The organism is Geodermatophilus sp. SYSU D00705 (assembly GCF_054050135.1).
The window spans coordinates 171,079-282,026 of sequence record NZ_JBJGYT010000001.1; the positions used below are offsets into that span (position 1 = coordinate 171,079).

The window sequence follows — 110,948 nt, forward strand, 5'->3', positions numbered from 1 at the left end:
CGCGGTGCACGACGCCTTCGACCTCGGCACCGACGAGGCCGAGGCGGTCGTCTACGGAGGGACCGGACGATGAGTCTGTTCAAGAAGGACGGCCTGCGCGTCGGCGTCGTCGGCGCCACCGGCCAGGTCGGCGGCGTCATGCGCCAGATCCTCGCCGAGCGGGACTTCCCGATCAGCGAGCTGCGCTTCTTCGCCTCCGCCCGCTCCGCCGGCAGCACCCTGCCGTGGGGCGACGGCGAGATCACCGTCGAGGACGCCGCCACCGCCGACCCCACCGGGCTCGACGTCGCGCTGTTCTCCGCCGGCGCCACGACCTCCCGCGTGCAGGCGCCGCGGTTCGCCGAGGCCGGCGTCACCGTGATCGACAACAGCTCGGCGTGGCGGCGCGACCCCGACGTCCCGCTGATCGTCGCCGAGGTCAACCCGCACGCCGTCGGCGAGATGCGCAAGGGCATCATCGCCAACCCGAACTGCACCACGATGGCCGCGATGCCGGTGCTCAAGCCGCTGCACGCCGAGGCCCAGCTGGTGCGCATCGTGGCCAGCACCTACCAGGCGGTCTCCGGCAGCGGGCTGGCCGGCGTCGAGGAGCTGGACACGCAGGTCAAGGCGGTCGTCGACAAGGCCGCCGAGCTGACCCACGACGGCGCGGCGGTGACCTTCCCAGAGCCGGTCAAGTACGTGAAGCCGATCGCGTTCAACGTGCTGCCGATGGCCGGGTCCCTCGTCGACGACGGCACGTTCGAGACCGACGAGGAGCAGAAGCTCCGCAACGAGAGCCGCAAGATCCTCGAGATCCCGGACCTGCGGGTGTCGGGCACCTGCGTGCGGGTGCCGGTCTTCACCGGGCACTCGCTGTCGCTGAACGTCGAGTTCGCCCGGCCGCTGTCGGTCGAGCGGGCCACCGAGCTGCTCACCGGCGCGCCCGGGGTCGAGCTGACCGCCGTCCCGAACCCGCAGCAGGCGGCCGGGCAGGACCCGAGCTACGTCGGCCGCATCCGGCAGGACCCGGGCGTGGACGGCGGCCGCGGCCTGGCGCTGTTCGTGAGCAACGACAACCTGCGCAAGGGCGCCGCGCTCAACACCGTCCAGATCGCCGAACTCATCGCCGCCTCCCGCTGAGCGGAGGCTGGGGGCGCAGCTGACCTGCGCCCCCAGCCTCCGCCTACGGGCTCACGTTGCGCAGCGCGAAGGACAGGGCCACCTCGACCTGACGGATCGTCTCCTCGATGACCAGCGAGCCGTGGCCGGCGTCGAACCGGTACACCTCGTGCGGCTTGCCCAGCTCGTCGAGGCGCGCCAGGTAGTTGTCGATCTGCCGGATGGGGCAGCGCGGGTCGTTGGCGCCGGCCACCACGAGCACCGGCGCGCGGACGGCGTCCACGTAGGTGATCGGCGACGAGCGCACGTAGACGTCCCGCACCTCCTCCGGTGACCCGCCGAACAGCGCGCGGTCGTAGGCCCGCAGGCCCTCCATCTCGTCCTCGTAGGCGGCCAGGTAGTCCGCGACCGGCACCTCGGCGATCCCGGCGGCCCAGCGCTCCGGCTGCGTGCCCAGCCCCAGCAGGGTGAGGAAGCCACCCCACGACCCGCCGGACAGCAGCGCCCGCGACGGGTCCACGAGGCCCTCGGCGACCAGGGCGTCGTAGACCGCGGCGACGTCCTCCAGCTCGGTGAGACCGGGACGGCCGGTGAGGGCGTCCCGCCAGGCGCTGCCGTAGCCGGTGGAGCCCCGGTAGTTGACGTGCACGACCGCGTATCCGGCGTCCACGTAGGCGGCGCGGCGGGCGCGGTAGGAGTCGTCGTCGGCCGCCTCCGGGCCGCCGTGCACCAGGAACGCCGTCGCAAACGGGGCCGCTCCGGCCGGGCGGACGACGAGCGCGTGGACGTCCCCGCCCGGCCCGGGCACCCAGCGGTCCTCCACCGGGTACGCGGCGGGGGGCTCCTCGCCCGGCGCGGCCAGCACGACCGGCCCGTCGGCCCGCCGGATCACCGGCGGCAGCTCGGCGTTGGACCACGCCAGCTCCACGGTGCCGTCGGGCCGGGCCGTGGCGCCGCGTACGACGCCGCGCGGGGTGTCCAGGCGTTCCAGTGACCCGGTGGCCAGGTCGTAGCGGTACAGCTCGCTGCGCGCGGCGTGGTCGTGGCCCACCAGCAGCGCCGAGCCGTCGGGGTACCAGCCGGCCGTCACGTCGCCGGGCAGGTCGAGCACCACCTCGGTCTCGGTGTCGGTGCCGACGTCCCAGACCAGCACCTCCTCGCGGCCGCGGCGCTCGTGCCCCACCAGCAGCCGCCGGTCGCCGGGCAGCGGGGCGAACTCCAGCGCGTGCAGGCCGCGGCCCTCGCCGTCCCACTTCTCGGCCACCAGGGAGTCGTCGTCCGTGCGCAGCACCCGCAGCGCCGGGTAGCGCGGGTCGCCGTGCTCGGAGTGCGAGATGACCAGCAGGTCCTCGTCGTGGGTGAGCGCGTCGACCGAGGCGGGGTCCTCGTGCCGGTAGACCACCCGCGGCGTCCCGCCGGCGGGGGCCAGCCACAGCTCCGAGCCGTCGTCGGTGGAGCGGCCGACGGCGACCACCCGGGTGCCGATCTCCAGCCCCGCCGGGTAGGCCGGCCCGACCTCGGGGACGGCGACCCGGTCGTCGCCGCCGGCGAAGGGCTGGACCATCCAGACGCCGAACTCGTCGCCGTCGGTGTCGGCGAACCACCAGATGGTCTCGCCGTCGGGGCTGAGAGTGCCGATGAGCGTGCCGTTGGCCCGGTCGGTGACCTGCCGGTGGGCGTCGGTGGTCCGGTCCCAGGCGTACTGCTCGACCACGCCGCTCACGTCGGAGGAGTACAGGCAGCGCTGCGGCGCGTCGCGGGCCCAGTCGGGCAGGCTGACCCGCGGGGCGCGGAAGCGGGCCTGCCACCGGGCGGTGACCTCCGGCGGGAGGGCCGCCGCGTAGGGCGTCGGCGTCTCGGGGGTGATCACGCCGGACTCGGCGGCGGGCTGGGCTCTCACCGCGTCATCTTCCCCCGGCCCCGGCCCCGGCCGCCGCGCCGACACCTCCCGCGTGCTCCACCGCGGCGTCCCGGACGTCGCCGATCAGCTGCTCGAGGACGTCCTCCAGGGCCACCACGCCGACGGTGACGCCGTCCCGGACGACGGAGCCGAGGTGGGCGCCCTGGGTGCGCATCTCGGCGAGCACGTCGGGCAGCCCCGAGCGCGGGGCCAGCGGCACCAGGGGGGTGACGTGCTCGTCGTCGATCGGCCGGTCGCGCCCGTCGCCGTCCACCCCGAGCACGTCCTTCACGTGCACGAACCCCAGCAGCGCGCCGTCCTCGCCGCACACCGGGTAGCGGCTGAAGCCGTGCCGGGCCACGACGGTCTCCAGCTGCCGCGGGGTCGTCGACCGCGGCACGGTGACCACGCGGTCCATCGGCAGCAGCACCGACTCGACCTCGTGCTGCTCGAAGGTCAGCGCTCCGGTGGCGAGCTCGCCGACCTCGTCGCCCAGGCGGCCCTCCTTCCGCGACTGGGCGATCATCGACCGGATCTCGGCCTCGTCGAAGCTGGCGGTCACCTCGTCGGTCGGCCGGACGCCGAAGAGCCGGACGAACCCGTTGGCCACGGTGTTGAATAACCAGATGAACGGCGCGAGCAGCCGGACCAGGGCGGCCAGCGGCGGGCCCAGCACCAGCGCGGCGCGGTCGGGGCCGGCGATGGTGACGTTCTTGGGCACCATCTCGCCGAGCACCATGTGCAGCACGGTGACGATCGCCAGGGCGATCACCAGCGCGATCGGGTGCAGCAGCCCCTCGGGGACGCCGAGGGCCGCCATGGGCCGCTCGATGAGGTGGGCCACCGCCGGCTCGCCGACCGCGCCCAGCCCGAGCGAGCACAGCGTGATGCCGAGCTGGGCCCCGGCCATCATCCGCGAGACGTTGCGCATCGCGGCGAGGGTCTTGCGGGCCCGGGGCGAGCCGGCCTCGGCGCGCGGCTCGATCTGGTCGACGCGGGCGGAGACCAGCGCGAACTCCGCGGCCACGAAGAACGCGTTGCCCAGCAGCAGCGCGACCAGGACCAGCAGGCTGACGACGTCGCTCATGCCGCGACTCCCTCGACGGGGACCTCTACCCGCTCGGCGCGCACCCGCGCCACCCGCCGTCCGTCCAGGGTCTCCACGGTGAGCCGGGCGCCCTCCAGCTCCACGGTGTCGCCCACCTCGGGCAGCCGCTGTAGCCGCTCGGCGAGGTAGCCGGCCAGCGTCTCGTAGCGGCCCTCCGGCACCGGCACGCCGGCGCGCTCACGCACCTCGTCGGGTCGCAGCAGCCCGGACAGCAGCCACGTCTCGTCGTCGGCCCGGCGCAGGGTGCGCAGCGGCCGGTCGGTCTCGTCGGAGATCTCGCCGACCAGCTCCTCCACGATGTCCTCCAGGGTCACCACGCCGTGGGTGGCGCCCCACTCGTCGACCACCAGGGCGATCTGCAGGCCCTGCTCGCGGAGCAGGTCCAGCAGCCGCTCCAGCTGCAGCGACGAGGGGACGGCGAGCACCGGGGCGGCCAGCTCACCGGCGGTGCGGGTGGACCGCTCGGCCTCGGGCACCGCGACGGCGTTCTTGACGTGCACCACGCCGGTGACCTCGTCGAGGTCGGCGCCGTACACCGGGAAGCGGGAGTTCCCCGACTCGACGGACGCGGCGATCACGTCGGCCGCGGTGGCGCGGGTCGGCAGGCTCCACAACCGCGTGCGCGGGGTCATGACGTCGGTCGCCAGCTTCTGCCGCAGCCCCAGCGAGCGCTGCAGCAGGCGGGCGGCCACCGGGGAGAGGTCGCCCTCCTCGGCGGAGCGGCGGGCGACGGCGGCCAGCTCGTCGGCGCCGCGGGCGGACTCCAGCTCCTCGCGGGGCTCGATGCCCAACCGGCGCACGATGCCGTTGGCCAGCCCCTGCAGCGCACCGACCACCACGCCTGAAGCCCTGGTGAACGCGCGCATGCCCGGGGCGACGAAGGCGGCGACGGCGAGCGGGTTGGCGATCGCGAGGTTCTTGGGCCCGAGCTCGCCCAGCAGCATCTGCAGCACGGTCGCCAGGGCCAGGGCCACGCCGTAGGAGACGCCGGTGACCGCGCCGCCGGACAGGCCCAGGGCCTCCAGCGGGCCCCGCAGCAGATGGCCCAGCGCGGGCTCGGCCAGGTAGCCGACGACGAGCGTGGTGATCGTGATGCCCAGCTGGGCGGCCGAGAGCTGGGTGGACAGCGACCGCAGCGCCGTCACCACGCCCCGCGCGCGGGGGTCGCCGCCGGCCGCCGCCTCCTCCGCCCGGCCGCGGTCGACGGTGGTGAGCGAGAACTCGGCGGCCACGAAGAAGCCGGTCAGCGCGGTCAGCGCGACGGCGGCGAGGAGGAGCAGCCACTCGGTCATCGCTCCCCCCGGTGCCCCGCTGGTGAGCGGCCGAACCCCGGGCGCCGGTGAACCGGCCCACCGCAGCGGGGGAGCGCCCCCCGGAGACGACTCAGGGGCCGCCTCGCGGCGGCCCCTGAGCACTGGTCGGGGTGACAGGATTTGAACCTGCGACCTCGTCGTCCCGAACGACGCGCGCTACCAAGCTGCGCCACACCCCGAGGTACGCAAGGAGTCTAACCGACGCCCTCCTCAGGTCTGACGGGCGGTCAGCGTGAGGAGCGTCGCCTCCGGCGGACAGGCGAACCGGGCCGGTGCGTAGGGGCTCGTGCCCAGCCCCGCGGAGACGTGCAGCCAGGTGCCGGCGGGGCGGTCGGCCGCCGGCTCGGCCCAGCGGTGCAGCCAGCGGACCCGGTCACGGTCGATGCCGCAGTTGGTGACCAGCGCACCGTAGAACGGGATGCGCAGCTGCCCGCCGTGGGTGTGGCCGCACAGCAGCAGGTCGTAGCCGTCGGCGGCGAACCGGTCGAGCACGCGCGGCTCCGGGGAGTGGGCCAGCCCGATCCGCAGGTCGGCGTCCGCGTCGGCGGGTCCGGCGATCCGGTCGTAGCGGTCCCGCCGGATGTGCGAGTCGTCCACGCCCCCGAACACGACCCGGCGTCCGCGCACCACCAGCTCCCCGGTGGCGTTGGTGAGGTCCAGCCAGCCGCGTCCGGCGAGGCCGTCGCGGAGGTCCCGCCACGGCAGCGGGTCGCCGTGCACGCGCTTGTGGTGCCGCTTGAAGTACTTGAGCGGGTTTTTCGGCCTCGGCGCGTAGTAGTCGTTGCTGCCGAGGACGAAGGCGCCCGGCAGCTCCAGCAGCGGCTCCAGCGCCCGCAGCGTGCCGGGGACGGCGTCGTGTCCGGCCAGGTTGTCGCCGGTGTCGACCACCAGGTCCGGCTCCAGTTCGACCAGCGAGGCCACCCACGCCTGCTTCGACCGCTGGTCGGCGGTCATGTGCAGGTCGGACAGGTGCAGCACCCGCAGCGGCGCGGACCCGGGCGCGAGCACCGGGACGTCGAATCGGCGCAGCGTCCAGCGGTTGCGCTCGTAGAGGGAGGCGTAGGCGATCCCCGCGGTCGCCGACGCGAGGACGGCGGAGGGGACGAGGGTGGTCGCGCGCACGGGAGTCCAGGGTACGGGGGCGCCGGCCGGACCCGCCGTGCCAGGCTGGGCACGTGCCCGACCTCAAGGACCAGCTGCGCGCCGACCTGACCACCGCGATGAAGTCCCGCGACGAGCTGCGGACCGCGACCCTGCGCATGGTGCTGGCTGCCGTGACCGCGGAGGAGGTGGCCGGCAAGGAGGCCCGCGAGCTGACCGACGACGAGGTCCAGGCCGTGCTGCGCCGGGAGGCGAAGAAGCGCCGGGAGGCCGCGGACGCCTTCGCCGCCGCGGGCCGCACCGAGCAGGCCGAGCGCGAGCGCGCCGAGGGCGAGGTCGTCGGCGCCTACCTGCCCGCCCAGCTCGAGGACGCCGACCTGGCCGCCCTCGTCGCCGACGTGATCACCCGCACCGGGGCGGCCGGCATGAGGGACATGGGCCGGGTCATGGGCGCCGTGCAGGGCGAGGTGGCCGGGCGGGCGGAGGGCGGTCGGGTGGCCGCGGAGGTGCGCCGCCAGCTGGGCTGAGCCGGGACGGCGGCCCGGCCGGGGCCGTCCTCAGCGCGCCGTCCGTCTCGCTCGGCCCCGGACGTGCGACGTCCCCGGGACCGGGAGCGGTCGCCGGGGACGTCGCAGGTGGGTCAGTTGCCGGGCCGGCCCCCACCGCCGTCCCCGCCGGGGAACCCGCCGCCGCGCGTGAGGACCCCGCCGCCGTTCTGGTTCGGGGCCGGGCCGCCGGCCGGTGCGGGCCCCCCGTCCGTCGCGGGCGGCGCCGTGGCCCCCGCGTCCGGTGCCGGGGCGACGAAGGCCGAGCCGTTGCTGACCCGGATGGTGACCACCTGCTCCGGCGTGACCCGGCCGCCGGCACCGGGGTCGGTGCCCAGCAGCGTGCCGGGCGGCTGGTCGCTGTCCACGGCCACGGTGGTCGAGGTCAGGCCGGCAGCCTGCAGTGCGGCCCGGCACTCATCCTCCGCGGAGCAGGCGGGCACCTGACGGGTGTTGCCGTTCTGCGTGGCCGGGTCCGCCGAGGGGAAGGGCACCACCGGCCGGCCCCCGAGGATCGGCTGCATCGCGTCGTGCCAGATCGTGGCGCCCTTGCCGCCACCGAAGCCGCCGACGTTCTGGTTCTCCTTGGGGTTGAGCACCATCACGCTGGCTGCGTACTGCGGCGTGTAGCCGACGAAGGCGACGGAGAAGTTGTTCTGGCTGGTACCGGTCTTGCCGGCGATCTGGTGGCCGGCCACGTAGGCGCGCGCACCCGTCTGGCCGGGGTGGCCGGGCTCGACGTCCTTGCGCAGCATCTGGTTGAGCGTGCTGGCCACACCCGACGGGATCGCCTCGGAGGTGCAGTTGTCGTCGCGGACGACCGGCTGCCCGTCCTCACCGGTCAGCGGCTTCCCCTCGTCGTCGAGGACGGCGGTCACCGGGGTGGGGTCGCACTGGGTGCCGTTGGCCGCCAGGGTCGCGTAGGCCTCCGCGAGGTCCAGCGGGCTGGTCGGCTCGGCGCCGAAGGTGAACGACCCGCGGTTCTCCTCGATGATCTGGTCGGCCGGGGTCGAGCGGAAGTCCATGCCCATGGCCTCGGCCATGCGCACCGGCTTCTCGACGCTGCCCAGGGCGTCCTCGAGCGCGAGGAAGTAGGTGTTGGAGGACATGTAGAGGGCCCGCTCCATGTCCAGGGTCGCCGGGTAGTTGCCGGCGTTCTCCACGTCGTAGCGCGCGCGGCCGTCCCGGTAGACCCGGGAGACGTAGGGGTCCCCGGTGGTGAGCGTGTAGTACTGCGAGTACCCCTCGGCCAGCGCGGCGGCGGCGACGAAGGTCTTGTAGGTCGACCCCGCGCCCTGGCTGTGGGCGGTGTTGAGGACGACGGACTCGCACTCGGGTCCGTCGCAGCCGAAGCGGCGGTTGACGCTCATCGCCAGCACGTGCCCGGTGCCCGGCTCGACGGCGGTGTACATGCCGGCCAGCCGGTCGCCCATCGGCAGGGTGTTGAGCACGGCCTGGTCACCGGCGGCCTGCATGTCCGGCCGCAGCGTGGTCTGGATGGTCAGGCCGCCGTTCTGCAGCGTCTCGTCGGAGATGTCGAGCGTCTGCACGAGGTACTGGTGCAGGTAGGCGCAGAAGAAGCCGCCGATCGAGGCGTCGATGCAGCCGTTGGCCGGCTGCGCGCCCGGCGCGACCTCCACCGGGGAGGCGGAGATCTCGGTCAGCTCCTGCTGGCTGATGTGCCCGAGGTCGAACATCCGCAGCAGCACCTGGTTGCGCCGGACCTGCGCGTTCTCCGGGTTGGCGATCGGGTCGTCGTTGGCCGGGCTCTGCACCAGCCCGGCCAACATCGCCGCCTGCGGCAGCGTGAGGTCGGCGGCGTCCACGCTGAAGTACTTCTGTGCCGCGGCCTGGATGCCGTAGGCGCCCTGCCCGAAGTAGGCGATGTTCAGGTACCGGGTGAGGATCTCGTCCTTGGAGTACTCCTCCTCCAGGGCGAGGGCCAGCCGGGCCTCCTTGAGCTTGCGCCCCAGGCTCTCCTCGGTGGCCGCCTGCCGCTCCTCCGGTGTGTCGGCCGTCTCGGCGAGGGTCTGCTTGACCAGCTGCTGGGTCAGCGTCGAGCCGCCCTCACGCACCGACCCGGCCGCCACGTTCGTCACGAGCGCCCGCAGCGTGCCCTGCACGTCCAGGCCGTTGTGCTGCTGGAAGCGCGAGTCCTCGATGTCGACCAGCGCCTGCTTCATGACGTCGGCGATCTGGTCGGGCTCCACCGGCGTCCGGTTGTTCCGGAAGAAGTGCGTGATCAGCGACCCGTCTGCGGCGAGCACCCGGGTGTTGCCGGCCGGGGCGGCGTCGGTGAGCTCGACCGGGAGGGCGTCGAGCAGTGACGCGGAGTTCCGCGCCACCACGCCGCCACCCCCGACGAAGGGCAGCAGCATGCCGGCGAGCAGTGCTCCGGCGAGGACGATCGTCGCGGCGAGCTTCGCGAGGACCCGGGCGCGGGCGGGGGCGGCGGGAGACATCGCGAGCAAATGTACGTGCCGGCGTGCTCCTGACGTCGCCGTCAGCGACGGCGCGCGGGGAGCACTCTGGTGCGTGGGACTCCTGTCGGCGTGTCGTCATCCGGACCGGTCAGCGCGTCGGCCATCACCCGAAGCCCGTCGAGGTCGTGCACGTCGCCGGCGGCCGCCGGCACGGTGCGGACGGCGACCTGGGGGTGGGCGCTGGTGAACCGGTCGGCGAGCCGCTGCTCGCGGGCGGCGGCGCCCATGCGGTCGGCGTGCACGCGCAGCGCCCCGGCGGCGAGCCCGGCGCCCTCCCCGCCGGCCTCGAGCACCTCCTCGGCGGCCGCGTCGGCGCGGGTGGCGGTCAGTCCGGTGGTGGCCGGCGGGTGGGTGCGGTTGAGCACCAGCCCGGCCAGCGGCATCTGCTCGCTGGAGAGCCGGTCGACGAAGTAGGAGGCCTCACGCAGGGCGTCGGGCTCCGGCGTCGCGACGACGACGAACCAGGTGCCCGGCCGGCGCAGCAGCTCGTAGGTGGCGGTGGCACGTTCCCGGAACCCGCCGAACATCGTGTCCAGCGCGGAGACGAACGCGGAGATGTCCCGCAGCAGCTGGCCGCCGAGGATCTTGCTGATGATCCGGCTGAACACCAGGAAGCCGGCGCCCACCAGTCGCATGCCGGCGCGGCCGCCGGCGCGGGCGGGGGCGGTCAGCAGCCGGATCATCGTGCCGTCGAGGAACCGGCTCATCCGGTTGGGGGCGTCGAGGAAGTCCAGGGCCGACCGCGACGGCGGGGTGTCGACGACGATGAGGTCCCAGTGCTCGCTGGCCCGCAGCTGGCCCAGCTTCTCCATCGCCATGTACTCCTGCGTACCGGCGAAGGAGGACGACAGCGCCTGGTAGAAGGGGTTGGCCAGGATCTGCTCGGCCCGCTCCGGCGTGGCGTGCGCACACACGACGTCGTCGAACGTGCGCTTCATGTCCAGCATCATCGCGTGCAGCTCGCCCTTGGCCCCCGGGACGTCGACCCGCCGCGGCTCGTTGTCCAGCTCTCCCAGTCCCAGGGACTGCGCCAGGCGGCGGGCCGGGTCGATGGTGAGGACGACGACGCTGCGACCGCACTCCGCGGCGGCGAGGGCCAGGGCGGCCGAGGTCGTCGTCTTGCCCACGCCGCCGGCGCCGCAGCAGACCATGATCCGGGTGTCCGGGTCCGCGATCAGCTCGGCCAGGTCGAGGGGGAGGGCCTCGGGTGGAGGGGGTGCGGCGGGGCGCGGGTGCCGGTGGTGCCGCTCGGCCGGGGCCGGCCCGGCGGCCTCGCTCACGCCGCCACCTCGGCCCGGAGGTGGTCCTCCAGCCGGCCGGCCAGCTCGAACAGCGCCCCGACGTCGATGGGGCCGGGCAGCAGCGGCAGCTCGACGGTGGGCCGGCCGAGGGCCTCCACCTCGTCGCGCAGCTCGTCCTGGGCTGCCCAGCGCCGGGCGTGCTCGACCGCCTCGGCGGCCAGCGCTTCGGCCAGCGCGCTGCCGTCGTGCACGTGCGCGGCGGTGAGGGCGGGAGCGAGGTCGGCGCCGGTCAGCCCGGTCGTGGCGGCGCGGTCGAGCTCGTCCTCCGGCAGCAGCGGCTCTGCGGCCATGTTCACGACCACCGAGCCGACGGGGAGACCGGCCTCCGTCAACTCCGCGATGGCGTCGGCGGTCTCCTGGACCGGCATGTCCTCGAGCAGGGTCACCAGGTGCACCGCCGTCTGCGGCGACTTGAGCACCGCCATCACGCCGTCGCTCTGCGTCTTGATCGGCCCCGAGCGGGCCAGCCCGGCCATCTCGCCGGTGACGCCGAGGAAGCGGGTGATCCGGCCGGTCGGCGGGGCGTCGACCACCACGGCGTCGTAGACCCGGCGGCCGTCGCGGCGGCGGGTGACCGCCTCCTTGATCTTGCCGGTGAGCAGCACGTCCCGCAGGCCGGGCGCGATCGTGGTGGCGAAGTCGATGGCGCCCATCTTGCGCAGCGCCCGGCCGGCCCGCTTGAGGTTGTAGAACATCTCGAGGTACTCGAGGAGCGCCTCCTCGACGTCGATGGCCAGCGCCTTCACCTCGCCGCCACCCCGGGTCACCGCCACCCGCCGCTCCTCGTAGGGCAGGGGCGGGGTGTCGAACAGCTGCGCGATGCCCTGCCGGCCCTCCGTCTCGACCAGCAGCACGTGCCGGCCGTCGGTGGCCAGGGCGAGGGCGAGAGCGGCGGCCACCGTCGTCTTCCCGGTCCCGCCCTTGCCGGTCACGACGTGACAGCGCACGGGGAAGGGTTCGGAGGCCACGGCGCCAGCCTAGAAGGACCCCGTCCTCCCCACCCCTCGCGAGCTCGGGGCGGGCCCCGGGACGGGGCCGAGGGGCCGAGGCGGGACCCCGTCCTCCCCACCCCTCGCGAGCTCGGGGCGGGCCCGGGGACGGAGCCTTCGGCCGGGACCGGGACGGAGCCGGGGGGCTGCGCTAGCGTCGCGGCCATGAGCGAACCGGCCCGTGTCCGGTGGGAGTACGCCACCATCCCGCTGTTGATCCACAACACCAAGGCGATCCTCGACTCCTGGGGCGTCGACGGCTGGGAGCTGGTGACCGTGCTCCCGGGCCCGGCCGGCGCCGAGCAGCCGGTCGCGTACCTCAAGCGCCCGCTGGGCTGACCGCCGTGACGACGCCGCAGACCCAGAGCTGGCACGCCCGGCTGGCCGAGCTCGGCATCCGGTTGCCCCCGGTGGCCGCACCGGTGGCCGCCTACGTCCCGGCGGTGCGCAGCGGTCAGCTCGTCTACACCTCCGGGCAGCTGCCGTTCGTGGACGGCGGGCTGCGCCGCACCGGCAAGGTCGGCGGCTCGGTCGACCCGGAGGACGCCGCGCACGACGCCAAGCTGTGCGCCCTCAACGCCCTGGCCGCCGTCGACGACCTGGTCGGGCTGGACTCGGTGGCCCGGATCGTCCGCGTGGTCGGCTACGTGGCCAGCGCCGAGGGCTTCACCGGTCAGCCACGGGTGGTCAACGGGGCCAGCGAGCTGCTCGGGCGCATCTTCGGCGACGCCGGCCGGCACGCCCGCAGCGCCGTCGGCGTGGCGGAGCTCCCGCTGGGCGCCCCCGTCGAGGTCGAGCTCACCGTCGAACTGCGATGACGGCGGGCGAGCCGTGGGCGTGGAGGTGACCGAGCCGCGCCAGGCGGCCACCGTCCTGCTGCTGCGGGACGGCACCCCGGGCCTCGAGGTCTACGTGCTGCGGCGCACCCGGGGCATGCCCTTCGCCGGCGGGATGACCGCCTATCCCGGCGGCGGCGTCGACCCGCGGGACACCGACGTCCACACCGCCTGGACCGGCCCGTCCCCGGCGCAGTGGGCGGAGGCGTTCGGCTGCGACGAGCCGACCGCCCGCGAGCTCGTGTGCGCCGCCGTCCGGGAGACGTTCGAGGAGGCCGGCGTCCTGCTCGCCGGGCCGGCCGACGGCTCGGCCGTCGTGCCGGACGTGAGCGGCGACGACTGGGAGGAGCAGCGGCAGGCCCTGCTGACCCGGGAGCTGTCCCTGGCCGAGCTGCTCACCGACCGCGGCCTGGCACTGCGCTCGGACCTGCTGCGCCCGTTCGCGCACTGGATCACCCCGCCGGACGAGCCGCGGCGCTACGACACCAAGTTCTTCGCCGCCGCGCTGCCGGTCGGGCAGGAGGCGCGGCACGTCACGGGGGAGGCGGACGAGGCGAGCTGGCTGACGCCGGCCGCCGCCCTGGCGGAGATGCGCGGTGGCACGCGGCCGATGCTGCCGCCGACCATCCACACCCTCGGCCAGCTCGAGCCCTTCGCCGACGTGGCCGCCGTGCTGGCCGGCTCGCCGCCGGAGCCGCTGCAGCCGATCAGTCCCACCTTCGTGGAGGAGCCCGACGGCCGCTGGGCCGTGCTGCCCGACGGCACGCGGATCCGGATCGTCGTGCCGCTCCCGGCCTGAGCCTGTGCCCTGCGGGTCCTCCTCGCGCTCTGCGGGCACTGCAGCGCCCGCAGACCCCGGAGAACGCCCGCAGAGCGGCCGCTGGGCGCTGCCACGACGCGACGAGGCCCCGCTCCGGTCCCGGAGCGGGGCCTCGTCGCGTCGAGTGCGTCAGCGGGCGCGGCGGCGCAGACGCTCCTCGTCGAGGACGACGACCGACTTGCCCTGCAGCTGGATCCAGCCGCGGTGCACGAAGTCAGCCAGCGCCTTGTTCACCGTCTCGCGCGAGGCGCCGACCAGCTGGGCCAGCTCCTCCTGGGTGAGGTCGTGCTTGACCCGCAGGCCCTCGCCCTCACGGCTGCCGAACCGGTCGGCCATCTGCAGCAGCGCCTTGGCCACCCGGCCGGGGACGTCGGTGAAGATCAGGTCGGCCACGGAGTCGTTGGTCCGTCGCAGCCGGCGGGCCAGCACCCGCAGCAGCTGCTCGCCGATCTCCGGGTGCGCCTCGATCCAGGGGCGGATGACCGACTGCGGCATCCGGGCCAGCTTGACGTCGGTGACCGCGGTCGCCGTCGCGGTGCGCGGGCCCGGGTCGAAGACCGACAGCTCACCGAACTGGTCCGACGGACCCATGACGGCGAGCACGTTCTCGCGGCCGTCGGGGGAGCGGCGGGACAGCTTGATCTTGCCGGACATGACGATGTAGAGGCTGTCGCCCGGCTCGCCCTCGTTGAACACGACTCGGCCTCGCGGCAGCGTGATCGTCTCGAGGCGGCTGATGACCGTTTCCACCGCCTCTTCCGACTGTCCCTGGAAGAGCCCGGACTGGGCCAGCACCTCGTCCACTACGCGTCCTCTCGCACGACCAGTGGGAACGCCGACAACCGGCGCCTCCCGGAGAGCGCGCGCCTGTGGCGCGGCGCTGTCCGCAGTGAGTCTAGGGGGCTGTGCGCGTGGTCACCCGATCGGTGGGAGACCGGGCCACCCCGACGAGGGAGGGGATGGCGGACGACACCGCGGGGCCGACCCGCGTTCTTGCTCGTCCGGGGTCCGCCCTGAGCTCGCGAAGGGTGGGGAGGACGGGTCCTTCCTCAGACGACGGGCGGCTCGGCCTCCTGGATGACGCGCGACGAGCGCCGCCGCCGCCAGCGGGCCATGGCCCGGCGGATGCCGGAGGAGGCGAGGGTGTCGACCTCGCCGGGGCTCGCCGTGGAGAGGAACTCGGCGACCTCACGGGGACCGGTGGGCCGGCGCAGCGGCTCCTCGACCCGCTCCATCACCAGCAGGAACGCGATGAGCAGCGGTGGGAACAGGATGACGATGAGGGCGACCACCGGGTACCTCCTCCGTCCTCGTCGGGGGCGGCGCCGGTCGGCCGGCGCCCGCGCGCACTCCTGTGTACCCCGTCCCGCGGGGCGGAATCCGCGCCCACGGCGGCTGCGATGATGGCACGCCCCCGGGATCGTCAGCTCATCCGCCTACCCTCGACCGCGTGTCCTCGCCCGCCTACGCACGCCCGGTCCCCCCGCACGCGAGGCGCGCCGCCGCCCGCGGCGGAGCGCCGTACGACCCGGAGGAGACGCCGCTGGCGCGCACCCGCCGGGCCCGCCGGATGGCCCGCGAATTGGCGCTGATCCACCCCGACGCGCACTGCGAGCTGGACTTCACCAACCCCTTCGAGCTGCTGGTCGCCACCGTGCTGTCGGCGCAGACCACCGACAAGATGGTCAACCGGGTCACCCCCACCCTGTTCGCCAAGTACCCCGACGCCGTGGCCCTGGCCGGCGCCGACCGCGGCGAGCTGGAGGAGATCCTCAAGCCCACCGGTTTCTTCCGGGCCAAGGCCAACTCGGCCCTCGGCCTGGCGCAGGCGCTGGTCGAGCGGTTCGACGGCGAGGTGCCCGGCCGGATGGGCGACCTCGTCACCCTCCCCGGCGTGGGGCGCAAGACGGCCAACGTCGTCCTCGGCAACGCCTTCGGCGTCCCCGGCCTCACCGTCGACACCCACTTCGGCCGGCTGGTGCGCCGTTTCGGCTGGACGGCGGAGGAGGACCCCGTCAAGGTCGAGACCGAGGTCGCCGAGCTGGTGCCGAAGAAGGAGTGGACCGACTTCAGCCACCGGGTGATCTTCCACGGCCGGCGGGTCTGCCACGCCAAGAAGGCGGCCTGCGGGGCGTGCGGTCTGGCCCGCTGGTGCCCGTCCTACGGCATCGGCCCCACCGATCCGGAGGTCGCGCTGAAGCTGGTCAAGACGCCGGCCGCCTCCGACACCGAATGAGCGTCCGCGGGCGGGTGGTCGCCGGTGCGCTGCTGCTGGCGCTGGCCGGCTGCGGCGCCGAGGCGACGGACGACGGTGCCGCGCCGTCCGCGGCCCCGGCCGTGACGAACACCACCGCGGCGTGCCCGGAGCAGCCCGACGAGCCGGCGTCCGGCGGGAACGTGCTCGCCGACGTGACCGTCGACTGTCTCGGGGGCGGGCAGCTCGCCTTCGGCCGGGCGCAGGGGGTGCCCACCGTGGTGAACCTGTGGGCGAGCTGGTGCGGACCGTGCCGGGAGGAGCTGCCTGTGGTGCAGCAGCTGGCCGACGCGGCCGGCGACCGGCTGCGCGTCGTCGGGCTGGTCAGCCAGGACACGAGCGACAACGGGCGGGCCTTCGCCGCCGACGCGGGGGTCACCATGCCCACCGGCGTCGACGCCGACGGCGACCTCGCCATCGAGCAGGGGCTGCGCGGGCTGCCCTACACCTACTTCCTGCGCGCCGACGGCTCCGTCGCCCACCTGCAGCTGCGCCCGGTGACCTCGCTGGAGGAGCTGGAGGGCCTGGTGGCCGAGCACCTGGGGGTGCAGCTGTGAGCGCGGCGGCCGGCGAGGAGCAGCGCCCCGACGGCCTCCCGGCGTACCTGCACCGGCTGCTGGACACCGGCGCCGACCTGCCGCTGCGCCACCGCATGCCCCGCCCGACCGCGACGGCCCGCCGCTCGGCGGTGCTCATCCTCTTCGGCGAGGGCCCGCGCGGCGCCGACGTCCTGCTCATCGAGAAGTCCGCGCACCTGCGCACGCACGCAGGTCAGCCGGCCTTCCCGGGCGGGGGCGCCGACCCCGGCGACGAGTACCCGGTGGGCACGGCGCTGCGGGAGGCCGAGGAGGAGGCCGGCATCGACCCCGACGGGGTGCGGGTGCTGGCCACCCTGCCCGAGCTGTTCCTCGGCCCGTCGGACAACCTCGTCGTGCCGGTGGTCGGCTGGTGGGAGGACCCGCGCGACGTCAGCGTCGGCGACCCCCGGGAGGTGGCCCGCGTGGCGCGGGTGCCGCTGGCGGAGCTGACCGACCCCGCCAACCGGTTCCGGGCCCGCCACCCCTCCGGCTACGTCGGGCCGGCGTTCGGCGTGGCCGGCATGGTCGTGTGGGGGTTCACGGCGGGGCTGCTCGACGCGATCCTCGAGGCCGCCGGCCTGGCCCGGCCGTGGGACCAGTCCGACGTCCGCGAGCTGCCCGTCCTGGGCGTGCGGCGTCCGCAGCTGCCGGGCACGCTCGACGCCGTCGAGGAGGAGGACGCCGCCGCGCCGACGGTCGCCGACCCCGCGCCCGACGGGCCTCCGACGCGTACGGTTCCCCCGCGATGAACGGGAGAAGGACCTTCTCGGCCCCCACCGGTCGCACGCCCGCGGCGGGCTCCTGCAGGAAGGCCGTCGTGGTCGCCGCCGCAGTGGTCCTGCTGGCCGGGTGTGGCGGCGGCGGATCCGGGAGCCCGGCGGCGACGACGTCGGCCGGGCCCGACCTCGGCACCGTGAGCACCGCCCCGGACGGGGTCCAGGAGGTCACCCTGCAGACGCAGGACGACTACGTGTTCACCCCGGCCACCTTCACCGTCGCGCCCGGGCCGGTCCGGCTGACCGTGGTCAACGTCGCCGAGCAGCTGACGCACAACTTCCGGTTCACCCCGGACGCCGGGGCGGAGCCGATCACACCGGAGATCCCGCTGCTGGCCCCGGGGGAGAGCCGCACCATCGAGTTCACCGTGTCCGTCCCCGGTGAGCACCCCTTCGAGTGCAGCTTCCACACCCAGCTCGGGCAGCTCGGCACGATGACGGTGCAGGGCTGACCCGGGTGTCGATCGTCGACGTCGTCCTCATCGTGCTGGCCCTGTCCTTCGGCTTCTCCGGCTTCCGGCAGGGCGTGATCGTCTCCGCGGCGTCCTTCTTCGGCTTCTTCGGCGGCGCGGTGCTCGGCGCCCAGCTGTCCGGACCGGTGACCGAACGGGTCGACGGCTCACCGGTGACCCGCGTGTTCGCCGCGCTGGTCGTCGTGCTGGCCGGTGCGCTGCTCGGGCAGGTGCTGGCCGGTGCGGTCGGCCGGGCGGTACGCCGGCGGGTCACCTGGGAACCGGCCAAGATGGTCGACTCCGTGGCGGGTGCGGTGCTGTCGGCCGCCGCGGTGCTGCTGGTGGCCTGGATGGTGGCCACCCCGCTGGCCACCGCCCCCTTCCCGGAGGTGGCCGGGCAGGTGCGGCAGTCGGCGCTGGTGCAGGCGGTCGACCGCAGCGTGCCCGACAGCGTCCGGGCGGTGTACGACTCGCTGCGGGAGGCGATCGACCGGCGCGGGCTGCCCGACGTCCTCGACCCGCTCACCCCCACCGACGTCCCCGACGTCCCGGCGCCGGACGAGGCGCTGCGCGGCAGCCCGGTGGTGGCCTCCGTGCAGGGGTCGGTCGTGCAGATCAGCGGTGTCGCGCCGTCCTGCGCGCGGCAGATCGACGGCTCCGGGTTCGTCTTCGCCGACGAGCGGGTGATGACCAACGCCCACGTGCTCGCCGGGGTCACCGACCCGGTGGTCGCCGCCGAGGGCGAGGAGTACGACGCGACGCCGGTGTACATCGACGAGGAGACCGACATCGCCGTCCTCGCCGTCCCGGACCTGCCGCAGGTGCCGCTGACCTTCGCCCCGGCCCCGGTCGAGTCCGGCGCGGACGCGATCATCATGGGCTACCCCGGCGGCGGCGGCCTGTTCGTCGGGCCGGCCCGGGTGCGCGACCGCGGCGAGATCAGCGGCCCGGACTTCCGCAACTCCCAGACGGTCGTCCGCGACGTCTACGCCCTCCGCGGCGAGGTGCGCGCGGGCAACTCCGGCGGCCCGCTGTTCGACTCGCAGGGGCACGTGCTCGGCGTCGTGTTCGCCTCGGCCATCGACGACCCGCTCACCGGCTACGCCCTCACCAACGCGCAGGTCGACGGGGCCCGGCAGGCCGGGCTGACGGCGACCGCGGAGGTGCCCACCGGCGCCTGCGAGTAGTCACCTCGCCCAGTCGACCAGCGCCTGGTTGACCGCCTCGGGCGACTCCTCCTGCGGGAAGTGCCCGACGTCGGGGAGCACCCGCCAGTCGTAGGCGCCGGCGACGTAGCGGCCGGAGCCGAGAGCCGACGACGGCAGTACGCAGGGGTCCAGGCCGCCGTGCAGTTGCAGGGTGGGCGCGGTGACCGGGGCGGCCATGCGGCGGGCGTAGCGCCACCCGTCGGGGCGGACCTGGGAGCGGCCGAACCAGCGGAAGTACTCCATCGAGCCGTAGGCGGCCTGGGGGATGCGGGCCGCCGAGCGGTAGCGCTCCACGGCCTGGGCGAAGTCGGCGGTGGAGGTCCAGTCCGGGCCGGCCCACCGGCGCATCAGCTCGGCGACCGGGTCGTCGTCGGCACGGGTGAGCCGGCGTTCGGGCAGCCGCGGCAGCTGGAATCCGAGGACGTGCCGCAGCGCCCGTCGCTGCGCGGGGTCGGTGAGCGACGCGCGCAGCCGCCGGGGGTGGGCCATCGAGAGCACCACCAGCCGGCGGACGCTGCGGGGGTGCAGGGCGGCCGCCGACCAGGCCACCAGCCCGCCCCAGTCGTGCCCGACGAGGACGGCGTCCCGTTCACCCAGCGCGCGCACGAGCGCGGCGACGTCGGAGGCGGCCGTCGGCAGGTCGTAGCCGCGCGGCGGCTTGTCGCTGCCGCCGTATCCGCGCAGGTCGGGGGCGACGGCGTGGAAGCCGGCGGCGGCCAGGGCGGACAGCTGGGCGCGCCAGGTCCACCAGAACTGCGGGAAGCCGTGCAGGAGCAGCACCAGCGGGCCCTCGCCGGCCTCGGCCACGTGCAGCCGGACGCCGTTGGCGGAGACGTCGCGGTGGGTCCAGGGGCCGGGCAGCAGGACGCTGGTGGCGTCGGGCGGCTCCTCGTCGGCGGTGCTCACCGGGCCGGGCGCCGGGGCGCGCCGGTCAGACGGAGTACTGGTCGCTGCCGCGCAGCTGCACCCGGCCGTTGGTCACGGTCGGCACCTCCCGGCGACGCTCGCCCGGGGCCTCGCGGTGGACGACCTCCGGCAGCTCGCGGAGGGTCTCCAGCGTCCGCTCGGGCTTCTCGATCTTCTTGAGCTGCCCGCGCCCGATCACGGCGGCGATCACGGCGAGCAGCACGAAGAACGCCCAGACGATCAGGTAGGAGATCCAGCGCTGGAGGCCGAGCCAGGTGAGGAACTCAGCGATCGTGATGAAGAGGAAGACCGTGGAGACGGCCAGCAGGACACCGGCCGCGCCGAACGCGCCGGCGCCGATGCCGGCCTTCTTCGCCGACCGCCCCATCTCGGCCTTGGCGAGCTCGATCTCGCTGCGGATCAGCGTCGACATGTCCGCCATGGCGCTCTGCACGAGCACCCCGATGGAGGGGTCCTCCGCGCCGGCGGGCCGGCCCTGGGACGGGGTCGACTGTGCGCTGTGGGCCACGGGGGGCACCTCCTGGACTGGGGCGGACGTCCCCGCGTGCACGCGGGGCTGGGGGAATCGTGCCCCATGATCGCCGGGCGCGCGTCCTCGCGTCCCCCGACCGGGTCGCCGGGGAGGGGGAGCCCCTCCCCGGCGCGGCCCCCTGCAGGGTCCCGCCGCGAGCGTGCGAGCGGTGGGGGCAGGGGGCGCGCCTTGGCTTCTGGCCCCCTGCAGGGTCCCGCCGTGAGCGTGCGAGCGGTGGGGGCAGGGGGCGCGCCTTGGCTTCTGGCCCCCTGCAGGGTCCCGCCGGGAGCGTGCGAGCGGTCGGGGCAGGGGGCGCGCCTTGGCTTCTGGCCCCCTGCAGGGTCCCGCCGGGAGCATGCGAGCGGTGGGGGGCAGGGGGTCCTTTCTCAGTCCTCCGAGGGCGACGCGGGCAGCTTGTCCTTGATCAGGTTCATCACCGACGAGTCGGTGAGCGTGGTGACGTCCCCGAGCTCCCGGTTCTCGGCGACGTCGCGAAGCAGCCGGCGCATGATCTTGCCGGAGCGGGTCTTGGGCAGCTCCTGCACGACCATGATCTGGCGGGGCTTGGCGATCGGGCCGATGTCCTTGGCCACGTGGGTGCGCAGGGTCTGCACCAGGTCGTCGCCGGAGTCCTCCGCGCTGCCGCGCAGGATGACGAAGGCGACGATGCCCTGCCCCGTCGTCGGGTCGCTGGCGCCGACGACCGCCGCCTCGGCCACCGCCGGGTGCGCGACCAGCGAGGACTCGACCTCGGTGGTGGAGATGCGGTGCCCGGAGACGTTCATGACGTCGTCCACCCGGCCCAGCAGCCAGATGTCACCGTCAGCGTCCTTCTTGGCGCCGTCCCCGGCGAAGTAGACGTCCTTGCCGAAGCGCGACCAGTAGGTGTCGACGTAGCGGTCGTCGTCGCCCCAGATGGTGCGCAGCATCGCCGGCCACGGCTCGGTGAGCACCAGCAGGCCGGTGGTGTCGTCGCCGAGCTCGTTGCCCTCGTCGTCGACGACCTTCGCCGAGATGCCCGGGAACGGGGTCTGCGCCGAGCCGGGCTTGAGGTTCGTGACGCCGGGCAGCGGGGTGATCATGTGGGCCCCGGTCTCGGTCTGCCACCAGGTGTCCATGATCGGGCAGCGGCCGCCCCCGATGTGCTCGTGGTACCAGAGCCACGCCTCGGGGTTGATCGGCTCACCGACCGAGCCGAGCACGCGCAGGCTGGTGAGGTCGAAGCCGGCGGGGATGTCCTCGCCCCACTTCATGAACGTGCGGATCACCGTGGGCGCGGTGTACAGGATCGTGACGCCGTACTTCTGGATGAGCTCGAACCAGCGGCCGCGGTGCGGCGTCTCCGGCGTCCCCTCGTACATGACGCTCGTCGCCCGGTTGGCCAGCGGCCCGTAGACGATGTAGCTGTGGCCGGTGACCCAGCCGACGTCGGCGGCGGTCCAGTAGACGTCGGTGTCGGGCTTGAGGTCGAAGGTGGCCCAGTGGGTGTAGGCGACCTGGGTCAGGTAGCCGCCGCTGGTGTGCAGGATCCCCTTGGGCTTCGCCGTCGTCCCCGACGTGTACATGATGTAGAGCGGGTGCTCGGCGTCGAAGGACTCCGGGGTGTGCTCGGCCGACTGCCGCTCGACGACGTCGTGCCACCACAGGTCGCGGCCCTCGGTCCACTCGACGTCCTGCTCCGTGCGCCTGACCACCAGGACGTTGCGCACCGCGCCGCCCCGGCCGACCGCGTCGTCGACCGCGGGCTTGAGGGCGCTGGGGGCGCCGCGGCGGTAGCCGCCGTCGGCGGTGATGACGAGGACGGCGCCGGAGTCGTCGAGCCGGCTGGCCAGCGCGTCGGCGGAGAACCCGCCGAACACCACCATGTGGACGGCGCCGATGCGGGCGCAGGCCAGCATCGCGATCACCGTCTCGGGGATCATCGGCATGTAGATGGCCACCCGGTCGCCGGCCTGGACGCCGAGCTCGACGAGGGCGTTGGCCGCCTTGCAGACCTCGTCCTTCAGCTGGGCGTAGGTGATGGTGCGGGTGTCGCCGGGCTCGCCCTCCCAGTGGTAGGCGACCTGCTCACCGTGGCCGGCCTCGACGTGCCGGTCCACGCAGTTGTAGGCGACGTTGAGCTTGCCGCCGACGAACCACTTCGCGAAGGGCGGGTTGGTCCAGTCGAGGACCTCGTCCCACTTCTGCGTCCAGGTCAGGCGCTCGGCCTGCGTCGCCCAGAACGCCAGCCGGTCCCGCGACGCCTCCTCGTAGACGTCGGGACCCACGTTGGCCTGCGCGGCCAGCGCCTCCGGCGCCGGGAACCGGCGGCCCTCCACCTCGGTCGTCTCGCTCATGCGGCTCCTCCCGGTCTCGGCCGTCGTCCCGGGGACGACGGAACGTGCTCCCCGCCACACCGTATGGCGCCCGGGCGCCCCGCGTCTGCCCCGGATGGCGTGCTCGGGCGAGACTGCCCCGGTGACCGCGGACGCGCAGGTGGAGGTGGCCGCCCGGGTGCCCGGGGCGGCCGCGCTCGGCCTGCTCGTGCCGCCATCGGCCCGCCCGCTGCCCGCCGTCCGGCTGGCCGACCCGGGGTGGACGGCGTCCCGCCTGGCGGAGCTGGGCGAGCGGTACGGCAGCGCGGACCGGCGGGTGCTCGCGACGGTCTGGTGGTACTCCGCGTCGTCGGTGCTGCTGACGCCGTCGCTGGCCGGCCTGCTGACCGGGCGCCCGCTGTCGGCGCGGCTCTCCGACACGACCCTGGCCGAGCTGTCCGGCGGGGTCCTGGTGGCGGCGACCGCGGCGGCCGGGGGAGCCGACCTCGCCGGCGAGCTGCGCGGTTCGCTGGCGGAGGTGGTGGCCGCCGTGGCCGAGGCGGGCCGGATGCGGCCGCGCCCGCTGTGGGCGATCGCCGCCGACTCGCTGGCCGGCCGGCTGCTGGCGCTGGGCCGCGCGCTGGACGACGTCCCGCGGGCCACCGCGCTGGCCGGCGACCTGGCGGCCGCGGTGGGACCGCCGCTGCCGGTGCCGGGCTACGTCGACGTCGAGGGGGTCCGCTTCGTGCGGCGGGTGTCGTGCTGCCTGCTCTACCGGCTGCCCACCCAACCGCTGTGCACCTCCTGCCCGCGGCGGCCGGCGGCGCACCGGGAGGTGCTGCTGGCCGACACCGCGGCGCGGATGCGCTGACCGCTAGCCGCCCAGCCGCTCCTCCACCGCCCGCCGGAGGTCCTCGGTGCCCTCGCCGGTGAGGGCGGACACCGGGACCGCGTCCGGATGGGCCACCTGCAGCGCCGCCACCCACTCCGGCGGGGCGACGTCGACCTTGTTGAGGGCCAGCAGTTCGGGCTTGTCGCGGGCGCCGATCTCGTAGAGCACGCCACGGACCGTCGTCACCTGCGCCATGGCGTCGGGGGCGGAGGCGTCCACGACGTGCAGCACCAGGTCGGCGTCGGTCACCTCCTCCAGCGTGGAGCGGAAGGCGTCGACCAGCTGGTGCGGCAGGTGGCGGACGAAGCCGACGGTGTCGGTGAGGGTGTATTCGCGGCCGCTGGGGGTGCGGGTTCGGCGGACCGTGGGGTCCAGCGTGGCGAACAGCGCGTCCTGGACCAGGACGTCGGCTCCGGCCAGCCGGTTCATCAGCGCGGACTTCCCGGCGTTGGTGTAGCCGGTCAGCGCCACCGCGGGCACCCGGTTCCGGCGGCGCCGCAGCCGGGTGCGCTGGCGGCGCCGGGCGGTCTCCTGCACCTGCCGGCGCAGCAGTGTGATCCGGCGGCGCAGGTGGCGCCGTTGGCTCTCCAGCCGCATCTCGCCGGGTCCGCGGACGCCGGTGCCTGCGCCGCCCGCCGTGCGGCCGCCGCCGATCCGGGACAGCTCCGTGCCGTGCCCGGTGAGCCGGGGCAGCTGGTAGGCCAGCTGGGCCAGCTCGACCTGCGCCTTGCCCTCACTGCTGCGCGCGTGCTGGGCGAAGATGTCGAGGATCAGCGCCGTCCGGTCGACCACGCGCGCGTCCAGCCGTTCCTCGAGGTTGCGGACCTGGGCGGGGGACAGGTCGCCGTCGGCGATCACCAGCGCGGCCTGCTGCTCGCGCACGAGCTCGGCGAGCTCGCCCACCTTGCCGGCGCCCAGGTAGGTCGCCGGGTCGGGCCGGTCGCGGGCCTGGACCATCCGGCTGACGACGGCCACCCCGTCGGTCTCGGCCAGCCGCGCCAGCTCGTCGAGCGGGTCGCCCGAGCCGCCTGCGCCGTCACCGCCGGCCCGCAGGCCGAGGAGGACCGCACGGGGGCTGTCCGCATCACCGTCGGGGGGCGCCTGTGCGCCCAACAGCCACGTCCCTGGCACGTCCGCCTCCCGGGCCCGGGCCGCCGGCCCGGGGTCGGCGCCGGAAGAGGTGGGGCCGTCCTGGCCCGGTGCCCCGCGGGGCGCGCTCCGGCCCCTCCAGCGTCGCCGACGGAGCGCGCCCCTGCCACCCCGCGCTCAGGGCAGGAACAGCATCGTGTCGCCGTACTCGTGCCACAGGTAGCCGCCGTCGACCGCGTGGGCGTATGCGCGGTCGACGAGGTCCCGCCCGGCCACCGCCTCGAGCAGCAGCAGGTGGCTGGCGTCGGGCGCGTGCAGGCCGGTCACCAGGCCGTCGACCACACGCGCCGGGCGGTCGGGGCCCAGGACGAGGTCGGTCCAGCCGGCGGCCGGGCGGGGAACGCCGTCCTCCCCGGTCGCGGACTCCAGCGCGCGGGTGACAGTGGTGCCGACGGCGACCACCCGCTGCCCGGCCGCGCGGGTGCTCTCCACCAGTCGGGCCGTCGCCGGCGGCACCCGGAACCGCTCGGGCGCCGGCGGCTCGTGCAGCTCCGGGCTGGAGACGCCGGCGTGCAGGACCACCGGGGCGACGACGATCCCGCGCGCCACGAGCCGCACGAGCAGCCGCTCGGTGAACGGCCGGCCCGCGCTGGCGTTCTCCGCGCTGCCCGGCTCGGTGGCGTAGACGTTCTGCGTGTCGGACAGGGACGGCGCGGCGGTGAGGTAGCCGTAGCGGATCGGCTGCCCGTGGCGGCGCAGGTGGTCGGCGACCGGGACCGGCGGGTCGGGGCGGGCCCGCCACAGCCGGGAGGCCCGGGCCGGGTCGGGGAAGCCCGCGAGCAGCCGAAGGCGGACGCCGCCGGGCAGGCCCAGCACGGTGCCGGGCTCCACGCCGCGGTCGGGGCCGTCGTTGCCGGGGCGGCGCACCTCGACCACCCAGTCGCCGTCGTCCAGCGTCGTCGAGACGTGCAGCGGGGTGCTGGTGCCGTCGGCCCGCCGGGCGTCCAGGCGGGCGGGCAACGTCGCGGAGGTGTTGACCACGAGCAGGTCGCCGGGCTCCAGGTGCTCGGGCAGGTCGCGGAAGGTGGCGTCGCGCAGCCCGTCGGGGCGGACCACCATCAGCCGGACGCCGTCCCGGGCGAGCCCGCGGTGCTCGGGCGGGGCGGTCGCCTCCCGGCCCATCGCCACCGCGGTCACCGGGTCACCTCCAGCCGGACGGGGAGGTCGGCGGCGCGGTAGCGGCCGCTGGGGAGGTCGCCGTCGACCAGCGTCAGCAGCGCCGGGACGACGGACTCCGGGCCGGGCAGGCCCGTGGCGTCGGGGTCGGCCGCGTGGTGCATGTCGGTGGCCATGTCGCCGGGGTCGACGGCGTACAGGCGCAGGCCGGGGTGCTCGACGGCGAGGACGGCGGTCAGCTGGTCGAGCGCGGCCTTGCTGGCGCCGTACCCGCCCCAGCCCTCGTAGGCCTCGACGGCGGCGTCGCTGCTGATGTCGAGCACCCGCCCGCCGGCCCGCTCGAGCGCCGGCAGCACCGCCTGCAGCAGGGCCAGCGGGGCGACGGTGTTGACCGCCAGCACCCGCTCGAGGGCCGTGGCCGGCAGGTCGGCCAGACGGGGCAGCGGGGTGGGGCCGAGCTCGCTGGCGTTGTTGACCAGCAGGTCCAGGCGGCCGGGGACGGCGGCGGCGAGTGCGGCCCGGTGGCCGGGGTCGGCGACGTCGCCGGCGATCGCCGTGACGAGGTCGGGGCGGGGGAGCGCGGCGACGGTGGCGGCGAGGCGGTGGGGGTCCCGGGCATCGACGACCAGCCGCCACCCGCGCCGGTTCAGGGCCTCGGCGAGGGCAGCGCCGAGGCCGCGGGACGCTCCGGTGACGAGTGCGGTCGGTGTGCTCATGGAGCTACCGTCGGAGTTGAAGTCAACTTGAGGTCAAGGGGTTCGAGCCGGCTCGAGGAGAGGAGCCCGCCGTGGCGGACGAGCTGACCATCGGCGAGGTCGCGCAGCGGTCGGGGGTGGCCGCGTCGGCGCTGCGCTACTACGAGGCGCAGGGCCTGGTCGCGGCGTCCCGGACCGCCGGGGGTGCCCGGCGCTTCCCGCGCAGCGTGCTCCGCCGGCTGGCGTTCATCCGGGCGGCGCAGAACGTCGGGCTGACGCTGCCGGAGATCCGGGCCGCGCTGGCCACCCTGCCCGAGGGGCGGACGCCGTCGGCGCGGGACTGGGCGCGACTGTCGCAGGGTTGGCGGGACCGGCTGGACGAGCAGATCGCCGCGCTGGTCCAGCTGCGGGACGGGCTGGCGTCGTGCATCGGCTGCGGCTGTCTGTCGCTGACCCGGTGCGCGCTGTCCAACCCCGGCGACGTCGCGGGCGGGGAGGGCCCGGGGGCGCGGTGGCTGTCCCCGGCCCTGCGACGGGTGCCGCCCACCTCCAACGCCGGGTGACCACGGGGACCGACGCGGGGTGACGGCCCGCACCACCTCGCCTCCGGCGCGGGGGCGGGAGATGATCGGCGGACCGCCGTCGACGAGGGGAGCGACCCATGCCGGTCATGCCCGCCGCGTTCATCGGCCACGGCAACCCGATGAACGCCCTCGAGGAGAACCGCTACACCCAGGCGTGGCGGGCGTTCGGGCAGTCGGTGCCCCGCCCGCGGGCCATCCTGGTCGTCTCGGCCCACTGGTACGTGCACGCCACCGCCGTCACGGCGATGCCCCGGCCGCGCACGATCCACGACTTCTTCGGCTTCCCCCGCGAGCTGTTCGACGTCAGCTACGAGCCGCCGGGCCTGCCCGAACTGCACGAGGAGATCTCCGACGTCGTCCACCCGACGTGGATCGGCGCCGACCTCGACAGCTGGGGCATCGACCACGGCACCTGGTCGGTGCTGCGGCACGCCTTCCCCGACGCCGACATCCCGGTCGTGCAGCTGTCGATCAACGCGCTCAAGCCGTTCGACTACCACCTGCAGCTGGGCGCCTCCCTGGCCCCGCTGCGGGAGGACGGCGTGCTGGTGATCGGCAGCGGCAACGTCGTCCACAACCTCGGCGGGGTCAGCCGCGCGCTGCCCGACGCCGGGTTCGACTGGGCGCGCCGCTTCGACGAGCAGGCCCGCGAGCTCATGCAGCTCGAGCCCACGGAGGTGGGCAAGCTCGACGGGCACCGCGACTACGACCTCGCCGTCCCGACGCCGGACCACTTCCTGCCGCTGCTCTACGTCGCCGGCGTGGCCGGGGCGACCGGCACGACCGCCGACGTGCTGGTCGACGGCTACGCCTACGGGTCGCTGTCGATGACCGCCTACACCGTGGGCATGACCCCGCCCGTGGTCGACGGCGCCGGTTTCGCCGCGCCGCTGCCCGAGGAGCCACCCGCCGACGGCGCCAACATCTGAGTGGAGGCGACGGTGGGGCCCGACGACGCCAGCCACCACGTCCCCGTGACCTACGACCACTGCGCACACGTCACCGGCCCCTTCTTCCACGGGACGAGGTCCGCGCTCCAGGTCGGCGACGAGCTGGTGCCCGGCCGCGGCTCCAACTTCCATGCGGGGCGGGTGTCGAGCAACGTCTACTTCACCGCGCTCGTGGACACCGCCGTCTGGGGCGCGGAGCTCGCGACGGCGCTGGCCGGGAGCGGGGAGCGGGAACGCATCTACGTCGTGGAGCCACTGGGGCCCTTCGAGGACGACCCGAACGTGACGGACAAGCGGTTCCCGGGTAACCCGACGCAGTCCTACCGCACCCGCCACCCGCTGCGCGTCGTCGGCGAGGTGGAGAGGTGGCAGGGGCACGACCCCGACGTCCTGAAGGGGATGCTCGACCACCTCGCCCTGCTGCGCGAGCAGGGGCTGGACGTCATCGAGGACTGACCCCCGGCCGTCAGCGCCGCGGGCTGAGCTCCGCGGCCAGCGTCACGACCTCCCCGACCACCCAGACCGCGGGCGGGCGGATGCCCTCGTCGGCCAGCGTGCGGGCCAGCCCGGCCAGTGTGGTGCGCACCGTCCGCTGCGTGGGGGTCGACCCGTCGGCGACGACGGCCACCGGGGTGTCGGGGGCGCGGCCGTGCTCGACGAGGGCCGCGGCGATGGCCGGGGCGGTGTCGACGCCCATGAGCACGACCAGGGTGCCCTGCAGCCGGGCCAGCGCCGTCCAGTCGGTCAGCGACGACGGGTGCCCCGGGGGCACGTGCCCGGAGACGACGACGAACTCGTGGGTGAGCCCGCGGTGGGTCACCGGGATGCCGGCCAGCGCCGGGACCCCGATCGCCGAGGTCACCCCGGGCACCACCTCGACCGGCACGCCCGCGGCCGCGCACGCCGCCAGCTCCTCCATCCCGCGGCCGAAGACGAACGGGTCCCCGCCCTTGAGCCGCACCACCCGCTTCCCGGCCCGCGCGTGCTCCACCAGCAGCGCGTTGATCTGCTCCTGCGCCATGTACCGGCCGCGGGGCAGCTTGGAGGCGTCGATGACCTCGACGTCCGGCGGCAGCGAGGCCAGCAGCGACTGCGGCGCCAGGTGGTCGGCCACCACGACGTCGGCCTGCGAGACCGCCTGCTGGCCGCGGACGGTGATCAGCCCCGGGTCGCCGGGCCCGCCGCCGACGAGGACGACGGTGCCGGGGCGCCCCTGCGGGGTGGCGCGGGCGGCGCGGTCGCGGATGCTGCCGTCGGTGAGCCCGGCGACCACCGCGTCGCGGACGCCGACCGCCCGCTGCGGGTCACCACCGCCGTGGACGCCGACGACGAGGTCGCCCTGCCGGCCGACGGCGGGGGTCCAGACGCTGGACGCGGCGCGGTCGTCGGCGCGCGCGCAGAACAGCCGGGCCCGCTCGGCCTCCTCGGCGACGGCGGCGTTGACCGCGGGGTCGTCGGTGGCGGCGACCGCGTACCAGGCGCCGTCGAGGTCGCCGTGCTGGTAGCCGCGGCGCACCCAGGTCACCGCCCCGGGGCCGACCAGGGCCTCCAGGGCCGGGGTGACCTCCGGGCTGACGACGGTGACCAGCGCGCGGGCCTCCAGCAGCCCGGCCACGCGGCGGTGGGCGACCTGGCCCCCGCCGACGACGACCACCCGCCGGTCCAGCAGCCGCAGCCCGACCGGGTAGACGACCCCGCTGGCGGGGTCGACCGGTGTGGCGTTCATGCGTCCTTCCCGGTGACGCCGGCGGAGTCGAACGTGGCGACGTCGCGCAGCGCCCGGGCCGCGCTCGCGACCAGCGGCAGCGCCAGCAGCGCGCCGGTGCCCTCGCCGAGCCGCAGGTCCAGGCCCAGCAGCGGGCGCAGGCCCAGGGCGCGCAGCGCGAGGCCGTGCCCCGGCTCGGCGGAGGTGTGCCCCGCCAGCGCGTGCTCCAGGGCGGTCGGGCACAGCGCCGCGGCGACGAGCGCGGCGGACCCCGCGATGACCCCGTCGAGCAGCACGGGCACGCGGGCCGCCGCGGCGCCCAGGACGAAGCCGGCCAGCGCGGCGTGCTCCAGACCGCCCACCTCGGCCAGGGCGGCCAGCGCCGCCTCCGGCGTGGTGGGCCGCTCGGGGACGCGGGCCACCGCACGGGTGACCACCTCGACCTTGCGGGCCAGAGTGCGGTCGTCGACGCCGGTGCCGCGGCCGGTGGCCTCGGCGGGGCTCGCGCCGGTGAAGGCGCAGACCAGCGCCGCGGACGCGGTGGTGTTGGTGATCCCCATGTCGCCGGTGACGAGGCTGGCGTGGTCGGCGGCGAGCGCGGTCGCCACCTCGATGCCGGCCTCGACCGCGCGGCGCGCCTCGTCGACGGTCATCGCCGGGCCGGTGGCGAGGTCGGCGGTGCCGGGGCGCACCGTGCGCGCGAGCAGCGCGGGGCCGGGCTCGACCGCGTACGAGGTGGCCACCCCGACGTCCACCACGACGACGTCGGCGCCGAGCTGCGCGGCGAACGCGTTGACCACCGCGCCGCCGCGGGCGAGGTTGGCCACCATCTGCGCGGTGACCTCCTGCGGCCACGGCGTGACCCCCTGGGCGTGCACCCCGTGGTCCGCGGCGAACACCGCGACCGCGGCGGGCACCGGCAGCGGCGGGGGGCAGGCGCCCGCGGTGCCCGACAGCTGCGCGGCGACGTCCTCCAGGACGCCCAGCGAGCCCGGCGGCTTGGTCATCCGGTCCAGCCGGTCCCGGGCGGCGCGCTCGGCCTCGGCGTCGCGGGGGGCGACCGCGGCGATCGTGTCCCCCAGCAGGGTGCCGGCGAACGGGGTCGGGTCGGTGCTCAGCGGATCTCCTCGGGCTGGCGGGGCTGGCCCCGCGGCGTCGGTGGCGCGGGAGGGATCCCCTCCAGGATCGCAGCGAGGTCCGCGGTGAACGCACGCGAGGTCGCCGGGTCGCGGACGGCGACCCGCAGGTGGTCGGCGGACAGGCCCGGGAAGGTGTCCCCGCGGCGCACCGCCCAGCCCCGTTGCCGCAGCTCCGACCGCACCTGCTCCCCGCCGGGCACCCGCAGCAGCACGAACGACGACCGCGGCGTGCCGAGCACCTCCACCCCGGGCGGCAGGGCCTGCAGCAGCACCTCCCGGTGATCGATGAGGTGGTGCGCCGCGGCGGTCGCCTCCGCCCGGGCCGTGGGCGTGGTGCAGGCGGTGAGCGCGGCCAGCGCGGGGGAGGAGACCGGCCAGTGCGGCTGGTGCGCGGCGAGCGCGGCCACCAGGTCCGGAGACCCCAGCGCGTAGCCGACCCGCAGCCCGGCCAGCCCCCACGTCTTGGTCAGGCTGCGCACCACGAGCAGCCCCGGCAGGTCGCGGCGGCCGGCCAGCGAGGCGGGCTCCCCGGGCACGGTGTCGGCGAACGCCTCGTCGACCAGCAGCACACGCCCGGGCCGCGCCAGCGCGGCGACGTCGTCCCGCGGGTGCAGCACCGAGGTGGGGTTGGTCGGGTTGCCGAGGACGACCAGGTCGGCGTCCTCCGGCACGGCGGCCGGGTCGAGCCGGTACCGCGGAGCCGCCAGGAGCAGCCGCTGGACCGGGTGGCCGGCGGCCCGCAGCGCCGCCTCCGGCTCGGTGAACGACGGGTGGACGACGACCGCGCGCCGCGGTCGCAGGGCCCGCGCCACCAGCGTGAACACCTCGGCGGCGCCCGCGGCGAGCAGCACCTCCGCGGAGGGGCGGCCGTGCGCGGCGGCGACCGCGGCACGGGCCGGGCCGGCGTCCGGGTAGGCGGCGGCGTCCTCCAGCGCGGCCTGCAGGACGGCGCGCAGCCACGGCGGCGGGGTGCCCGCACGGACGTTGACGGCGAGGTCGGTCAGGCCGGGCGCGAGCTCGGCGTCCCCGTGGTGCTGCAGGTCGGTCATGCGGCCACCGCCACGGTCACCCTCCCGACCACCGTCCGGCCCACCAGCAGGGTGCCGCCGCCGAGCAGCGCCGCGGCCTCCGCGACCGACGCCGTCCCCACCGCGGCCGCCACCCGCGGGGACGGGGCGGGGACGGGGACGGCGGCCAGCGCGGCCGCCGGGTGCCCGGTCAGCGGCCAGCCGCGGGCGGCCGCGGCGGCCCGCATCCCCGGCTCCGCGGCGCGCGCGTCGAGCGTGGCCAGCCGGACGCCGTCGGCCCCGGCCGGCAGGACGGCGTCCACCGCGGCCAGCACCTCCGCCGCGCTCACCCCCGGCCGCGCCCCCACCCCGACGATCACGGGGCCACCCCCTCGGGGAGTGCGGCGAGCAGCTCGTCGGCGTCCCGCGGCAGGGCGCCGTCGGGCAGCAGGCCCAGCGTCCGCAGGCGGGCGCCGACGGCCAGCGCCCACGGGCGGTCCAGGCGGGCCCGGGCGAGCAGCGCGTCGTCGGCGAGCAGCTCCGTGGGCGCGCCCTGCACCACGGTGCGGTCGACGACGACGGCCACGTCGTCGGCCCAGCGCAGCGCGAGGTCCACGTCGTGGGTGCTCATGACGACGGTGGAGCCGGCGGCGCCCAGCCGCTCCAGCGCCCGCAGCGCCTCGGTGACCGCCGAGGGGTCCAGCCCCGCGGTCGGCTCGTCGAGCAGCAGCACGCAGGGCCGCATCGCCACCGCGCCGGCGATGGCCACCCGCTTGCGCTCGCCGTAGGAGAGCTGGTGGGTCGGGCGCCCGGCCAGGCCGGTCACGCCCAGCAGGTCGAGGGCCTCGGCGACACGGGCCCGGACGGCGTCCTCCGGCAGGCCCAGGTTGAGCGGGCCGAAGGAGACGTCCTGGGCGACCGAGGCGCTGAACAGCTGGTCGTCGGGGTCCTGCAGGACCAGCTGCACCTCCTGCCGGTGCGCCCGCAGCCCGCGGCGGGTGTACCGCAGCCGCTCCCCGTCGAGCGCGACCGTGCCGGCGGTGGGCTCGAGGGCGCCGGACAGGCAGCGCAGCAGCGTGGTCTTGCCGGACCCGTTGGCGCCCAGCAGCGCCAGGCGCCGTCCGGCGGGGACGGTGAGGGCGGCGCCGTCGAGCACCCGCCGGCCCCGCTCGTAGCCGGCGACCAGGCCCTCGGCGGTCAGCGTGCGGTGGCTCACGCGAGCAGCCCCACGGCCACCAGCGCCGCCAGCCCGGCGGCGGTCGTGGCGAGGAACGGCCGGGACGACGGCAGCGCCTCGGGCAGCACCTGCAGCCCGGTCTCCATCCCGCGACCGGCCAGGCCCTCCTGCAGCCGGCGGGCGCGGTCCCAGGAGCGGGTGAGGACGGCGGCCGCGAGCACCGCCGAGGAGCGGTAGGAGCGGCGCACCGACGAGTGACCCATGCGGGCGGTCTGCGCCTCGCGGACGGCGGTCAGGCTGGTCAGCAGCACGAACAGCAGCCGGTAGGTGACCGCGGCGACCTCCACGACCGCGGCCGGCACCCGCAGGCGGCGCAGCGCCGGCAGCAGGTCCGACACCGGCGTGGTGGTGGCCAGCAGGAGCACCGCGGCGCTGCCGGCCAGCGCGTGCCCGGCCAGCGCGCCGGCCCGCGCCGCGGCGTCGGGCGCCCAGCCCAGCCCAGCGTCGCCGACGGAGACCACCGAGGTCAGGGCGCCGACGGCGACGAAGCCCAGCGGCCAGCGCACCACGCGGCCGAACGTGCGGGCGGGGACCCGGGCGGGACCGAGGGCGAGGACGACGGCGGTGAGGCCGACCAGGAGGCTGCCCGGCCACGCCGGCAGGACCAGCGCGCAGACCACCAGCCCGAGCGACAGCAGCAGCTTGTCGCCGGGGGCCCGGCGGCGCCAGGCGCTGGCCCAGGCGGCGTCGTCGATCGCCAGGGAGCTCACGGGCGCGGTGCCTCCGGCGCGTCGGCCCGGGCGGCCTCGACCGCGGGGGTGCTCGTCGCCGCCCCGGCCGCGGGGCTGCTCGTCGCCGCCCCGGCCGCCGCGAGGGCCTCCCGCAGGGCCCGCCGGTTGCGCAGCCGGCCCAGCACGTAGCCGAGCACCCCGGCGCCCGCGGCGGCCTGCAGGGCGAACAGCCCGGACTCGACCTCCGCGGAGCCGGCGGAGAACACCGAGTCGAACCACGGCGTGTAGCCGGACTCCTCGATCAGCTCGGTGGCCTGCCCGTCCGTGCCGCCGAACTCGGCGCTGCCCGCGTGCAGCAGCAGCGGGACGGCGACGAGCACGACGACGCCCAGGACGAGCAGGGCGGTGACCAGGTGGCGGCGGTTCATCGCGCGCCCTCCTCGTCGACCGCGGCCGCCGGGCGGGGGAGGACCCCCAGCCGTTGCAGCTCCGGGCGGGCGTTGACCGTGAGCACCCGGAACAGCAGCACCCCGACCAGGCCCTCGGCCAGCGCCAGCGGCACCTGGGTGACGGCGAAGACGCCGAGGAACTTCGCGGCGGCGCCGGCGAAGCCGCTCTGCGCGTCGGGGAAGGCCAGCGCCAGCTGCAGCGACGTCGTCACGTAGGTGGCGAGGTCGGCCACCGCCATGCCGGCGAAGACCCCCGGCAGCAGCCCACCGCCCAGCCGGCGGGTCAGCCGGTAGGCGCCGTAACCGGCCCACGGGCCGACCACCGCCATCGAGAAGGCGTTGGCGCCCAGCGTCGTGAGCCCGCCGTGGGCCAGCAGCAGGGCCTGGAACAGCAGGACGACGGTGCCCAGCAGGGCCATCACGGGTGGTCGGAACAGGATCGCGCCCAGCCCCGTGCCGGTCGGGTGGCTCGAGCTCCCGGTGACCGACGGCAGCTTGATCGCGCTGAGCACGAAGGTGAACGCCCCCGCGGCGCCGAGCAGCAGGGTCGACTCCGGGTTCTCGCGCACCTCCTTGACCACCGCCCGCGCGCCGTGGACGACGAAGGGGGCGGCGGCCACCGTCCAGCCGATCGCGTGCGCCGGTGGCAGGAAACCCTCAGCGATGTGCACGTCGCGCCCCCTCTGAGACGGTCGCCGCGCAGGCGGCCACGAAACGCCCGGCCACGGCCGGGGACCCGGCCCAGTTCAGGTGCAGGTAGCTCGCGTGCACGCCGCCGGAGACGAAGCCCTCCGGAGCGGCGCCCGCCCACCGCCAGGCCGGCGCCGCGCCCGCGGCCGGGGTCGCGACGGTGCGGTGGAACTCGTGCCCGCGCACCCGGGTGCCCGCCGGGGCCAGCACGGAGTCGGTGAGCGCCACCGCGGCGCGGTAGCCGAGGGTCAGCCCCGGGGTCATCGCCGCGTCGGTGTCCAGGACGCCGCACATCGGCAGCCCGTCGAGGCTGCGGGCCAGGTACAGCAGCCCGGCGCACTCGGCGGCGACCGGTCCTCCGCGGGCGGCGAGCGCGGCGACGTCGTCCCGCAGCGCGGTGTTGGCCGACAGGTCCGCGGCGTGCACCTCGGGGAAGCCGCCCCCGACCACCAGCCCCGCGGTGCCCGCCGGCAGCCGCTCGTCGCGCAGGGGGTCGACGGTCACCACCTCGGCGCCGGCGGCGGCGAGGAGCTCGGCGTTCTCCGCGTACCCGAAGGTGAAGGCCGCGCCACCGGCGACGGCGATCCGCGGCCGGCCGGGCACCGGGGCGACCTCCGCGGCGGGGTCCCACGGGTCGGCGTCCAGCGGCGGGGCCGACCGCGCCAGGCGCAGCACGGCGTCCAGGTCGACGGCCGCGGCGACCGCCTCGCCCAGCGCGCCGACCGTGGCCAGGGCCTCCGCCGAGCGCTCGGCCGCCGGAACCAGGCCGAGGTGCCGGGACGGCGTGGCCAGCGCGTCCAGCCGACGGATCGCCCCGAGCACCGGTACCCCGGAGGCGCCGAGTGCGTCGCGCAGGATCTGCTCGTGCCGGTCGCTGCCGACCCGGTTGAGCACCACGCCGCCCAGGCGCACCGTCGGGTCGAACGTGGCGAACCCGTGCACCAGCGCGGCGACGGACTGCGCCTGCGCCGAGGCGTCGACGACGAGCACGACCGGTGCCCGCAGCAGCCGGGCGACGTGCGCGGTGGAGGCGAACCCCGGCTCGACCGAGGGGTGGGTGGCGCCGTCGAACAGGCCCATGACCCCCTCGACCACGGCCACGTCGGCTCCGCGCGCCCCGTACAGGAACAGCGGCACCACCCGTTCCTCGCCGACCAGCACCGGGTCGAGGTTGCGGCCGGGGCGGCCGGCGGCGAGGGCGTGGTAGCCGGGGTCGATGTAGTCGGGGCCGACCTTGTGCGGCGAGACCGACAGGCCGCGGGCGGTGAGGGCGGCGGCGAGGCCCGTGGCGACCGACGTCTTGCCGGAGTTGCTGGCCGGCGCGGCGACGACGACGCGAGCGAGGCTCACCACTCGATCCCCCGCTGGCCCTTCTGGCCGGCGTCCATCGGGTGCTTGACCTTGGTCATCTCCACGACCAGGTCGGCGGCCTCGACCAGCGCCGCCGGGGCGTTCCGCCCGGTCACCACCACGTGCTGGGTGCCGGGGCGCTCGCGCAGCGTCCGCACCACGTCGTCGACGTCCACCCAGCCCCACGCCAGCGGGTAGGTGAACTCGTCGAGCACGTAGAACCGGTGCGCCTCGGCGGCGAGGTCGCGCTTGATCTGCGCCCAGCCCTCGGCGGCGTCGGCGGCGTGGTCGACCTCGGTGCCCTGCCGGCGCGACCAGCTCCAGCCCGAGCCCATCTTGTGCCAGACCACCGGGCCGCCCTCGCCGGTCTGCTCGTGCAGCCGGCCCAGCGCGGTGAGCGCGTTCTCCTCGCCCACCTTCCACTTGGCGCTCTTGACGAACTGGTAGACCGCGATCGGCCAGCCCTGGTTCCACGCCCGCATCGCCATGCCGAACGCGGCGGTGGACTTGCCCTTCATCTCCCCGGTGTGGACGACGAGCAGCGGCCGGTTGCGCCGCTGGCGGGTGGTCAGCCCGTCGTCCGGGGTGACTGCGACCTGCCCCTGCGGCATCAGGCGGCCCTCGCCGTCCGGACCGTGGCCGCCAGCGAGTCGGCGGCCAGCTCCTCCAGCCGCAGCGTCGTCGCGCCCAGGTGGGCCCCCAGCTCCGCGGCCAGGCCCAGCCGCACCGGGCCGGACTCGCAGTCGACGACGACCGACGCCGTCCCGGTCGCCGCCAGCAGGCCGGCGGCGGCGTGCGCGTCGGCGACGTGCGCGCCGCCCCGCGCACCGGTGGCCCGGCCGTCGGTGACGACGACGAGCAGCGGCCGGCGCTGCGGATCGCGCACCCGCTCCACCCGCAGCGTCTCGGAGGCCCGCAGCAGACCCGCCGCCAGCGGGGTCCGCCCGCCGGTGGGCAGCTCCCGCAGCCGCGCGGCCGCGGCCTCCACCGACCAGGTGGGCGGCAGCGCCAGCTCGGCGCCGGAGCCGCGGAAGGTGACCAGACCGACCTTGTCCCGCCGCTGGTAGGCGTCCAACAGCAGCGACAGGACGGCGCCCTTGACCGCGGCCATCCGCGAGCGCGAGCCCATCGAGCCGCTGGCGTCGACGCAGAAGAGGACCAGGTTGCCCTCGCGGCCCTCGAGGGTGGCCTGGCGGAGATCGCCGCGCCGGACCCGCAGCCCGGGCCCGGTGCGGCCGCGGGCGGCCTGGTGCGGTGCGGCGGCGAGGACGGTGGCGGGCAGGTGCAGCCGCGTGACGGTGCCGGGCGGGCGGGTCGAGCCGACCACCCGGCCGCGCTCGGCGCGGGCCCTGGACCGCCGGCCGGCCGCGCCCGCGCCGATGCCGGGCACCTCCAGCCGGCGGGTGCGGAACGGGTCGCCCGGCGCGACGGCGGCCCGCTCGGGCGCCGGCGCGCCGTCCGTCTGCCCGCCCTCCGTCTGCCCGCCCTCCGTCTGCCCGCCCTCCGTCTGTCCGCCGTCCGTGCGCTCGCGGGCATCCGGCGCGGGCGGGGGCGCGGGGCCGTCACCGGGCGGGCCGCCGTCGTCGTCGGGGCCGTCGTCCTCGGGCTCCTCGGGGCGGGCGTCCTCGAGCGCCTGGTCCAGCGTCGACTCGTCCAGCCCCGGGGCGTCGAACGGGTTGCGCCGCCGGCGGTGGGGGAGGGCCAGCCGGGCGGCGACCCGGACGTCGTCCTCGGTGACCTCGTCGCGGCCGCACCAGGCGGCGTGGGCGATGGCGGCGCGTGCGGTGACGAGGTCCGCGCGCAGGCCGTCGACGTCGAACGCCGCGCACACGGCGGTCACCTGACGCAGCGCGTCGTCGGAGAGGACGACGTGCGGCAGGCGGGCGCGGGCGTCGGCGATGCGGGCCGCCAGCGCGGACTCCTCGGCGGCCCACTGCGCGGTGAACCCGGCGGGATCGGCGTCGAAGGCGAACCGGCGGCGCACCACCTCGGCCCGCTCGTCGGGGTCACGGGGGGCGGCGACCTCCACGGTGAGGCCGAACCGGTCGAGCAGCTGCGGGCGCAGCTCGCCCTCCTCGGGGTTCATCGTGCCGACCAGCAGGAACCGCGAGGCGTGCCGCACCGAGACGCCCTCGCGCTCGACGTAGGCGGTGCCCATCGCCGCGGCGTCCAGGAGCAGGTCGACCAGGTGGTCGTGCAGCAGGTTGACCTCGTCCACGTACAGCACGCCGCGGTGCGCCGCGGCGAGCAGCCCGGGCTCGAAGGCCTTCACGCCCTCGGTCAGCGCCCGCTCCAGGTCCAGGGAGCCGACGACGCGGTCCTCCGACGCCCCGACCGGCAGCTCGACCAGCCGGGCCGGGCGGGTCTGCGCCGGGGCGGCGGTGTCGTGCGGCCCGTCGGGGCACGCCGGGTCCGGCGCGGCGGGGTCGCAGGCGAACCGGCAGCCGGCGACGACGTCCACCGGCGGGAGGACGGCGGCCAGCGCGCGCACCGCCGTCGACTTCGCCGTGCCCTTCTCACCCCGGACCAGCACACCGCCGACGGCCGGGGAGACGGCGTTGAGCAGGAGGGCCAGCCGCATGTCGGCCATGCCGACGACAGCGCCGAAGGGATAGGTCATGCGGGTCGACCGCGCATGGCACGCGTCCTCTCCCCGGGTGTCCACGCCCGGAGGTGGCAGGGACGACGGCGGGAGTCTCCTGGCTGCCGGATCGTCGTCCGTCCCCGACCTTCCCGTCCCCGGGGGGACAGTGGCCGAGCGTGGGGACGGACTCCCCGGTCACAGTGGCGGGACCGCGCCGGAATCTCACCGGGCTTCCTCCACTGCCGTCGCGTGTGGCCGCGTCATCAGACCACGACGCCCGGGCGCGCCGACACCCCCGGGTGTCGTGACGGATCGGGAACCGACGGTCCGCGCTCTCCGGCGTGGAGGCACCGAGGTCGACGGTGGCCGCCTTCGGCGCGCACGTCGCCCCGCTGCGCCGCATCGCCGGCGTCTGGGAGGACCCCGTCCTCCCCGCCCTTCGCAGGCTCGGGGCGGGCCCCGGGACGGGGCCGCGGCGGCCAGGAGGCAGAGTGACCCACGTGGGGGGCTCGGGGCGGATCGCGTGGCTGGTGGACGCGGCCCTCGTCGTGGCCGGTGCGCTCGCGGCCACCGTCGTCCTCGACGCGCTCGACCTGCCCTCGCCGTCCCTGTTCGGCGGACTGCTCGCCGGCCTGGTCCGCGGCCTGACCGTCAGCCGGCGGCTCACCGTCCCTCGCCCGGGCGTGACCGCCGCGCAGGCGCTGATCGGCGTCTCCGTCGGCGCGCTGGTCGACCTGGACACCCTGGCCGCGATCGGGCGGGACTGGCTGCCGGTCCTGCTGGTCACCGTCGCCACGCTGGCGCTGACCGTGGTCGCCGGCCTGCTCATGCGCCTGCAGCCGGGGATCAGCCCGGTGACCGGCGCCTTCGCGATGATCGCCGGCGGTGCGTCGGGCATCACCGCGATGTCCCGGGAGCTGGGCGCCGACGACCGGATGGTCGCGGTCCTGCAGTACCTGCGGGTGCTGATCATCGTCGTCCTCATGCCGGTGGCGGCCACGGCGGTGTTCGGCGCCGAGCCCGGGTCCGGCGGGACGCTCGCCGGGGAGGGCGGCCCGGGCTGGCCCGCCGGGCTGCTGTTCTCGGTGGTCTGCGTGGCCGTGGGCCTGCCGCTGGCCCGGCTGCTGCGGATCCCGGTGCCCGCCCTGCTCGGCCCGATGCTCGTCGCGGCCGCCCTCGACCTCAGCGGCCTGGCCAGGGGCGCGCAGGTGCCCGCCGCGCTGGAGCTGGCGGCGTTCCTGGTCATCGGCCTGATGGTGGGCCTGAACTTCACCCGCGCGAGCCTGCGCACCATCGGGCGGGCGCTGCCGCTGGCGCTGGTGATCATCCTGGGCCTCATCGCCGCCTGCGCGGGCCTGGGCGCGGTGCTCACCGTCACCACGGGCGCCAGCGCGCTGGACGCCTACCTGGCCACGACCCCGGGCGGGCTCTACGCGGTGCTGGCCACCGCCCGGGACGGCGGCGCGGACGCCACCTTCGTGCTCGCCGTCCAGGTGCTGCGGCTGTTCGTGATGTTGCTGTCGGCGCCGTTGCTGGCCCGGTGGCTGCGCCGCACGGGGAATCCCGGTGACGCGAACGGTGGTTGACCGTTCAACGGACGACCGCAGGGAGTGGCAGTGGAGCTCGGGGTCTACACGTTCGGCGACGTCCTCCGGGACCCGCACACCGGGACGACGATCAGTCCCGAGCAGCGGCTGGCTGACCTGCTGGAGGAGATCGAGCTCGCCGACCAGGTGGGGCTCGACGTCTTCGGCGTCGGTGAGCACCACCGGCCCGACTACGCGGTCAGCTCCCCGGCGACGGTGCTGGCCGCGGCGGCCGTCCGGACGTCGCGCATCCGCCTGACCAGCGCGGTCACGGTGCTCTCCTCGGAGGACCCGGTCCGGGTGTTCCAGCAGTTCGCCACCGTCGACCTGCTCTCGCACGGGCGTGCGGAGGTCATGGCCGGGCGTGGGTCGTTCATCGAGTCCTTCCCGCTGTTCGGGTACGACCTCGACGACTACGACGAGCTGTTCGCCGAGAAGCTGGACCTGCTGCTCGCGCTGCGCGACGCGCCGCGGGTGACCTGGTCCGGGCGGCACCGGGCGGCGCTGGTCGACCAGCCGGTCTTCCCACGGCCGGTGCAGGACCCCCTGCCGGTGTGGGTGGCCGTGGGCGGCAACCCGCAGTCCGTCGTCCGGGCCGGGGCGCTGGGCCTGCCGCTGGCGCTGGCGATCATCGGCGGCGAGCCGGCCCGGTTCGCGCCGCTGGCCCAGCTGCACCGGCGGGCGGCCGCGCAGTACGGGCACGGGCCGCTGCCGGTCTCGATCAACTCCCACGGCTTCGTCGCTGACACCTCGCAGGCCGCGGCCGACAGCTTCTACGACACCTACGCCGAGGTCATGACCCAGCTGGGGCGCGAGCGCGGCTGGGGGCCCATGACCCGGCCGGACTTCGACGCGCTCGCCGGCCTGCACGGCGCGGTCGTCGTCGGCAGCCCGCAGCAGGTGGCGGAGAAGATCCTGTTCCAGCACGAGTTGTTCGGTCACGACCGCTTCCTCATGCAGTCCTCGCTGGGGGCCGCGCCGCACCGCGAGGTGCTGCGGTCGATCGAGCTGCTCGGCACCGAGGTGGCCCCGATCGTGCGTGCGGAGCTGGCCTCCCGCGCGAAGGCGTCGGCCTGATCACCCGTCCAGGGGCCCCCTTCCCCGCCCGGACGCGCCTACCCTCGACCGGGGCGTCAGGGAGGTGAGGGAGCTGTCCGAGGAGACGACGGGCACGGAGGACGCCGTGCTGCTGTTCGTGGGTGGCCCGCTGGACGGGCGGGTCGAGGTCCGTGAGGCGCGGCACGGTGAGCCGCTGCCGACCATCACCCACGTGCACCTCCACGGCGGCCCCAAGGTGGTGCACCGCTACGACCTGACGACGCTGCACGGCTCGGCCGGCGTCTACACCGTGCGACCCAGGCAGTCGGTCCGCGACGAGTCCGTCGCCGACTGACCTCCCATCCGTCACCTCGCGACGCTGACGGGCGGCACTGCCGCCGGCGACGCGCGGGTGCCACGGTCGCCGGGTGACGATCCCGCTGCTCGCCCTGCACGTCGCCGCCGGGACGGCGGGTCTGGTGCTGGGCCCTCTCTGGCTCGGCGCCCGGGCGCGGGGTGCGCGGGCCGCGTTCGCCGCCTGGGGCTACCAGCTGGCCGTCGCGGGCGTCGCGCTCACCGGAGCCGTCCTCGCGCTCGCGGCGCCCGGGCTCGCCTGGCTGCTTCCGGTGGCGGTGGGCACGGAGTCGCTGGCCGTGGCCGGTGCGCTGGCCCGTCGGCAGGGCTGGCGGTCGTGGCGGACGCTCCAGCCGCATCTGCTCGGTGGGTCCTACGTCGCGCTGGTGACCGGGCTGCTGATCGGGTCGACCGGCAACCCGGTGTGGTGGGTGCTGCCCGCGCTGGTCGGGCAGGTGCCCATCGCGATGGCCAAGCGTCGGCTGCACGCCGCGGGTCACGTGGTGGCCGCCTGACCCGTCACGGGCGCCGCAGCACGAAGCCGGCGTAGCCGAACTCGGTGGCGTGCCTGCGCCGCACGTCGATCTCGACCCGGGCTGCCGCCAGGACCGCGGCCGTCTGCCCGTCCGGCTGGGGCCAGGCGTCGATCGCCGCCTCGAGCGGATCGTGGTACTCCTCGGCCCAGTCGGAGTCGGGCAGCAGGTGTGTGGCGAGGACGTCGTAGCCGGCGGCCCCTGCCGCGGCGACGGTGGCCGCGACGTCCCGCATCGCCGGGTACGCGGCCCAGAACGCGGCGGCCTCCGGGGACGGGGTGTCCGTCGTCCAGACCGCGTCGGTGAGCACGAGGACACCGCCGGGGGAGAGCAGCCGCCGCCACGTGGACATCGCCGCGTCGACGCCCATGAGATAGGCCGCTCCCTCGCACCACAGCAGGTCGAAGGCGCCGTCGGGGTGGGGGAGCGCACCCATCGAGGCCCGCTCGACCGCGATCCGGTTCGTCAGGCCGGCGTCGGCGGCCGCCTGCCGGGCCCGCCTCAGGAAGGGCTCGTGCAGGTCGACGGCGGTGACCCGGACACCGGCCGCGGCCAGCACGAGCGACGCCCGCCCCGGGCCGCAGCCGATGTCGAGCGCCCTCGGCTCCGCCGGCAGGGGCCCGGCGAGGCCGAGCAGGTGCCGGGTGGTCGCGTCGGATCCCACGCCCTCGCGCGGGAGGTCGCTGTGCAGCGCCCAGAAGACCTCCACGTCGTCCATCCCGGGCAGCGTGCCGCGGCCACCGCAGTGCGGTCGAGCGGATTCCGGGCGTGTGCTCATGCGGGCGGTGAGCAGGGGTGGGCCGATGTGGATCTCGGTGCCGTCGGGTGCTTGCGGGGTGCCGCCCACTCACGACTCGCGTCCGGCGCCGGAGCGACGTCAGCTGCGGTGCAGCGTGCGGACCGCGGCGACCGTCTCGTCGAACTGACGCCGGCCGAGCGCGGCGCCGATCCGGCGCGCGGCATCCGGCGGCACGAGCAGGAGCCGGTCCAGCCGCGCCTCGCTGGGGCGGCGCTGGGGGTCCCAGGCCCCGGAGCCGACGTCGATCCACCGCCGGCCGAAACGCGCCTCGTCCGCGGCGTCGCGGTCGTGGTCCTGGCTGGAGAGCATCAGGCCGACGAGGTCCGAGCCCCGCCGGCCGATGACCAGCACGGGCCGGTCCTTGCCGCGGCCGTCGCCCTCGTCGAAGGGCACCCACGCCCACACCACCTCGCCGGGGTCGGGCAGGGCGTCGTCGTGCGGGGAGTAGCCGAGGTCGACGCCGGCGAGCGTCCCGGGGAGGTCGCGCACCCCGTCGGACACCTCGGACGCCGGGGCGGGAGCCGGCGTCCGGCGGGCACGGCGGACCCCCGGCCGGGCCGTTCGCGGAGCCGGCCGGAGCGCCGCCCGGACGGCCGGCCGCAGCGCGGCCCGGAGGCCCTCGGCGAGGCGTCGGCCGAACCCGGATCCGGTCATGAACGGCACCGTACGGAACCGCGGACGGGCGCCGGCACGCGGCCGTCAGCGCGACGTTCGTGAACCTCGTGTGTCACGTGTGACACATCGGCACCAATCGGTCACCGGAAGGATTCGACCTGCCGATGGAGGGGCACCATGGCCTCACGGGGCGGGTCAGGGGGCTCCTCCGAGGAGAGGGGGCCGCGATGACCTCGGCCGAACCGGTGCCACCTGCCGCGCCACGGGTGCGGGAGGTGAAGGCCAGCGTACTGGCCGCCTTCCAGCTCGTTGAGGACGCCCGCTACCTGGGGGGCGACCAGCGGTCGCGGCGAGGTCGCAGGCGCAGCATCGTCGAGCGCACCGTGGCCTACCGCAAGCTGGCCCGGGACCTCCGCGCCAGCTGAGCCCGACGCCGCGGGCCCGGCTCGCCACGGGCCCCGAGGGGCCAGCGGGTTCAGGCCACGCAGAACTCGTTCCCCTCCGGGTCGGTCAGCGTCGCCCACGTGAACGGGCCCTGGGACTGCCGGTGGAGCTCCGTGGCGCCCATCTCCACCAGCCGCGCCACCTCGGCGTCCCGCCGCTCGGGTCCGACGTGCAGGTCGAGGTGCACGCGGTTCTTGACCGTCTTGGCCTCGGGCACGAGCTGGAACAGCACCCGCGGCCGGCCGGGGTCCGGGGAGTTCACCGCGGCGCCGACCCGCCAGACGAGCGCTCCCCGGTGGGTCGTCGTGTCGGCCTCGTTCGCCGCGCCCGACTCGACCATGCGGCGGATGAACGCCGGGTCCTGCGCCTCCACCTGCCAGCCGAGGGCCTCGGCCCACCAGTCGGCCAACCCGTGCGGGTCGGAGCTGTCCACCACCACCTGGACGTCGGTCGCCATGCCCGCACCGTAGGGCCCGGTACCGACGGCTCAGAGCTCCTGGGCCAGCCCCTCCCGCATCACCGCGTCGTCGGGCAGCGGTGTGGTGAGCCGGCAGTGGTCGCCGAACACCTCGCGCATGGGGGCGAAGGCCGTGCGCTCCACCTGGCGCGACGGGTCCCACAGGCCCGAGCGCATGATCGACTTGGCGCACTGGAAGTAGGCGCGGGTCACCGTCACCACGAGCACCGACCGGGGCGCGCGGCCGAACTCGGTGAGGTCGACGTCCAGGTCCTCCGGCGCGGCCAGCTCGGCGGTGCCGAAGACCCGCAGGGTCTCCTCGATGCCCGGCACCAGGAACAGCAGCGCCGCTCGGGGGTTGCCCGCCACGTTGTGCAGGCTGTCCACCCGGTTGTTGCCCGGCCGGTCGGGGAGCGCGAGCCGGTGCTCGTCGAGCACCTTGACGAAGCCCGGGTCCCCGCCGCGCGGCGACACGTCGGGCCACCCGTCGGCCGAGGCGGTGGACAGCGTCGCGAACGGCGACAGCTCGACGAAGGCCCGGCAGTGGCGGTCGAGGTGGTCGATCACCTTGTCCTGCACCAACTGGGAGGGGTCGCGATAGCGGTCCAGCACGCCGTCCATGCCGAGGACCGTAACCGGACTACGGTCCGTCCCCGTGACGGCACGGTGGAGCGCCCCGGTCCGGTACGTCGAGTGCGACCAGCAGGGCGTCGTCTTCAACGCCCACTACCTGACGTGGGCCGACGAGGCCTCCAACGCCTGGTGGGCCGCGGCCGGGCTGTCGTGGGCCGAGCTCACCGAGCGCTCCATCGACCCGCTGGTCAAGGCCAGCACGCTCGAGTGGTCCTCGGCCGCGCGCTGGGGGGACACGGTCACCGTGGACGCCGAGACCGAGAAGGTGGGCCGCACGAGCGCGACCGCCCGGTTCACCGTGCGCGTCGGGGAGCGGGTCTGCTGCGTCGTCCGCACCACGTACGTCTGCGTGGCCGACGGCGCGGCCGCACCGTGGCCGGACGACGTGCGGGAGCGGCTGGCCGCGGGTTGAGGGCGGGTCAGTCCGGCCGGACCACCTGCAGGACCTCGCCCACCTCCGGCTGTCCCTCGAGCGTCATGCCGAACTCCTCGAGGATCGGGCCGAGCGTGACCATCCACTCCGAGAACGCCTCGGGGGAGTCCCAGACGTCCACGACGTGCAGCACGTCCCCGGCCATCCAGGCGGTGTGGCTCTGCCGGCCGGCCGGGTGCCGCAGCCCCCGCTCGTCGATGCGCCGCCAGGCTCCCTCGTAGGCCGCCCGCGCGTCGCTGTTCGGGGTGTTCACCACGTGCACCGCGATCGCCATGGCCGCCTCCCGCCGCTGGGGTCCGTCGGCGGATGGTCCCGCAGGGGGGCCACCGGCGACACCGCCCGCGGGCGGGGCGTCCGCGCGTCGTGTCCCACGGCACACCCCGTGCGCGCGGCGGGTGCCGGTCAGCGAGACCCGGCGCCGGGCGGCAGCAGCGGCAGGCCGGCCGGGACGCCGTCCTCGACCAGCCGCCACAGCGCGTCGGTGTCGGCGTGCGCGGCGACGAGGTCGCCCAGGGCGTCCAGGCGCCGCTCGCGGACGGCGGCGAAGTCGGTGTCCGGGGCCGGGACGAACCGGCGGCCGGCCACCCGCGCCACCTCCGTCAGGAAGGCCCGGCGGAACCCGTCGTTCTCCAGCGCCCCGTGCCAGGTCGTGCCCCACACCGAGCCGCGCCGGGCGCCGTCGAGGAAGGGCTCGGCGTCGTCGTCGACGGTGACCACGCCGTGGTGGATCTCGTAGGCGCGCACCGGCTGCCCGAACGCGGTCCCGGTGGGGCGGGCGAGGGTCTTCTCCCGCGCGAACCGGACGTCGGCCGGCAGCAGGGCCAGCCCCGGCACGGTGCCGGCCCGCGACTCGACGTCGTCGGTGATCGTGCGGGCCAGCATCTGGTGCCCGCCGCAGATGCCCAGCACGGGGCGGCCCTCCGCCGCCCGCCGCGCCACGGCGTCGGCCAGCCCCGTCTCCCGCAACCACCGCAGGTCGGCGACGGTGGACCGGGTGCCGGGCAGCACGACCAGGTCGGCGTCGGCCAGCTCGGCCGGGGTGGTGGCGTGGCGGACGAGGACGCCGGGCTCGGCGGCCAGCGCGTCGAGGTCGGTGGAGTTGGACAGCCGGGGCAGCCGGACGGCGGCGACGCGCAGCACGTCATCGCCGTGCGGCGGACCGGCGGACGGGCGCGCCGTCCCCAGGCCCAGGGAGTCCTCCACGTCGAGGTCCAGCCCCGGCAGCCACGGCAGCACGCCGAGGGTCGGCCGCCCGGTGAGCCCGGTCAGCGACTCCAGCCCCGGGCGCAGCAGCCGGACGTCGCCCCGGAACTTGTTGACCAGGAACCCGGCGACCAGCCGCTGGTCGGCCGGCGGCATGAGAGCCACCGTGCCGTAGAGGGCGGGGAAGACGCCGCCGCGGTCGATGTCGCCGACGACGACCACCGGTAGCTGCGCAGCGGTGGCCAGGCCCATGTTGGCGATGTCGTCGGCGCGCAGGTTGATCTCGGTGGGCGAGCCGGCGCCCTCGCACACGACGACGTCGAAGCGGGAGCGCAGGTCGGCCAGGCAGGCGAGCACCTGCTCCAGCAGCGCGGCCTTCATCGGCCGGTAGGACAGCGCGCTGACCTCGGCCACCGGCCGGCCGAGGACGACGACCTGGCTGGAGTCCTCCCCGCCCGGCTTGAGCAGCACCGGGTTCATCGCGGCCTCGGGGGTCACGCGGGCGGCGGCGGCCTGCACCACCTGGGCCCGGCCGATCTCGGCGCCGTCGGGCGTGACCATGGAGTTGTTGCTCATGTTCTGCGCCTTGAACGGCGCCACCGAGACCCCCTGGCGCACCAGCCAGCGGCAGATGCCGGCGGTGACGACCGACTTGCCGGCGTCCGACGTCGTCCCGGCGACGAGCAGCGCCCCTGTCACACGGTCTCGCGCGGGGCGCCCCAGCCGGCCTTCTCCTGCCCCGACAGCTCGGCGATCGCCTCCATGATCTGGTCGGTGACGGCGCGGCGGGCCCGGCCGTTGCCGGCCATCCCGCGGTACTCGGGGAAGGTGAGCGGCGCGCCGAAGGTGACCGACACCTTGTGCGGGCGGGGCCAGCGGGAGCCCACCGGCTGCACCTCGTCGGTGCCGGCCACCGCGACGGGGACGACGGGGCAGTCGGCGGTCAGCGCCAGCCAGGCCACCCCGGTCTTGCCGCGGGCCAGCCGGCCGTCCCGGGAGCGGGTGCCCTCCGGGTAGATGCCGAAGCCGCCGCCCTCGCGCAGCACCCCCAGGGCGGTGTCGAGGGCCTCCTGCGCGGCCCGGTGGGTCTGCCGCTGCACCGGCAGCGCCCCGAGCGCGGTGAACAGCGTCTTCGACAGCCAGCCGGAGACGCCGGACCCGGTGAAGTACTCCGCCTTGGCGAGGTAGCCCACGCGGCGCGGCGCCGAGAGGGGGATGACCATGCTGTCGATGAACGACAGGTGGTTGCTGGCGAGGATGAACGCGCCGGTGGCCGGGACGTTCTCCCGCCCGGTGACGTGGGTGCGCAGCGCGATCCGGAACAGCGGGCGCAGCAGGAACCGGACGACGAGGTAGAGCACGCCGCGCTTCCCCTCTCGGCTCGGGGGGACCACCGGCGGTCGCCGGTGGCAGCGGCATTCTCCCGCGCGCCCCGGAGCGGGCTCCCCCAGGGCCTGTGGCTCAGTGCATGCGCGGGCTCGGCGGGCACACGTCGCGGATGAGTCCGCGGATGTCGTCGGGCAGGGACGCGTGCCCGGCGGCCGACTCCGTGATGGCCACGGCCACGTCGCGCACCTTGCGGTGGGAGTTGCTCGAGATGTGCGCCAGCACGTCGAAGGCCACCTGGTCACCGCATCCGGTGAGCAGCATGACGATCCCCTTGGCCTGCTCGATCGCCGCCCGGCTGCCCATCGCCGTGCGCAGCTGGGCCACCTCGGTCTCCAGCGCGCGCACGCGGTCGCCGTCGGCGCCGCCGTCCACGTGCGGGGCGTGGGCGGGCTCGGCCGGCACCTCCACGAGCAGCCCGTCCAGGGCCTCCACCACCCCGTTGGGGTCGAGCACCGGCTCACCGATGAGGACGCCGGGCCGCTCGGTGCCGCCGCGGCCGCGCAGCCGCACCCGCATCGAGAACGGCAGGCCGTCGGTGCAGGCCGAGGCGATCGCCGCGAGCGCGTGCGGGCGGTCGCCGGAGTGCATCGAGCGCACCAGCAGCTCGGTGCACGGGTGGGCGCCGCCGTGGCCGCAGTCGAGCAGCGTGGTCATCTCCGGGGACCACGTCCAGGTGCCGGTGCGCCGCTCGTAGCGGAACCGGCCGGCGAGCCTGCGGGCGTTGCGGACCGGCCGGGACGCCGAGGGCCCGGGGTGCGGCCCCGCAGAGGCGGGCGGGCCGGACACGGGACGGACCGAGGACAGGATGGGTGACGGCGTCACTGTCATGTCGACTCCACGGGGGGGTCGCCGGACGGGTGTCCGGCTGTGCGCCGACGGCCGTGGCTTCGACCACCGCGGTGGGCCGGTGACGCACGGTCACCGAACTCCCGTTGGGTGACACGGTACGACTCTGTAGCGCGGCTTGCACCCCGGGCGACGGGGCCCCCACGCCGTGCAGCGCGTCGCCACGGGCTGTCGGTGCTCGACGGCCTCCCGCAGCGGTTCAGACGACGGTGAGCGGGCGGGTCGGGGCCCATCCCCGGGCGGGTGCGGCGGGCAGGCCGGCGCTCACCGAGGCGAGCAGCTCCACCGCCGTCCGCAGCCGGTCCGGGGGGAGGGTGAACGGCAGCCGGAGGTGGTCGTCGAACGCGTGCCCCGTGCCGAAGGCGCGGCCCTCCGCGAGCACCAGCCCGAGCGGGGCCGCGGCCGCGGTCAGGGCCGCGGAGCTGAGGCCGGGTGGCAGCCGGCACCACACCGACAGCCCGCCGGAGGGCCGGGGCGCCGTCCACCCGGGCAGCGTCCGGGCCAGCTCGGTCAGCAGCACCTCGCGCCGCTCGCGCAGGGCCTCCCGGCGTTGCTCGAGGACGTCGTCCAGCTGCCGCACCAGGACGGCGGCGGCGAGCTGGTCGACCACCCCGACGGAGAGCTGCCGGCGGCCCAGCGCCTCGCCGAGCTGGGCGGCGAGTGCCGGGTCGGTGCGGACCCAGCCGATCCGCAGACCACCCCAGACGGCCTTCGACAGCCCGCCGACGGTGACCGTGGCGGCGTCCGGCAGCGCGGCGGCGAACGGCGGCAGGGAGCCGTCGTCCAGGTGCAGCTCGGCGGTCACCTCGTCGACGACGCTCAGGACGCCGTGCTGCCACAGGGTCGCGGCCAGCCGGCGCCGCCCCGCGGCCGACAACCGCGCACCGGAGGGGTTGGAGAAGTCGGGCATGACGAACGCCATCCGCGGGCTGCTCTGCCGGGCGACCAGTGCCGCCGCGGCGACCAGGCCGTCGGGGTCGGCGGCGTCGACCGGGGCGGGGACGCACCGGCCGCCGGCAGCGGCCACCATCCCGAGCGCGCCGGGGTAGGTCGGGTGCTCCACGAGCACGCGGTCGCCGGGCTGGAGCAGCGTCTCGAACACGATCGCGGTGGCGTCGCCGGTGCCGGCGGTCACCACGACCTGGTCGGGCCCGGTGGGCAGGCCGCGGGCGGTGAAGCGGTCGGCGATGGCCTCCCGGAGCTCGGGCAGGCCGCTGGGCGCGTACCCGTGCCCGGCCGCGTACGCCGGGAGTGCGGCCAGCGCCTGCTGGTAGGCCGCCTGCAGCTGGGGCACCGCCTCGGGTGCCGCGTGCGCGAGGTCGAGCAGCTCCGGGTCGGTGCTCGGGGCCCGCCACACGCTGCTCGCGGCCGGCAGCTCGGCCACCGTGCCCGAGCCGTGCCGGGTGACCGCGAACCCGTCGGCGCGCAGCTGCCGGTAGGCCGAGGCGACGGTGACCCGGCTGGTGCCCAGCTCGGCGGCCAGCTCCCGCTCCGCGGGCAGCCGGCTGCCACTGGGCAGCGCCCCGGTCGTGACCAGCTCGCGGATGCGGCGGGCCAGGGCGGCGTAGCGCGGGCCGGGCACCACCTCCACCGGCCCGACCAGGGTGGCCAGCTCATGCGCCGAAGTGGACTGGGCCGAGCGAGGTGGCATGCAGGCCACCATGCCGTAGTGGACCGCATTGCACCAGCCCGATCGGTGCCACTCTCTCGGCATGACCTCAGGTGGTGTCGTCGTCCTGTTCGTCCTGCTGGGGATCACCGCGCTGTCGGTGACCACCCTCGTCGTCGCCGTCCGGGGTGGCCGCGGTCCGGCCGACCCGCCGGCCAGCCACGCCCGCGTCGACCCGGGCGGCTTCCCCGTCCTGTCCGAGCCGCGGGGCCTGCTGCCGCGGCACCCGCCTCAGCCGCGCCGGTCGCGCGGCCCGCGGCGCAGCCGGCCGCTCGCCGCGAGGGCCGCGGCGGCGATCCAGACCGCGCGGGAGAGGCGCACCGCGCGGCCGATGTCGCCCGCGGCCGGCGCCCGGCCGCTGCCGAGCACCGGCCGCTCCTCGACCCGGCTGCCGTAGACGTTCCGGCCGCCCAGCCGCAGCCCCAGCGCCCCGGCCAGTGCCGCCTCGCACCGGCCGGCGTTGGGGCTCGGGTGGGCGGCGCCGTAGCGGCGCCACGTGGTCCAGGCGCCGGGGGCCGTGCCTCCGGCCAGCGGGGCGGTCACGACGGTGAGCGCGGCGGTCACCCGGGCGGGCAGCCAGTTGGCGACGTCGTCGGCGCGGGCGGCGGCCCAGCCGAACCGCAGGTACCGCGGCGAGCGGTGGCCGACCATCGCATCGAGGGTGTTGACCGCGCGGTAGGCCAGCAGCCCCGGAAGGCCGGCGACCGCGCCCCACACCAGGGGGGCGACGGCGGCGTCGGAGGTGTTCTCCGCGACCGACTCCACCGTGGCCCGGGCCAGCTCGCCGCCGTCCAGCCCGGCCGGGTCGCGTCCGGCCAGCGTGGGCAGCAGCCGGCGGGCGGCGGGGAGGTCCCCGGCGTCCAGGGTCGTGGCCATGGCGGTCGCGGCCCGGCCGAGTGAGGTGCCGCCCAGCACGCTCCAGGTCACGACGGCGGTGACGAGCCCGCGGGCTCCGGGGCGGGTGCGGGTGACCCGGTCCAGGACGAGCCCCAGGACGGTCGCCCCGCCGGTCAGCGCGGCGGCGTACCCGGCACCGGCCGGCCGCGAGTCCCGCCACGCGCGGCTCTCCAGCGCACCGGCGATCCGGCCGAAGCCGGCGACGGGGTGCCACCGGCGCGGGTCGGCCAGCAGCAGGTCCGCCGCGGCGCCCAGCGCGAGCCCTGCGGCGGTGGGCAGGTCGCGGGGCGGCAGCACCGGCACATCGTGCCAACCGGGCGGGCCGGCGCCGTCCCTAGGATGGGCGTCCATGCGCCTGCCCGGCCGTTACGACGGCACCGCCCGGCCGATCGTCACCTACGGCACCGACCCGGTGCTGCACCGCCGGTGCGCGCCGGTGACCGAGTTCGGCAAGGGGCTGCGCCACCTGGTCCTCGACATGTTCGCCTCGATGGAGGCCGCCGACGGCGTGGGCCTGGCCGCCAACCAGATCGGCGTCGACGCGCGGGTCTTCGTCATCGACTGCCCCGACGCCGACGGGGAGGACGTCGTCGGCTACGTGGTGAACCCGGAGCTCACGGTCCTCGCGCCGCGGGAGGGCGAGCCGGCCGAGGAGGTCACCGAGGAGGGGTGCCTGTCGGTGCCCGGCCCCTACGCCGAGCTGCCGCGCGCCTTCCGCGCCCGGGTGGACGGCGTGGACGCGGCGGGCCGGCCGGTGTCGATCGAGGCCACGGGCATGGCCGCCCGCTGCCTCCAGCACGAGGTGGACCACCTGGACGGGACGGTCTACGTCGATCTGCTCCCCGAGGAGGAGCGGGAGCGGCTGCTGGCGGAGGCGGCGGGCCCCGGCGGTGAGCTGCCGGCGTGACGACGCCCGAGGGAGCATCGCAGCGAGCGCCGGCGAGCGAGGAGCGGACCGAGGTCGGAGTCGCGCCCATGGACACCGCGTGAACGAGGGGTGGCGCGTCACCGTCGTCGGCGTCGGCGCCGACGGGTGGGACGGGCTGCCGCCCCGCTCGCGGCGGGCGGTCGAGGACGCCGACGTGCTGCGGGGCAGCGCCCGGCAGTTGGCGCTGGTGCCTGACGGCGTGGCGGCCGAGCGGGTCCCGTGGCCCTCGCCGATGGCGCCGGCCCTCGCGGCGCTGCCGGAGGCCCACCCCGGACGCCGGGTGGTCGTGCTGGCCAGCGGCGATCCCATGCTCTCCGGCGTCGGCACCTCGCTGGTCCGCCTGCACGGGGCGGGCGCGGTGACGGTGCTGCCGGCCCCGTCGTCGGTGACGCTGGCCTGCGCCCGGCTGGGCTGGGCGGGAGAGGAGACGCAGGTCGTCCCGCTCGTGGGCCGCCCGGTGGACCTGCTGGTCCCGCACGTCACCCCGGGACGCCGGCTGCTGGTGCTCGGCTCCGACACCCGGACGCCGGCCGGGGTGGCCGCCCTGCTCGCGGACCTCGGCTACGGCGGCAGCCGGGTGATCGCCCTGGCGCGGCTGGGCGGGCCGGACGAGCGCCGGTTCGAGGGCCTCGCCGCGGAGTGGGCGCACCCCGAGACCGACCCCCTCGTGCTCACCGCCGTCGAGGTCGTCGCCGACCCGGGCACCGTCCCCCTGCCGACCGTGCCGGGGCTGCCCGACGACGCCTACGCGCACGACGGGCAGCTGACCAAGCGCGACGTCCGCGCGGTGACGCTGGCGCGGCTGGCGCCGCTGCCCGGTCAGCTGCTGTGGGACGTCGGTGCGGGGGCCGGGTCGATCGGCGTCGAGTGGATGCGGGTGCACCCGTCCTGCCGCGCCGTCGCGGTCGAGTCGCACGCCGGACGCGCGGAGCGGATCGCGCACAACGCCGCCCGGCTCGGCGTCCCGGGCCTGGAGGTCGTGCGGGGGCGGGCGCCCGGGGCGCTGGCCGGCCTGCCGCGGCCGGACGCCGTCTTCGTCGGCGGCGGGGCGACCGCGCCGGGCGTGCTCGACGCCTGCTGGGACGCCCTCGGCCCCGGCGGCCGCCTGGTCGTCAACGCGGTCACGGTGGAGAGCGAGGCGCTGCTGGCGCAGTGGCGGGCCCGGGTGGGCGGGTCGCTGACCCGGCTGTCGGTGGCCTCCGCCGAGCCGGTCGGGACCTTCACCGGCTGGCGGCCGGCGATGCCGGTGACGATCTGGAGCGCGACGCGGTGACGGTGTACTTCATCGGGGCGGGTCCGGGCGCGGCGGACCTGGTGACCCTGCGGGCCGCGCGGCTCATCGCCGCGGCCCCGGTCTGCCTCTACGCCGGCACCCTGGTGCCGCGCGAGCTGCTCGACACCGCCCCGCCGGGTGCGCGGCTGGTCGACACCGCCGAGCTGGACCTGGACCGGATCACCGCCGAGCTGGTCGGCGCGCACGAGGCCGGCCTCGACGTCGCCCGCCTGCACTCCGGGGACCCGTCGGTCTACAGCGCCATGGCCGAGCAGATGCGCCGGCTCGACGCCGCCGGCGTGCCGTACGAGGTGGTGCCGGGGGTGCCGGCGTTCGCGGCGGCCGCCGCGGCGCTCAAGCGGGAGCTCACCGTGCCCGGGGTCGGGCAGACCGTGGTGCTCACCCGCACCTCGGCCCGCTCGACCCCGATGCCGCCGGGGGAGGAGCTGGCCGCGTACGCGGCCACCGGCGCGACCCTGGTCCTGCACCTCGCCGTCCAGCGGATCGCCGAGCTCGCCCCGCAGCTCGCCGGGCACTACGGGGACGACGGCCCGGTCGCCGTCGTCGCCCGCGCCAGCCGGGACGACGAGCTGGTGCTGCGCGGCACGCTCGCCGACATCGCCGCCCAGGTCGAGGCGGCCGGGGTGCGGCGGACGGCGATCGTGGTCGTCGGGCCGGTGCTGAGCGCCGAGCAGTTCCCCGACAGCCACCTCTACTCGACGACCCGGCCCCGCTGATGCGGAGGCTCACGGCGCAGGTTTCCTGCACCCTCAGCCTCCGCTCAGGCGCGGCCGACGATCGTGCCGGCCCGGTCGATCACCACGACGTCCACCTCGACCGGCGCCCCGCGGAGCACGCCGAGCGCGGTCTCCCGGGCGCCGGCGGCCACCAGGTCGCCCAGGGGCAGCCCGGCGGCCTGGCACTGCTGCAGCGCGTCGAGGGCGGTGTTCGCCGTCCGCACGCCCTCGACGAGCTCCGCCGGACCGCCGGCGTCGCGCACGCGGGCGGCCAGCGCCTCGGTCGAGACCTGGGAGCGGCCCGAGTGCAGGTCGAGGTGGCCGTCGGCGAGCTTGGCCAGCTTGCCGATGCCGCCGGCGACGGTCAGCCGCGGCACCGGGTGGCGTCGCAGGTACTTGAGGACGGCACCGGCGAAGTCGCCCATGTCGAGCAGCGCGTCCTCGGGCAGGCCGTACAGCTCGGTGACCACCCGCTCGCTGGTGGAGCCGGTGCACCCGGCGACGTGGGTGTGCCCGGCCGCCCGGGCGACGTCGATGCCGCGGCGGATCGAGTCGATCCACGACGAGCACGAGTACGGGACGACGACGCCGGTGGTGCCGAGGATGGACAGCCCGCCGAGGATGCCCAGCCGCGGGTTCCACGTCCGCCGGGCCAGCTCCTCGCCGTGCTCGACGGCCACCTCCACGACGACGTCCCCGGTGCCGCCGTGCCGTGCGGCCACCGCCGCGACGTGCTCGCGCATGAACCGCCGCGGCATCGGGTTGATCGCCGGTTCCCCCACCGGCAACGGCAGCCCGGGCTTGGTCACCGTGCCGACGCCGGGGCCGGCCCGGAACACCACCCCGCTGCCCGGCTCGCCGTGCGTGACCCGCGCCGACACGAGGGCGCCGTGGGTGACGTCGGGGTCGTCGCCGGCGTCCTTGACGATGCCGACGGTCGCGGCGCCGTCCGCCAGGTGCTCGCGGGCCAGGGCGAAGGAGGGGTGCCGGTCGTTGGGCAGGTCGATCGAGACCGGGTCGGGGAACTCGCCGGTGAGCAGCGCGGTGTAGGCGGCGGTGGTCGCGGCGGTCGCACACGCTCCGGTCGTCCAGCCGAAGCGCAGGCCCGTGCCGCGCTCGCGCCCCGCCTCCGTCACCCGGTCAGCATGCACGGGGCGACGACGTGACCGGCCGGGTGCTGGTGCTCGGCGGGACCGGGGAGGCCCGCCGGCTGGCCGGGCACCTCGTCGCCGAGGGGGTCGACGTGGTCAGCTCGCTGGCCGGCCGGGTCGCCGAGCCGCGGCTGCCGCCGGGTGCGGTGCGCATCGGCGGCTTCGGCGGCGTGGACGGGCTGGTGGCGGCCCTGGACGGCGTCGCCGCACTCGTCGACGCCACGCACCCCTTCGCCGCGACGATGACGGCGCACGCCGCCGCGGCCGCCGCCGCCACGGGCACCCCGCTGCTGCGCCTGCAGCGCCCCGGCTGGACGCCGCAGCCCGGCGACGACTGGCGCTGGGTGGACTCGCTCGACCAGGCCGCGGCGGCGGTGGCCGGCTCCGCGTCGGTCTTCCTCACCACCGGCCGTCAGGGGCTGGCGGCCTTCGCGGGACTGACCGGCCGCTGCCTCGTGCGCGCGGTCGAGCGGCCGGCACCGCCCCTGCCGGAGAGGGTCACCGTGGTGCTGGCCCGCGGCCCGTTCACGGTCGAGGAGGAGCTCGCGCTCCTGCGGGAGCACGACGTCGACGTGGTGGTGACCAAGGACAGCGGCGGGGGGATGACCGCGGCCAAGCTCACCGCGGCGCGTCAGCTGGGGCTGCCCGTGGTCGTCGTCCGCCGGCCGCCGGTGCCGCGGGGAGTGCCCGTCGCGGCGACGGTCGAGGAGGCGCTCGCCTGGCTGGGGCTCCGGTGACTCAGATGTTCGCGGGCCAGAACGACCAGGACGTCACCCACACGATGCCGATGGCCACGACCAGGGCGACCGGGACGTGCAGCGCGATCTGGCCGTGGCTGCCGAGCCAGGCCTGCAGGAACGTCAGCAGGAAGGTGACCCCGGTGAGCGCCGCCGGCCACCACTGGGTGGTCCGCCGCCCGTGCAGCGCGGTGGCCACCAGCAGCAGCCCGGTGCTGACGTGCAGGGCGATCGCACCGGTCCCGTGTCCGGAGAGTGCGTCGGTGCCCGAGATCATCCGGCCGGCGGTGAAGAACTGCCAGAGCAGCACGAGCACCGAGAGGACGGCCGCGGCCTGCACGAGCCGGATGGTCGAGCTCTGGCGCGCCACGGCGTTGTCGCGGGTCCGGGTCATCGGAGGCCTCCGGGATCGGGCAGGGGCAGAGGGCGGTGGTGCTTGAAGATTGCAACACCGGGGGGCGGTGTCCACCAGAGGGGCGGACCCGATCGGCTGATCCCCGAAGCAGGGGGTCCGGAGCCGGGCCGCCTCGTCCTGTTCGGCCTCGACGGCACGCTGGTCGACTCCTCGCCGGGCATCCATGCCTCCGTGCGGGTCGCCGCCGCCGCGCTCGGCCGGCCGGAGCCGACGCCGGCCCAGCTGCGGGCGATGGTGGGCCCGCCGCTGCAGGACGGGCTTCCCGCTGGTCCTCGGCGTCCCGCCGGTCGACGTCCCGCGGGCGGTGGCGGCCGACCGGGCGCACCACGCAGCCGGAGCACTGCTCGACGTCGCCGTGCGACCGAGAGCACGACGTGCGGGGCGCCGGGGCGCACGGGCTGCCGTGCATCGGCGCCGGCTTGGGGCCCGGCCGAGGACGACGAGCCGGCGGACGCCGGCGCGGCGGTCGTGGTGGCCACCCCGGCCGAGGTGCTGGCCGCGCTGGACCGGAAAATCGGCTGACCGGGCGGCGGTCGTCCCGCAGGATGTCCGCCGGCAGTCCGACGAGGTGGGGAGCAGGAACGGTGCAGGCGCTGACCGAACGACAGGTGCGGCGCTCGTTCGCCAACTGCTCCCGCGGGGAGGCCGACGGCCTGACCCTGCCGCCGGGCTTCGCGGACCTCGACTGGGCGCAGCTGGAGGTGCTGGGCTGGCGCGACCCCAAGGCGCCGCTGCGCGGGTACCTCGTGCTGGAGGTCGACGAGCGGCCGCTGGGCATCGCCGTCCGTGCCGCCGACACCCGCATGTCCAGCCGGACGGCGGCCATGTGCCTGCTGTGCCAGACGGCGCAGCCGGGGGACGCGGTCTCGCTGTTCACCGCCAGGCGGGTGGGTGAGGCCGGGCGCAACGGCAACACCGTCGGCACCTACATCTGCGCCGACCTCGCCTGCTCGCACCGGGTCCGGACCGAGATCCCGCCGTGGCTGCAGGACCGCGACCCGGCCGACGTGGTCGCCGAGCGGGCGGCGGAGCTGCGTGAGCGGGTGGTGGGCTTCGTCGCCGCCGTCCGCCGCTGACCTGCTAGGCGGCGACCGGCTCGCACTGCTCCACGGAGGAGAGCCGGCGCTGCGCGCGGCGCCGGCGCAGCAGGCCGGCCACCGCGGTGAGGGCCAGGACGACGAGCACCGCGCCGTAGACCTCGGCGGTCGGCCGCAGCCCCACCTCGCCGGCGGCCAGCCCCGCGACGATCGCCGGCACGCTGAACGCGAGGTAGCCGACGACGTAGACGCTGGAGAGCAGCCCCGCGCGGTCGCCGGGTGCGACGCCGGCGGTGATGGTGCCCATCGCGCCGAGGAACGCCGAGCCGAAGCCGAAGCCGGAGATCACCGAGGCGACGAAGAACAGCAGCAGCGAGCCGGTGCCCAGCGCGGTGATGGTCGTGCAAACGCCGAGCACGAACAGCAGGGCGCCGGTCAGCATCGACCGGTGCGGGCGGACCCGCCACATCGTGATCGAGCCGATCGCGCCGGTGCCCTGCATGGCGAGGATGAGCAGGCTGCCGACCAGGTGGTCGTCGACGCCGAAGACGCCGACCGCCAGCGAGGGGCCGAGGGAGAGGTACAGCCCGCCGAGCGCCCACATCGCCACCAGGCAGGGCAGGGCCACGAGGAAGGGCGGCCGGTGCGCGCGGGGCACCCGCACCTGCGGGCGCAGCGAGGCCAGCGCCCCCGGCGTCCGCGGCGAGGTCTCCGGCAGCAGGGCGACGACCGCGGTGGCGACGAGGAAGGCGACCGCGAGCGCGGCGAAGACCCACCGGGTCGGGTGCGGGGCGTACTCGACCAGCACCCCGGCGCCGACCGCGCCGAGGGACAGGCCGACGGTCGGCGACGCGGCGTTGAGCATCGCGGCCAGCGGCCGGTCACGGCGCTGCAGGTCCAGCAGCATCGCGCCGAGGGTGCCGGTCAGCGCGCCGACCGACAGCCCCTGGACCACCCGGGCGGCCAGCAGCCAGCCCACGCCGTCCGCCGCGAGGAACAGCACGCTGGCCAGCACCTGGAGGAGCAACCCGACGACGATGACCGGACGCCGGCCGACGTGGTCCGACAGCCGGCCCACCACCAGCAGGGCGCCGAGCAGGGCGATCGCGTAGATGCCGAAGACCGTCGTCAGGACGCCGGCGGAGAACCCGAAGCGCTCCTGGTAGACGCGGTACAGCGGCGAGGGCACCCCCGAGGCCGCGAGGACCAGGACCAGCAGCGTCGCGGCGGTCCAGAAGGCGGCGGGCCTGGGCAGTCGGCGGGAGGGCACGCAACGTGGCAAGCCCTCCCGCCGGACCCGCATTCCCGGTACCCGGTGGGTCGCGCGTCTCAGCTGCGGGTGAAGCCCGGCGGCAGGACGACGTCGTCGCGGGTGAGGTCGTGCACCGACGTCTTGCCCAGGCCGAGCAGCGCCTCGTCGATGCCCTGCCGGATGATCGACAGCACGTTCTGCACGCCGCGCTCGCCGTTGGCGGCCATGCCCCACAGGTAGGCGCGCCCGATCATCACGGCCTTGGCGCCCAGCGCCATCGCGCGGACGACGTCGCCGCCGCGGCGCACGCCGCCGTCCAGCACGACCTCGACCTGGTCGCCGACCGCGTCGGCGATGGCCGGCAGCGACCGGATGGCGCCGGGGGTGCCGTCGAGGTTGTTGCCGCCGTGGGTGGACACCGAGATGGCGCTGACGCCGGCGTCGACCGCGCGGCGGGCGTCGTCGACCCGGGTGATGCCCTTGAGCATGAACGGCCCGCCCCACTGCTCCCGCAGCCAGGCGACGTCCTCCCAGGTGGGCAGGGCGGTGCCCATCCACTCCCCGTAGGCGCCGAAGAAGTTCGGCGGCTCCTGCCCGTCGAGGGCGAGGTTCGGGACGCTGAGCTCGGGAATCGCGCCGGTGCGCAGGTAGGTGGCCAGCCAGCGCGGCTTGCGCAGCACCTCGGGGGCGAACTTCAGGGCGTTCTTGACGTCGATCTTCTCGGGGATCGGCGGGCTGCCCCAGTCGCGGCGGGAGGCGAAGGACCAGTCGAGGGTCATGATCAGGCCCTTGGCACCGGCGGCGCGGGCGCGCTCGGCCCGGGCGAGGATCGTCTCGCGGGAGCCGACCCAGTACATCTGGAAGAGGAGCTTGTCGGTGGCGGCGCCGACCTCCTCGACCGGCTTGCTGGCGAAGGAGGACAGCCCCATCGCGACGTCCTCGGCCTTGGCGGCCCGGGCGACGGCGACCTCGCCGTCGGGGTGCACCGCCTGCACGCCGGTGGGGGAGATGAGGACGGGCATGGACACGTCCTGGCCCATGACCGTCGTGGCCAGCTCCCGCTTGGCCGACAGGCCGGCGACGTGCGGCCGCCAGGTGATCTCGTCGAAGGCGGCGACGTTGTCGTTCGCCGTCAGGCCCTTCTCGGTGCCGGCGACCAGCGCCATGTACACCGACCGCGGCAGCCGCTTCTTCGCGCGGTGCTGCGCCTCCTCGACGGTCTCGAACCAGTCCTTGGTGCTCGCCATGGGTCCTCCTGCGCTCCGGTCAGCCAACGGCCGGCGCGCCCGGGAACCGGTGACGCGCGCCACGTCCGGCGAGCATGCTGCCAGTCGGTGGCACTGAGTGTCACGCGCGTCTTCTCGCCCGCGGAAGGATCAGCCGCGGGCCGCCGGGTGGGTGCGCGGGCTGTAGACGACGCCGCCGGGGCCGACCCGGGTCTGCGAGGAGCCGACCAGCACCAGGCAGCGCATGTCCACCGACTCGGGGTCGAGCTCGCCGAGGGTGGTGACGGTGACCTGCTCCTCCGGGCCGCCGACGTCGCGGCCCACGACGACGACGGTCTCCGGTGCGCGGGTCTCCAGCAGCACCGCGCGGGCCTCGCCCAGCTGGTGCGGGCGGGCCTTCGAGCGGGGGTTGTAGAGCGCGATCACGAGGTCGGCGGCCGCGGCGTGGCGCAGCCGGTCGACCACGACGTCCCACGGTTTGCGGACGTCGGAGAGGCTGAGCACGCAGAAGTCGGCCCCCAGTGGCGCGCCGACCCGAGCGGCCACGGCCTGCGCGGCGGTCAGGCCGGGGAGCACCCGCACCGGCACACCGGCGAACTCCGGCCGGCCGGCCACCTCCAGCACCGCGGCGGCCATGGCGAACACCCCCGGGTCGCCGCTGGAGACCACCGCGACCCGGCGTCCCCGCCCGGCCAGCTCCAGGGCATGCGCGGCCCGCTCGGCCTCCACCCGGTTGTCGCTGGGGTACCGCGTCTGCCGCGGGTTGACCGGCACCCGGTCCAGGTAGGGCCCGTACCCCACGAGGTCGTCGGCGGCGGCCAGCGCCTCGGCGGCCTCCGGCGTGGTCCACGACCGGCGGCCCGGGCCGAGACCGACGACCACCACCTCCCCGGTGCGCGGTGCGGTCTCGTCGTGCTGCTCGGCCCCCGGCAGCGGACCGGTCAGCGGGCTGGGCAGCAGCGCCAGGGAGAAGTAGGGCACCGTCGCGGGGTCGACGTCGGCCAGCGGCAGGGTCCGCTCCCGCGTCGTGCTCGCCCGCTCGACGTACAGGGCCCGGTCCAGCACGCCGGCCCGGTCGAAGGCCTCCCGCACGTGCGGGAACGTGCGGCCCAGCTTGAGCACCGCGGCGGAGTCGGTGGTGGCCAGCCACTCGGCGAGCTCGTCGGCCGGCAGCGTCCCGGGCAGCACGGTGAGCACCTCGTCGCGCTCCACCAGCGGCCGCCCGACCGCCGCGGCGGCCCCGCTGACACTGGTCACCCCGGGCACCACCTCGGTCGGGTAGCGGCCGGCCAGCCGCTTGTGCATGTGCATGTAGGAGCCGTAGAAGAACGGGTCCCCCTCGGCGAGGACGACGACGTCGCGCCCGGCGTCCAGGTGCGCGGCCAGCCGCGCCGCCGCCGCCTCGTAGAACTCGTCGATGGCGCCCTGGTAGCCACCCGGGTGGTCGGTCGCCTCGGTGGTGACGGGGTAGACCAGCAGCTCCTCGACCTGCCCCTCGCGCAGGTAGGGCGCGGCCACGGCGCGGGCCACCGAGCGGCCGTGCTGCGCGGCGTGGAACGCCACGACGTCGGCGGCGCCGATCAGCCGGGCCGCCTTGACGGTGACCAGTTCCGGGTCGCCGGGGCCGAGCCCGACCCCGTACAGCCTCCCGCTCACTCGATGCCCCCCGCTCCCGCCGGGCGCTCCGCTCCTCGCTCGTTCCTCGCTGCGATGCTCACGCCCCTGTCCGCTCACTCGTCGTCGCTCGCGATCGCGTTGACCGCCGCCGCCGTGATCGCGCTGCCCCCGCGCCGACCACGGACGACGAGGTGCTCCAGGTCGCCGGCCGCCAGCGCGTCCTTGGACTCCGCCGCGCCGATGAAGCCCACCGGGATGCCCAGGACGGCGGCCGGCCGCGGAGCGCCCGCGGCGACCATCTCCAGCAGGTGGAACAGCGCGGTGGGGGCGTTGCCGATCGCCACCACGGCGCCGTCGAGCCGGTCGCGCCACAGCTCCAGCGCCGCCGCCGTGCGGGTCGTGCCCAGCTCGGCCGCGAGCGCGGGCGTGCGCGGGTCGCCGAGCGTGCAGACGACCTCGTTGTCCTGCGGCAGCCGGCGGCGGGTGATGCCGGCGGCCACCATCTGCGCGTCGCAGAGCACCGGCGCCCCGGCGTCCAGCGCCTTCCGCGCCCGCGCCACGACGTCGGGGGAGTAGGCGAGGTCGGCGACGAGGTCGACCTGCCCGCAGGCGTGGATCATCCGCACCGCCACGCGGGCGAGGTCGTCGGGCAGGCCGGAGAGGTCGGCCTCGGCGCGGATCGTGGCGAACGAGCGCCGGTAGATCTCCGCGCCGTCCTTCTCGTACTCGTACATCAGGCCTTCCCGATCCGGTATCCGGTCCCTGTCGCCACCACGTCGACCACCTCACCGCGCGGGCGGCCGCAGCGGCGCTCGCAGCCGGCCCAGTGCTGGCGCGCGCCGCCGGCCGGCAGCGTGCCGGTGGCCACGGCCCGGACGGCGTCGGCCCGCACGTCGGCCAGCGACCGCGCGCAGCCCGGGCGCCCGGCGCAGGCGGTCACGCGGGTCCACGGGCTGTCCGCGTCGAAGACCATCCCGGTGCGGTGCAGGTCGACCGCCGCGTCGTCGACGCGGTCCTCGGCGAGGTCCGGCACGACGACGCTGCGCCACGGGGTCAGCTGCACCTCGTCCGCGAGCCCGGCCAGCAGCTCGGCCTGGGTGGCACTCATCCGGCCGAGCGGGACGACGCCGACCAGCGCGATCCGCCCGTCGTCCTGCTCGAACCCGCCGACCGGCCCGCTGCCGGAGGCGCCGGGGATCGCGACCGGCGCCGTTCGCGGACGGGAGAGGCGGGCGGTCACGCGCTCGGGCCCGTCGTCGAGCTCGGCCAGCCGCCAGGCGGTGCCGCCCTGCGCGGCGCGCTCGTCGAGGAAGGCGGAGACGGCGGCCAGGGCCAGGGCGACGGCGTCTGCGGGGAAGGCGCGCAGGCCGCTGTCGGTCCCGGCGAGGGTCAGCGCGACCTCGTCCGACGCGAGGGCGAGCAGCCCGACGTCCCCACCGAGGCCGGCGACGTCGCCGCGGCCGTCGTCCAGCGTGGCGAGGAACCGGCCGGGCAGCGCGGCGGTGGCGGGGTCGGCGCGCAGCCCGGCGTCCAGCGCCGCCACCCACGGGCGGACGTCGAGGTGCCCGCCGGTGCGTCCGGTGAGTGCGCTGGCCAGGACGTTGCGGACCCGCTCGTGCGTCGCGCTGGGCAGCAGCCCGGCCGCGGCCAGCCGGCTCCCGAGCTCCGCCCCGGCACCGTCGGCCAGCCCGCGCAGCTGCACGTTGCCGCGGCTGGTCAACTCCAGCGCGCCGTCGCCCAGGTCCCGGGCGGCGCGGGCCAGGACCCGCAGCTGGCCGGCACCGAGCAGGCCGCCGGGGACCCGCACGCGCGCCAGCGCGCCGTCGGCGGCGGGGTGGGTCTGCAGCGCCCCCGGGCAGGCGTCGGCCCGGAGGCGGGGGGCGGGGGCGGCGGTCATGGCGCTGGCGAGGTTACGGCCCGCCCCCGGGTGGGCTCAGCGCAGTTCGCGCCCGCCGGGCTCGTCGAAGGACATCCAGACCCGCCGGCGGTCGGCCCGCGTGTGCACCCGGGCCATCGCCTCGACGCGGCGCCGCTGGTCGTCGGTGGCCACGCGCTGGACCACGGCGACCTCGGCGTCCCGCATCGCCCGCTCGGCGGCGAACTCCTCGGGAGTGGAGGGGTGCTCGTCGACGACGTCCTCCATCGGGTGCGGGTGGGCGTAGGGGCTGTCCTCGGGCAGGTGCCCGCCGATGCGGCCGTAGGCCCCGAGCACCAGCAGGAGGAGGCCGACGACGAAGGAGAAGGCGACGTTCTCGAACTCGAACGCGAGGATGTTGAACGACGTCCGCAGCACCGCCAGGTTGACCAGGCCGGAGAGCAGGAACAGCACCCCGACGACGATCATCACCGTCGAGGCGGTCCGTGGGCTGCGGGCCGCGGCGACGAGCAGGACGACCGCCACGACGACCGAGATGGTCGACAGCAGGCCGTTGGACGACAGGCCGAGGATGCGCTCGCCGTCGGTGGAGAAGAAGTCCAGGCCGCCGGCGAACCCGAGGATGCCGAAGACCAGCAGGAACAGCGCCACGACGACGGCGCCGGTGCGTTGCACGGCGAAGACGCGGGCGCCAGGGCCGGGACGGTCCTCGGTCGGGTGCTCGGTGCGGTGCTCCGTGCGGTGGGGGAGGTGCAGTCGCAGTGCCATGGGGGGCTCCGAGAGACGTGGGACGGTGTCCATTCTTCGCCTCCGGCGCGCCCGTGGATGCGGTCGGGCCCCGCTCGTCGTCCGCGGGAAGCCCGGGGGCGTGCGCGCCGTTGATCCCGGCATGAGCCGTCCGTTCGAGATCGACCTGCACTCCGAGTTCCTCCGCGCCGACCTGTTCCTCTCCATGGGGCAGCCGATCGAGGCCGCGAAGGTCCTGGTGCCCGTCGTCGAGGCGGAGCCGGGCAACCAGGCGGCGCTCGAGCTGCTCGCGCGGGCCTACTTCGGCTCCGCGCAGCTCGGCCGCGCCGAGGAGACGCTGACCCGGCTGGTCGAGGCGGCCCCGGCCAACGGCTGGGCCCGGCGGGCGCTGGCGCGCACGCTGGAGCGGCAGAGCCGCGGCGACGAGGCCGTGCCGCACCACCGGATGGCCGACGCCCTCGGCGCCGACTGACGCCTCGGGCACTGGCCGCGCCGGTCCGCTCCGTGCGACCGTCTCCTCCCGCGGCACGGGCGCCGCGCCGCGCGAGAGGACGCCGAGATGACCGGTGTGCGCACCCCCTCCGTCGCCCTCGACGTGTACGGGATCGCCTGGCTGGCCGGCGGGCCGCGCCGGGTCGTCGAGACCGCCGTCGTCGCGCTCGTCGAGAGCCGGCGCATGCGCGTCGGGCAGCCAGGCGGTGAGCTGCACGTCGTCGCGCACCGTCCCCGCCACCCGGTCGAGGCCGCGGTGCTGGACGCCGCCGGTCGCGGGCGCCGCTCGGTCGACGGCGTGTACTGGCGGGTGCGCTCCGACGGCCGCCTCGCGACGTTCGGGCGGCAGCTGGAGGACGCCGGCCTGCTGGTGCGCGGCGCCGGGGACCCCGCTGCCCGGCGGCGGCCCTGGACCCCCACCTGCACCCGGGCCGGGCGGCGCACGCTGCGGGAGGTCCGCCACGACCTGCCGGCCCGTCTCGTCGTCGGTGGGACGAGTGCCCTGCTCGTGGCGCTGTCCGGGCCGGGCGCGGTGCCCGACCGGGAGCTGCGCGCCGCGCTCGTCGAGCCGCCCCGCCCGGCGCTCCCCCCGGTGGCGGGGAACGCGGGGCCGCCCGTTGCCGAGGTGCGCGGCAGCGGGCTGCACTTGGGCACCGGCGGCGGCTTCGCCAGCGGCGGCTTCGCCGGCTTCGGCGGCGGCGACTGCGGGTTCGGCGGAGGTGGTGACGGCGGCGGGGGTGCCTGCTGACCGGCCGAGCTGTACCTGCGGCTGCGGGCACGGGTGTCCGACGCTCTCGGGGACGGGTCGCCCGTCAGCTCCTCGGGAGCTCGGCAGCAAGGTGACGTCCGGGTGGGAACGTCGCGCAGTCCCTCGGTATCCCGCCCTGGGGCCGACTCCTGCGGTGTCCCGCACTCTCTTGCGGTCATGCAGCACCGCCAGAGTGGGCAGAACACCGCAAGAGCACCCCACCGGGCCGGATCTCCCACGCACAGATCACCTTGCCGCCGCACTCAGCTCCTCGCGAGCCGCAGCAGGGAGCGGGCGCCGCGCTGGAACTCGTACCCGACGTCGCGGACCTCCGCCGCGACGCCGGCCGTGGCGAGGTCGGCCAGCAGCCCGGCGAGCAGGTCGGGCAGCGGGCGGCCCGCCTGGTCGACCAGCGGGTAGACCCGCACTTGACCGCGGCTGACCCTCGCGAGCTCCCGCAGGGCCGCGAGGTGGAACGCGGGGTCGAGGCGGTCGGCGTAGGTGAACAGCAGGTGGGAGGAGAGGACGAGGTCGAACGCGCCGTCGCGGAACGGCAGCGCGGGCAGCGCCGCGCAGACGTACCGGCCGGGTGCGGCGGCGCGGTCGGCGGCGAAGGCCCGCGCCGCCTCCGCCCGCACCCGGGTGTGGCCGGCCGGACTCCCGTAGAAGTCCCAGACGTAGCGGTCCGCGTGCGCCTGCGCCCACGCCCGGCCCCGCTCCAGCTCGCCGGCCAGCCGGGCGGCGAGCGCGGCGGGTGGGGTGGCGTAGACGGGGTCGACGGCGACCGCGTCGACCCCGCGGGCGCGGGCGCCCGCGGTGAAGCCCGCGCCACCACCGGGGCAGTCGAGGACGCGGCCGGCGAGGTCGCCGTCGGACAGGGCGAACATCGCCCGGTACTCCTCGAACGACCGGGCGCTGACCAGGTAGGCGCCGATGTCCTGCGCGCCGGGGCGCAGCGCCGGGTCCACGCCGGACGAGCCTGCCCGAGTCACCCGCGGGCGGCCACCTCCACCGGCCGGAGGCGGACGACGGCGATCTGCCGGCTCACCTTGGCCTGGTAGTCGTCGTACCCGCCGAACCGCAGGCGGGGCAGCAGCCGCCACAGCCGGTCCCGCTCGGCGCCCTCGGCCCGGGTCGCCACCACCGGGAACCGTCGTCCGGCCACCTCCACCTCGGCGTGCGGGTCGGCCTGCAGGTTCAGCCACCACTGCGGCTCGCGGTCGATGCCCCCGTTGGAGGCGGCGACCACGAGGTCCGCGCCGTCGCGCACGTGCAGGACCGGGGTGGTGTAGGTGCGCCCCGACGTCCGCCCGCGGTGGGTGAGGAGCAGGACGTCCCCGCCGCGGAACCGGTTGCCCAGCCGGCCGCCGCTGCGCCGGTTCAGCGCGACGTGCCACCGGGCCACGTACTTCGACACCACGGTGAGCACGCGGTCGGTCCCGGTGGTCATCGCGCGATCCCGAAGACGCGGGCCTCACGGCGGTCGAACCGGCGGGCCATGAGCTTGGCGACCGCGAGGAGCACCGGTCCCGCACCGGGCATGCGGCGCAGCACCTCGTCCGGCAGGCCCGAGGCCACCCAGCCGGCGACGGCGGGCACCTCGCGCGGCGAGTAGTCCTTCGCGAACACCTCGCGGTCCAGCCGCTCCCAGTCCGCCTGCGTGAGGTGCTGCTGCACCAGGGCCATCCCGTCGCGCTCCTCGTGCGCGAGGTGCGCCGTCAAGGCGTCGCGCAGTTGCGCGGTGGTGCCGGCGAGGCGGTCGCGGGTGGCCGCGCCCCCGGTGCCGCCGGCCAGCGACCGCAGGTCCGCGGCGGCCGAGGCGAGCAGCGGGTCGATGACCGCGTGCTCGGCCTCGAGCGCGTCGAGGACGCTGCGGTCGGCGCCGCGCTCGGCGAGCAGCGGCCACAGCCCGACGTCCTCGCCGTGGTGGTGCTTGTGCAGCACGGTCGCGAAGAAGTCGAAGCGGCGACGGACCAGGCCCCACCGCTGCCGGTCGTCGACGGCCACGGCCGGCACGACGTCGGCGAAGGCGGCGAGGTCCCGCCGGAACGCCCGGTGCATGAGGTACATGGGCGCGATGTCGACCGGCCCCTCGGGAGCGGCGGCCTGGCCGGGCAGGACCAGCTGGGTCAGGGGCGGGACGGTGGCGGTCACGATCACTCCTCATTGAGTAGATGCGAACTCTAACGAATGATGCGATGCTAGGGTGAAAAAGTGACGGAGGGCAAGAGGGTCTACCGGTCGCCGCTGCGGGCCGAGCAGGCGCAGCGCACGCGGGCGGCGGTGCTCGACGCCGCGGGTTCCTGCTTCCTCCGGCAGGGCTACGCCGCGACGACGATGAAGGACGTCGCCGCCGCCGCCGGGGTGTCGGTGCAGACGGTCTTCGGCGTCGGGAGCAAGGCGTCCCTGCTGCTGGCCTGCGTCGACCGGGCGGTGGTCGGGGACGACCAGGAGGTACCGCTGGCCCAGCGGGACCTGTTCGTCCGTCTGCTGTCGGCGCCGGACCGCGCCGGCAAGCTCGCCGCCGCCCGGGAGATGGCGGGCCACTACGTGCCGCAGACCGTCCCGATGATCCGGGTCTTCGCCGACGCGGCCGCCGGCGACGCCGAGATCGGCACGGCGTGGGCCGAGTACGAGCGCCGGCGGCTGCAGGACGACCGGGCGCTGATCGCCTCCTTCGAGCCGTGGCTGCGCGCCGGGCTCGACGTCGACCGGGCCGCCGACGTCTTCTGGGGCGTGTTCTCCCACGCGCCGGCCGTCGCACTCATCTGGGAGCGGGGCTGGACCGTCGAGGAGTACGCGGACTTCCTGGTCGACGCCATCGAGCGGTTGCTGCTGGACTGACGTGACCGCGCCCGCCGCACCCTGACGGCGCGCCGGACGGCGGCGGGTAGCGTCCCGGCATCACGGCAGCGCAGCGAGGAAGCCGGTGCGAGTCCGGCGCGGTCCCGCCACTGTGAACCCCTCGGGGGAGCCAGACACTCGGCGCTGCCCGTGCCCGACGACCCGGGGCGCGGACCCCGAGTGAGGACCTGCCCGGTGTTCACCCTGCTCTCGACCAGCGACACCGACCTGCTCTCCGCCCGCGCGAGCGGCGCCGGCTGGCGGCTGGGCAACCCCGCCCGCCTGGACGCCGACGGGGTCGCGGCCCTGGTCGAGGGCGCGCAACTGGTCGTCCTCCGGCTGCTCGGCGTGCGCCGCCAGTTCGAGGAGCTGCTCGCACCGCTGCTGGCCGGCCCGGCACCGGTCGTCGTCCTCGGCGGTGAGCAGCTGCCCGACGCCGAGCTGATGGCGCTGTCCACCGTGCCGATGGGCGTGGCCACCGAGGCGCACGGCTACCTGGCGCAGGGCGGCCCGGGCAACCTCGTCCAGCTGCACCGCTTCCTCTCCGACACCGTGCTGCTCACCGGCGAGGGGTTCGAGCCGCCGTCGGTCGCACCCGACTGGGGTCTGCTGGAGAGGCCGTCCCGCGGGGAGGGCCCGACGGTCGCCGTCCTCTACTACCGGGCGCACCACCTCTCGGGGAACACCGCGTTCGTCGAGTCGCTGTGCGCCGCGATCGAGGACGCCGGGGGCCGGGCGCTGCCGGTGTTCACCTCGACGCTGCGCTCGGTGGAGCCCGAGCTGCTGGAGACGCTGCGCGGCGCGGACGCCCTCGTGGTCACCGTGCTCGCCGCCGGCGGCTCGCGGCCGGCGACCGCCTCCGCGGGCGGCGACGACGGCGCGTGGGACGTCGGCGCGCTGGCCGCCCTCGACGTGCCCGTGCTCCAGGGGCTGTGCCTGACCTCGAGCCGCGCCGACTGGCTGGCCAGCGACGACGGGCTCTCCCCGCTCGACGTCGGCAACCAGGTGGCCATCCCCGAGTTCGACGGCCGGCTGATCAGCGTGCCGTTCTCCTTCAAGGAGACCGACGCCGACGGGCTGACCACCTACGTCGCCGACCCCGAGCGGGCCGCCCGCGTGGCCGGGACGGCGGTCGCCCACGCGCGACTGCGGCACGTGCCGCCCGCCGACCGCCGCATCGTCGTGATGCTGTCGGCCTACCCGACCAAGCACGCGCGAATCGGCAACGCCGTCGGGCTGGACACCCCGGCGTCCGTCGTCCGCCTGCTGGCCGCGCTGTCCGGTGCCGGCTACGACATCGGCCCGTTCGAGGGGCCCGGCGCGCTGCCCGGCGTGGCCGGCCTGGACGGCGACGCCCTGGTGCACGCGCTGATCGCCGCCGGCGGGCAGGACGCGGACTGGTTGACCGCCGAGCAGCTGTCGGGCAACCCGGTGCGCATCCCGGCGGCGGACTACCGGGCGTACTTCGACACGCTCCCGGCCGACCTGCGCGACGCGATGGTGCGGCACTGGGGGCAGCCACCGGGCGGGCTCTTCGTGGACGGCGACGAGATCGTCTTCGCCGCGCTGCGGGCGGGCAACGTCGTGGTGATGGTCCAGCCCCCGCGCGGCTTCGGGGAGAACCCGATCGCGATCTACCACGACCCGGACCTGCCGCCGTCCCACCACTACCTGGCCGCCTACCGGTGGCTGCGGTCGGAGTTCGGGGCGCACGCGCTGGTGCACGTCGGCAAGCACGGCAACATGGAGTGGCTGCCCGGCAAGACCGTCGGGCTGTCGGCCTCCTGCGCGCCGGACGCCGCGATCGGCGACCTGCCGCTGGTCTACCCGTTCCTGGTCAACGACCCGGGCGAGGGCTCGCAGGCCAAACGCCGGGCGCACGCCACGCTGGTCGACCACATGGTGCCGCCGATGGCCCGCGCGGAGACCTACGGCGACATCGCCCGGCTGGAGCAACTGCTCGACGAGCACGCCAACGTCGCGGCGATGGACCCGGCCAAGCTGCCTGCCGTCCGGGCGCAGATCTGGACGCTACTGCAGGCGGCCCGCCTCGACTCCGACCTCGGGCTCACCGAGCGGCCGGAGGACGACCACTTCGACGAGATGATCCTGCACGTCGACGGGTGGCTCTGTGAGATCAAGGACTCCCAGATCCGCGACGGGCTGCACGTCCTCGGCAGCCCGCCGGCCGGCGCCGACCGCGTGGACCTCGTGCTGGCGATGCTGCGGGCCCGGCAGATCTGGGGCGGCGCGGTCGCGCTGCCCGGGCTGCGGGAGGCGCTCGGCCTGGCCGAGGGCGCCTCGCGCGCCGACACCGACGCGGTGGAGTCGCTCGCGGCCGCCCTGGTCTCCGGCATGGAGTCCCGCAGCTGGACGGCGGACGCGGTCGCGCCCGTCGTCGAGGAGGTCCTGGGCCGGGCCGACGCGCAGGTGGCCGCCGTCCTCCGGTTCGCCGTCGAGGAGGTGGTGCCCCGGCTGGAGCGCACCACCGACGAGCTGGACGCCGTCCTCCACGCGCTGGACGGCGGGTACGTGCCCGCGGGGCCGTCGGGCTCGCCGCTGCGGGGGCTGGTCAACGTGCTGCCGACCGGCCGCAACTTCTACTCCGTCGACCCGCGCGCGATCCCGTCGCGGCTGGCCTGGGAGACCGGGCAGGCGATGGCCGAGTCGCTGGTCGAGCGGTACCGCGCCGACACCGGGTCCTGGCCCCGCTCGGTCGGACTGTCGGTGTGGGGCACCTCGGCGATGCGCACCTCGGGGGACGACGTCGGGGAGGTGCTCGCGCTGCTCGGCGTCCGCCCGGTGTGGGACGACGCGTCGCGGCGGGTGACGGGGCTGGAGCCGGTGCCCCTCGACGAGCTCGGCCGGCCGCGGATCGACGTCACGGTGCGGATCTCCGGCTTCTTCCGCGACGCCTTCCCGCACGTCGTGACCATGCTGGACGACGCGGTGACGCTGGTGGCCGCGCTGGACGAGCCCGCGGACGAGAACTTCGTGCGGGCGCACGTCGAGGCAGACGTCGCCGCCCACGGCGACCGCCGGCGGGCCACTGCGCGGGTGTTCGGCTCCAAGCCCGGCGCCTACGGGGCGGGGCTGCTGCCGCTGATCGACTCGCGCAACTGGCGGGGCGACGCCGACCTCGCCGAGGTCTACGCGGTGTGGGGTGGCTACGCCTACGGCCGCGGGCTGGACGGCGTCGCCGCCCGGCCGGACATGGAGTCGGCCTACCGGCGCATCGCGGTGGCGGCGAAGAACGTCGACACGCGCGAGCACGACATCGCCGACTCCGACGACTACTTCCAGTACCACGGCGGGATGGTCGCGACCGTCCGCGCGCTGACCGGGCGGGCGCCGGCCGCCTACATCGGGGACTCCACCCGGCCGGAGTCGGTGCGCACCCGCTCGCTGACCGAGGAGACCGCCCGGGTGTTCCGCGCCCGCGTCGTGAACCCCCGGTGGCTGGCCGCGATGCGCCGGCACGGCTACAAGGGCGCGTTCGAGCTGGCCGCGACCGTCGACTACCTGTTCGGCTACGACGCCACGACCGGGGTGGTCGCCGACTGGATGTACGAGAAGCTGGCCCAGACCTACGTGCTGGACCCGGAGAACCGGGAGTTCCTGGAGCGGGCCAACCCGTGGGCGCTGCACGGCATCGCGGAGCGGCTTCTGGAGGCGGCCGACCGGCAGCTGTGGGCCGAGCCCGACCCGGCGCTGCTGGCCGACCTGCAGCAGGCCTACCTCGACACCGAGGGTGACCTGGAGGGCGGCGAGACCCCGGCTCAGCAGGGCGTCGGCGGCTGAACCCGCGCATCACCGCGGGCCGTGCCGGGTAGTCCTCCGGCATGAGCATCCTCGGACGACTGATGGGCACGGCAGAGAACACTGCCCGCACCGCGGCTCGCGGGGGTCGGGCCACCGGCCGCGGTGCGGCCGCACGCGGCACGGTACGTGGCACGGGCCGCGCGACCACCGGCCGCGGCATGGGCCGGAGCACTCCCCGGGCGACCGGCCGGGGCCGGCCGACGACCGCCGCCTCCGGCGGGCTGCGGGGGCTGGTGGGCGGCCTGCTGGGCCGACGCTGAACAAGGACCCCCTTTCTCCCCGCCCTTCGCGAGCCCTTCGCGAGCTCAGGGCGGTGCCCTGGGAAGGGGGCCGCGCCTCAGGCGAGGACGGCCGCGGCCACCAGCAGGGTGACCGCGGCCGTCACCTCCGCCATCGCGCCCATGACGTCGCCGGTGACGCCGCCCAGGCGGGCCCGCGCCCGGCGCAGGAGGAGTTCGGCCGCGACCAGGCCGGCCAGGGCACTGCCGATCAGCGCGCCGGCGAGCGGCCAGTTCCCGCCGGCCAGCGCGGCCAGTACCGCGGATGACGCGACCAGGGCCGCGGCCCACCACCCCCACGAGACGGTGCCGGCGACCGACCGGCCGAGTGAGGAGCCCTCGGCGGCCGGCACGCCGGGTAGCCCGGTGCGGGTCATCGCCAGCCGGGCGGCCAGCACCGCGGTCCACAGCGCCGTCCACCCGCCGTCGGTGGCCAGCAGCGCGGCCGCCGCGGCCACCTGCAGCAGCACGGTCAGCACCAGCGTGACGACACCGAACGGTCCGACGTCCCCCTGGTGCATGACGGCCAGCGCCCGCGCGCGCCCCCGCAGCGGACCCAGGCCGTCGGCGGTGTCGGCCAGCCCGTCCAGGTGCAGGCCGCGGGTCAGTGCGGCCAGGACCGTGACCGCCAGCACCGCCCCGGTCAGCGGCGAGACCAGCCGGGTGCCGGCGACGGCGACCCCGGTGGCGACCCCGCCCAGCAGGAGGCCGACCAGCGGTGCCCAGGGCAGGACGCCGCGCGTGCTCGCCGCCACCTGCGCCGGGACGCGCACGACGGTGAGCAGCGCCAGCGACTCGAACGGGCCGGTCCACCTCATCGCAGCCGCTGGGGCAGGCCGGCCACCACGAACCACACCTCGTCGGCGGTGCCGGCCAGCCGCTGGTTGACCGACCCGAGGGTGTCGCGGAACAGCCGGCCCGAGCGGGTCTCGGGCACCACACCCAGCCCCACCTCGTCGGAGACCGCCACCACGTGCGCCGGCGTCATGGCCCAGGCGTTCACCAGCGCGTCGCAGCGGGCGGCCAGCCGCTCGGCGGCACCGGGCTCGTCGCGCCACACCCCGGTCTCGTCCATGAGGGCGGCCACCCACGTGGTGACGCTGTCCACCAGCACCGACCCGCGCCGCAGCAGGTCGCTGGGGGCCGTCGTCTCCACCGTCGTCCACCCGGCCGGCCGCCGGGACCGGTGGGCGGCCACCCGTTGCGCCCACTCGGCGTCGTCCGGGACCGGGGGAGAGGTGGCCAAGTAGGTGACCTCCGCGGCGCCGGCCACCAGCGACTCGGCGTGCGCGGACTTGCCCGAGCGGGCACCGCCCAGCACCAGCACCTTGCTCATCCGGGCTCCGTCGGCGCGGGCCGCCCGGTCACAGCAGGAGCTCGAGCCGGGTCACCGTGCCGTTGTGCGGCGTGATCGAGGGCAGCGCGTCGGCCCCCAGCCCGGCGGCCACGGCCTGGGCGGCCCGGATCGTGTCGCCGTGCGTCACCAGGGCGATCACCTCGGCGGGCGGTTCGGCGGCGAGGTGCTTGAGGAACGCGCCCACCCGCGCGTGCAGCTCGTCGAGGCTCTCCCCGCCCTCGGCGGCCCAGTGCGGGTCGGTCCAGTCGACGACGTCCCACAGCTCGCGGGACGGCCGGCCCTCCAGCACCCCGTAGCCCTGCTCGCGCAGCGCGGGCGTGGTGGTGAACGGCAGACCGGTGGCGCCGGCGCAGTGCTCGGCGGTCTGGACCGCCCGGTGCAGGTCGCTGGAGATCAGCGCACCCGGGTGCAGGCCGGCCAGCTCCCGGGCCGCCGCGGCGGCCTGCGCGTGCCCGAGCTCGGTGAGGGGCACGTGCGCCGTCTGACCCTGCATCAGTCCGGCGGCGTTCCACTCGCTCTGCCCGTGGCGGACGAGGAGGAGGGTCAGCGGCTGGGCCATGGTGGGAGGCACTGTAGCCAGCCGTGCGCGGGATCCCGGACGCTCCCTCGTACCGTCGACCCGGTGGGCGTGCCGGTGGGCCCGTCCGCGCCCCGAGCAGCGTTGGTCACGGGACCGACGAGCATCACCCAGGAGGACTCCGTGACCATCCCCGTCCGCCCCGGCGCCTCCCGGCCCGTCGCCCGCCCCTCCGGCCCCGATCCGCTGGCCCCGCTCCTGGAGCTGCCGGGCGTGCGGGAGGCCGCCGACGCCGCCCGGGCGGGGATCGACCGGCTGCTGCGGCACCGGCTGATGCGGAACCGGTCGGCGGAGGTGAGCACCGAGTCGGCGCTGCGCGGCGCCCGCGCCTCGGCCGCCCTCGAGGGCGTCGACGTCCCGCTCGCCGACCTGCGCGCCGGGCAGGTGGACGACCCCGTGGTCCAGGGCTCGCTGCGGACCTCGGTCGCGCTCGGCTCGATGCAGGACACCTGGTCGCGCGCCCCCGGCCAGGTGCTGGCGCGGCTGCACGTGCTGGCCGCCGCCGACCTCGCCGAGCGCGCCGGGCTCGGCCGGCCCGCCCCGCACGCCGGCCCCCGCCTGAGCGGACTGTTCGCGCTGGTGACGGGAACCTCCACGGTGCCGGCCGTCCTGGTCGCCGCGGTCGTCCACGGTGAGCTGGCGGCACTCGCCCCGTTCGGCACCGCCGACGGCGTGGTGGCCCGCGCCGCCGCCCGGCTGACCGGGATCACCCGCGGCCTGGACCCCAAGGCCGTGTCGGTGCCCGAGGTCGGGTTCGTGGAGCTCGGCCGTGACGAGTACGCCCGGGCCGTGGCGGGCTACGCCTCGGGGCGGCCCGAGGGGGTGGCGGCCTGGCTCGTGCACTGCTGCCGGGCCACCGAGCACGGCGCCCTGGAGGGGCTGGCGATCGCCGAGAGCATGCTGCGCGGCTGACGGGGGCTGATCGGCTCGTCCCCGCGACCGGCCGCCCGCCTGCGCCGTCCTGTGGTGGCGGCGAGACTGGACGGCGTGCGCACCCTCGACATGGACGGGCTCGGCGCGGTCAGCCGCGTGGGACTCGGGACCTGGCAGTTCGGCTCGCGCGAGTGGGGGTACGGCGACGCGTACGCCTCCGGTGAGGCCGCGGCGATCGTGCGGCGGGCCCGCGAGCTCGGCATCACGCTGTTCGACACCGCGGAGGTCTACGGCTTCGGCCGCAGCGAGCGGATCCTGGGGGACGCGCTCGGAGCGGAGCGGGCCGGCGTCGTCGTCGCGACGAAGGTCTTCCCCGTCGCCCCGTTCCCGCCGGTGGTCCGCAACCGGCTGGCCGGCAGCGCCCGCCGGCTGGGGCTGCACCGCGTGCCGCTCTACCAGGTGCACCAGCCCAACCCGCTGGTCCCCGACTCGGTGATCATGCCCGGGATGCGGGAGTTGCTCGACGCCGGACGCATCGGCGCCGTCGGCGTCTCCAACTACTCGCTGCAGCGCTGGCAGGCGGCCGACGCCGCGCTGGGCCGCCCGGTGGTCAGCAACCAGGTGCACTTCTCCCTGGCCGCGCCCTGCGCGCTCGAGGACCTCGTCCCGTTCGCCGAGCGGGAGAACCGCATGGTGATGGCCTACAGCCCGCTGGCACAGGGACTGCTCGGCGGCCGCTACGGCGTCGAGAACCGGCCCGGGGGCGTGCGGGCGGCCAACCCGCTGTTCGGCACGGAGAACCTGCGCCGGGCCGAGCCGCTGCTCGGCGTCCTCCGCGAGGTCGCCGCGGCCCACGACGTCGCGCCGGCGCAGATCGCGCTGGCGTGGCTGATGGCCCTGCCGCGGGTCGTGGTGATCCCCGGCGCGTCGAGCGTCGCGCAGGTGGAGGCGAACGCCGCCGCCGCGGAGATCACCCTCCGGCCCGACGAGCAGGCGGCGCTCACCGCGGAGGCGCGGGCGTTCACCCCCGTGTCCGCCGCGCAGACCATGCTCGAGCGCGTGCGGGAGCGGCTGCCGTTCTGAGCCCGCGGGGCGCCTGCTCAGGCGCCGCGACGGCGCCGGCGACCGAGCAGCGGTGACGGGGCGGCGGGGCGGGCGGTGGCCTCGCGCAGCAGCCGTCGCCGGGCGTACCAGGCCAGCCCGACCACCGCGGCGCCCACGCTCATGGCGGCACCGGTCACCACCGGCGTCGTGGGCACCGGGAAGCGCGACCGCATCGAGACCGGGCGGCTGAACTCCAGCACGGGCCACCCGCGTTCCGCCGCGGCCTTGCGCAGGGCGCGGTCGGGGTTCACCGCGGTGGGGTGCCCGACCTCCGACAGCATCGGCAGGTCGGTGACCGAGTCGCTGTAGGCGTAGCAGTCGGCCAGGTCGTAGCCGTTCTCCGCGGCGACCTCCCGGACGGCGACCGCCTTGTTCTCGCCGTAGGCGTAGAAGTCGATCTCGCCGGTGTAGCGACCGTCGACGGTGACCATCCGGGTGGCCACCACCCGGTCGGCCCCCAGCATCTGCCCGATCGGCTCCACCATCTCCGCGCCGCTGCTGGAGACGATGACGATCTCCCGGCCGGCAGCCCGGTGCTCCTCGATCAGGTCGGCGGCCTCGGCGTAGACCAGCGGGTCGACGATCTCGTGGAGGGTCTCCCGGACGATCTCGTGCACCGTGGCGACGTCCCAACCGGTGCACATCTGGGTGATCTGGGCCCGCATGCGCTCCATCTGCTGGGCGTCGGCGCCGGAGAGGGAGAAGACGAACTGGGCGTAGGCGCCCTTGAGCACCGCCCGCCGGTTGATCAGCCCGCCCTGGAAGAACGGACGGCCGAACGCCAGGGTGCTGGACTTGGCGATGACCGTCTTGTCCAGGTCGAAGAACGCCGCTGCGCGGGTCACGGTTCACGACTGTAAGTGGACCGGCTGACAGTGACGGGGATCGCGCGCCGTCCACACCCCTTCGGGTCATCCACAGATCCCGCCGACACCTCCCGCACCCCGGAGCCCTCCGCTGGGCTCGGCGGCGTGACCGCCCTCCGCGCCCTGCCCGCCCGCCCCCTCGTCGTCAGCACCGACGAGGCGCTCCTCGACGACCTGCTGCGCCTGCTGGCCGCGGCCGGCGCCGAGCCGGAGGTCGCCACCGGCGGCCCGGCGCTGCGGCGGGCGCACCGGGAGGCGCCGCTGGTCGTCCTCGGCGCCGACGCGCTCGCCGCGGGCCCGGTGCGGGCCCTGCCCCGCCGCCCCGGCGTCGTCGTCGTGGCTCCCGGTGAGCCGCCGGCGGCCACGTGGGCGGCCGCGGTGGAGCTCGGTGCCGAGCGGGTGGCGGTGCTGCCCGACGACGAGAGCTGGTTGCTGTCGCGGATGGCGTCGGCCCTGCGCCGGCCGGTCGACCGCGGCTGCCTGGTCGCGGTCGGGGGCAGCTGCGGCGGAGCGGGCGCGAGCACGGTCGCGGCCGCGCTGGCGCTCACCGTGGCCTCCGGCTCCGACGGCGCGCTGCTGGTCGATGCCGACGGCTGGGGCGGCGGTGTCGACCTCCTCCTCGGTGCCGAGCGTGCCGAGGGGCTGCGCTGGCCGGAGCTCGCCGGCCTCCGGGGCCGCGTGGCGGGCGACGCGCTCATGTCCGCCCTCCCCGAGGTGGAGGGAGTCTCGGTGCTGGCGGCCTCCCGCGAGTCACCGGGCGAGGTCCCGGCCGAGGCGCTGGCGGCGGTCGTCGAGGGCGTCCGCGCCGGCGGGTGGCCGGTGGTGGTCGACCTCGCGCGGGGGGTGCGGCCGGAGACGGCCGAGACGGTGCTCGCCGAGGCCGATCTGGCGGTGCTGCTGGTGCCGGCCCGGCTGCGGGCGGCCTCGGCGGCGCGCCTGCTGGTCGAGCACGGTCCCGGCGGGCGGCCGTCCCCCTGGTCGGCGGTACGCCTGGTGGTGCGGCGGGTGACCGGCGGCCTGTCGGCCGGCGAGGTCGCAGACGTCGTGGGGCGGCCCGTCCTGGCCGAGCTCGCCGCCGACCGCGGCGCCGTTCCGCGCGGGGAGCGGGGCGAGCCGCCCCTGGTGACGGCGCGCTCACCGCTGGGTGCTCTCGCCCGCCGGGTGCTGGCCGAGCTGCCGCGGCAGGCGGGGGTGGCGGCGTGAGCGGGGGAGCGCTGGTCGACCGCGTCCGGGCCCGGCTGGCGCTGGAACCAGGGGCCCCCACGCGCGCGACGGTCGCGGCTCTGGTGCGGGAGGAGTCCGGCGGCCTGCTCGGTGACGACGACGTGCTGCGCGCGGTCCGCGAGGCGGTGGACGAGCTCGCCGGCGCGGGGCCGCTCGAGCCGCTGCTGCGGGCGCCCGGGGTCACCGACGTGCTGGTCAACGGCCCCGGCGAGGTGTGGGTGGACCGTGGCGGCGGGCTCGAACGGTCCGACGTGCGGTTCCCCGACGAGGACGCCGTCCGCCGGCTGGCCGTCCGGCTCGCCGCCGCCGCGGGCCGCCGGCTGGACGACGCCGCCCCCTGGGTGGACGTCGGCCTGCCCGACGGCACCCGGCTGCACGCGGTCCTGCCGCCGGTGTCCGGCAGCGGGACCTGCCTGTCGCTGCGGGTCCTGCGGCGGGCGTCGCTGACCTTCGCCGACCTCGCCGCCCGCGGGACGTTCCCCGGCCGGTCCGCCGGCCTGCTGCGCGCGCTGGTCGCCGGGCGGCTGGCCTTCCTGGTCACCGGCGGCACCGGGTCGGGGAAGACCACCCTGCTGTCGGGGCTGCTCGGCCTCGTCCCGACGGCCGAGCGCCTCGTGCTCTGCGAGGACGCTCCTGAGCTCCGGCCGGCCCACCCGCACGTCGTCCGGCTGGCCACGCGGCCGCCCAACGTCGAGGCGGTCGGGGAGGTCACGCTGCGCGACCTCGTCCGGCAGGCGCTGCGGATGCGCCCGGACCGGCTGGTCGTCGGCGAGGTGCGCGGCGCCGAGGTCACCGACCTGCTGGCCGCGCTCAACACCGGTCACGAGGGCAGTTCCGGGACCCTGCACGCCAACCGCCCGGCCGAGGTGCCGGCCCGGCTGGAGGCGCTCGGCGTCGCCGCGGGCCTGGACCGGCTGGCGGTGCACAGCCAGACCGCCGCTGCGCTCGCCGCGGTGGTCCACCTGCGCCGCACGTCGTCGGGCCGGCACGTGGCGGAGATCGGCGTGGTCCGCCGGGCCGGCGACCTCGTCGTCGTCGAGGCCGGCTGGCGTGCCGACGGCGGGCCGTGTCCGGGCGCCGAGCGGCTGGAGGAGCTCCTGGGGCGGGCGGGCGGGCTCCCGCGGTGACCGGCTCGGTGCTCCTGCTCGGGGCCGCACTGCTCCTGTGGCCGGGGAGCGCCGCGGTGCGGCGGGCGAGGCGGGTCGCCGCCACCGGTCCGCGGGCGCGCCTCCCGACCACGGGGGCGTCGCTGCCCCGGCCGGCGCTGTGGGGTGCCACGGCCGCCGCCGGGGCGGCCCTGCTGAGCACCCCGCTGGTGGCCGTCCTGGCCGGGGCGGTTGCGACGCTGGGTGCCCGGGCCGTCGACCGCTGCCGCGCGGGCGTCCAGGAGGAGCTGCGGCTGACCGCGCTCGCCGAGGCGCTGGCCGCCCTGGCGGCCGAGCTGCGCAGCGGGCGGTCCCTGACGGAGGCCACGACGGCGGCCGTGGCCGCCTGCGCGGACGAGGAGAGCGGGCAGGCGCTGGCGCGGGCGGTCGTGGGGGCGGATGCTGCCGGTCGGCAGGAGCCGGCCGGCACGGAGGTCGGGCACGCGCTGCACCGCGTGTCGGCGGCTGCCGCCCTGAGCCGGCGTACGGGGTGCTCGCTGGCGGCGGTGCTCGGCGCGGTCGAGGACGACCTGCGCGCCCGCTCCCGCCAGCGGCGGGACCTCCGTTCGGCCACCGCCGGGCCCCGGGCCAGCGCCGCCCTCCTGGCCGGGCTGCCCCTGCTCGCCCTGGCCATGGGCAGCGGCATCGGCGCCGACCCCTGGCGGGTGCTGACGACCACTCCCACCGGGCAGCTGCTGCTCGTCCTCGGGGTGGTCCTCGAGGGGGCCGGGCTGGCGTGGTCGGCCCGCCTGGTGCGGCGGGCGGTCCGGTGAGCGCGCTCGTCGCGGCCCTGCTCGCGGCTGCGCTGCTGGTCGGGTCGCCCCGACGGCCCGGTGTGGCGGCCCGGGTGCGGGCGCTGTCCACCGACCGGGCCGGGCCGTCGCGCCGCGGCGGTGCCGGTGCCCGGCGCTCCTGGCTGCTGGCCGGCGGAGCGGGAACGGCGGCCGGCCTGCTCGTGGGCGGCCTGCCCGGCGTCGCCGTGGCCGTGGCCGTCGCGGTGCTGGCCGAGCATCTCCTGCGCCGCGCTGCCGGGCAGTCCGAACGGGCGGGACCGGCCCTCGCCGGCGATCTCCCGGTCGCCTGCGACCTCCTCGCCGTCTGCCTGGCGGCCGGACTGCCCCTGGCCGGTGCCCTCGCGGCGGTGGCCTCGACGCTGCCTGCGCCGCTCGGGCCCGCACTGCACGAGGTGGCCGCGCTGCACCGGCTGGGCGCGTCACCACAGCGGGCCTGGGCCGACGCCCCCGCAGAGCTGGCGGTCCTGGGCCGGGTGCTGGTCAGGGCGGGGGAGTCGGGCTCGGCGGTGGTGCCCGCCCTGCGAACGCTCGCCTCCGACACCCGCGCGGAGGCACGCAGCCGCGCCGACACGGCCGTGCGCCAGGCCGGGGTGTGGGTGCTCGCGCCGCTGGGCGCCTGCTTCCTGCCGGCCTTCGTCTGCCTCGGAGTGGCGCCCCTCGTGCTCGGCATCGCCGCGGACGTCTTCGGGTGAGCCGGGCCCGCCGTCGTCCACAGCCGGCACCGCGGTCCACAGATCGCCGCCGTCGCTGGGAGGGGCCCGCGCGCGCTGCGAGCGTCGACGCAGCGGTCCGGACGGCGGACCGCACGACGGAGGAGGTCCTCGTGAGCGAGAGTCCGGCAGCACGTCCCGCCCCGGCGGAGCAGGGTGGGGAGGAGGCGGAGCGCCCCGCCGAGGGCGCGCTCCTCAGGCGTGGGTTGAGGGCGCGCTGGAGCCGCGTCCGCGCGACCGGGGACGCCGGCATGAGCACCGCCGAGTACGCCGTCGGCACCGTCGCGGCCTGCGCCTTCGCCGCCGTTCTGTACCGGGTCGTGACCGGCGGCTCGGTCGTCGACGCGCTCGGGGAGCTGGTCTCCTCGGCGCTGGCCACGCTGTCCTGACCGTGCCCGCCCTGGCGAGGTACCGGCGCCGCGCGGCCAGGCTGCGCTCGGCGGGGCGCCGCGAGGCGGGCATGGTCACCGCCGAGACCGCCGTCGTCCTGCCCGTGCTGCTGTTCGTCCTCGCCGGGGCGGTGGCGGCTGTGACGGTCGTGGGAGCCCAGCTGCGGTGCGTCGACGCCGCCCGCGAGGGAGCCCGTGCCGCGGCCCGGGGCGAGGACGCCGCGGTGGTGGTCGCCCTGGCCGCCCGCGCTGCTCCCACCGGCGCCCGGACCACCATCGCCTCCGACGGGCCCGCGGTGGCGGTCACCGTGGCGGCGGAAGTGGCACCGCTCGGGCCCGTTCCGTTCCGGGTGCGGGTCTCGGCCACGGCCGTGGCCCAGCGCGAGCCGGACGGCGAGGGAACGACGGCGGCCTCCGGCGGGAGCGGGTGAGCGGCGGCACCCGGCCGGCCGGGGAACGCGGCTCGGCGACCGTGTGGGTGGTCGCGCTCGCGGGGGTCCTCGCCGCCGTCGGGGTCGCGGCCGTCCTGGTGGGCACGGCCGTGGTGGGCCGGCACCGCGCGACGGGGGCGGCGGACCTGGCCGCTCTGGCCGCGGCCGAGCAGGCCGTCCGTGGCCGGTCCGACGCCTGCGCGGTGGCCGCCCGGGTGGCGGAGGCCAACGCGGCGCGGCTGACCGGTTGTGCGGTGGACGGCGCCGCCGTGGTCGACATCTCCGTCACCGTCCCGGTGCGCCTGGGCCCGATCGGGGTCCGGGAGGCCACCGCCCGCGCGCGGGCCGGGCCGGTCTCGTCCGTCCCAGCGCCGCCGTGAGGAGGGTCGCGGGCAGGGGCGCCGCGCTCCCAGGCTGCCGCCGGAGGACGGCCGTCGGGTCAGAAGACCAGGTCGTCCCCACCGGCGGCCGGGGGCGCCTCATGCGTCGCGTGCGGCGTGGCAGCGGCCGGTTCCGGGGCGTCCGGTTCGGCCGGAGCCGAGGGCGACGGGAGTCCCCGCTCCTCCTCGGCCAGCGGTCTCGCGGCGTGCGTCTGGACCTCGGCGGCCACGGGGTGCTCACCCCTGTCCTCGGCGGCGGCCAGCTCGTCGAGGACGACGTCGAGCACGCGCACCGCGCCGTCCTTGTCCAGCGGGTCGTTGCCGTTGCCGCACTTGGGCGACTGGACGCAGGAGGGGCAACCGCTCTCGCACTCGCAGCTGGCGACGGTGGCGCGGGTGGCCTGCAGCCACCGCCGCAGCGTGGCGAAGCCGCGCTCGGCGAAGCCGGCACCGCCGGGGTGGCCGTCGTAGACGACGATCGTGGCCGCGCCGGTGTCGGGGTGCAGCGCGGTGGAGACGCCGCCGAGGTCCCAGCGGTCGCAGGTGGCGAGGAGCGGGAGGATCCCGATCGCGGCGTGCTCCGCGGCGTGCAGGGACCCGGGCAGGCCGACCTCGTCCACCTCGGCGCGCGCCACGGCCTGCTCGTCGAGGGTCAGCCACACCGCCCGCGTGCGCAGCTGGCGGGCGGGCAGGTCGAGGGGGAACTCCGCCAGCACCTCGCCGGTCCCGAGCCGGCGGCGCTGGTAGGCCACCACCTGGTTGGTCACGTCCACGACCCCGGTGTGCGCGGTCACCGCCCCCAGGTGCCACGAGCGGTCGGTGGACACCACCGCCAGGTCGGTGACGTCGCGGGCGACGGTGGTCCACTCGGGGCTCTCGGCGTGCACCACCGCGGTGGCGTCCTCGACGGAGAACTCGTCCACGACGTAGGTCTCGCCCCGGTGCACGTACAGGGCGCCGGCGTGCACCGTCGCGTGCGCCGCGTCCCCGTCGACGGTGCCGAGCAACCGGCCGGTCGCGCCCTCGATGATCGTGACGGGTTCCAGGCCGCTGCCCCTGATGTCGACGTCGGGCCGGCCGCGGCCGGCCCAGTACCAGCCGGTCGGGCGCCGCCGGAGCAGGCCCTCGGCGACCAGCTCCTCGACTCGTGCCTCGGCGGCCGGCCCGCCGAAGTCCGCGAGGTCGGCGGGGACGAGCGGCAGCTCCGCGGCGGCGCAGCACAGCTGGGGTCCGAGCACGTAGGGGTTGGTCGGGTCGGTGACCGTGGCCTCCACCGGCCGGCCGAACACCGCCCGCGGGTGGTGGGCCAGGTAGTGGTCCAGCGGGTCGTCGCGGGCGACGAAGACCACCAGGGACTCCCGCTGCGCCCGCCCCGCGCGGCCGGCCTGCTGCCACAGCGAGGCCAGGGTGCCCGGGTAACCGGCCAGGACGACGGCGTCGAGCCCGGCGATGTCGATGCCCAGCTCCAGGGCATTGGTCGTGGCCACGCCCAGCAGTTCCCCGCTGGACAGCGCGCGCTCCAGCTCCCGCCGCTCTTCCGGCAGGTAGCCGCCCCGGTAGGAGTCGACGCGGCGGGCGAGGTCGCCGCGACCGCGGTCCCGCAGGATGTGGCGGGCCTGGTCGGCGACGGACTCGGCGCTGCGGCGGGACCGCACGAAGGCCAGGGTGCGCGCATCCCGCGCCACCAGGTCGGCCAGCAGGGTCGCGGCGTCGGCCGCCGCCGATCGGCGCAGCGGGGCGCCGTGCTCGCCGGTGCGCTCGGTCAGCGGGGGTTCCCACAGCGCGAAGGTGGCGCCCGGCCGGGGCGAGCCGTCCTCGGTCACCGCGGTCACTGGGGCGCCGACCAGCCGGCCGGCGGCAGCGGCCGGCTCCGCGACGGTCGCCGAGGCCAGCACGAACACCGGCTCCGCGCCGTAGCGCCGGCAGATCCTCCGCAGGCGCCGGAGGACGTGACCGACGTGCGAGCCGAAGACCCCGCGGTAGGAGTGGCACTCGTCGACGACCACGTAGGCCAGCCGGCGCAGGGTGCTCGACCACTTCTGGTGGGCCGGCAGCACGCCGCGGTGCAGCATGTCCGGGTTGGTGACGATCCAGCGCGAGTGCCGCCGGACCCACTCCCGCTCCTCCATGGGGGTGTCCCCGTCGTAGGCGGCCGGCCGCACGGAGGGGTCGGCCAGCGCGGCGACGGAGGAGAGCTGGTCACGGGCCAGCGCCTTGGTGGGCGCGAGGTACAGGACGCATGCGCGGGGGTCCTCGGCCAGCCGGGTCAGCGCCGCCAGCTGGTAGGCCAGCGACTTCCCGGAGGCGGTGCCGGTGGCCACCACCACGTGCCCGCCGTCGTGGGCGAGCTGCGCGGCCTCCACCTGGTGCCGGTAGGGAGCGCTCACCCCCTGCGCCTCCAGGCGCTCCCGGAGCTGCGGCCCCACCCACTCCGGCCACGGCCGGGTGTCGCTCTCCCGCACCGGCATCCGGTGGACGTGGGTGACCGGCTGTTCCTCCTCCGGCGTCCCGGCGAGGAGCGCGGCCAGCAGGTCCGCGCCGGGCAGGACCCCACCCCCTGGACCGGGGTCCGTGCCGGGAGGGGGAGCCGACCGGACCGGATGGAGCGTGGTCACGCGTTCTCCTCGCTGGCGCTCGTCGTCCGCGCGCCCAACGGTGCTCTGCCTCTGGGGGACCTCGCGAGCTCGGTCACCGGTTCTCCTCGCTGGCGCTCGTCGTCCGCGCGCCCAACGGTGCTCTGCCTCTGGGCGACCTCGCGAGCTCGGTCACCGGTTCTCCTCGCTGGCGCTCGTCGTCCGCGCGCCCACGGGTGCTGTTCCTCTGGGTGACCTCGCGAGCTCGGTCACCCCTCCACTGTCACACCTGCGGGCAACCCCGTCCCGTCCGCGGCAGCGGATCGTCGAGCCACCGATACGGCTTGTGATCTCCCTTACACTCACGCGGCGCCCAGGACGTGCGGAGCCCCCGCCCGTACTGGACGGGACCTCCGCCGACCGGAGCGCAGGTGAGCCCCGGGGGCAGCCGACCGCTTGGAGGAAACACATGCCGGACAGCGCACTCTCCGGCGGGGACGTCGTCCTGGTGACGATCGTCCTCGCCATCTCGATCGCCGCCCTCGCCTTCGCCGCCTACCTCGTCCGCGCCGTCATGGCGGCCGACCAGGGCACGGTGACGATGCGCGACATCGCGAAGGCGGTGCAGGAGGGTGCGGCGGCGTACCTGCGCAGACAGTTCCGCACCCTCGCGGTCTTCGCCGTCATCGTCTTCCTGGTCCTGCTCGTGCTGCCCGTCCACGAGGGCGGGTGGGGCACCCGGCTCGGGCGCGCACTGTTCTTCCTCGTCGGTGCCCTGTTCTCCGCCATGGTCGGGTTCATCGGCATGACCCTGGCCACCCGCGGGAACGTCCGCGTCGCGGCGGCCGCGCGCACGGGCGGCTACCGGCCGGCCTTCCGCATCGCGTACCGGACCGGGGGCGTCTGCGGGATGATCACCGTCGGTCTCGGCCTCTTCGGCGCGGCCCTCGCGCTGTTGCTGTTCGACGAGACCGCCCCGGTGGTCCTCGAGGGCTTCGGCTTCGGCGGCGCGCTGCTGGCGATGTTCATGCGTGTCGGTGGCGGCATCTTCACCAAGGCCGCTGACGTGGGCGCCGACCTCGTGGGCAAGGTCGAGGCCGGCATCCCCGAGGACGACCCCCGCAACGCCGCGACCATCGCCGACAACGTGGGCGACAACGTCGGCGACTGCGCCGGCATGGCCGCCGACCTCTTCGAGTCCTACGCGGTCACCCTGGTTGCGGCGCTGATCCTCGGTCAGGTCTTCTTCGGCGCCGTCGGCATGGTCTTCCCGCTGACCGTCGCCGCCATCGGGGTCATCGCCTCGGTCGTCGGCATCTTGGCCAGCAACCCCGGCAAGGGCGACGCGAACGGCCTGGCCCCGATCAACCGCGGCTTCTTCACCTCCGCCGTCGTCTCGCTCGTGCTGGTCGCCGCCGCCTCCTTCACCGTGCTGCCCAGCGTCGCGGACGTGCCCGACAGCGTGATCAGCCCGCAGGTCCTGGGCTTCGTGTCGGTGCTGATCGGCATCGTCCTCGCCGGCGCCATCCAGCTGCTGACCGGCTACTTCACCGAGACCAGCCGCAAGCCGGTCAAGGACGTCGGGCGCAGCTCGCTGACCGGCCCGGCGACGGTCATCCTCTCCGGCATCTCCCTGGGCCTGGAGTCGGCCGTCTACGCCGCGCTGCTGATCGGCGGCGCCGTCTACGGCGCGTTCCTCGTCGGTGGCGGCGCTGCCCTCTACGCCGTCGCGCTGGCCGGCTGCGGGCTGCTGACCACGGCCGGCGTGATCGTCTCGATGGACACCTTCGGCCCGGTCAGCGACAACGCGCAGGGTATCGCCGAGATGTCCGGCGACATCGACGAGGAGGGGGCCCGGGTGCTCACCGACCTCGACGCGGTCGGGAACACCACCAAGGCCATCACCAAGGGCATCGCGATCGCCACCGCGGTACTCGCCGCCACGGCGCTGTTCGGCTCCTACAACGCGCAGATCGGCGTGGCGCTGGAGGAGGCCGGCGACACCCTCGGGAGCGCCTTCAGCCTGGTGAACCCGAACAACATCGTCGGCGCCCTCCTCGGTGCGGCAGTCGTCTTCTTCTTCTCCGGGCTGGCGATCAGTGCCGTGTCCCGTGCCGCCGGGCGCGTGGTGTTCGAGGTGCGCGAGCAGTTCCGCACCCGCCCCGGGATCATGGACTTCACCGAGCGGCCCGACTACAGCCGCGTCGTCGACATCTGCACCAAGGACAGCCTCCGCGAGCTGGCGACCCCCGGGCTGCTCGCCGTGCTGGCGCCCGTGGCGGTGGGCTTCGGGCTCGGGTTCGGGCCGCTGGCGGCCTACCTGGTGGGCGCGATCGCCGCGGGCACGCTGATGGCGGTGTTCCTCGCCAACTCCGGCGGCGCCTGGGACAACGCGAAGAAGATGGTGGAGGACGGCGCCTACGGCGGGAAGGGCAGCGAGGCCCACGCCGCGACGGTCATCGGCGACACCGTCGGCGACCCGTTCAAGGACACCGCCGGGCCGGCGATCAACCCGCTGATCAAGGTCATGAACCTGGTGGCGCTGCTCATCGCCCCGGCCGTCGTCGGCATGTCGGTGGGGGAGGACCAGAACACGACGCTCCGGCTGGTCATCGCCCTCGTCGCCGCGGCGATCATCGTCGGCGCGGTCGTGGTGTCCAAGCGCCGGTCGGTCGTCGTCGGCGGGGCGGCCAACGCCTCCGCCAACTCGCTCACCGTCTCCGCTCCCTGACCGCACGCCGGGATCCTCCGGTCCGGCGCCTGCCGGCGGAGGGTCCCGGAGCGGTCTGTGGACACCGGCGGTCGTTGTGGACGGGGCGCCCCGGTCAGCCGGATGTCGGGCCTAGCGTCGGCCGCGCCGATCCCACCGCGGGACGGCTCGACCGCCCGGAGGCCCCGTGTCCGTGACCATCGCCGCCCAGTTCGACGCCATCGACGCCCTGGCCGCGGAGCTGACTGCGCTCGCCGCCGAGCTCGGGGACGACGCCCGGCTGTGCCGCTCGACCGCCGTCTCCCTGAGAGCCGCGGTCAGCGGTGAGACGGCGGCGCGAGCGGAGGCCGCGGGCTCGGGCTGGGCGGGTCTGCTCGAGCTGCTCGCGGAGCAGACCGGGGCGCTGGCCACCACGCTGTCCGCGGCGGTGGACTCCTATCGGCTGACCGACACGGTCCTCGCCGACCGGGTGCTCGTGCTCCGCCCGGGCGCGGCCCCGCGGTGAGCACGCCCGCACTGACCGAGGTCGCCGGCTGGGACGTGCCGCTGCTGCGGGGTGCCGTCTGGACGTTCGACTCGGTGGCCGAGCGGCTCCCGGCCTGGCGGGCCCGGATGGAGGCCGTCGGGCGGTCGCTCACCGGGACCGGGTGCTGGTACGGGCCGGCGGCGCACGCAGCCGGTGCCGCCCTCATCGAGGTGTCCACGGTCGCGACCGCGACCGCCGCGGCGCTCACCGAGTCGCTCGGACACGCCCAGCGGCTGCTCGCCGACGCTGCGACCGCCCAGGAGCTGGCCGAGGAGGCGCTGGCTGCGGCCTCGGCCGTTCCGGTGGTCTTGGACGGCGCCGGGCGGCTGGCCGGCCCGCTGCCGGTGGACGCCCTTCCCGGCGGGGACACCGGACAGACGGCCGCGGCGCTGCGGGCCGAGGCACTGGGGGTCGACGCCGTGGAGGCGGCGCGACGGGCGGATCTCGCCGCAGCGGAGGCCGCGGAGGCACTCGGCCGGCTGGGCGTCGGTGGCCCCCTGGCGCCGGGGACCTTCGACGACCTTGCGTGGCTGGTCGCCGCCGGCACGTCATCCGCACCGGTCCCGCTGCCGCCGCGCGCCGCCGCCCCCGCGGCGGTCGCCGGCTGGTGGGCGGCCCTCTCCGTGGCGGCGCGGACCAGCGCGATCCACGGTCACCCCGAGCGGATCGGGAACCTGGAGGGGCTGCCGGCCTGGGCCCGCGACCGCGCCAACCGGCTCGTCCTCGGCCGGGTCGCGGCCGACCCGTCGGCACCGGGCCACGCCGTCGCCGCATCGGTGGGCCTGGAGCTCTCCGCCAGGGAAGCGGCGGGCGAGACCGTGCAGCTCCTGCAGTTCCTCCCGCAGGAGGAGCTGGTGGCCCTAGCCGCGGGCGACGTGGACACCGCCGACTCCGTCGTCGTCACCATCCCCGGGATGCGCAACAGCGTGGAGCACGACCTCGACGAGCTGACCGCCGGTGCCGACGCGCTCGCCGGCGCAGCCCTCGCCGCCGCACCGGGACTCGCGGTCGCATCGGTGGCCTGGTTCGGCTACCGGCCGCCGATGGCCACCGGGGCCCTCGGCACCGCGGCCGGCCGGGAGGGCGGTCGCTCCCTCGACAGGTTCCTCGACGGCGTCGCGGCGTCACGGGGCGCCGACCCGGCGCGGGTGGTCATCAGTGCGCACAGCTACGGGACGACGGTGGTGGACGCCGCCGCCGAGGAACCGGGCGCCCTGGCCGCAGACGCGGTCGTGCTGAACGGGAGCCCCGGCATGGACAACGACGCCGAGGGGCTGGAGGTCGACGAGGTGTACGAGGCCTCGTCGCCCGCCGACCCGATCACCTGGCGTGACTGGCACGGGTCGCACCAGACCTGGCGGGACGCCTTCGGGGCCGTCGAGCTGCCGACCGGCCCGGTGATGATGCACACCGAGTACTACTCCGAGCACTTCCCGACCCTGGCCGCGATCGGCGAGGTCGTCGCGGCGGTGCCGGAGCCGCGATGACCCGCTGGGCGGCGGGAACACGTGGCGACCATCGGCCCTTGGAGCGGGTGACGGCACGCCCACGGCGGGCTGCCCGGCACCCTCTCGTCGGGGTCGTGGCCTACCGTGGCGTCGCCGAGGGCGTACGCGCAGCAACCGCGTGGCCCGGCGCCGGACGGACGGCGCCTGCACCGAGCAGCACCGACAGGAGCACCGTGGCCCCCACGAAGACCGCGAACAACGGCACCGAGACCGCCGGCCGGACCGCCGGTGGCACCAGCACCCCTGCCCGCCGCCGCACCGCGGCCGCCGGCGGTGGGCGGCCGTTGGTCATCGTGGAGTCCCCGACCAAGGCCGGGAAGATCGCCGGCTACCTGGGCAACGGCTACGTCGTCGAGGCCAGCGTCGGGCACATCCGGGACCTGCCCCGCAACGCCGCCGACGTGCCCGCCGAGCACAAGGGCGCCTCGTGGGCCCGGCTCGGGGTGGACGTCGACAACGGGTTCGAGCCCCTCTACGTGGTCAGCCCGGACCGCAAGCAGCAGGTCGGCCGGCTCAAGCAGCTGGTCAAGGACGCCAGCGAGGTCTACCTCGCCACCGATGAGGACCGCGAGGGCGAGGCCATCGCCTGGCACCTGGTCGACACCCTCAAGCCGCGCGTGCCGGTGCGCCGCATGGTGTTCCACGAGATCACCCCCGAGGCGATCGCCCGCGCCGTGGCCAACCCGCGCGAGCTGGACACCGCGCTGGTCGACGCCCAGGAGACCCGCCGCATCCTCGACCGGCTCTACGGCTACGAGGTCAGCCCCGTGCTGTGGAAGAAGGTGCTGCCCAAGCTCTCGGCCGGCCGGGTGCAGTCCGTGGCCACCCGGATCGTGGTCGAGCGGGAGCGGGAGCGGATGGCCTTCCACGCCGCCGACTACTGGTCGCTCGAGGGCACCTTCGCGGTCACCGGCCAGCGGGCCGCCGCCGACGAGGGCGAGCCGACGACCCTGCGGGCCAAGCTCGTCAGCGTCGACGACAGCCGCGTGGCCACCGGCCGCGACTTCGACCCCGCCACCGGCCGGGTCACCGGCGACGTCGTGCACCTCGACGAGGCCGGCGCCCGCGGGCTGGCCGCCCGCCTCGAGGGCCGCCAGGTCACCGTCAGCCGGGTCGACGAGAAGCCCTACCGGCGCCGTCCCTACGCCCCGTTCACCACCTCGACCCTGCAGATGGAGGCCGGGCGCAAGCTCGGCTGGTCCTCCGCCCAGGTCATGCGGGTCGCCCAGCGGCTGTACGAGAACGGCCACATCACCTACATGCGGACCGACTCGACCAACCTCTCCAACGAGGCGATCAACGCCGCCCGCACCCAGGCGCGGCAGCTCTACGGAGACGCCTTCGTCCCCGCGGAGGCACGTCGGTACGCGAAGAAGGCCAAGGGCGCCCAGGAGGCGCACGAGGCCATCCGCCCCGCCGGAGACAACTTCCGCACCCCCGGGCAGCTCGCCGGTCAGCTGGCCCGCGACGAGTTCCGCCTCTACGAGCTGATCTGGCAGCGCACGATCGCCTCCCAGATGGCCGACGCGGTCGGGCAGACGGTGAGCATCCGGCTGGCCGGGCGCAGCAGCACCGACGAGGCGGTCGAGTTCACCGCCAGCGGTCGCACCATCACCTTCCCCGGGTTCCTCCGGGCCTACGTCGAGTCGCGAGACGAGGGCAGCGCGGGCGACGACGACCAGGGCAGCGACGACGCCGAACGCCGGCTGCCGCGGCTGGAGCGTGGCCAGCAGCTGGACACGCGGGCGCTGGAGGCCAAGGGGCACACGACCACGCCGCCGTCCCGCTACACCGAGCCGAGCCTCACCGCCCGGCTGGAGGAACTCGGGATCGGCCGGCCGTCGACCTACGTCTCGATCCTGCAGACCATCCAGGACCGCGGGTACGTCTGGAAGAAGGGCGCCGCGCTGGTGCCCACCTTCGTGGCCTTCGCCGTGGTGAACCTGCTCGAGCAGCACTTCGCCCAGCTGGTGGACTACGACTTCACCGCGAGCCTGGAGGAGGAGCTCGACGAGATCGCCGCGGGGGACCTGCGCCGCGTGGACTGGCTGACCGAGTTCTACTTCGGCGGTGAGGGCCGGCACGCCGGTGCGATCGCGCAGGCCGGCGGCCTCAAGCAGGTCATCGGCCAGCGGCTGGAGGAGATCGACGCCCGCGGGATCAACTCGATCCCGCTGCGGGCCACCGGCCCCGGCGGTGAGCCGGTCGTCGTCCGGGTCGGCCGCTACGGCCCGTACCTGCAGGTCGGCGGCGAGGAGGGGCCGCGGGTCAGCCTACCGGAGGACCTCGCGCCCGACGAGCTGACCCAGGAGAAGGTCGAGGAGCTGCTCGCCGCGCCGTCCGGCGACCGCGAGCTGGGCACCGACCCGGAGTCGGGACTGCCGGTCGTGGTGAAGGCCGGCCGGTACGGCCCCTACGTCACGACGGTGGTCCCCGAGGGCAGCAAGGACGCCCCGCGGACGGCGAGCCTGTTCTCGTCGATGTCCCCGGAGACGGTCACCCTCGACGACGCGCTCAAGCTGCTCACCCTGCCCCGCACGGTCGGTGTCGCGCCGGACGGCGAGGAGATCCAGGCACTCAACGGCCGCTACGGGCCGTACCTGAAGAAGGGCAGTGACAGCCGCTCGCTGGAGAACGAGGGCCGGCTGTTCACCGTCACCCTCGACGAGGCCCTGGCGATCTTCGCCCAGCCCAAGCAGCGCGGACGCCGGGCCGCCGCCGCCCCGCTGAAGGAACTCGGCAACGACCCGGTGAGCGAGGGCGCGATCACCGTCCGCGAGGGCCGGTTCGGTCCGTACGTCACCGACGGCGAGACCAACGCCAGCCTGCGCAAGGGCGACGACGTCGAGACGATCACCCTCGAGCGTGCCGCGGAGCTGCTCGCCGACCGGCGGGCGCGGCCGACGACGAAGAAGGCCACCAAGAAGAAGGCCGCCGCGAAGAAGACCCCCGCCACCAAGACGGCCGCCGCGAAGACGACGGCCAAGAAGGCGACGGCCAAGAAGGCGACGGTGAAGAAGGCCGCGACGACGACGGCGGCCGCCGGCACCGACGCCGTCCCCGCCGGCTGAGGCCCGGGGTGCCGACCGGGGACCTCGACCCGACGGTCTGGCAGGAGCGGCGCCAGTCGTTCGGCTCCGTCGCCGCCGGGTACGCGGAGCTGCGGCCGAGCTACCCGGCCGACGCCGTGGCCTTCCTCCTGGGGGAGCAGCCCCGGCGCGTGCTCGACCTGGGCGCCGGCACCGGGCTGCTCACCGGCGTCCTCCTGGCCGCCGGCCACGAGGTGGTCGCCGTCGACCCCGCCGAGGGGATGCTGGCCGAGCTGCGCACCCGCCACCCGGGTGTCGTGGCTGTCGCCGGCGGTGCCGAGGCCGTCCCCCTGCCGGACGCCGCCGTGGACGCGGTCGTCGCCGGGCAGGCCGCGCACTGGTTCCAGCCGATCCCGGCGGCCGCGGAGATGCGCCGGCTGCTGCGCCCGGGCGGCGTGGTGGGGTTGGTCTGGAACACCCGCGACGAGCAGGTGCCGTGGGTCGGCGCGCTCGGCCGGGCACTGGCCGCGGAGTCCCGCGACCACGAGGCCGACCAGCGCGTCGTCGACGACTTCGCCCGGGAGTTGGGGGCGCGGGTCGAGCGCTTCCGGTCGGGCGTCGTCCAGCGGATCACCCCGGAGCAGGTGGTCGGCGGCATCGCCACCCGCAGCTACGTCGCCACCATGGACGACGCACGGCGCGAGGCGTTCCTCGCCGAGGTCCGCGACGTGCTCGCCACCCACCCCGACACCCGGGGCCGCGAGCTGGTCGACCTGCCCTACCGGACCGACGCCTACCGGCTCGTGCCGGGCTGAACCGGTTGACCCGGTGGGATCGGCTGACCCGGCGGGACCGGCGGGGCGGCGCCGTCGGCGATGGCCCGCAGCGCGGCGACGTGGGCGCCGAAGGCCTCCCGGCCGCGCCGGCTCAGCCGCAGCCAGGTGCGCGGCCGCTTGCCCACGTAGCCCTTGCGCACCTCGACGTAGCCGGCCTTCTCCAGAGCGCTCACCGTCTTCGACAGCAACGAGTCGCTGACCTGGACACCGTCGCGGACGAACCCGAACTCCGCCTCCTCGGCCGAGGCCAGCGTCGCCATCACCGAGAAGCGCACTGGCGCGTGGATGACCTCGTCGAGGAGGTGCCGCGGGTGCTCGGTGCTCACCGCGGCAGCTCGCGCCAGGCGCCGACGAGACACGGCACCGCGACGAGGACCGCCAGCGGCGCCCAGAAGCTCCAGCTGCGGGCCAGGCCGGACTCCAGCCCCACCGCCAGCCCGACGGCGAACACCACCGCCCAGCCGCCCATCGCCAGGCCGAACCGGCGGGCGAACCCGTGCCGGGTGGAGCGCCGGCCGGCGACCAGCGCCAGCACCGCGCCGAGCACGGCCAGCACGAAGACGACCCCGGCGGCCAGCACGCCGCGGTCGCCGTCCGCGACCGGCTGGGCGAGGAAGAACCCGGCACTCGCGCACCCCAGCGTGGCGAGGAACCCCGACGACGCGGGGCTGGCCTCCCGGCGCACCCGGGCGTCGGCCGCGGCGGCCTCGGCGAGCAGCGCGGCGGCGGACTGGGGCGTGGGGGCGGTCATCGGCTTCCCTCTCCGGCGGCGGGTGGCGACACCCTGGCAACTACTTTCCCGCTCGTCAAGTAGTTGCCACCGCATCGGCGGTCAGCCCGGCCGGAAGCCGACGGAGAACACCCGCCGGAAGGGCAGCAGCGTCGTGCCGTCGTCCCGAGGCGGGTAGGCCGCCCGCAGCGCGGCCGCGTACTCCGTCTCGAACTCGGCGGCGTCGTCCTCCTCGAGCAGGGCGAGCACCGGGCGCAGCACCGTGCTGCGCACCCAGCCGAGCACCGGGTCCTGCCCAGTGAGGACATGCAGGTAAGTGGTCTCCCACGCGTCCACGGCCAGCCCGGCCCCGGTGAGGACGTCGTGGTAGCCGGCGGGGTCCAGCACCGTGTCGGGCGCCGGAGCGGCGGTCGCGAGCGTCGCCGTCCAGCGGGGCGAGCGGCACAGGTCGGCCAGCAGCGCGTGCGTCGGTGCCCGCCAGTTGCCCGGCACCTGCATGGCCAGCCACCCGCCGGGTGCCAGCTGCCCCGCCCAGCGGCGCAGCAGCTCCACGTGCCCGGGCACCCAGTGCAGGACGGCGTTGGTCACGAGGACGTCGACCGGCTCCGCGGGGCACCAGGTCCGCACGTCGCCCAGGCGGAAGGCCAGCCGCTCCGGAGCGGCGTGGGCCCTCGCCACGGCCAGCATCTCCGAGGAGGAGTCCACCCCGGTCACCCGCGCGCCGGGCCACCGCGCGGCCAGCGACGCGGTCAGGGCGCCCTCCCCGCAGCCCAGGTCGACGACGACCCGCGGATCGCGGGCGCCGATCCGGCCGACCAGGTCGGCGAACGGCCGCGCCCGCTCGTCGGCGAAGCGCAGGTAGCCGGCAGGGTCCCACGCACCGGTGCTCGTCACGGTCCGACCCTAGGGCCGCGGCGGCACGGGACGGTCGGTGCCGGCCGGTACCGTGGCGCCCGGTCCACCCGCCCCACCCCACCTCCGGGAGCCCGCGATCCCCGTGTCCGACGACGGCCCGCTCTCCCTGCCCGTCGCGGCCGACGGCGCCGCGGCGCCCGGCCTGTTCGTCGCCTTCGAGGGCGGCGAGGGAGCGGGCAAGTCCACCCAGGTGCGGCTGCTGTGCGAGTGGCTGACGGCCGCGGGGCGCCACTCGAGGTCGACCTTCGAGCCGGGCGGGACGCCGGCCGGCGCGGCGATCCGCGCGATCGTGCTCGACCGCGCCCACACCGGCCTCTCGCCGCGTGCCGAGGCCCTGCTGTACGCCGCCGACCGCGCCCAGCACGCCTCCGCCGTCCTGCGCCCCGCCCTCGAGGCCGGCGAGGTCGTCGTCACCGACCGGTTCATCGACAGCTCGCTGGCCTACCAGGGCGCCGGGCGCACCATCCCGCTCGAGGACGTCGCGGCCATCTCGCGCTGGGCCACCGGCGGGCTGCGCCCCCACCTCACCGTGCTGCTGGACCTGTCGCCGGAGGTGGGGCTGGCCCGGGCCCGGGGGCGGGCAGCCGCCGACCGGCTCGAGTCGGAGTCGCTGGACTTCCACGAGCGTGTGCGGGCGACGTTCCTGGCACTCGCCGCGGCCGACCCCGGCCGCTACCTCGTCCTCGACGCCACCCGCGGCGTCGAGGAGCTGGCCGCCGACGTCCGGGCCCGGGTGGGCGCGCTGCTGGGGGAGCGGGCGTGACGGTCTGGGACGACGTGATCGGCCAGCCCACGGTCGTCGAGGAGCTGCGCGCCGCGGTCGCCGACCCGGCCGCGATGACCCACGCCTGGCTGTTCACCGGCCCGCCCGGCTCCGGCCGGTCGGTGGCCGCGCGCGCCTTCGCCGCCGCACTGCAGTGCGCGAACGGAGGGGACGGCACCTGCCACGACTGCCGCACGGTGGTCGCCGGCACGCACGCCGACGTGAACCTCATCGTCCCCGACGGGCTGTCGATCGGTGTCACCGAGGCCCGCGAGTTGGTCCGGGTGGCCGGCCGGGCGCCGTCCCAGGGTCGCTGGCAGGTGATCATCGTCGAGGACGCCGACCGGATGAGCGAGGCCGCGGCCAACGCGGTGCTGAAGATGATCGAGGAGCCGCCGCCGCGGACGGTGGTGATGCTCTGCGCCCCCAGCCTGCACCCGGACGACGTGTCGGTGACCATCCGCTCGCGGTGTCGGGTCGTGAGCCTCCGCACGCCGTCGGTGGACGCCATCGCCGACGTGCTCGTCCGCCGCGACGGCGTGGACCCCGCGCTGGCGGCGTGGTCGGCGGCCGCGGCGGGAGGCCACGTCGGCCGCGCCCGGCGGCTCGCCCGGGACGAGGACGCGCGGCTGGCCCGCAAGGCGGTGCTCGACATCCCGCTGTCGCTGGTGTCGCTCGCCGCCTGCCTCAACGCCGCGGACGACCTCGTCGGCGCGGCCCAGGAGGAGACCGACGCGGCGACCGAGGCCCTCAACGGCGCCGAGACCGAGGCGCTCAAGGCCAGCCTGGGCGTCGGCGCCCGAGGGCCTGGCGTGGTCGCGGCCAGCCGGGGCAGCGCCGGCCAGCTCAAGGAGCTCGAGAAGAGGCAGAAGTCCCGCGCCACCCGCATCGGCCGCGACTCGCTCGACCGGGCCCTGGTCGACCTGGCCGGGCTCTACCGCGACGCGCTGGTGCTCGACGCCGCGACGGCCGAGCCGTTGCCCCTGAACCACCCCGACCGCCGGGCCGACGCCGAGGAGCTGGCGCGGCGGATCGGCGCGGAGGGGGCGCTGCGGCGCATCGACGCCGTCCTGGCCTGCCGGGTCGCGCTGGAGCAGAACGTGAAGCCGCAGATCGCGGTGGAGGCGCTCACCGTGGCGCTGCGGCTGCCGGCATGACACACCCGCCCCTGCGCGGGGACGGCGCGGCCGTCACGTAAGCTGTTCGCCGCACGCCCGCCGCCTTAGCTCAGTCGGTAGAGCATCTCACTCGTAATGAGAAGGTCGTCGGTTCGATTCCGACAGGCGGCTCAGCACACAGCGGGCCCGTCCACCAGGACGGGCCCGCTGTGTCGTTCCGGGGGCTGTCCCGCGACCGGACCGCGAACGCCGACGGCGGTGCACCCGCTGAGGGGTGCACCGCCGTCGGCGTCCGTCGTGCGCTCGGCGGCCGCTCGGAGAGGGCCAGCGGCAGCGGGTGGGGTCAGTGGTGCCCGTTCTCCTGGGCCCGCGCGAGCGAGGCGTGGATCTCCGCCTCGGCCTCCGCGCGGCCGACCCACTCGGCGCCCTCGACCGACTTGCCGGGCTCGAGGTCCTTGTAGGTCTCGAAGAAGTGCTGGATCTCCAGCCGGTCGAACTCCGACACGTCGTGGATGTCGGTGAGGTGGGCCATGCGCGGGTCGGTGGCCGGCACGCAGAGGACCTTGTCGTCCCCGCCCTTCTCGTCGGTCATCCGGAACATGCCGATGGCCCGGCAGGTGATGAGACACCCGGGGAACGTCGGCTCGTCCAGCAGCACCAGGGCGTCGAGCGGGTCGTCGTCCATGCCCAGGGTGTTCTCGATGTAGCCGTAGTCCGCGGGATAGCGGGTGGAGGTGAAGAGCATCCGGTCCAAGCGGATGCGTCCGGTGGCGTGGTCCAGCTCGTACTTGTTCCGCTGGCCCTTCGGGATCTCGATCGTCACGTCGAACTGCACGGGTCGTAGTGTGGCTCACCGGACCCCGGGCGACCGCCGGAGGTCGTTCCAGGGGGTGGGCACCATCGCGTCGAGCGGGTCGGCGACCGTCACGCCGAAGTACTCACGGTTGCGTCGCCGGCTCCTCCTCGGCCTCGTCGTGGTGCTACTCCTGGTCGCCGGCGGCGTGTGGCTCCTGGTCGCTCCCGGGTCCGGGGACGGCGGGACGGCGGACGAGCCGGGCGTCGCCGAGGCCCGGCTGCCCGACGTCGAGGCCGCCGCGCCGGTGCTGGCCGCGCTGGGATCGGAGGCGCCCGCGCCGGACGCCGACGTCCTGGCCGCCGACCTGGAGCCGCTGCTGGCCGCGCCCGCCCTCGGCGCCGGCGTCTCGGCGTCCGTCGTCGACGTCGCGACCGGCGAGCTGCTGCTGGACCGGGACGCCGACACCCCGGCGGTCCCCGCCTCGACGGCGAAGCTGCTCACCGCCGTCGCCGCGCTGACCACGCTGGGCCCGGAGACCACCTTCGAGACGACGGTCGTGGCGGGGGAGGCCCCGGGCGAGGTCGTCCTCGTCGGCGGCGGCGACCCGACGCTGTCGACCACCGCGCCCTCCCTGAGCTACCCCGGCGCGCCGACCGTCGCCGACCTCGCCGCGCAGGTCCGCGCCGCCCTGCCGTCGGGCACCCAGGTCACCCGCGTCGTCGTCGACAGCTCGCTGTTCACCGGGCCCCTGACCGCCGCCGGCTGGGGTCCCGGCGACGCGCCCTCCAGCTACGCCGCCCCGGTCACCGCCACAGCGGTGGACGGCGCCCGCGTGCGCCCCGGGGAGCCCCCGCGCAGCGGCCAGCCGGGTCTGGACGCCGGCGCCGCGCTCGCCGACGCCCTCGGCGTGCCGGGCGCGACCATCGCCCTCGACGTCGCGCCGGAGGGCGCCGAGACGCTCGGCACGGTGCACTCCGCGCCGGTGGCCCGGCTGGTGGAACAGGCGCTGTCCCAGTCCGACAACCTGCTCGCCGAGACCCTGGCCCGCCACGTCGCCCTCGCCCGCGACCTGCCGGCCACCTTCGAGGGGTCCGCGGACGCGGTGACCTCGGCGCTGGCGGCGGCCGGCCTCGACGTCGCCGGGGTGACGCTGCTCGACGGCAGCGGCCTGTCCCAGGACGACCGGGTGCCCGTCGACCTGCTCACCGACCTGCTCACCGGCGCGGCCGACGGCACCCTCTCCGAGGCGACGGCGGTGCTGTCCGGGCTGGCCGTCGCCGGTTACGACGGCACCCTCGCCGACCGCGGCGACGAGGACCCCCGGACCGCACCCGGCACGGTGCGCGCCAAGACCGGCACGCTGCTCGGCGTCCACGCCCTCGCCGGCACGGTGGTCACCGTGGAGGGGCGGCTGCTGACCTTCGCCGTCGTCGCGGACGGCGCGCCGGGCGACGGGCAGGCGGCCGAGGACGCCCTGGACGACGTCGCGACCGCGCTGGCCGGCTGCGGCTGCCGCTGAACGGCCTCGTCCCGGGACCGCCCTGAGCGCGCGAGGGGTGGGGAGGGCGAGGCCCTCCTACGAGGCGTGGGAGGAAGGGTGGTCCTCTTTCCGCGTACGGTGAGGCGATGAGCAGCGCCGCCTCGATGGTCGACTGGGAGCTCGCCGGACGCACCGCCCGCCGCCTGGTCGGCCCGGGTCCGGAGACGACGCGGGAGGAGGCCGCCGCCGTCGTCCGCGAGTTGCACGAGGCCGCCGCCACCGCCGTGGCCCACGTCGAGCGGCTGACCGGTCTGCAGGCGCTCCCGTCGGGCCCGGTGCCCGAGGTCGCCGTCGTCGACCGTCCCGGCTGGGTGGACGCGAACGCCGCGGGGATGGCCGCGCTGATGGACCCCCTGGTCGAGGCGCTCATGGCCCGGCAGGACTCCCGCCCCGGCCCGCTGGCCACCGCGATCGGCTCGCGGGCCACCGGCGTGCAGGCCGGCGGGATCCTCGCCTTCCTGTCCTCGCGCGTGCTGGGCCAGTACGAGGTGTTCGGCACCGGCGGCCGGCTGCTCCTGGTCGCGCCCAACATCGTCGACGCCGAGCGCCGCCTGGGCGTGGACCCGAGCGACTTCCGGCTGTGGGTGTGCCTGCACGAGGTCACCCACCAGCTGCAGTTCACCGCGTTCCCGTGGCTGCGCGACCACCTCGAGGCGCAGGTGGCGGAGTTCGTGGCGGCCACCGACCTCGACGCCGACGTCCTGCGCGACCGGCTGCGCGACGTCCTGCGCGGCATCGGCGACGCCGTCCGTGGGGGTGAGGGCAGCGACGACAGCGGCCTCATGGCGCTGGTCCAGGACCCCCGCCAGCGCGCCGTCCTCGACCGGGTCACCGCGGTGATGAGCCTGGTCGAGGGGCACGCGGAGTACGTCATGGACGGCGTGGGGCCCGACGTCGTCCCATCGGTGAAGACGCTGCGCAAGCGGTTCGCGCAGCGGCGCAAGGGCCGTGGCCCGCTGGACCGCGTGCTGCGCCGGCTGCTCGGGCTGGAGCAGAAGATGAAGCAGTACGCCGACGGGCGGCACTTCGTCGGCGGCGTCGTCGACCTCGTCGGCATGGAGGGCTTCAACCGTGTCTGGTCGGGGCCGGGGACGCTGCCCCGCATCGAGGAGCTCACCGACCCGGCCCGCTGGGTGGAGCGGGTGCACGGCCGCCCCGCCATCGTCGCCGGGGGCTCGTGACCGCCGGCGAGGGGTAGCGGTGTCCGGCCCGCCGCCGGCGGTCGCCCGGATCCGCAGCGCGGTGCGTCCCGGCCTGACGGCGTCGACGGCCCCGGTGCTGGTCGCCGTCAGCGGGGGAGCGGACTCCCTCGCCCTGGCCGCGGCCGTGGCGTTCGAGGCCCCGCGCGCCGGCGTCCCCGCCGGGGCGGTGACCGTCGACCACGGGCTGCAGCCCGGGTCGGCCGCCCGCGCCGAGGCCACCGCCGGGCTGTTGCGCGGCCTGGGCCTGGACCCGGTCTCCGTCGTCCCGGTTCACGTCGGTGCGGACGGCGGTCCCGAGGGCGCGGCCCGCGCCGCCCGGTACGCCGCGCTCGCCGAGGTCGCGGCGCGCGGCGGTGCCCGCGTGGCCCTCGGCCACACCCTCGACGACCAGGCCGAGACCGTGCTGCTCGGGCTGGGCCGCGGCTCGGGGCCGCGCAGCGTCGCGGGGATGGTCGAGCACCGCGGGCACTGGTGGCGGCCGCTGCTCGGCGTGCGCCGGGAGACCACCCGCGCCGCCTGCGCCGACCAGGGGCTGCCCGTGTGGGAGGACCCGTGGAACACCGACCCGGCGTACACGCGCGTGCGGCTGCGCACCGAGGTGCTCCCGCTGCTGGAGGAGGTGCTCGGGGGCGGCGTCGCGCCCGCCCTCGCCCGCACCGCGGCGATGCTGCGGGAGGACCTCGACGCCCTCGACGACCTGGCCGCCGCCGAGCTGTCCCGGCTGGCCGGCGCCGAGTCACCCCCCGCCGACCCCGTCCCGGCCCGCGACCTCGCCGCCCTGCCCCCCGCCCTCCGGCGCCGCGTGCTCCGGGGCTGGCTGCGCGGCGCGGGCGTGCCGGACCTCCAGGCGGTGCACCTCGCCGCCGTCGACGCCCTGCTCACCCGGTGGCGCGGGCAGGGCCGGGTCGACCTACCGGGCGGTGCGGGGGTGGTCCGGGCGTCTGGCAGGCTCGTGGTCCTGCCCCCGGATGCGCGGGGCTCCTGATCCGCACCACCTGAGGAGCGCGACACGTGAGTGAGCAGGCCAGCGGCACCGCAGAGCTGGGCAACCACCACGGCTACGGCCCCGACATCGACCACGTGCTCCTCAGCGAGGAGCAGATCCAGGCCAAGATCGCCGAGCTGGCCGCCCGGATCGCCGAGGACTACGCCGGCAAGGAGGTCCTGCTGGTCGGCGTCCTCAAGGGTGCGGTGCTCTTCATGAGCGACTTCGCGCGGGCGCTGCAGCTGCCCACCCAGATGGAGTTCATGGCCGTGTCGTCCTACGGCTCGGCCACCAGCTCCTCCGGCGTCGTCCGCATCCTCAAGGACCTCGACCGGGACATCAGCGACAAGCACGTCCTGGTGATCGAGGACATCATCGACTCCGGGCTGACCCTCTCCTGGCTGCTCAAGAACCTCGGCAGCCGCCGGCCGGCGTCCCTCGAGGTGTGCGCCCTGCTGCGCAAGCCCGACGCGGTGAAGGTCGAGGTGCCGGTCCGCTACATCGGCTTCGACATCCCGAACGAGTTCGTCGTCGGCTACGGCCTGGACTACGCCGAGCGCTACCGCGACCTGCCCTACATCGCCACGCTGCGCCCCGAGGTGTACTCGTCCTGACGTCGGCCTCCGGCCGACACCGCGGCCAGCGGCCGGCGCTGAGCCCCTGCCCGTGTCCCGGTCGGGGAACCCTCCGGGCCCCCGCGACCGGTCCACCCCGGCCCAGGTGCCGTCCCCGGCTCCCGTAGGGCCGTGGCCACGGCCGTCCCGGGCTGCGCTGAGCCGCTGCGGTGTGCGCTGACGGCGGCTTCCCCGACCGGGGGACGTGCAGGCGCTTCGCGGCTCGCGCACAGCTGTCGTCCAGGGTCCCCGGTGTACCGTCGATCGCAACGACGCTGCACGAGCGCCGGGGTGCCCGCCCGGGTCGCCGAAGCGTCCCCGCGGACGATCAGGAGGGTGGACGGGCCAGGCCGGACCCCCGGCCGCCCGGCATCGGTGTATGGAACGTAAGAAGATCTTCCGCTCCGTGTGGTTCTGGGTCGTCCTCGTCGTCCTCCTGGCGTTGGCGTTCTCCTCGCTGTTCCGCGGCAACGGTGGCTACCAGGAGGTCAGCACCGCGACCGCGCTGGAGCAGATCACCGGCGGCAACGTCGAGTCGGTCACGATCAACGACAAGGAACAGACGCTCGACCTCGACCTGACCAACGCGGTCGACGGCAGCGACAAGATCACTGCGTCCTACCCGATCGGCGCGTCGGACGACATCTTCGACCTGGTCTCCGGCCTGAACGGCGACGGGGGCGGCGTCGACTTCAACACCAACGTCACGCAGGACAACGTCCTGGTCAGCATCCTGATCAGCTTCCTGCCGTTCGTGATCCTCCTGCTGCTGCTGTTCTGGCTGTTCAACTCCATGCAGGGCGGCGGCCGCGGCGTCATGGCCTTCGGCAAGTCCAAGGCCAAGGTGGTCAGCAAGGACACCCCGAAGACGACCTTCGCCGACGTCGCCGGCGCCGACGAGGCGATCGAGGAACTGCACGAGATCAAGGACTTCCTGGCCAACCCGGTCAAGTTCCAGGCCGTGGGCGCCAAGATCCCCAAGGGCGTGCTGCTGTTCGGCCCGCCCGGCACCGGCAAGACGCTGCTCGCCCGCGCCGTCGCCGGTGAGGCCGGGGTGCCGTTCTTCTCGATCTCCGGCTCGGACTTCGTCGAGATGTTCGTCGGTGTGGGCGCCAGCCGCGTCCGCGACCTGTTCGAGCAGGCCAAGCAGAACGCGCCGGCGATCATCTTCGTCGACGAGATCGACGCCGTCGGCCGGCACCGGGGCGCCGGCATGGGCGGCGGCCACGACGAGCGCGAGCAGACGCTCAACCAGATGCTCGTCGAGATGGACGGCTTCGACGTCAAGGGCGGCGTCATCATGATCGCCGCCACCAACCGGCCCGACATCCTCGACCCCGCCCTGCTGCGCCCGGGCCGCTTCGACCGGCAGATCGCCGTCGACCGCCCCGACCTCGAGGGCCGCAAGGCGATCCTCTCCGTCCACGCCAAGGGCAAGCCGCTCGCGCCCGACGTCGACCTGGAGACCGTCGCCCGCCGCACCCCCGGCTTCACCGGCGCCGACCTCGCCAACGTGCTCAACGAGGGCGCGCTGCTCACCGCCCGCAACAACGGCACGGTCATCACCGACGCCACCCTCGAGGAGGCGATCGACCGCGTCATCGCCGGCCCCGAGCGCAAGACGCGGGCGATGAGCGAGAAGGAGAAGAAGGTCACCGCCTACCACGAGGGCGGGCACGCCCTCGTGGCGCACGCGCTGCCCAACCTGGACCCGGTGCACAAGGTGACGATCCTGCCGCGCGGCCGCTCGCTGGGGCACACGCTCGTGCTGCCGACCGAGGACAAGTACACGCAGACCCGGTCGGAGATGATCGACACCCTCGCCTACGCCCTGGGCGGGCGGGCCGCCGAGGAGCTGGTCTTCCACGAGCCGACCACCGGCGCGGGCAACGACATCGAGAAGGCCACCTCGCTGGCCCGCGCGATGGTCACCCAGTACGGCATGAGCGCCAAGCTGGGCGCGGTCAAGTACGGCAGCAACGAGTCCGAGCCGTTCCTCGGCCGGGACATGCACACCCGGCCGGACTACTCCGACGCCGTCGCCGCGGACATCGACGCCGAGATCCGCGCGCTCATCGAGGCCGCCCACGACGAGGCCTGGGAGATCCTGGTGGAGTACCGGGGGGTCCTCGACCAGCTCGTGCTGGAGCTGATGGAGAAGGAGACCCTCTCCAAGGAGGACATGGCCCGCATCTGCGAGCCGGTCACCAAGCGGCCCTCGCTGGCGCCGTACAACGGCTTCGGCAAGCGGACGCCCTCGGACCAGCCGCCGGTGCTGACCCCCGCCGAGCGGGCGGCGCAGAACGGCAGCGGCCGGATCGGCGGCGGCTCCACGGCGGTCGGTGACGTCGGCGCACCGGTGCAGCGGTGAGTGAGCTCCTGGCGCCACGGACGCGGTCGACGGGCGCCGGCGGGGTGGCGGCGTGAGCGAGGTCCCGGCGGAGCCGGACGATCTGCTCCTGCGGCGACCGCCGAACTCCGGCGTCGACCAGGAGCGGGCCGAGGCCGCCGTCCGTGAGCTGCTCATCGCCGTCGGGGAGGACCCGGACCGGCCCGGGCTGAAGGACACCCCGGGCCGGGTCGCCCGCGCCTACGCGGAGACCTTCGCCGGCCTGTGGCAGGACCCCGCCGACGTCCTCGCGACCACGTTCGACGAGGACCACGACGAGATGGTCCTGGTCAAGGACATCCCGATGTACTCGACCTGCGAGCACCACCTGGTGCCCTTCCACGGCGTCGCGCACATCGGCTACATCCCCGGCGACGACGGCCGGGTGACCGGCCTGTCGAAGCTGGCGCGGCTGGTGGAGGTCTACGCCCGCCGCCCGCAGGTGCAGGAGCGGATGACCAGCCAGATCGCCGACGCGCTGGCCGAGGTCCTCAAGCCGCGCGGGGTGCTGGTCGTCATCGAGGCCGAGCACCTGTGCATGGCGATGCGCGGCATCCGCAAGCCCGGCTCGACGACGGTCACCTCCGCCGTCCGCGGGATCTTCCGCGACAACCCGGCCACCCGCAGCGAGGCGATGAGCCTCGTGCTGGGGCGGTGACCGCCCTCGAGCTGCCCCGCCCCGGCCACTGCGTGGTCATGGGGGTCCTGAACGTCACGCCCGACTCGTTCTCCGACGGCGGCTGCTTCGCCGACGCGCACTCGGCGGTCGCGCACGGACTGGCCATGCACGCCGCCGGTGCCGACTACGTCGACGTCGGCGGGGAGTCCACCCGCCCCGGCGCCGACCGGGTGGACACCGACGAGGAGTGCCGCCGGGTGCTGCCCGTCATCCGGGAGCTCGCCGACGCCGGGGTGCGGGTCAGCGTCGACACCACGCGCGCCGAGGTCGCGGAGGCCGCGCTGGGCGCCGGCGCCACCCTGGTCAACGACGTGAGCGGCGGGCTGGCCGACACCGGCATGGCCCGGCTGGTCGCCGACGCCGGCGTGCCCTGGGTGCTCATGCACTGGCGCGGGCACAGCCGGGAGATGTACGCCGCGGCCCGCTACGGGGACGTCGTCACCGAGGTCTGCGCGGAGCTCACCGCCCGCGTGGAGGACGTCGTCGCCGCGGGGGTGGCGCCCGAGCAGCTGGTCCTCGACCCCGGGCTGGGTTTCGCCAAGCGGGCCGAGCACAACTGGCGGCTGCTCGCCGGCCTCGACCGCATCGTCGGCCTCGGCCTCCCGGTGCTGGTCGGCGCCTCCCGCAAGACCTTCCTCGGCCGGCTGCTGGCCGACGCCGAGGGCACCGTCCGCCCCGCCGAGCAGCGGGACGCCGCCACCCTGGCCACCACCGTGCTCGCGGCCGAGGCCGGCGCCTGGGGGGTGCGGGTGCACGACGCGGCCGCCTCCGCCGACGCCGTCCGCACCGTCGCCGCCGTCCAGGCCGCCCGCCGTGAGGGGAGCACCCGTGGCCAGTGACCACCCGCCCCGCCGCCCCGACCGCATCGCCGTCCACGGCATCACCGCGCACGCCCACCACGGCGTCTACGACTGGGAGCGAGAGAGGGGCCAGACCTTCCGCGTCGACGCCGTTCTCGAGCTCGACACCGCCCCCGCCGCGGCCGGTGACGACCTCGAGAAGACGGTCAACTACGCCGAGCTGGCCCAGCAGCTGCACGCCGTCCTCACCGGGGAGCCGGTGGACCTGCTGGAGACCCTCGCCCAGCGCCTGGCCGACGTCTGCCTCGCGTCCGCGCTCGTCGACGCCGTCGAGATCACCGTGCACAAGCCCGACGCCGACCTGGGGGTGCCCTTCGACGACGTCAGCGTGAGCATCCGCCGCGAGAAGCGGGCATGAGCCGCGCCGTCCTCTCCCTCGGCGCCAACCTCGGCGACCGCGCCGCCGCGCTGCGCGGCGCCATCACCGCGCTGGCGGACGACGGCGTGCTCGTCGCCCGCTCGACGCTGTACGAGACGCCGCCGTGGGGGCCGGTCGAGCAGCCCCCGTACCTCAACGCGGTCGTCGTGGTGCGCGGCGACCGGGACGCCGCCGGGTGGCTGGCCCGCGCCGCCGAGCTGGAGCAGGCCGCCGGGCGCACGCGGGAGGTGCGCTGGGGCGCGCGCACCCTCGACGTCGACGTCGTCACGGTCACCGGGGACGACGGGCAGCCGGTGCTCTCCGACGACCCGGTGCTCACGCTGCCGCACCCGCGCGCGCACGAGCGGGCGTTCGTCCTCGTGCCGTGGCTGAGCCTGGACCCCACTGCGGAGCTCCCCGGCCACGGGCGCGTCGCCGACCTGCTGGCCGCGCTGCCGCCCGAGGACGTCGCGGCCGTCGTCCGCTGGGACCACCTCCGGTGAGGCCGGTGTCCCGGCGGGACCTCGCCGTCCTGGCCGCCGGCCTGGCCGTCGCGACCTGGCTGGTGGTGCGGACGGCGTACGGGTCGCTGCCCGGGCTGAGCTGGTGGCTGCCGGTGCCGCTGGCCGTCCTGGCCGTGGCCGAGCTGCTCGGCGCCCGCACCCTGCGGGCCCGGCTGGCCGCCCAGCGCGACCGCCGCCCACCGGCCGAGCGGGGCACCGCACCCCCGGTGCGGCCCGTCGAGCCGATGCTGGTGGCCCGCGCCGCGGTGCTCGCCCAGGCCAGCGCCTACGTGGGCGCGGCGTTCGTCGGCATCTGGCTGGGCGTGCTCGCGCACGTGGCGCCGGCCGTGTCGCGGCTCGAGGCGGCGGCGGGGGACACCGTCGCCGCCGTGGTCGGCGTGGCCTGCGCGGCGGCCCTGCTCGGCGCGGCGCTGTGGCTGGAGTCGGTCTGCCGCATCCCGCCGTCGAGTCAGGACGACGAACCGCCCGCGGCGGCGCGCGGCTGAGACCCGCCGGTCAGGACGACGACGCGACCGACCGGCGCTGTGCCGCGTGCAGGGACCCGGGCGTGAGGACGCCCAGGTAGCGGTCGCCGTCGACGACCGCGACCCAGCCGGCGTCGGACTGCAGCATTGTCGCCAGCGCCGTCTTCAGCGGCGCGCCGACCGGCACCGTGTCCCCGCCCGGGGCCATCGCCGAGGCCACGGTCCCGGCCCCGGCCGCCCGCGAGGCGGGCAGCCACCCGGCCGGCCGCGCCCCGTCCAGGACCACCGCCCACGCGGCGCCGGCCCGGTCCAGCACCGCGCCGGCGTCGGCCAGCCCGTCGTCGGCCCGCAGCACCGGCGGCTGCTCCAGGTCGGCGGCGTCGACGGCGGTCACCGCCAGCCGCTTGAGCCCGCGGTCCGCGCCGACGAAGTCGGCCACCCGGTCGTTGGCGGGGCGCCCCAGCAGCTCGGCCGGCGGCGCGAACTGCTCGACCCGGCCGCCGCTGCTCATCACCGCGATGCGGTCGCCGAGCCGCACCGCCTCCTCGATGTCGTGGGTGACGAACACGATCGTCTTGCGCACCGTCTCCTGCAGCCGCAGGAACTCCGTCTGCAGCCGCTCGCGCACCACCGGGTCGACGGCGGAGAACGGCTCGTCCATCAGCAGGACGGCGGGGTCGGCGGCCAGGGCGCGGGCCACCCCGGCCCGCTGCCGCTGCCCGCCGGAGAGCTGGGCGGGGTAGCGGTCCCCGTGGACGGCGGGGTCGAGGCCGACCGTCGTCAGCAGTTCGTCCACCCGGTCGCGGGTGCGCCGCTTGTCCCACCCCAGCAGGCGCGGGACGGTGCCGACGTTGGTGCGCACCGTCTGGTGCGGGAACAGGCCCACGCTCTGGATGACGTAGCCGATGCGGCGGCGCAGCCGGTCGGCGTCGGCGCGGGTGACGTCCTCGCCGCCGATCAGGATGCGGCCGGTCGACGGCTCGATGATCCGGTTGATCATCTTCATGGTCGTCGTCTTGCCGCAGCCCGACGGCCCGACCAGCACCGACAGCTCCCCGGCGGCGAGGGTCAGGTCGAGCTCGGCGACGGCGACCGTGCCGTCCGGGTAGACCTTGCTGACCCCCTCCAGGCGGATCTCCTGGGCGACGCCGTCCCCGGTGGGCGCCGGGCGTGCCGTGGTGGGGACGGGCGGAGCGGCAGTAGCGTCCACGACGTGGCCTCCCTGGGTGCTCGTCCCCTGCTGGGCGCGGCGAGCGACCCGGGTTCGCAGGTGCTCGCGGCGGACGGGGCGCCGAACCCCTGGTTCGACCCGTCGTACGTGACCGACAACTGGTCCACCATTGTGGGCCACCTCGGCCAGCACGTCAGGCTGACGGTCGGCGCGGTGCTGCTGGGGGCGCTGCTCGCGCTGCCACTGGCGCTGCTGGCCCGGCGCACGCGCCTGCTGTCGGGGCCGGTGCTGGGGTTGTCGTCGGTGGTCTACACGATCCCGTCGCTGGCGATGTTCTCGTTCCTGGCGCCGGTGACCGGGCGGCTGTCGGCCACGACGGTGCTCATCGGCCTGACGCTCTACACGCTGGTCATCCTGGTGCGGAACTTCCTCGCCGGGCTGCAGGCGGTGCCGGACGACGTCCGGGAGGCGGCCCGGGGGATGGGGTACGGCCCGGCCCGGCTGTTCCTCCAGGTCGACCTGCCGCTGGCCCTGCCCGCGTTCATGGCCGGGCTGCGGATCGCCACGGTCTCCACCGTCGCGCTGGTCACCGTGGGTGTCATCACCGGCAACGGCGGTCTGGGGCAGCTGATCGTCGGTGGGTTCAACGCCAACTTCTACCGCGCCGAGATCGTGACCGGCGCGGTCGGCTGCGTGCTCCTGGCCCTGCTGGCCGACGTGCTCCTCGCCGGGGTGGAGCGAGTGCTGACGCCGTGGACGAGGGCGCGCGCATGAGCGCCTTCGGCGACGCCGTCGTCTACCTCAACGACCCGCTGAACTGGACACGCCGCGGCGGCATCCTCGACCTGCTCGTCCAGCACCTCGCCGTCTCGGCGGCCGCGGTGCTGGCCGCGGCCGTGGTCGCCCTCCCGGCCGGCGTCCTGCTGGGCCGCAGCGGGCGCGGTGCCGGCGGCATCGTCGTGCTCTCCAACGTCAGCCGGGCGGTGCCGACCCTCGCCCTGCTCACCGTCTTCGCGGTGACCCCGATCGGCTTCAGCGACGCCGCGACGATCGTGGCGCTCGCGGTGTTCGCCGTCCCGCCGATGCTCACCAACACCTTCGTCGGCTTCCGCGAGGTCGACCGGGACGTCCAGGAGGCGGCCCGTGCGATGGGCATGAGCGGCGGCCAGATGCTCCGCCGGGTGGAGTTCCCCCTCGCCCTGCCGCTGGTCATGACCGGCGTCCGGACGGCGGCGGTGCAGGTGGTCGCGACCGCGACCCTGGCCGCGCTGGTCGGCGGGGGAGGGCTGGGCCGGGTCATCAACCTGGGCTTCGGCCAGCAGGACCTCGGCCAGATCATCGCCGGGGCGGTGCTCGTGGCCGCGCTTGCCCTGCTCACCGAGCTCGTGCTGGTGGTGCTGTCCTGGGCGGTCACCCCCGGGCCGCGCCGGCTGCCGCTGCTCGGCGTCCGCCAGGGGCAGGCGGGGCAGCCGGAGCCGACGGCGTCCGGCGTCCCGCTGTGAGCGGCTGACCAGGACCGCTTCGTAACAACCGGGCAACAGCTGCCGCTGCGGGTTGGTCCCCGAGCGGGCGGCAGAGTTGCATGTCCGTCGCGGGGCTCCTCCCGCCAGACACGCGTCGCGGCCGGTCGGCCGCACGGGACACAGAAGGCGGGCGACATGCGCAGCCGTACCCGGATCCTCCCTCCCCTCACCCTCGCGGCGGTGCTCCTCACGGCCACCGCCTGCGGTGAGTCCGGCTCGTCGGGCACCAGCGGCGGCAGCGGGAGCGCCGCCTCGGGCGACGCCTGCGCCCCGGTCGCCGGCGACCAGCTCGTGGTGCTCGAGGACGACCGCGAGCTGCAGAACGCCGACAACGTCGTCCCCGCCGTCAACGCCGCGACGGCCCAGGCCAACCCGGCGCTGCTGGCGGCGCTGAACGCGGTCTCCGCGGCCATGAGCACCGAGGACCTCATCGAGCTCAACGCCGCGGTCGACGTCGACCGGCAGAGCGCCGAGGACGTCGCCGCGGGCTGGGT

General features: G+C 76.0%; 115 protein-coding genes, 2 tRNA genes, 1 pseudogene and 2 riboswitches (2 of these 120 only partly in view). Of the genes and pseudogenes, 60 read left to right on the forward strand and 58 right to left on the reverse strand.

The window, feature by feature from the left end; translation table 11 throughout:
- Nucleotides 1-73, forward strand: the 3' portion of a protein-coding gene (locus tag ACI78Q_RS00720; protein ID WP_456921375.1) for an aspartate kinase. Its footprint begins 1,196 nt before the window's first position; only the last 73 of its 1,269 coding nucleotides appear in the window; the start codon falls outside the window, past its left edge; the stop codon is at nucleotides 71-73.
- Nucleotides 70-1,122, forward strand: a complete 1,053-nt coding sequence (locus ACI78Q_RS00725; protein ID WP_456921376.1) for an aspartate-semialdehyde dehydrogenase — start codon at nucleotides 70-72, stop codon at nucleotides 1,120-1,122. The genes ACI78Q_RS00720 and ACI78Q_RS00725 overlap by 4 nt, the downstream gene beginning before the upstream one ends.
- A gap of 43 nt (nucleotides 1,123-1,165) precedes the next feature.
- On the opposite strand, the gene ACI78Q_RS00730 is transcribed toward ACI78Q_RS00725, so the two are convergent.
- From ACI78Q_RS00730 to ACI78Q_RS00750, 5 genes are all read right to left on the reverse strand, one after another.
- The gene (locus ACI78Q_RS00730) at nucleotides 1,166-3,001 is read right to left on the reverse strand and encodes a prolyl oligopeptidase family serine peptidase (protein WP_456921377.1); all 1,836 of its coding nucleotides are present in this window, start codon (nucleotides 2,999-3,001) and stop codon (nucleotides 1,166-1,168) included.
- A 4-nt stretch (nucleotides 3,002-3,005) separates the two neighbouring features.
- On the reverse strand, nucleotides 3,006-4,088 hold the full coding sequence (locus ACI78Q_RS00735) for a hemolysin family protein (RefSeq protein WP_456921378.1): 1,083 nt from the start codon (nucleotides 4,086-4,088) through the stop codon (nucleotides 3,006-3,008).
- On the reverse strand, nucleotides 4,085-5,401 hold the full coding sequence (locus ACI78Q_RS00740; protein WP_456921379.1) for a hemolysin family protein: 1,317 nt from the start codon (nucleotides 5,399-5,401) through the stop codon (nucleotides 4,085-4,087). Before ACI78Q_RS00740 ends, ACI78Q_RS00735 begins: the two co-directional genes overlap by 4 nt.
- A gap of 123 nt (nucleotides 5,402-5,524) precedes the next feature.
- Nucleotides 5,525-5,601 (reverse strand) — tRNA-Pro (locus tag ACI78Q_RS00745).
- Between the two features lie 31 nt (nucleotides 5,602-5,632).
- On the reverse strand, nucleotides 5,633-6,544 hold the full coding sequence (locus ACI78Q_RS00750; protein ID WP_456921380.1) for a metallophosphoesterase: 912 nt from the start codon (nucleotides 6,542-6,544) through the stop codon (nucleotides 5,633-5,635).
- Nucleotides 6,545-6,597: 53 nt separating this feature from the next.
- On the opposite strand from ACI78Q_RS00750, the gene ACI78Q_RS00755 reads away from it, so the two are divergent.
- On the forward strand, nucleotides 6,598-7,050 hold the full coding sequence (locus ACI78Q_RS00755; RefSeq protein ID WP_456921381.1) for a GatB/YqeY domain-containing protein: 453 nt from the start codon (nucleotides 6,598-6,600) through the stop codon (nucleotides 7,048-7,050).
- Nucleotides 7,051-7,163: 113 nt separating this feature from the next.
- Here ACI78Q_RS00755 and ACI78Q_RS00760 read toward each other — a convergent pair whose 3' ends face one another.
- From ACI78Q_RS00760 to ACI78Q_RS00770, 3 genes are read right to left on the reverse strand one after another with little or no spacing between them, the layout of a single operon-like run.
- Nucleotides 7,164-9,530: a penicillin-binding protein gene (locus ACI78Q_RS00760; protein WP_456921382.1), complete on the reverse strand. Its 2,367-nt coding sequence runs from the start codon at nucleotides 9,528-9,530 to the stop codon at nucleotides 7,164-7,166.
- Nucleotides 9,531-9,571: 41 nt separating this feature from the next.
- Nucleotides 9,572-10,831: an ArsA family ATPase gene (locus tag ACI78Q_RS00765; RefSeq protein WP_456921384.1), complete on the reverse strand. Its 1,260-nt coding sequence runs from the start codon at nucleotides 10,829-10,831 to the stop codon at nucleotides 9,572-9,574.
- Nucleotides 10,828-11,820, reverse strand: a complete 993-nt coding sequence (locus ACI78Q_RS00770; protein WP_456921385.1) for an ArsA-related P-loop ATPase — start codon at nucleotides 11,818-11,820, stop codon at nucleotides 10,828-10,830. Before ACI78Q_RS00770 ends, ACI78Q_RS00765 begins: the two co-directional genes overlap by 4 nt.
- A 186-nt stretch (nucleotides 11,821-12,006) precedes the next feature.
- On the opposite strand from ACI78Q_RS00770, the gene ACI78Q_RS00775 reads away from it, so the two are divergent.
- Genes ACI78Q_RS00775 through ACI78Q_RS00785 form a run of 3 tightly spaced genes read left to right on the forward strand, consistent with a single transcriptional unit; the run spans nucleotide 12,007 to nucleotide 13,476 of the window.
- Complete coding sequence (locus ACI78Q_RS00775) at nucleotides 12,007-12,180, forward strand: hypothetical protein (protein ID WP_456921386.1); 174 nt, start codon at nucleotides 12,007-12,009, stop codon at nucleotides 12,178-12,180.
- A 5-nt stretch (nucleotides 12,181-12,185) separates the two neighbouring features.
- Nucleotides 12,186-12,659, forward strand: coding sequence for a RidA family protein (locus ACI78Q_RS00780; protein WP_456921387.1), 474 nt, complete (start codon nucleotides 12,186-12,188; stop codon nucleotides 12,657-12,659).
- 25 nt (nucleotides 12,660-12,684) lie between these two features.
- Nucleotides 12,685-13,476, forward strand: a complete 792-nt coding sequence (locus tag ACI78Q_RS00785) for an NUDIX hydrolase (protein ID WP_456921389.1) — start codon at nucleotides 12,685-12,687, stop codon at nucleotides 13,474-13,476.
- Between the two features lie 150 nt (nucleotides 13,477-13,626).
- Here the strand turns inward: ACI78Q_RS00785 and ACI78Q_RS00790 are convergent, their stop codons facing one another.
- Nucleotides 13,627-14,301: a Crp/Fnr family transcriptional regulator gene (locus tag ACI78Q_RS00790; protein WP_456848801.1), complete on the reverse strand. Its 675-nt coding sequence runs from the start codon at nucleotides 14,299-14,301 to the stop codon at nucleotides 13,627-13,629.
- 245 nt (nucleotides 14,302-14,546) lie between these two features.
- Nucleotides 14,547-14,789, reverse strand: a complete 243-nt coding sequence (locus ACI78Q_RS00795) for a hypothetical protein (protein WP_456921390.1) — start codon at nucleotides 14,787-14,789, stop codon at nucleotides 14,547-14,549.
- 158 nt (nucleotides 14,790-14,947) lie between these two features.
- Here ACI78Q_RS00795 and nth point away from each other — a divergent pair, with 158 nt between their 5' ends.
- The 5 genes from nth (at nucleotide 14,948) to ACI78Q_RS00820 (ending at nucleotide 18,744) form a co-directional block, all read left to right on the forward strand.
- A complete protein-coding gene (gene nth, locus ACI78Q_RS00800) occupies nucleotides 14,948-15,733 on the forward strand; it encodes an endonuclease III (RefSeq protein ID WP_456921391.1) in 786 nt (261 codons plus the stop codon).
- Nucleotides 15,730-16,308, forward strand: a complete 579-nt coding sequence (locus ACI78Q_RS00805) for a TlpA family protein disulfide reductase (protein WP_456921393.1) — start codon at nucleotides 15,730-15,732, stop codon at nucleotides 16,306-16,308. The genes nth and ACI78Q_RS00805 overlap by 4 nt, the downstream gene beginning before the upstream one ends.
- Nucleotides 16,305-17,078, forward strand: a complete 774-nt coding sequence (locus ACI78Q_RS00810; RefSeq protein ID WP_456921394.1) for an NUDIX hydrolase — start codon at nucleotides 16,305-16,307, stop codon at nucleotides 17,076-17,078. Before ACI78Q_RS00805 ends, ACI78Q_RS00810 begins: the two co-directional genes overlap by 4 nt.
- Nucleotides 17,079-17,146: 68 nt before the next feature.
- Nucleotides 17,147-17,557, forward strand: a complete 411-nt coding sequence (locus ACI78Q_RS00815) for a plastocyanin/azurin family copper-binding protein (protein ID WP_456921395.1) — start codon at nucleotides 17,147-17,149, stop codon at nucleotides 17,555-17,557.
- Nucleotides 17,558-17,562: 5 nt separating this feature from the next.
- Nucleotides 17,563-18,744 (forward strand): MarP family serine protease, encoded by a 1,182-nt coding sequence (locus ACI78Q_RS00820; protein WP_456921396.1) that lies wholly within the window; start codon nucleotides 17,563-17,565, stop codon nucleotides 18,742-18,744.
- On the opposite strand, the gene ACI78Q_RS00825 is transcribed toward ACI78Q_RS00820, so the two are convergent.
- The 3 genes from ACI78Q_RS00825 to acs form a co-directional block, all read right to left on the reverse strand.
- Nucleotides 18,745-19,671 carry an alpha/beta fold hydrolase gene (locus tag ACI78Q_RS00825; protein WP_456921398.1) on the reverse strand — a complete coding sequence of 309 codons (927 nt, stop codon included), beginning with the start codon at nucleotides 19,669-19,671 and terminating at the stop codon, nucleotides 18,745-18,747.
- A 25-nt stretch (nucleotides 19,672-19,696) separates the two neighbouring features.
- A complete protein-coding gene (locus tag ACI78Q_RS00830) occupies nucleotides 19,697-20,200 on the reverse strand; it encodes a phage holin family protein (protein WP_456921399.1) in 504 nt (167 codons plus the stop codon).
- Nucleotides 20,201-20,589: 389 nt separating this feature from the next.
- Complete coding sequence (gene acs, locus ACI78Q_RS00835) at nucleotides 20,590-22,539, reverse strand: acetate--CoA ligase (RefSeq protein ID WP_456921401.1); 1,950 nt, start codon at nucleotides 22,537-22,539, stop codon at nucleotides 20,590-20,592.
- 121 nt (nucleotides 22,540-22,660) lie between these two features.
- Between acs and ACI78Q_RS00840 the strand changes: the two genes are divergently transcribed.
- Nucleotides 22,661-23,368 (forward strand): (2Fe-2S)-binding protein, encoded by a 708-nt coding sequence (locus ACI78Q_RS00840; RefSeq protein ID WP_456921403.1) that lies wholly within the window; start codon nucleotides 22,661-22,663, stop codon nucleotides 23,366-23,368.
- Nucleotides 23,369-23,371: 3 nt separating this feature from the next.
- On the opposite strand, the gene hflX is transcribed toward ACI78Q_RS00840, so the two are convergent.
- The 3 genes from hflX to ACI78Q_RS00855 all read right to left on the reverse strand — a co-directional run bounded on the left by hflX (nucleotide 23,372) and on the right by ACI78Q_RS00855 (nucleotide 26,370).
- Complete coding sequence (gene hflX / locus ACI78Q_RS00845; protein ID WP_456921404.1) at nucleotides 23,372-24,502, reverse strand: GTPase HflX; 1,131 nt, start codon at nucleotides 24,500-24,502, stop codon at nucleotides 23,372-23,374.
- A gap of 153 nt (nucleotides 24,503-24,655) precedes the next feature.
- Complete coding sequence (locus ACI78Q_RS00850; RefSeq protein ID WP_456921405.1) at nucleotides 24,656-25,675, reverse strand: S-adenosylmethionine:tRNA ribosyltransferase-isomerase; 1,020 nt, start codon at nucleotides 25,673-25,675, stop codon at nucleotides 24,656-24,658.
- Entirely contained in the window at nucleotides 25,672-26,370 is a 699-nt protein-coding gene (locus ACI78Q_RS00855) for an SDR family NAD(P)-dependent oxidoreductase (protein WP_456921406.1), read from the reverse strand. The genes ACI78Q_RS00850 and ACI78Q_RS00855 overlap by 4 nt, the downstream gene beginning before the upstream one ends.
- Before the next feature lie 71 nt (nucleotides 26,371-26,441).
- Here ACI78Q_RS00855 and soxR point away from each other — a divergent pair, with 71 nt between their 5' ends.
- From soxR to arr, 3 genes are all read left to right on the forward strand, one after another.
- Nucleotides 26,442-26,912, forward strand: a complete 471-nt coding sequence (soxR, locus tag ACI78Q_RS00860; protein WP_456921407.1) for a redox-sensitive transcriptional activator SoxR — start codon at nucleotides 26,442-26,444, stop codon at nucleotides 26,910-26,912.
- 98 nt (nucleotides 26,913-27,010) lie between these two features.
- Nucleotides 27,011-27,862 carry a 4,5-DOPA-extradiol-dioxygenase gene (gene ygiD, locus ACI78Q_RS00865; protein ID WP_456921408.1) on the forward strand — a complete coding sequence of 284 codons (852 nt, stop codon included), beginning with the start codon at nucleotides 27,011-27,013 and terminating at the stop codon, nucleotides 27,860-27,862.
- Nucleotides 27,863-27,907: 45 nt separating this feature from the next.
- Nucleotides 27,908-28,339: an NAD(+)--rifampin ADP-ribosyltransferase gene (gene arr, locus ACI78Q_RS00870; protein ID WP_456921521.1), complete on the forward strand. Its 432-nt coding sequence runs from the start codon at nucleotides 27,908-27,910 to the stop codon at nucleotides 28,337-28,339.
- A gap of 10 nt (nucleotides 28,340-28,349) precedes the next feature.
- Here arr and cobA read toward each other — a convergent pair whose 3' ends face one another.
- Genes cobA through ACI78Q_RS00925 form a run of 11 tightly spaced genes read right to left on the reverse strand, consistent with a single transcriptional unit; the run spans nucleotide 28,350 to nucleotide 38,751 of the window.
- Complete coding sequence (gene cobA, locus ACI78Q_RS00875; protein WP_456921409.1) at nucleotides 28,350-29,609, reverse strand: uroporphyrinogen-III C-methyltransferase; 1,260 nt, start codon at nucleotides 29,607-29,609, stop codon at nucleotides 28,350-28,352.
- The gene (cobT, locus tag ACI78Q_RS00880) at nucleotides 29,606-30,706 is read right to left on the reverse strand and encodes a nicotinate-nucleotide--dimethylbenzimidazole phosphoribosyltransferase (protein ID WP_456921522.1); all 1,101 of its coding nucleotides are present in this window, start codon (nucleotides 30,704-30,706) and stop codon (nucleotides 29,606-29,608) included. Before cobT ends, cobA begins: the two co-directional genes overlap by 4 nt.
- Nucleotides 30,703-31,776, reverse strand: a complete 1,074-nt coding sequence (gene cobC, locus ACI78Q_RS00885) for an Rv2231c family pyridoxal phosphate-dependent protein CobC (RefSeq protein ID WP_456921410.1) — start codon at nucleotides 31,774-31,776, stop codon at nucleotides 30,703-30,705. The genes cobT and cobC overlap by 4 nt, the downstream gene beginning before the upstream one ends.
- A complete protein-coding gene (locus tag ACI78Q_RS00890; RefSeq protein WP_456921411.1) occupies nucleotides 31,773-32,114 on the reverse strand; it encodes a cobalamin biosynthesis protein in 342 nt (113 codons plus the stop codon). Before ACI78Q_RS00890 ends, cobC begins: the two co-directional genes overlap by 4 nt.
- Entirely contained in the window at nucleotides 32,111-32,950 is an 840-nt protein-coding gene (locus tag ACI78Q_RS00895; protein WP_456921412.1) for an energy-coupling factor ABC transporter ATP-binding protein, read from the reverse strand. The genes ACI78Q_RS00890 and ACI78Q_RS00895 overlap by 4 nt, the downstream gene beginning before the upstream one ends.
- Complete coding sequence (gene cbiQ / locus ACI78Q_RS00900) at nucleotides 32,947-33,681, reverse strand: cobalt ECF transporter T component CbiQ (RefSeq protein ID WP_456921413.1); 735 nt, start codon at nucleotides 33,679-33,681, stop codon at nucleotides 32,947-32,949. Before cbiQ ends, ACI78Q_RS00895 begins: the two co-directional genes overlap by 4 nt.
- Nucleotides 33,678-34,070, reverse strand: coding sequence for an energy-coupling factor ABC transporter substrate-binding protein (locus ACI78Q_RS00905; protein ID WP_456921415.1), 393 nt, complete (start codon nucleotides 34,068-34,070; stop codon nucleotides 33,678-33,680). Before ACI78Q_RS00905 ends, cbiQ begins: the two co-directional genes overlap by 4 nt.
- Nucleotides 34,067-34,762, reverse strand: coding sequence for an energy-coupling factor ABC transporter permease (locus tag ACI78Q_RS00910; protein WP_456921416.1), 696 nt, complete (start codon nucleotides 34,760-34,762; stop codon nucleotides 34,067-34,069). Before ACI78Q_RS00910 ends, ACI78Q_RS00905 begins: the two co-directional genes overlap by 4 nt.
- Nucleotides 34,749-36,131, reverse strand: a complete 1,383-nt coding sequence (locus tag ACI78Q_RS00915) for a cobyrinate a,c-diamide synthase (RefSeq protein ID WP_456921417.1) — start codon at nucleotides 36,129-36,131, stop codon at nucleotides 34,749-34,751. The genes ACI78Q_RS00910 and ACI78Q_RS00915 overlap by 14 nt, the downstream gene beginning before the upstream one ends.
- Nucleotides 36,128-36,742, reverse strand: coding sequence for a cob(I)yrinic acid a,c-diamide adenosyltransferase (gene cobO, locus ACI78Q_RS00920; protein ID WP_456921418.1), 615 nt, complete (start codon nucleotides 36,740-36,742; stop codon nucleotides 36,128-36,130). Before cobO ends, ACI78Q_RS00915 begins: the two co-directional genes overlap by 4 nt.
- Nucleotides 36,742-38,751: a putative cobaltochelatase gene (locus tag ACI78Q_RS00925; RefSeq protein WP_456921419.1), complete on the reverse strand. Its 2,010-nt coding sequence runs from the start codon at nucleotides 38,749-38,751 to the stop codon at nucleotides 36,742-36,744. The genes cobO and ACI78Q_RS00925 overlap by 1 nt, the downstream gene beginning before the upstream one ends.
- Nucleotides 38,752-38,824: 73 nt before the next feature.
- Nucleotides 38,825-38,951, reverse strand: a riboswitch (cobalamin riboswitch).
- A 255-nt stretch (nucleotides 38,952-39,206) separates the two neighbouring features.
- Between ACI78Q_RS00925 and ACI78Q_RS00930 the strand changes: the two genes are divergently transcribed.
- The 4 genes from ACI78Q_RS00930 to ACI78Q_RS00945 all read left to right on the forward strand — a co-directional run bounded on the left by ACI78Q_RS00930 (nucleotide 39,207) and on the right by ACI78Q_RS00945 (nucleotide 42,208).
- Complete coding sequence (locus tag ACI78Q_RS00930) at nucleotides 39,207-40,301, forward strand: AbrB family transcriptional regulator (RefSeq protein WP_456921420.1); 1,095 nt, start codon at nucleotides 39,207-39,209, stop codon at nucleotides 40,299-40,301.
- Nucleotides 40,302-40,331: 30 nt separating this feature from the next.
- Entirely contained in the window at nucleotides 40,332-41,378 is a 1,047-nt protein-coding gene (locus ACI78Q_RS00935) for an LLM class flavin-dependent oxidoreductase (protein ID WP_456921421.1), read from the forward strand.
- A gap of 64 nt (nucleotides 41,379-41,442) precedes the next feature.
- Nucleotides 41,443-41,694 (forward strand): hypothetical protein, encoded by a 252-nt coding sequence (locus ACI78Q_RS00940; RefSeq protein WP_456921422.1) that lies wholly within the window; start codon nucleotides 41,443-41,445, stop codon nucleotides 41,692-41,694.
- A 73-nt stretch (nucleotides 41,695-41,767) separates the two neighbouring features.
- A complete protein-coding gene (locus ACI78Q_RS00945; protein ID WP_456921423.1) occupies nucleotides 41,768-42,208 on the forward strand; it encodes a hypothetical protein in 441 nt (146 codons plus the stop codon).
- A 4-nt stretch (nucleotides 42,209-42,212) separates the two neighbouring features.
- Here the strand turns inward: ACI78Q_RS00945 and ACI78Q_RS00950 are convergent, their stop codons facing one another.
- Together ACI78Q_RS00950 and ACI78Q_RS00955 are read right to left on the reverse strand one after the other, a co-directional pair.
- Nucleotides 42,213-42,944 (reverse strand): class I SAM-dependent methyltransferase, encoded by a 732-nt coding sequence (locus tag ACI78Q_RS00950; protein ID WP_456921424.1) that lies wholly within the window; start codon nucleotides 42,942-42,944, stop codon nucleotides 42,213-42,215.
- 159 nt (nucleotides 42,945-43,103) lie between these two features.
- Nucleotides 43,104-43,679 carry a type II toxin-antitoxin system PemK/MazF family toxin gene (locus ACI78Q_RS00955; RefSeq protein WP_456921425.1) on the reverse strand — a complete coding sequence of 192 codons (576 nt, stop codon included), beginning with the start codon at nucleotides 43,677-43,679 and terminating at the stop codon, nucleotides 43,104-43,106.
- Between the two features lie 188 nt (nucleotides 43,680-43,867).
- Here ACI78Q_RS00955 and ACI78Q_RS00960 point away from each other — a divergent pair, with 188 nt between their 5' ends.
- Entirely contained in the window at nucleotides 43,868-44,065 is a 198-nt protein-coding gene (locus tag ACI78Q_RS00960; RefSeq protein ID WP_456921426.1) for a hypothetical protein, read from the forward strand.
- A gap of 50 nt (nucleotides 44,066-44,115) precedes the next feature.
- Here ACI78Q_RS00960 and ACI78Q_RS00965 read toward each other — a convergent pair whose 3' ends face one another.
- Entirely contained in the window at nucleotides 44,116-44,541 is a 426-nt protein-coding gene (locus tag ACI78Q_RS00965; RefSeq protein WP_456921427.1) for a VOC family protein, read from the reverse strand.
- A 30-nt stretch (nucleotides 44,542-44,571) separates the two neighbouring features.
- Nucleotides 44,572-45,162 carry an MSMEG_1061 family FMN-dependent PPOX-type flavoprotein gene (locus tag ACI78Q_RS00970; RefSeq protein ID WP_456921428.1) on the reverse strand — a complete coding sequence of 197 codons (591 nt, stop codon included), beginning with the start codon at nucleotides 45,160-45,162 and terminating at the stop codon, nucleotides 44,572-44,574.
- A 34-nt stretch (nucleotides 45,163-45,196) separates the two neighbouring features.
- On the opposite strand from ACI78Q_RS00970, the gene ACI78Q_RS00975 reads away from it, so the two are divergent.
- Entirely contained in the window at nucleotides 45,197-45,586 is a 390-nt protein-coding gene (locus ACI78Q_RS00975) for an acyl-CoA thioesterase (RefSeq protein ID WP_456921429.1), read from the forward strand.
- Between the two features lie 7 nt (nucleotides 45,587-45,593).
- On the opposite strand, the gene ACI78Q_RS00980 is transcribed toward ACI78Q_RS00975, so the two are convergent.
- The 6 genes from ACI78Q_RS00980 to ACI78Q_RS01005 all read right to left on the reverse strand — a co-directional run bounded on the left by ACI78Q_RS00980 (nucleotide 45,594) and on the right by ACI78Q_RS01005 (nucleotide 51,908).
- The gene (locus ACI78Q_RS00980) at nucleotides 45,594-45,881 is read right to left on the reverse strand and encodes a hypothetical protein (protein ID WP_456921430.1); all 288 of its coding nucleotides are present in this window, start codon (nucleotides 45,879-45,881) and stop codon (nucleotides 45,594-45,596) included.
- A 128-nt stretch (nucleotides 45,882-46,009) separates the two neighbouring features.
- Nucleotides 46,010-47,509: a cobyric acid synthase gene (locus ACI78Q_RS00985; protein ID WP_456921431.1), complete on the reverse strand. Its 1,500-nt coding sequence runs from the start codon at nucleotides 47,507-47,509 to the stop codon at nucleotides 46,010-46,012.
- On the reverse strand, nucleotides 47,506-48,171 hold the full coding sequence (locus tag ACI78Q_RS00990) for a lysophospholipid acyltransferase family protein (RefSeq protein ID WP_456921432.1): 666 nt from the start codon (nucleotides 48,169-48,171) through the stop codon (nucleotides 47,506-47,508). The genes ACI78Q_RS00985 and ACI78Q_RS00990 overlap by 4 nt, the downstream gene beginning before the upstream one ends.
- Before the next feature lie 100 nt (nucleotides 48,172-48,271).
- Nucleotides 48,272-49,027, reverse strand: coding sequence for an ANTAR domain-containing protein (locus ACI78Q_RS00995; RefSeq protein WP_456921433.1), 756 nt, complete (start codon nucleotides 49,025-49,027; stop codon nucleotides 48,272-48,274).
- Between the two features lie 217 nt (nucleotides 49,028-49,244).
- Nucleotides 49,245-50,696, reverse strand: coding sequence for a MocR-like transcription factor YczR (gene yczR / locus ACI78Q_RS01000; RefSeq protein WP_456921434.1), 1,452 nt, complete (start codon nucleotides 50,694-50,696; stop codon nucleotides 49,245-49,247).
- Nucleotides 50,697-50,945: 249 nt separating this feature from the next.
- Nucleotides 50,946-51,908 (reverse strand): cobalamin biosynthesis protein, encoded by a 963-nt coding sequence (locus tag ACI78Q_RS01005; RefSeq protein WP_456921435.1) that lies wholly within the window; start codon nucleotides 51,906-51,908, stop codon nucleotides 50,946-50,948.
- A 52-nt stretch (nucleotides 51,909-51,960) separates the two neighbouring features.
- Between ACI78Q_RS01005 and def the strand changes: the two genes are divergently transcribed.
- The 3 genes from def (at nucleotide 51,961) to cobM (ending at nucleotide 54,549) form a co-directional block, all read left to right on the forward strand.
- A complete protein-coding gene (def, locus tag ACI78Q_RS01010) occupies nucleotides 51,961-52,518 on the forward strand; it encodes a peptide deformylase (protein ID WP_456921436.1) in 558 nt (185 codons plus the stop codon).
- A 79-nt stretch (nucleotides 52,519-52,597) separates the two neighbouring features.
- The gene (gene cbiE / locus ACI78Q_RS01015) at nucleotides 52,598-53,812 is read left to right on the forward strand and encodes a precorrin-6y C5,15-methyltransferase (decarboxylating) subunit CbiE (protein ID WP_456921437.1); all 1,215 of its coding nucleotides are present in this window, start codon (nucleotides 52,598-52,600) and stop codon (nucleotides 53,810-53,812) included.
- Nucleotides 53,809-54,549, forward strand: a complete 741-nt coding sequence (gene cobM / locus ACI78Q_RS01020; protein ID WP_456921438.1) for a precorrin-4 C(11)-methyltransferase — start codon at nucleotides 53,809-53,811, stop codon at nucleotides 54,547-54,549. Before cbiE ends, cobM begins: the two co-directional genes overlap by 4 nt.
- A gap of 44 nt (nucleotides 54,550-54,593) precedes the next feature.
- On the opposite strand, the gene ACI78Q_RS01025 is transcribed toward cobM, so the two are convergent.
- Nucleotides 54,594-55,685 carry a cobalt-precorrin-5B (C(1))-methyltransferase gene (locus tag ACI78Q_RS01025; RefSeq protein WP_456921439.1) on the reverse strand — a complete coding sequence of 364 codons (1,092 nt, stop codon included), beginning with the start codon at nucleotides 55,683-55,685 and terminating at the stop codon, nucleotides 54,594-54,596.
- Nucleotides 55,686-55,711: 26 nt separating this feature from the next.
- Between ACI78Q_RS01025 and ACI78Q_RS01030 the strand changes: the two genes are divergently transcribed.
- On the forward strand, nucleotides 55,712-56,437 hold the full coding sequence (locus ACI78Q_RS01030; RefSeq protein WP_456921440.1) for a cobalt-precorrin-6A reductase: 726 nt from the start codon (nucleotides 55,712-55,714) through the stop codon (nucleotides 56,435-56,437).
- A gap of 1 nt (nucleotide 56,438) precedes the next feature.
- On the opposite strand, the gene ACI78Q_RS01035 is transcribed toward ACI78Q_RS01030, so the two are convergent.
- Nucleotides 56,439-56,831: a hypothetical protein gene (locus tag ACI78Q_RS01035; protein ID WP_456921441.1), complete on the reverse strand. Its 393-nt coding sequence runs from the start codon at nucleotides 56,829-56,831 to the stop codon at nucleotides 56,439-56,441.
- Nucleotides 56,832-57,436: 605 nt separating this feature from the next.
- Here ACI78Q_RS01035 and ACI78Q_RS01040 point away from each other — a divergent pair.
- The gene (locus tag ACI78Q_RS01040; protein ID WP_456921443.1) at nucleotides 57,437-57,928 is read left to right on the forward strand and encodes an FBP domain-containing protein; all 492 of its coding nucleotides are present in this window, start codon (nucleotides 57,437-57,439) and stop codon (nucleotides 57,926-57,928) included.
- A 4-nt stretch (nucleotides 57,929-57,932) separates the two neighbouring features.
- On the opposite strand, the gene ACI78Q_RS01045 is transcribed toward ACI78Q_RS01040, so the two are convergent.
- The 6 genes from ACI78Q_RS01045 to ACI78Q_RS01070 all read right to left on the reverse strand — a co-directional run bounded on the left by ACI78Q_RS01045 (nucleotide 57,933) and on the right by ACI78Q_RS01070 (nucleotide 64,628).
- Nucleotides 57,933-59,159, reverse strand: coding sequence for an MFS transporter (locus tag ACI78Q_RS01045; RefSeq protein ID WP_456921444.1), 1,227 nt, complete (start codon nucleotides 59,157-59,159; stop codon nucleotides 57,933-57,935).
- Between the two features lie 59 nt (nucleotides 59,160-59,218).
- Nucleotides 59,219-60,388 (reverse strand): pre-mycofactocin synthase MftD, encoded by a 1,170-nt coding sequence (gene mftD, locus ACI78Q_RS01050; protein WP_456921445.1) that lies wholly within the window; start codon nucleotides 60,386-60,388, stop codon nucleotides 59,219-59,221.
- 129 nt (nucleotides 60,389-60,517) lie between these two features.
- Nucleotides 60,518-62,023: a precorrin-2 C(20)-methyltransferase gene (locus tag ACI78Q_RS01055; protein ID WP_456921446.1), complete on the reverse strand. Its 1,506-nt coding sequence runs from the start codon at nucleotides 62,021-62,023 to the stop codon at nucleotides 60,518-60,520.
- Between the two features lie 74 nt (nucleotides 62,024-62,097).
- Nucleotides 62,098-62,718, reverse strand: a complete 621-nt coding sequence (locus ACI78Q_RS01060; protein WP_456921447.1) for a precorrin-8X methylmutase — start codon at nucleotides 62,716-62,718, stop codon at nucleotides 62,098-62,100.
- Nucleotides 62,718-63,881, reverse strand: coding sequence for a precorrin-3B synthase (gene cobG, locus ACI78Q_RS01065; protein ID WP_456921449.1), 1,164 nt, complete (start codon nucleotides 63,879-63,881; stop codon nucleotides 62,718-62,720). Before cobG ends, ACI78Q_RS01060 begins: the two co-directional genes overlap by 1 nt.
- Nucleotides 63,882-63,917: 36 nt before the next feature.
- A complete protein-coding gene (locus ACI78Q_RS01070) occupies nucleotides 63,918-64,628 on the reverse strand; it encodes a DUF4383 domain-containing protein (RefSeq protein ID WP_456921450.1) in 711 nt (236 codons plus the stop codon).
- Between the two features lie 121 nt (nucleotides 64,629-64,749).
- Between ACI78Q_RS01070 and ACI78Q_RS01075 the strand changes: the two genes are divergently transcribed.
- A complete protein-coding gene (locus ACI78Q_RS01075) occupies nucleotides 64,750-65,079 on the forward strand; it encodes a tetratricopeptide repeat protein (protein WP_456921451.1) in 330 nt (109 codons plus the stop codon).
- A 72-nt stretch (nucleotides 65,080-65,151) separates the two neighbouring features.
- A pseudogene (locus ACI78Q_RS01080) lies at nucleotides 65,152-65,847 on the forward strand (TIGR04222 domain-containing membrane protein); the annotation flags it as partial.
- 263 nt (nucleotides 65,848-66,110) lie between these two features.
- Here the strand turns inward: ACI78Q_RS01080 and ACI78Q_RS01085 are convergent.
- From ACI78Q_RS01085 to ACI78Q_RS01095, 3 genes are read right to left on the reverse strand one after another with little or no spacing between them, the layout of a single operon-like run.
- On the reverse strand, nucleotides 66,111-66,815 hold the full coding sequence (locus ACI78Q_RS01085) for a methyltransferase domain-containing protein (RefSeq protein WP_456921452.1): 705 nt from the start codon (nucleotides 66,813-66,815) through the stop codon (nucleotides 66,111-66,113).
- 20 nt (nucleotides 66,816-66,835) lie between these two features.
- Nucleotides 66,836-67,297, reverse strand: coding sequence for a nitroreductase/quinone reductase family protein (locus ACI78Q_RS01090; protein WP_456921454.1), 462 nt, complete (start codon nucleotides 67,295-67,297; stop codon nucleotides 66,836-66,838).
- Nucleotides 67,294-68,001, reverse strand: coding sequence for a hemerythrin domain-containing protein (locus tag ACI78Q_RS01095; RefSeq protein ID WP_456921455.1), 708 nt, complete (start codon nucleotides 67,999-68,001; stop codon nucleotides 67,294-67,296). The genes ACI78Q_RS01090 and ACI78Q_RS01095 overlap by 4 nt, the downstream gene beginning before the upstream one ends.
- Before the next feature lie 60 nt (nucleotides 68,002-68,061).
- Here ACI78Q_RS01095 and ACI78Q_RS01100 point away from each other — a divergent pair, with 60 nt between their 5' ends.
- Together ACI78Q_RS01100 and cobN are read left to right on the forward strand one after the other, a co-directional pair.
- On the forward strand, nucleotides 68,062-68,691 hold the full coding sequence (locus ACI78Q_RS01100; protein ID WP_456921456.1) for a TetR/AcrR family transcriptional regulator: 630 nt from the start codon (nucleotides 68,062-68,064) through the stop codon (nucleotides 68,689-68,691).
- 75 nt (nucleotides 68,692-68,766) lie between these two features.
- A riboswitch (cobalamin riboswitch) is annotated at nucleotides 68,767-68,831 on the forward strand.
- A 55-nt stretch (nucleotides 68,832-68,886) separates the two neighbouring features.
- A complete protein-coding gene (gene cobN / locus ACI78Q_RS01105; protein ID WP_456921457.1) occupies nucleotides 68,887-72,492 on the forward strand; it encodes a cobaltochelatase subunit CobN in 3,606 nt (1,201 codons plus the stop codon).
- 358 nt (nucleotides 72,493-72,850) lie between these two features.
- On the opposite strand, the gene ACI78Q_RS01110 is transcribed toward cobN, so the two are convergent.
- The 3 genes from ACI78Q_RS01110 to ACI78Q_RS01120 are packed head-to-tail and all read right to left on the reverse strand — an operon-like array spanning nucleotide 72,851 to nucleotide 74,707.
- Entirely contained in the window at nucleotides 72,851-73,609 is a 759-nt protein-coding gene (locus tag ACI78Q_RS01110; protein WP_456921458.1) for an adenosylcobinamide-GDP ribazoletransferase, read from the reverse strand.
- Nucleotides 73,606-74,127, reverse strand: a complete 522-nt coding sequence (gene cobU / locus ACI78Q_RS01115; RefSeq protein ID WP_456921459.1) for a bifunctional adenosylcobinamide kinase/adenosylcobinamide-phosphate guanylyltransferase — start codon at nucleotides 74,125-74,127, stop codon at nucleotides 73,606-73,608. The genes ACI78Q_RS01110 and cobU overlap by 4 nt, the downstream gene beginning before the upstream one ends.
- 28 nt (nucleotides 74,128-74,155) lie before the next feature.
- Complete coding sequence (locus ACI78Q_RS01120) at nucleotides 74,156-74,707, reverse strand: histidine phosphatase family protein (protein ID WP_456921460.1); 552 nt, start codon at nucleotides 74,705-74,707, stop codon at nucleotides 74,156-74,158.
- 141 nt (nucleotides 74,708-74,848) lie between these two features.
- On the opposite strand from ACI78Q_RS01120, the gene ACI78Q_RS01125 reads away from it, so the two are divergent.
- Both ACI78Q_RS01125 and ACI78Q_RS01130 read left to right on the forward strand, forming a co-directional pair.
- Nucleotides 74,849-75,637, forward strand: coding sequence for an oxidoreductase (locus tag ACI78Q_RS01125; protein WP_456921461.1), 789 nt, complete (start codon nucleotides 74,849-74,851; stop codon nucleotides 75,635-75,637).
- A 75-nt stretch (nucleotides 75,638-75,712) separates the two neighbouring features.
- Nucleotides 75,713-76,681, forward strand: a complete 969-nt coding sequence (locus ACI78Q_RS01130) for an aldo/keto reductase (protein ID WP_456921462.1) — start codon at nucleotides 75,713-75,715, stop codon at nucleotides 76,679-76,681.
- A gap of 17 nt (nucleotides 76,682-76,698) precedes the next feature.
- Here ACI78Q_RS01130 and ACI78Q_RS01135 read toward each other — a convergent pair whose 3' ends face one another.
- Nucleotides 76,699-77,547: an HAD family hydrolase gene (locus ACI78Q_RS01135; RefSeq protein WP_456921463.1), complete on the reverse strand. Its 849-nt coding sequence runs from the start codon at nucleotides 77,545-77,547 to the stop codon at nucleotides 76,699-76,701.
- Nucleotides 77,548-77,673: 126 nt separating this feature from the next.
- Between ACI78Q_RS01135 and ssd the strand changes: the two genes are divergently transcribed.
- The 7 genes from ssd to ACI78Q_RS01170 all read left to right on the forward strand — a co-directional run bounded on the left by ssd (nucleotide 77,674) and on the right by ACI78Q_RS01170 (nucleotide 82,641).
- On the forward strand, nucleotides 77,674-78,771 hold the full coding sequence (ssd, locus tag ACI78Q_RS01140) for a septum site-determining protein Ssd (protein WP_456921464.1): 1,098 nt from the start codon (nucleotides 77,674-77,676) through the stop codon (nucleotides 78,769-78,771).
- Nucleotides 78,768-79,919: a TadA family conjugal transfer-associated ATPase gene (locus ACI78Q_RS01145; RefSeq protein WP_456921465.1), complete on the forward strand. Its 1,152-nt coding sequence runs from the start codon at nucleotides 78,768-78,770 to the stop codon at nucleotides 79,917-79,919. The genes ssd and ACI78Q_RS01145 overlap by 4 nt, the downstream gene beginning before the upstream one ends.
- Nucleotides 79,916-80,710 carry a type II secretion system F family protein gene (locus ACI78Q_RS01150; RefSeq protein WP_456921466.1) on the forward strand — a complete coding sequence of 265 codons (795 nt, stop codon included), beginning with the start codon at nucleotides 79,916-79,918 and terminating at the stop codon, nucleotides 80,708-80,710. The genes ACI78Q_RS01145 and ACI78Q_RS01150 overlap by 4 nt, the downstream gene beginning before the upstream one ends.
- Entirely contained in the window at nucleotides 80,707-81,423 is a 717-nt protein-coding gene (locus tag ACI78Q_RS01155) for a type II secretion system F family protein (protein WP_456921467.1), read from the forward strand. The genes ACI78Q_RS01150 and ACI78Q_RS01155 overlap by 4 nt, the downstream gene beginning before the upstream one ends.
- Nucleotides 81,424-81,554: 131 nt before the next feature.
- Nucleotides 81,555-81,830: a DUF4244 domain-containing protein gene (locus ACI78Q_RS01160; protein WP_456921468.1), complete on the forward strand. Its 276-nt coding sequence runs from the start codon at nucleotides 81,555-81,557 to the stop codon at nucleotides 81,828-81,830.
- A 2-nt stretch (nucleotides 81,831-81,832) separates the two neighbouring features.
- The gene (locus ACI78Q_RS01165) at nucleotides 81,833-82,261 is read left to right on the forward strand and encodes a TadE family type IV pilus minor pilin (protein WP_456921469.1); all 429 of its coding nucleotides are present in this window, start codon (nucleotides 81,833-81,835) and stop codon (nucleotides 82,259-82,261) included.
- A complete protein-coding gene (locus ACI78Q_RS01170; protein WP_456921470.1) occupies nucleotides 82,258-82,641 on the forward strand; it encodes an Rv3654c family TadE-like protein in 384 nt (127 codons plus the stop codon). The genes ACI78Q_RS01165 and ACI78Q_RS01170 overlap by 4 nt, the downstream gene beginning before the upstream one ends.
- A 59-nt stretch (nucleotides 82,642-82,700) precedes the next feature.
- Here ACI78Q_RS01170 and ACI78Q_RS01175 read toward each other — a convergent pair whose 3' ends face one another.
- Nucleotides 82,701-85,256 (reverse strand): DEAD/DEAH box helicase, encoded by a 2,556-nt coding sequence (locus ACI78Q_RS01175; protein ID WP_456921471.1) that lies wholly within the window; start codon nucleotides 85,254-85,256, stop codon nucleotides 82,701-82,703.
- 427 nt (nucleotides 85,257-85,683) lie between these two features.
- Here ACI78Q_RS01175 and ACI78Q_RS01180 point away from each other — a divergent pair, with 427 nt between their 5' ends.
- The 5 genes from ACI78Q_RS01180 to ACI78Q_RS01200 all read left to right on the forward strand — a co-directional run bounded on the left by ACI78Q_RS01180 (nucleotide 85,684) and on the right by ACI78Q_RS01200 (nucleotide 93,802).
- Nucleotides 85,684-87,945, forward strand: coding sequence for a sodium-translocating pyrophosphatase (locus ACI78Q_RS01180; protein WP_456921472.1), 2,262 nt, complete (start codon nucleotides 85,684-85,686; stop codon nucleotides 87,943-87,945).
- 166 nt (nucleotides 87,946-88,111) lie between these two features.
- Nucleotides 88,112-88,429: a hypothetical protein gene (locus ACI78Q_RS01185; protein ID WP_456921473.1), complete on the forward strand. Its 318-nt coding sequence runs from the start codon at nucleotides 88,112-88,114 to the stop codon at nucleotides 88,427-88,429.
- Nucleotides 88,426-89,937: an alpha/beta hydrolase gene (locus ACI78Q_RS01190; RefSeq protein WP_456921475.1), complete on the forward strand. Its 1,512-nt coding sequence runs from the start codon at nucleotides 88,426-88,428 to the stop codon at nucleotides 89,935-89,937. The genes ACI78Q_RS01185 and ACI78Q_RS01190 overlap by 4 nt, the downstream gene beginning before the upstream one ends.
- 194 nt (nucleotides 89,938-90,131) lie before the next feature.
- A complete protein-coding gene (gene topA / locus ACI78Q_RS01195; protein WP_456921476.1) occupies nucleotides 90,132-93,029 on the forward strand; it encodes a type I DNA topoisomerase in 2,898 nt (965 codons plus the stop codon).
- Nucleotides 93,030-93,037: 8 nt separating this feature from the next.
- Nucleotides 93,038-93,802, forward strand: a complete 765-nt coding sequence (locus ACI78Q_RS01200) for a class I SAM-dependent methyltransferase (protein ID WP_456921477.1) — start codon at nucleotides 93,038-93,040, stop codon at nucleotides 93,800-93,802.
- Here ACI78Q_RS01200 and ACI78Q_RS01205 read toward each other — a convergent pair.
- The 3 genes from ACI78Q_RS01205 to ACI78Q_RS01215 form a co-directional block, all read right to left on the reverse strand.
- Nucleotides 93,781-94,149, reverse strand: coding sequence for a winged helix-turn-helix domain-containing protein (locus ACI78Q_RS01205; protein WP_456921478.1), 369 nt, complete (start codon nucleotides 94,147-94,149; stop codon nucleotides 93,781-93,783). The genes ACI78Q_RS01200 and ACI78Q_RS01205 overlap by 22 nt on opposite strands.
- Complete coding sequence (locus ACI78Q_RS01210; protein ID WP_456921479.1) at nucleotides 94,146-94,574, reverse strand: hypothetical protein; 429 nt, start codon at nucleotides 94,572-94,574, stop codon at nucleotides 94,146-94,148. Before ACI78Q_RS01210 ends, ACI78Q_RS01205 begins: the two co-directional genes overlap by 4 nt.
- A gap of 81 nt (nucleotides 94,575-94,655) precedes the next feature.
- Entirely contained in the window at nucleotides 94,656-95,447 is a 792-nt protein-coding gene (locus ACI78Q_RS01215) for a trans-aconitate 2-methyltransferase (protein ID WP_456921480.1), read from the reverse strand.
- A gap of 103 nt (nucleotides 95,448-95,550) precedes the next feature.
- On the opposite strand from ACI78Q_RS01215, the gene tmk reads away from it, so the two are divergent.
- The 3 genes from tmk to ACI78Q_RS01230 all read left to right on the forward strand — a co-directional run bounded on the left by tmk (nucleotide 95,551) and on the right by ACI78Q_RS01230 (nucleotide 97,520).
- Complete coding sequence (tmk, locus tag ACI78Q_RS01220) at nucleotides 95,551-96,231, forward strand: dTMP kinase (RefSeq protein ID WP_456921481.1); 681 nt, start codon at nucleotides 95,551-95,553, stop codon at nucleotides 96,229-96,231.
- Nucleotides 96,228-97,388: a DNA polymerase III subunit delta' gene (locus ACI78Q_RS01225; RefSeq protein WP_456921482.1), complete on the forward strand. Its 1,161-nt coding sequence runs from the start codon at nucleotides 96,228-96,230 to the stop codon at nucleotides 97,386-97,388. The genes tmk and ACI78Q_RS01225 overlap by 4 nt, the downstream gene beginning before the upstream one ends.
- Before the next feature lie 59 nt (nucleotides 97,389-97,447).
- Nucleotides 97,448-97,520: transfer RNA gene (locus ACI78Q_RS01230), tRNA-Thr, on the forward strand.
- 172 nt (nucleotides 97,521-97,692) lie between these two features.
- Here ACI78Q_RS01230 and ACI78Q_RS01235 read toward each other — a convergent pair.
- Nucleotides 97,693-98,184, reverse strand: coding sequence for an inorganic diphosphatase (locus tag ACI78Q_RS01235; protein ID WP_456921483.1), 492 nt, complete (start codon nucleotides 98,182-98,184; stop codon nucleotides 97,693-97,695).
- Between the two features lie 55 nt (nucleotides 98,185-98,239).
- Here ACI78Q_RS01235 and dacB point away from each other — a divergent pair, with 55 nt between their 5' ends.
- From dacB to ACI78Q_RS01285, 10 genes are all read left to right on the forward strand, one after another.
- Nucleotides 98,240-99,664 (forward strand): D-alanyl-D-alanine carboxypeptidase/D-alanyl-D-alanine endopeptidase, encoded by a 1,425-nt coding sequence (dacB, locus tag ACI78Q_RS01240; protein WP_456921484.1) that lies wholly within the window; start codon nucleotides 98,240-98,242, stop codon nucleotides 99,662-99,664.
- Nucleotides 99,665-99,771: 107 nt separating this feature from the next.
- On the forward strand, nucleotides 99,772-100,866 hold the full coding sequence (locus tag ACI78Q_RS01245; RefSeq protein ID WP_456921485.1) for a zinc-dependent metalloprotease: 1,095 nt from the start codon (nucleotides 99,772-99,774) through the stop codon (nucleotides 100,864-100,866).
- A gap of 19 nt (nucleotides 100,867-100,885) precedes the next feature.
- Entirely contained in the window at nucleotides 100,886-101,872 is a 987-nt protein-coding gene (tilS, locus tag ACI78Q_RS01250; protein ID WP_456921486.1) for a tRNA lysidine(34) synthetase TilS, read from the forward strand.
- Between the two features lie 26 nt (nucleotides 101,873-101,898).
- Nucleotides 101,899-102,486, forward strand: a complete 588-nt coding sequence (gene hpt, locus ACI78Q_RS01255) for a hypoxanthine phosphoribosyltransferase (protein WP_456921487.1) — start codon at nucleotides 101,899-101,901, stop codon at nucleotides 102,484-102,486.
- A 379-nt stretch (nucleotides 102,487-102,865) separates the two neighbouring features.
- Nucleotides 102,866-104,857, forward strand: coding sequence for an ATP-dependent zinc metalloprotease FtsH (gene ftsH / locus ACI78Q_RS01260; protein WP_456921488.1), 1,992 nt, complete (start codon nucleotides 102,866-102,868; stop codon nucleotides 104,855-104,857).
- 52 nt (nucleotides 104,858-104,909) lie between these two features.
- A complete protein-coding gene (folE, locus tag ACI78Q_RS01265; RefSeq protein WP_456921489.1) occupies nucleotides 104,910-105,533 on the forward strand; it encodes a GTP cyclohydrolase I FolE in 624 nt (207 codons plus the stop codon).
- Entirely contained in the window at nucleotides 105,530-106,393 is an 864-nt protein-coding gene (gene folP, locus ACI78Q_RS01270; protein ID WP_456921490.1) for a dihydropteroate synthase, read from the forward strand. Before folE ends, folP begins: the two co-directional genes overlap by 4 nt.
- Entirely contained in the window at nucleotides 106,383-106,772 is a 390-nt protein-coding gene (gene folB, locus ACI78Q_RS01275; RefSeq protein WP_456921491.1) for a dihydroneopterin aldolase, read from the forward strand. Before folP ends, folB begins: the two co-directional genes overlap by 11 nt.
- On the forward strand, nucleotides 106,769-107,275 hold the full coding sequence (gene folK, locus ACI78Q_RS01280; RefSeq protein WP_456921492.1) for a 2-amino-4-hydroxy-6-hydroxymethyldihydropteridine diphosphokinase: 507 nt from the start codon (nucleotides 106,769-106,771) through the stop codon (nucleotides 107,273-107,275). Before folB ends, folK begins: the two co-directional genes overlap by 4 nt.
- Before the next feature lie 5 nt (nucleotides 107,276-107,280).
- Nucleotides 107,281-107,781, forward strand: a complete 501-nt coding sequence (locus tag ACI78Q_RS01285) for a DUF3180 domain-containing protein (protein WP_456921493.1) — start codon at nucleotides 107,281-107,283, stop codon at nucleotides 107,779-107,781.
- Nucleotides 107,782-107,791: 10 nt separating this feature from the next.
- Here the strand turns inward: ACI78Q_RS01285 and ACI78Q_RS01290 are convergent, their stop codons facing one another.
- Nucleotides 107,792-108,970 carry an ATP-binding cassette domain-containing protein gene (locus ACI78Q_RS01290; RefSeq protein ID WP_456921494.1) on the reverse strand — a complete coding sequence of 393 codons (1,179 nt, stop codon included), beginning with the start codon at nucleotides 108,968-108,970 and terminating at the stop codon, nucleotides 107,792-107,794.
- Between the two features lie 3 nt (nucleotides 108,971-108,973).
- Here ACI78Q_RS01290 and ACI78Q_RS01295 point away from each other — a divergent pair, with 3 nt between their 5' ends.
- The 3 genes from ACI78Q_RS01295 to ACI78Q_RS01305 all read left to right on the forward strand — a co-directional run.
- Entirely contained in the window at nucleotides 108,974-109,705 is a 732-nt protein-coding gene (locus tag ACI78Q_RS01295; RefSeq protein WP_456921495.1) for an ABC transporter permease, read from the forward strand.
- Nucleotides 109,702-110,433, forward strand: a complete 732-nt coding sequence (locus tag ACI78Q_RS01300) for an ABC transporter permease (protein ID WP_456921496.1) — start codon at nucleotides 109,702-109,704, stop codon at nucleotides 110,431-110,433. Before ACI78Q_RS01295 ends, ACI78Q_RS01300 begins: the two co-directional genes overlap by 4 nt.
- Nucleotides 110,434-110,589: 156 nt before the next feature.
- Nucleotides 110,590-110,948, forward strand: the beginning of a protein-coding gene (locus ACI78Q_RS01305; RefSeq protein WP_456921497.1) for a glycine betaine ABC transporter substrate-binding protein. 649 nt of this gene lie beyond the right edge of the window; the window shows 359 of its 1,008 coding nt (coding positions 1-359); it begins with the start codon at nucleotides 110,590-110,592; its stop codon lies beyond the right edge, outside the window.

Coding starts and splice junctions, on each gene's coding strand:
- ACI78Q_RS00725 (WP_456921376.1), top strand. CDS start 70: ATGAGTCTGTTCAAGAAGGACGGCCTGCGCGTCGGCGTCGTCGGCGCC.
- ACI78Q_RS00735 (WP_456921378.1), bottom strand. CDS start 4,088: ATGAGCGACGTCGTCAGCCTGCTGGTCCTGGTCGCGCTGCTGCTGGGC.
- ACI78Q_RS00740 (WP_456921379.1), bottom strand. CDS start 5,401: ATGACCGAGTGGCTGCTCCTCCTCGCCGCCGTCGCGCTGACCGCGCTG.
- ACI78Q_RS00760 (WP_456921382.1), bottom strand. CDS start 9,530: ATGTCTCCCGCCGCCCCCGCCCGCGCCCGGGTCCTCGCGAAGCTCGCC.
- ACI78Q_RS00775 (WP_456921386.1), top strand. CDS start 12,007: ATGAGCGAACCGGCCCGTGTCCGGTGGGAGTACGCCACCATCCCGCTG.
- ACI78Q_RS00805 (WP_456921393.1), top strand. CDS start 15,730: ATGAGCGTCCGCGGGCGGGTGGTCGCCGGTGCGCTGCTGCTGGCGCTG.
- acs (WP_456921401.1), bottom strand. CDS start 22,539: ATGAGCGAGACGACCGAGGTGGAGGGCCGCCGGTTCCCGGCGCCGGAG.
- ACI78Q_RS00855 (WP_456921406.1), bottom strand. CDS start 26,370: ATGAGCACACCGACCGCACTCGTCACCGGAGCGTCCCGCGGCCTCGGC.
- ygiD (WP_456921408.1), top strand. CDS start 27,011: ATGCCGGTCATGCCCGCCGCGTTCATCGGCCACGGCAACCCGATGAAC.
- cobA (WP_456921409.1), bottom strand. CDS start 29,609: ATGAACGCCACACCGGTCGACCCCGCCAGCGGGGTCGTCTACCCGGTC.
- cobC (WP_456921410.1), bottom strand. CDS start 31,776: ATGACCGACCTGCAGCACCACGGGGACGCCGAGCTCGCGCCCGGCCTG.
- ACI78Q_RS00905 (WP_456921415.1), bottom strand. CDS start 34,070: ATGAACCGCCGCCACCTGGTCACCGCCCTGCTCGTCCTGGGCGTCGTC.
- cobO (WP_456921418.1), bottom strand. CDS start 36,742: ATGCCGCAGGGGCAGGTCGCAGTCACCCCGGACGACGGGCTGACCACC.
- ACI78Q_RS00925 (WP_456921419.1), bottom strand. CDS start 38,751: ATGACCTATCCCTTCGGCGCTGTCGTCGGCATGGCCGACATGCGGCTG.
- ACI78Q_RS00950 (WP_456921424.1), bottom strand. CDS start 42,944: ATGGACGACGTGGAGGTCTTCTGGGCGCTGCACAGCGACCTCCCGCGC.
- ACI78Q_RS00955 (WP_456921425.1), bottom strand. CDS start 43,679: ATGACCGGATCCGGGTTCGGCCGACGCCTCGCCGAGGGCCTCCGGGCC.
- ACI78Q_RS00960 (WP_456921426.1), top strand. CDS start 43,868: ATGACCTCGGCCGAACCGGTGCCACCTGCCGCGCCACGGGTGCGGGAG.
- ACI78Q_RS00965 (WP_456921427.1), bottom strand. CDS start 44,541: ATGGCGACCGACGTCCAGGTGGTGGTGGACAGCTCCGACCCGCACGGG.
- ACI78Q_RS00970 (WP_456921428.1), bottom strand. CDS start 45,162: ATGGACGGCGTGCTGGACCGCTATCGCGACCCCTCCCAGTTGGTGCAG.
- ACI78Q_RS00980 (WP_456921430.1), bottom strand. CDS start 45,881: ATGGCGATCGCGGTGCACGTGGTGAACACCCCGAACAGCGACGCGCGG.
- ACI78Q_RS00995 (WP_456921433.1), bottom strand. CDS start 49,027: ATGACAGTGACGCCGTCACCCATCCTGTCCTCGGTCCGTCCCGTGTCC.
- yczR (WP_456921434.1), bottom strand. CDS start 50,696: ATGCCACCTCGCTCGGCCCAGTCCACTTCGGCGCATGAGCTGGCCACC.
- def (WP_456921436.1), top strand. CDS start 51,961: ATGCGCCTGCCCGGCCGTTACGACGGCACCGCCCGGCCGATCGTCACC.
- ACI78Q_RS01035 (WP_456921441.1), bottom strand. CDS start 56,831: ATGACCCGGACCCGCGACAACGCCGTGGCGCGCCAGAGCTCGACCATC.
- mftD (WP_456921445.1), bottom strand. CDS start 60,388: ATGGCGAGCACCAAGGACTGGTTCGAGACCGTCGAGGAGGCGCAGCAC.
- ACI78Q_RS01060 (WP_456921447.1), bottom strand. CDS start 62,718: ATGTACGAGTACGAGAAGGACGGCGCGGAGATCTACCGGCGCTCGTTC.
- cobG (WP_456921449.1), bottom strand. CDS start 63,881: ATGACCGCCGCCCCCGCCCCCCGCCTCCGGGCCGACGCCTGCCCGGGG.
- ACI78Q_RS01070 (WP_456921450.1), bottom strand. CDS start 64,628: ATGGCACTGCGACTGCACCTCCCCCACCGCACGGAGCACCGCACCGAG.
- ACI78Q_RS01075 (WP_456921451.1), top strand. CDS start 64,750: ATGAGCCGTCCGTTCGAGATCGACCTGCACTCCGAGTTCCTCCGCGCC.
- ACI78Q_RS01090 (WP_456921454.1), bottom strand. CDS start 67,297: ATGACCACCGGGACCGACCGCGTGCTCACCGTGGTGTCGAAGTACGTG.
- ACI78Q_RS01110 (WP_456921458.1), bottom strand. CDS start 73,609: ATGAGGTGGACCGGCCCGTTCGAGTCGCTGGCGCTGCTCACCGTCGTG.
- cobU (WP_456921459.1), bottom strand. CDS start 74,127: ATGAGCAAGGTGCTGGTGCTGGGCGGTGCCCGCTCGGGCAAGTCCGCG.
- ACI78Q_RS01120 (WP_456921460.1), bottom strand. CDS start 74,707: ATGGCCCAGCCGCTGACCCTCCTCCTCGTCCGCCACGGGCAGAGCGAG.
- ACI78Q_RS01180 (WP_456921472.1), top strand. CDS start 85,684: ATGCCGGACAGCGCACTCTCCGGCGGGGACGTCGTCCTGGTGACGATC.
- ACI78Q_RS01210 (WP_456921479.1), bottom strand. CDS start 94,574: ATGACCGCCCCCACGCCCCAGTCCGCCGCCGCGCTGCTCGCCGAGGCC.
- ACI78Q_RS01245 (WP_456921485.1), top strand. CDS start 99,772: ATGAGCAGCGCCGCCTCGATGGTCGACTGGGAGCTCGCCGGACGCACC.
- ftsH (WP_456921488.1), top strand. CDS start 102,866: ATGGAACGTAAGAAGATCTTCCGCTCCGTGTGGTTCTGGGTCGTCCTC.
- folK (WP_456921492.1), top strand. CDS start 106,769: ATGAGCCGCGCCGTCCTCTCCCTCGGCGCCAACCTCGGCGACCGCGCC.
- ACI78Q_RS01300 (WP_456921496.1), top strand. CDS start 109,702: ATGAGCGCCTTCGGCGACGCCGTCGTCTACCTCAACGACCCGCTGAAC.